The following is a 115,343-nucleotide window of genomic DNA, read 5'->3' on the forward strand; positions in this document are numbered from 1 at the left end:
AACTTCAATATACCACAAAGTTTGACTGAATTCAAGTTTTTTGCGCATCTTTTTTTGTTTTGTTTGATTTTTAGCTCGTTTATACTCTAATACTAAATTAGAAACAACTAATAACCTCATCAAACGAGATGTCTTTGGATTTCGAACTTTGAAAACTTTAAGAAACAAATTTTCATTGCTCTAAATATTAAAATGGAGAAAACAGCGATTGTCCTCTCCAGATATCAAGTTTCTTCTCATCCCACTACAGTTGACAAAGAGGTGGATATTTTTAAAGTGTTTCTAAGAGTTCTTGCATCTGAACATCATCTGGAACGATTTTTAAATAAGCTTCAGCTTGCACTTTGGCTTCTTCAAAATATCCCAATTCACGTAAGAGATAGCTATACTGCTCCAGAAACTCGGGATTGTCCTTGAGGTCAGACGATAGTTCCTGATAGAGCTCATATGCCTTATCTAAATCCTCAATTTCCTGATAAGAACGGGCAATCATCCACTTGGTCAAGAGATTTTCAGGTTCTTGAATTTGGAGAGCGATAATGTCCTCAAACCGCTCTTGTTCCATATAAATGGTTGCAAGGCGAAGGAATATTTCTTCTGTATCCTCTGCATCCTCTTTTGCAGTAAGAAGAAACTGCTCAGCACCACTAGGATCATGTAATTCATACGAAAACTGAGAAGCAGCTAGTAAGAGCCGAGTTTCAAATGGATTTTTCTCCAAACCTTGTTTAGCGATACGGAGAGCTTCTTCTATCTGATGTTCCTTGTGCAAGGCTTGACTATAACCATACTCATATCCTTCAAAATCTGGTGAAATGGTATCAATCTGCTTAAAGTAAAGAACAGATTTTTGATACTCTTCTTGGTCAAAGTAAAGACTAGCCAGTTCAAAAGCAGTTTGGTCGTCGTATTCTAATTCTAAGGCTTTTTCTAAGAATTCAGTTGCAGCTTCAAACTGGCCTAACTGAGCATAAGCGTAGCCAATTCGCTGATAGGTTGAGACACCTGTTTGCTCATAGATGGAGCGATTGTCTAATTGGGCATAGCCCTGAATCGCTTCCTGATAATTCCCTAACTCGCTATCCAACTCAGCCAAACCAAAAACTAATAAGGGATCATCTGAGTAGTTTAAGGCTTCCAGTAACTTTTCACGCGCTACATCTGTCAATCCCTCCAACTGATAGAGGTCTGCCTTCAAGGCCAAGGCCGATACATACCAGTCACTTTCAGGTGTGATTTCCTCAAGGTAAGCAAAGGCTTCCTCAACATTGCCATCCTCGCTAGCAATGCTGGCTAAGTTCAGATTCACTTCTGGAAATTCTGTAACGATATGTTGGTAAATTTCTTTAGCTTGAGGATAAAAGCCAATTCCCTCTAGATAGCTTGCTAGTTCGTAAAGAACTTCACTTGAATCTGTTTCGAGAGCTTTGTGAAAATACTGATCCGCTTTGGTTAAATCCTGTTCATCCAAAGCCTGAAGCATGCGTTGACTATTGTTCACTCTTGATTTCCTCCCCTTCTTCTTCATACAGACCGCTGACTTTTTTATACCAGTTAAAGATAGCTGAGATAACGACCTTGGCAGAGGCATAGACCGGAATTCCCAGCAAGACTCCCCAAATACCAAACATAGATCCTGAAGTTAGGAGAACAAAGAGAACATTGATTGGATGGATGTTTAGCTGACTACCTAAAATAAGTGGGGAAACAAAGCGACCTTCAATCGTTTGTTCAACAATAAAGACAATAATCACTTTCAAAAGCATGACAGGGCCCGCTATTAAGCCCAAAACCAAAGCAGGCAACATCGCTAGAAAACTACCCAGGTAAGGTACTAGATTGAGGATACCAGCCGTAATGCCAAGAGTTACAGCATATCTGAGACCAATAATCTTAAAGAAGATAATAAACATAATTGCCACGATAATAGCAACTGTAACCTGCCCTCTAACGTAGTTTGACAACTGTTTATTAACATCTGACAGGACTTCCCCAACAGGTTCTTTTAACTTCGTTGGAATAAACTTGGTCAAATAATCTCGTAAACCTTTTCCATCACGTAACAGATAAAAGAGCATAAAAGGTACGATAATGACCGCTACAATAATCTGAGAAACACTACTGATAAAAGCGCTGACCCAGTTAACTGCTTGAGAAGAGATTTTGCTGGCCCACATGGTCGCCTCAGTAGAGATATTGGCAAGGACCTGCTCCAACTGCGGTCTAAAGTCATCTGGCAAGCGTTTGGTTACAAGGTCATTGATCACCTTATCAGCATCCTTAAGATAAGTTGGTACATTCTTTGCAAAATTTAAGACTTGGCGTTGGAGATTTGGAATAGCGACTGCCAGCCCCCAAATAATAAAGAGTCCAATTATAACAAAGAGAATACTGATGGCAAGTATACGATTGATCTTGTGTTTCTCCATCCAGTCAACGATCGGATTAAGGAGGTAATAAAGTAAACCAGATAAAATAACTGGTAACATGACAACCCCTAAAAAATCCAAAACGGGTAAAAAGATAAAACTAATCTTACTTAGAATAAAAATATTTAGCCCCAGTAACAAGGTTACTAAAAATACAGTGATGGCTTTATTATCTAAAAACCACTTAAAAAACCAAGATAGGCTAAAATGTTTCTCTTTATGTTCCATAAATACATCCTTTCTGTCGTTCTCTCATTATACCATTTTTAGACTAAAATAACTCTTTTTTAAAGTGCTTACATAAAGAAGCCTGATGCATCTTGTCTATTATTTTGTGGTATAATAAATTTATCATTATTAAGAGGTATGGACATGAAAGAAACTGTTTATTTTGGAACTTACACTCGTCGCTTATCTAAAGGGATTTACAAGGCAGATTTTGATACAGAAACAGGTCAGCTTGCAAATCTTGAACTCTTTGCTACTGAACCAAGTCCGACCTACCTTGCTTTTGACCAACAGCAACACTTATACACTGTAGGGAGCCAGGATGGCTTAGGTGGTATCGCTGCTTACAAGACAGATGGCGCTTTGCTAAATCATGTGGTTGAAGAAGGCGCTCCCCATTGTTATGTGGCAGTGGATGAAAAGCGTAGTCTCGTTTACGGGTCCAACTATCATAAAGGTCAAGTTCTGGTTTATAAACGTCAAACGGATGGTAGCCTCATCCAAACAGATCTAGATCAGCATAGTGGACACGGTCCTCATGAAAACCAAACTTCCCCTCATGTACACTTTACAGACCTAACACCTGATCAGTATCTCGTCACATGTGACCTCGGTACGGACGAGGTGACGACCTATGATGTCAGCCCAGAAGGAAAACTAAGTAAACTCTCCACCTATCACAGCCAAGCTGGAGCAGGTGCTCGCCACATCGTTTTCCACCACCACTATAAGATTGCCTATCTCATCTGCGAACTTAATAGCACGATAGAGGTCTTGATTTATGATGGTGTTGGTGAATTTGAACGCATGCAAGTCATTTCAACCTTACCAGATGGATACGAGGATTTCAATGCTACTGCTGCCATTCGTCTCTCAAAAGATGGCAAATACCTCTATGCATCCAACCGAGGTCATGATTCTATTGCAGTGTATACAATCCTCGCTGATGGCAGTCTGGAATTATTAGAAATTGTACCAAGTCACGGAAAAAATCCACGTGATTTCGACCTGACTCCTGATCAAGAGTTTCTCATTGCTGTTCATCAAGATTCTGATAACGCAACCGTCTTTAAGCGTAATCCTGAAAGTGGCCGTCTTGCAGAGCTTTCTAACGACTTCTACGTTCCTGAAGCAGTTTGCATCAACCTCCCACATTAAAAAAATGAACTTGAGTTTCAAGTTCATTTTTTGATTATAGTTTATTTCCGACATTGATACGGTTAATGGCACGTTGAAGAGCAATCTTAGCGCGTCGTTCCTGGTCAATCAAATGCTTGTCTTGAGCTTCTTCGATTTCACGTTCAGCGCGAAGTTTCGCACGTTCTGCACGACTGATATCGATATCACGAGCGCGTTCTGCTGAGTCTGCTACGATGGTAATGATGTCATTGGCAATCTCGATAATCCCTCCGTTCACTGCAATCCAGTTCACATGAGTATCATCATCGATTCGTTTTACCTTTACTTCATCAACCGCTAAAACCGCAATCATATTTTCATGTCGTGGCAAGATCCCCATCTCACCATCCAGAGTTCGTACCGATACAAAGCTGGCATGGTGATCATAGACGAGGCCATCTGGTGTCACGATCTGGACAGTTAAATGAGCCATAGATCACCTCTTAAAATCCCATTTTCTCTGCCTTAGCAATGACGTCTTCGATTGAACCGACACCACGGAAGGCGTCCTCTGGCAAGTGGTCATGTTTTCCTTCAAGGATTTCCTTGAAACCACGAACTGTTTCTGCTACTGGTACATAAGAACCAGGTTGGCCAGTAAATTGCTCCGCAACGTTGAAGTTTTGTGACAAGAAGAACTGGATACGACGGGCACGTGCAACCAAGGTCTTTTCTTCATCAGAAAGTTCATCCATACCAAGGATAGCAATGATATCTTGCAATTCATGGTAACGTTGAAGGACACGTTTAACTTCAGCAGCAACTGCATAGTGATCTTCTCCGACAATCTCAGGCGCCAAGGCACGAGAGCTTGAAGCCAATGGGTCAACGGCTGGGTAGATACCCAACTGTACCAACTTACGTTCCAAGTTTGTTGTTGAATCCAAGTGAGCGAAGGCTGTTGCTGGCGCAGGGTCAGTATAGTCATCCGCTGGCACATAGATAGCCTGGATAGAGGTTACAGAACCCTTCTTGGTTGATGTGATACGTTCTTGCAATTGACCCATTTCTGTAGCAAGTGTTGGTTGGTAACCAACGGCTGAAGGCATACGACCCAAAAGGGCAGATACTTCTGAACCAGCTTGAGTGAAACGGAAGATATTGTCAATGAAAAGAAGCACATCTTGGCCTTCTACATCACGGAAGTATTCGGCAATTGTCAAACCAGTAAGGGCAACACGCATACGGGCTCCTGGTGGCTCATTCATCTGACCAAATACCATGGCTGTTTTCTCGATAACACCTGATTCTTTCATTTCCCAGTAAAGGTCATTCCCCTCACGAGTACGTTCCCCAACACCAGTAAATACTGAAATACCACCATGTTCTTGGGCAATATTGTGAATCAATTCTTGGATCAAGACGGTTTTACCAACCCCGGCACCACCGAAAAGTCCAACTTTACCACCTTTTAGGTAAGGGGCAAGAAGGTCGATAACCTTGATTCCTGTTTCCAGGATTTCAGATGAGGTAGACAACTCATCAAAAGTTGGAGCTTTCTTATGAATTGGCTGACGCTCAGCGTCTTCAGCGAAAGGAGCATCCAAGTCAATGGTATCTCCCAAAACGTTGAAGACACGTCCCAAAGTTTCTTTACCTACTGGTACAGAGATTGGACGGCCTGTGTCCAATACTTCCATTCCACGAGTCAAACCATCTGTTGATTCCATGGCAATAGTACGGACCATACCATCACCCAACTCCAAGGCTACTTCAAGGACGATTTTTGTTTTTCTTTCGTCATTTTTGTAGACGACAAGTGCATTGTTAATCTCAGGAAGTGGTTCCCCTGCTGCAAACAAGACGTCTACAACGGGACCGATAACCTGAGCAATTTTACCTGAACTCATCTCCTTCTCCTATTCTATATAAGATACTGTCGGTTCCTAGTTCACCTAGGGCCTAAGTTCATTTTGATACGTACAGGGTAGAGCCTTATTCTAAGGCACTAGCCCCCGCTACGATTTCTGTAATTTCTTGTGTAATCGCCGCCTGTCTGGCACGGTTATACTGGATTGTCAAATCATTGATGACCTTCTTGGCATTATCAGTCGCCGTTTGCATGGCTGTCATACCTGCAGCATTTTCAGCTGTCTTGGCATCGATGATAGCTCCGTATATCATACTTTCTGCAAACTGAGGTAACAACTGCTCTAGAATCTCATCACGACTCGTTTCCAACTCAAAGGTCAAGCTATACTCTTCATCCGCTTCATTTGGATCTAAGTCAACGATTGGCAGCATTTGTTCCACACGCATTTGACTTGTGAGAGTATTGACATGATGGTTGTAGCAGACATAGAGTTCATCAAAAAGTTCGTTTTGGTACATCTCAATCGTTTTTGAAATAATTTTACGAACTTCATCAAAACTAGGTTGATCTGCCAAACCACGTAGTTCATAGATTGGCTGAATACCACGAGCCTTAAAGAAATCAGCTCCCATACCACCGATACAGATTATCTCAAAATCTTTACCATCTGGATGGTATTCTTCTTTCAACTCCATCACAGCTTTAAGGATGGAAGCATTATAACCTCCAACCAAGCCACGGTCTGAAGTAATAACGATATAGCCTGTTTTCTTAACTGGACGACTGATGAGCATCGGATTGGTAGAACCACTAGATCCGTTACCATGCAGAATATCCGTCAAAAGCTTACGAACTTTCTGAGCGTAAACTTGGAAGTTGCGCGCTGCTTCTTCAGAGCGACCTAACTTGGCAGCCGATACCATTTGCATGGCATTGGTGATTTGACTAGTATTTTTTGTTGAGGCGATTTTTGTTTTAATATCATTTAGAGATACTGCCATCTGACACCTCTATTCTTATTGGAAGCTGGATTGATTGAGAAACTCTGTAATCGCAGCATCCAAGACTGCTTCTTCTGGCAAGTCTTTTGTTTCACGAATGGTTTCCAAAATCTCTGGATGTTGCGCATCAAAGAAAGTATGGAACTCTTCCTCAAAACGAACAATATCATCTACTGGAATCGTATCCAAGAATCCATGTGTCAAAGCATAGAGAATGGTTACTTGTTTCTCAACAGGTAATGGTTTATGAACTGGTTGTTTCAATACTTCCACAGTACGACGTCCACGGTTCAACTTAGCCTGTGTTGCTGCATCCAAATCGGAACCAAACTTAGTGAAGGCTTCCAACTCACGATATGAAGCAAGGTCGATACGAAGTGTACCAGCAACCTTCTTCATAGCTTTGATTTGTGCAGAACCACCTACACGAGATACTGATGAACCCGCATCGATGGCTGGACGAATACCTGCATTGAAGAGACCATCGCCAAGGAAGATTTGACCGTCTGTGATTGAAATCACGTTGGTTGCGATATAAGCAGAAATATCTCCTGCTTGTGTCTCGATAAATGGTAGGGCTGTAATTGATCCACCACCAAGTTCATCAGAAACTTTAGCTGAACGTTCAAGCAAACGGCTGTGAAGGTAGAAAACATCCCCTGGGAAGGCTTCACGACCTGGTGGACGACGAAGCAAGAGGGAAAGCTCACGATAAGCGACCGCTTGTTTTGAAAGATCATCGTAAACGATCAAAACATGCTTGCCTTGGTACATAAATTCTTCCGCCATAGCAACTCCGGCATAAGGAGCTAGGAAGAGCAATGGAGATGGTTGTGAAGCAGATGCTGTCACAACGATTGTGTAGTCCAAGGCACCGTACTGACGAAGTGTTTCTACTTGTGTACGGACTGTTGATTCTTTTTGTCCAATCGCTACGTAGATACAGATCATATCTTGCCCTTTTTGGTTCAAGATTGTATCAATCGCAATAGTTGTTTTCCCTGTCTGACGGTCACCAATGATCAACTCACGTTGACCACGACCAATCGGTACAAGGGCGTCAATAGCTTTCAAACCAGTTTGCAATGGTTCTGATACAGACTTACGTTGCATAACGCCTGGAGCTGGCGCTTCTACTGGACGAGTTTTATCAGTGTGGATTTCTCCAAGACCGTCAACTGGACGACCAAGTGGGTCGACAACACGTCCGATCAGGCTGTCACCCACAGGGACTTCCATGATTTTACCTGTACGGCGAATGGTATCACCTTCACGAATATCTGTAAAGTCTCCAAGGATGATAATCCCAACGTCTGTAGACTCCAAGTTTTGCGCCATCCCATAAGAGCCGTTTTCAAAAATCAACAGCTCTCCACTCATGGCATTTTCAAGACCGTGAGCACGCGCAATTCCGTCCCCGATATAGGTTACAACACCTGTTTCAGACACATCAAAATTGGGTTTGAAATTTTCAATTTGTTGCTTAATTAAAGCGCTGATTTCTTGTGCGTTAATTGCCAAAAGAACACCACTTTCTATTTCAAATTTTCTTTAACAACTCGAAGTTGTTGTTTTATACTCACATCAATTGTCTTGTGATTAGCAAAAATGACAAAACCACCAATGAGCCCTTCATCAATTTGTTCTTTGATACTCCGTACTTTCAGAGACATTTTTTTCTCTATCAAGGGAAGCAAACGTTCCTTCTGTTCAATCGTTAAAGGATAAGCTGAAGAAATCGTGACGACAAAATGATTGGTTTCTCTTTCAAGACGATTCAAACAATCAACAATGATATCATAAAAAAGATTTGCTCTGTGATTGTAAATCAGAACATGAATAAAGTTTTTCATTAAAGGTGAGACAGAGTCTTGAAAGAAACCAACTGTTTTTTCCTTATCAGACTCATCAACTGCCACCTGAGCTAAAAAAGAAGGTAAGCCCGTTTCTTCTGCGACTTGCTTGATTTGATCCAAGTCTGAAAAAATCCGGTCCTCTTCTCCTTTTTCAATCACTAATTGGACAAAAGGCATGCTGTACTTTTCAATGACCTTTGCTGTTTTCTTGTCCATTAGGCTTCTCCTAGCTGATCGATATACTGATCAATGAGTTCCTTATGAGCATGACTGTCAAGGTTTTTTGAGATGATTTTACCAGCGAGGCTAATTGTCAAATCTGCCACCTCGCCCTTAACACTTTGCAAAGCTTCAGCTTTATTCTGAGCAATTTCTTGATTCGCCTTCTCTTTTAAGCGACCTGCTTCTACTTTAGCATCTGCCAGAATATCTGCTTTACTCTTCTCTGCAGTCTCTTTAGCATTTTCAATGATTGTTTTGGCTTCGTTGCGACTACCAGCCAATTCATCTTCACGTTTTTGGGCAAGAGTTTCTGCTTTTTGACGAGCTTGTTCAGCTCCATCAATATCAGCAGCAATTTTATTTGCCCTTTCTTCGAAGACACTTGTCAAGTTTGACCACGCATATTTCTTAACTAAGACAATCAAAAGGATAAAAGAGCCAGCGATTAAAATAAAGTTACCAATTAATTCACCTACTGTTACGTGCATCTGTTACTCCTTTCTACTCTTCTCCATCATTTATCTTATTTCCTAAGTACATAGAAGACAACATGGTAAACACATAGGCTTGGATGCAGGAAATAAAGACAGAAAAGGCTGTCCAAGCCAAGTTAGCACCAAAAGCAACTGGATACCAATATAGAGCTTGATGAGATAGAGTGATTAGCAAACTAGCCATCACTTCTCCAGCAAAGATATTTCCGAACACCCGCAAGGCAAGTGATAAAAAGTTGGTAAACTCTTCTAAGATATTCATGGGAGTCATAAAGCCAGGTGTGATATAAGCTTTTAGATATTTTTTAATACCACGTCGACGAATTCCTTCTATATGGGTCATCAGGATAATTCCAAATGACAAGGCCAAGTCAAACTGGAGATTTGCAGTTGGCGATGTCCAAAGGTTTGTCCCATCTGTAGTTTGAAGTTTCGCCATCAAACCGAGGTTATTTGCTAGTACCATAAATAGAAATAGACAAAGGAAAAAGAGCGAGTAGTCTTTCATGTAGCTTTTACCAATGTTAGGTTCTGTAAATCCAATAACGAAGTCATAGAAATACTCAAGTACATTTTGCTTTCCTTTGGGTTTCAAAGTCATATTGCGACTTGCCCAATAGATAAAGCCAAAAACAACTCCCACAATCAACAAGGTCATGGCTAACATGGTTAAATCAAAGGTAACAGGACCAATATTGATGGTTGGATTGATACTTTCTTCCATCTAAAATCCTCCCTTTTCCATTTTATACTTCTCTTTATTTGATGATAAATGAAAAGACGAGGGTAACCAAGAACGTTCCTTCGATAAAGGCAATCCCCATAATCATTAAGCTACGTAATTGTGGGATGATGTCTGGTTGGCGAGCTGCTGATTTGAACAAACCGTTCATCAACATACCTTCTGCAAGAGATACACCCATACAGGCAAGACAAAGACCGAAAAATGTTAAATTCATGATGAATTCTCCTTTTATTTAAAATTTACTTACTTAGTTTAGTCCTAAAATTTTGATTTGTCAACTTTTTACTCACGTTGAAAGCGTTTCAGATAATTTATTTCTATTTTTGCCATTTTTATCCTATTATATAGAAAAATTTCTCATTTTAGAGCGAGTGTTTTTCCACTTTCACTCTGTTTTCTGAAACAAATTGAAAAAATCCAAGTTTGAAACTTGGATGAATTCATTTTATTTAAAATAATAGGAATAGTGTTTTTTGCAACCTGGATTAAATGGAGCACTACAGTAAGGACAAGCTATCTGTTTTTGATATTCTTGAAACGTCATTGTCCTCTTACAAGCCCCACATAAAATCGGTTGATCATCTGTAAGCACCAAGGGATAGAGCGAAAATACATGCGTTTCTATAGTATTATGACACTGATAGCAAGCATAGTATTTCTTACACTCATAACACTGAAGGGAAATAATATCCTTTTCACCATGATAGTGAACACATCTGCTTTCATCATCAACTAACAAACCTTGTGCTTGATTCATTCACTTTTCCTTATCTAGGCACGAACTGTGACGCTTGTCCCGTCTTCCTTATAGAGATTGATAAGACCTTCCTTGAGAGCGCGGACCATATCCCCAGCTTGAACAGGTTGTGGAACCTTGATGGTCAAGAGTTCCATTGGATTTGGAGCACGGTCGATTTTATTTCCTTTAGAATCATGAAGATCTTCGATATAAGTCTCAAAATGACGGAAACCTGGTCCGTAGAACTCAACTTGATCGCCTTCGTTGATAACGTTTCGTTGACGAATAGTTGCCGTTTGGGTCGCATCATCATAAGAAACGACTTCAGCGACAAACTTGTATTCAGGAATTTTACGACGTGCACCAAACAACTGTTCATTTTCTGTAGGTGTACCATAGTAGAAACCTGTTGCCAATTCACGCTGGGCAACCTTCCACATCTCGTCCACCAAGTCTTGCTTGATAGCTTCAAACTTCTCAGGACTTTCAAGATATGCATCCACAGCCGCCTTGTAACAGTTAGTCACCGTTGAAACGTAGTGAATAGATTTCATACGTCCTTCAATCTTGAGACTGTCTACACCGTTTTCGATCATATCTGGAATATGATCAATCATAGACATGTCAACGGCTGACATTGAAAATTCTTCTGGAATTTCACCCTTAAGACTCTTGCGTTCTTGACCAAAGGGCATATCGTAAAGATCGTATTTCCAACGGCAAGACTGAGAGCAACCACCACGGTTGGCATCACGCATACTCATGTGGTTTGATAGCGTACAGCGACCTGAATAAGAAATACACATAGCTCCATGGACAAAGGCCTCAATCTCAACATCAGTACGTTTGCGAATCTCTGCCAATTCTTCCATTGATACTTCACGGGCCAAAACCACACGAGTTAGACCAAGTTCTTTCCAGAACTCAAGAGTTTCATAGTTAGTCGCACTGGCTTGGGTTGAAAGGTGGATTTCAAGACCTGGTGCTTCTGTTGCTGCAATCATGATCAAGGCTGGGTCTGATACGATGACTGCGGCAATCCCAATGTCACGCAACTTACGGAACCATTCTCCAGCACCAGCTTCGTTTCCTTCGTGCATCACCATGTTAGCAGCCACATAGACCTTGGCACCGTACTTAGCAGCGAACTGCACGCCTTCTTCCATCTGTTCAAAGGTAAAGTTCCCAGCACGGCTACGAAGACCATAGGCCTGTCCACCGATGAAGACTGCGTCCGCACCATATTGAACAGCTACTTTCAGCTTCTCTAAAGTTCCTGCAGGTGATAAAACCTCAGGACGTTTTAATGTTTTTGTCATGTTTTCTCCTATTTGCAATATAAAAGTTTGACGTTTTTCCTTCCCATTTTATAGTAAATACTAGATAAAATCAAGTCTAGACAGATTGTTTTGACAATTCTAATCTTTTCTAAAACAAAAAACTAGCCTTTCTAGACTAGTTATTTTCAAGATAAAATTCAAAGCGTTCGCCCACGTATTGACTTTTTACATATTCAAAAGCCGTCCCATCTTCAAGATAAGAGACCTGAGTCAAGGCTAAAATGGCATGCCCCTTTTCGACTTCTAGATAGTGAGCAATCTTTTCCTTAGCCAATCTTGCATAAATGGTCTGTTGGGATTTGCCAATACGATAACCATGCTGCTGCAAGGTTTGGAAGAAATGACTGGTGATTTCTTCTTTTTTGAAGTCCTTAATAAATTTCTCAGGAATGGATGCGACTTCATAGACTAGCGGTACTTGGTCAGCGTAACGCACCCGTTCCATGCGAATAATATTCTCTGTCGGAGTAATCCCTAGCTTTGCGACCTCTTGCTCATTTGGAATGGTTCTTCTGTAAGAAATGAGTTGGCTAGAAGGTACTTTCCCCTGAGATTTGACAATCTCCGTAAAACTGGTCGTCCCCCGCATTTTTTCTTGGACACGAGTGCTAGAGACAAAGGTTCCGCTTCCTACTCTGCGCTCCAAAACTCCTTCCTCAACCAAAAGAGAGATGGCCTGGCGCAAGGTCATCCGACTAACCTGAAACAGCTCTGCCAAATCTCGTTCACTCGGAAGTCTTTCTCCAATCTTCCAACGATGCTCATCTATATCCTTTTTAATCTGATCGTGGATTTTCATATAAGCTGGTAACATGCTTTTTCACTTCTTTTCTTTATTTTCTCTATTGTACCGTATTTGCTAATAAAAAGTCAAACTTTGCCTTGTTTAGTTGGTAATTCGCCCCTATTTGTGATAAAATATTGAAAAAGATATTTCTTTTGAGAAAGGAAAAAGATGAGCAACATTTCAACTGATTTGCAAGATGTCGAAAAAATCATCGTACTGGACTATGGTAGCCAATACAACCAGCTGATTTCACGCCGTATTCGTGAAATTGGTGTTTTTTCAGAGCTAAAAAGTCACAAAATCTCAGCCGCAGAGGTTCGTGCGATTAACCCTGTAGGGATCATCCTCTCTGGTGGACCAAACTCTGTATACGAAGATGGTTCATTTGATATTGACCCAGAAATTTTTGAACTTGGCATTCCAATTTTGGGAATCTGCTACGGTATGCAACTTTTAACCCATAAACTTGGAGGAAAAGTTGTCCCTGCAGGTGATGCTGGTAACCGTGAGTATGGCCAATCACCACTTACTCATACCACTTCTGCCCTCTTTGAAGGGACTCCTGAAGAACAGATTGTTTTGATGAGCCATGGCGATGCTGTTACAGAGATTCCAGCTGATTTTGTTCGTACTGGAACTTCTGCTGACTGTCCTTACGCAGCCATTGAAAACCCTAACAAGCATATCTATGGTATTCAATTCCACCCAGAAGTTCGCCATTCTGTATACGGAAATGATATTCTTCGCAACTTTGCCCTTAACATCTGTAAAGCTAAGGGTGACTGGTCAATGGACAACTTTATCGATATGCAGATCAAGAAAATACGTGAAACTGTAAGTGACAAGCGTGTTCTTCTCGGTCTATCAGGTGGTGTTGACTCTTCTGTTGTTGGAGTTCTTCTCCAAAAAGCGATCGGCGATCAATTAATCTGTATCTTTGTAGACCACGGTCTTCTTCGTAAGGGAGAAGCTAACCAAGTTATGGATATGCTTGGTGGTAAGTTCGGTTTGAATATTGTCAAAGCTGATGCTTCAAAACGTTTCCTTGATAAACTTGCAGGTGTTTCTGATCCTGAGCAAAAACGTAAAATCATCGGTAACGAGTTTGTTTATGTCTTTGATGACGAAGCAAGCAAGCTCAAAGATGTAAAATTCCTTGCTCAGGGAACGCTTTACACTGACGTGATTGAGTCTGGTACGGACACAGCCCAAACCATCAAATCACACCACAACGTGGGTGGTCTTCCAGAAGACATGCAGTTTGAACTGATTGAACCATTGAACACTCTTTATAAGGACGAAGTTCGTGCTCTCGGTACAGAACTTGGTATGCCAGACCACATCGTATGGCGCCAACCATTCCCAGGACCAGGACTTGCTATCCGTGTCATGGGTGAAATCACTGAAGAGAAACTAGAAACTGTTCGTGAGTCTGATGCTATCCTTCGTGAAGAAATCGCTAAAGCTGGTCTTGACCGCGATATCTGGCAATACTTCACAGTTAATACAGGTGTTCGTTCAGTCGGTGTTATGGGTGACGGTCGTACTTACGACTACACCATCGCCATTCGTGCCATTACTTCTATCGATGGTATGACAGCTGACTTTGCCAAGATTCCTTGGGAAGTTCTTCAAAAGATTTCTGTACGTATCGTAAATGAAGTAGACCACGTTAACCGTATCGTCTACGATATTACAAGTAAACCACCAGCAACCGTTGAGTGGGAATAGAGTTAATAAGTTAAAAAAGTCCTAGAAATCTATATTTCTAAGGCTTTTTCTTTCACGTTTTCAAAATAAGAAATTTTTGTAACATAGACAGTCTTTGAGCTTCTACTCCCCTTTTTAAATCCCTAAAACCATGCTATAATATAATAAGTATAGCTAAAATAATCTGACTATAAATGTCAGCGAAAAAGATTTCTTACATCATCCGTAAGTGTTATTCTACTCTGATTCATACTATAATAAAAGTAACAAAAGATGGAGGTGTTTCACATGGAAACAATTTTACGAGTAGAATCATTAACAAAGCATTATGGAAAAGAGCCGAATATCACCAAGGCCTTGAACGGCATATCTTTTCAAGTTGTCAAAGGTGAGTTCTTAGGGATTATGGGGAGTAGTGGATCTGGGAAAACAACCCTTCTTAACTGTCTCGCCACTATCATCAAGCCAACTGACGGCTCCATTAAAATGCAAGAAAAGGATTTAGGTCAGTTAAAGGGTAGTCAGTTAGCTGATTATCGTGGTAAGGAAATCGGCTACCTCTTTCAGAATTTTGAGCTTTTGGACAATCTGACAGCCAAAGAAAATATTTTACTCCCACTGTCTTTGCACAAGGTCGATGCCAACGAAAGCAAGGTTCGGTTAGAATTGCTTTCCCAATATCTGGATATTTCTGAACTTCTAGATAAGTTCCCATCTCAATTATCAGGTGGTCAACGACAAAGGGTAGCTGCTGCGCGTGCCTTGATTTTAGACCCTAAAATTGTATTTGCGGATGAGCCCACAGGGGCTTTGGATTCAAAAAATGCAACTATTTTGATGCAAAAATTAGCTGAAATGAATCAATTGGAAGAGACCACCATTCTCATGGTGACCCACGATTCTGTCGCTGCCAGCTTTTGCAACCGCATCTTGTTCATCCAAGACGGAAAACTATTCCATGAAATCCGACGCGATTATCCAAGAGAAAGTCAGGAAGATTTTTACCACAGAATACTAAAGGTCATGGCAGCCCTAGCTGGAGGTGATGGCAATGTTTTCTAAATTAGTCTCAAGAAATAGCAAGAGAGATCGAAAAAATAATGGCTTGTACTTCAGTTCCATGGTTCTTTCTATTATCTCCTTTTACATCATCCTTTCTTTATCTCATCAAGATGTGATGATCTTTCTAAAACAAATAGAGAGTCATGCTGTAAATAAACTCTTTAGCATGATTCCTATTCTTTACGTAGCAACGCTCTTTATTCTCTTTTTTCTAGTCTACTTCGCAAGCAGTATGCAGATGGAAAGAAGAAAACATGAATTTGGTGTCTATCTCACATTAGGCATGCGAAGAAGCAAACTGTTCTTGCTGCTCCTGCTCGAGGATTTGAGAAACAGTATCCTTGCTCTTGGAATAGGTCTTCCTATTTCCATCTTGATTTCAGAACTGATTAGCCTAATAACCGCTAAAATTGTGGGACTAGGGATTATTGAGCATCAATTTTCTCTATCTACTACAGCTCTATTCTATACAGTCATCGGCTTTCTGGCCGTAAAATTAGCTGTTTTTGTTCTTTTAAGTGCAAAAACAGCCAATAAGGAAATCGGAAACCTGCTTGCCTATTCACCTTCTGGGATGAAAAAACTACTTCCCAAAGGTATCTACCTTCTTGCTTCCGCCCTCGGAATTTTGCTTCTAGGAACAGCTTATTACTTGGGTATGAGCGGACGAGCTTGGGGGAGTGTCATAACCATGGGCATCACTGTTCTCTTGGGGACTCTGGGAACCATCCTACTCTTCTTTGGCATGCGTTTATTTATAGACATCTTGGTCAATCTTGGAGGCAATCGAAAACTTCATGCCTATAATTTTAGACAGATTCAGGAATTAGTTATCCAGCGCTCAACTATACTAGCTATCTGCTCCCTCTTAATCTTCTCTGCCTTATGCCTCTTTGGAGCAGGTGTTGCTATTGCAAGTGGCAATTCAGGCAATCAAACCCACGTATTGGATTATACATTTAGAGATAGCAAGCAGGAAACAGATGAAAATCTTGATGTAAATACAGTAAAAAAAGAGCTTGAAGCTGCTGGACTAGCATCACAGTTTTCAAAGATTCTGCAAATTAAAGTAGGCAAAACTAAAGAACACGAGTACGTGTCCTTTGAAGAGGTCATCAAGGAGTTGAAAAAGCAAAAAGGCAGCAAGAACAAGGAAATTTTGCTCCATAAATTTAAACAGTCTACTACTTCCCACCTCATACCAGTTTCCGAATACAATGAACTTAGAAAGGCTGCCAATCTCCCTCCTCTAGAATTAACTAGCAAGGAAGCCTACTTGTATATGGGGAAAGATTTTCTCCCAGATGAAAGTCTCGTCAACTCTGTTCTGAAGACGAAGCCTCAAATCAAAGTCATGGGAAATGATGTAAAATTGATTGGAGAGGTGGAGTCTTTACCGATTGTAACGGATCGTGAAATCACCCTCTCTGTTGCCCTCATAGTCCCAGATGAGACCTTTATGAGCTATACAGACGGTCACTATTCGAACTATGTCAGCGGTATCTTGGCTCCTGAGCTAGTTAAGGAAAAAGGCCTGATGAGAGCTATCTCAGATACGAATGAAAAGCTAAATCAAACCTCTCTTGGCTATGAAAGCTATATACAAAATATGGGAAGACAATTATTTTACATTATCTCTGCCAGCTATATCACTATCTATCTGGCTATCATCTTCCTTGTTGTGGCAAATACAATCATTGGCGTTCAATTTTTGATGGGACAAAGACAATCCTACAGACGATACCAAACCTTGATCCATCTCGGAGCCAACTACGAAACTCTTTGTAAATCGTCAGAAAAGCAAATCAACTGGTATTTCGGTCTGCCAATAGCCCTTGCACTTATCAGTAGTAGCTTCGGAGTGAGCTCCCTCCTCACAGGAATAGTACCAGCCAGTGCAAGAATGGCTATGGGGCAGAAATTTATCACAGCCATGCTGATAGTACTGCTCTTAGCTGGATTTGAAGTCATCTATATCAGAATTGTAAAGAAGAATAGCAACAAGTACTTATTGTCCTTAATGGAACCCAAAAGAGATGAATAAGGTAGAATAAAATTAGGAAAAGGAGGAACCAATATGAAGCATATTCTGGTTATTGAAGATGAAGCCTTGATTCGAGATGAAATTGTCATCTTGTTAGAGAAAGCGGGTTATCAAGTTGATAAGTTGACAGACTTCAAAGATACAAGCCAGCAAGTGCTGCAATACGATACGGATCTAATCATACTGGATTTGAATTTACCGGGAGAAACAGGTTTTCAAATTTGTAAAAATCTCAAGTCAAAACGCTCTGTGCCCATATTGGTTCTCACCTCCCGTGAACAACTAAAAGATGAGATCTATGCCCTAAAATTAGGGGCAGACGAGTACTTAACAAAACCTTTCAAAAAAGAAAGATTCTTGGCTCGTATAGAAAACATCTTGAAACGCTATGAAGGTAGACAAAATTTGCTTGAAAAAGATAATTTCCTGCTGGATAGAAATACCTATACCCTTTATATCAACGGACATTCGATTTTACTCCCCCAAAATCAAGGGAAATTGCTAGAAACCTTATTAGTGGCAACTGATTCTGTCGTCACAAAAGAAGAATTGAGCATGAAACTGTGGAATACAACTGAGTTCATCGATGAAAATGCCCTACAAGTAAACATTGCAAGGCTGAAAAAGGTGATGAAACAGGCTGGCATTGCCCTTCAAGTCAAATCCGTCAGAGGTATTGGTTACAAGCTAGAAGAGGTAAGTCCAGATGAAATATAATCTAAAATATCTAGCTACTTATCTGCCTTGGTTACTTGTTCTCTTAGCATTTGATCTATTTACAGCTGTCCTGCTTTGGCTTTCAGATGTGAGAATGTTTCAGGCCCTCATCCTTCTCTATATTTTAGCCACCGTCCTGCTTTTTTTCATCCTATCATTCCTACTGATAAGAAAAGAAAGAAAAAAATCCGCTGCCTATAAAGCCTTCATAGCCAATCCCAAGATGGATACTGAGCTTGAATTATTGCATTTATCAAGTGCCTCAGAGAAAGAAAGCATTGAAAAAATGGCAGATACACTTTATCAAAAGCAGGCTGAAATAGGAAAACTCAACTCATTACTAGCCGAGTATGAGGACTATGTTGAAAAATGGGCACATGAGATTAAACTCCCTCTATCGCTTCTTTCCCTCCTTTTGGACAATCAAAGTGACCAGCTGCCTGAGGATACAGCTTTTAAGTTGGACTATGTGAGAAACCAAATACAAGAAAATGTATCGCAGATCCTATTCTACTACAGGGTAAAAAGTGAGAAAAATGATTTTCTATTTGAAGACCTTGACCTAGAAGAATGTATCCAAGATCTCTTGGAAAACTTTGATCCCTTACTCAAAGAAAAGAATTTTACGATTCAGCTAGAAAATATACAAGGAACCTGCTACACCGATCAACGCAGTTTTGAATTTATCCTCTCTCAAATCCTCGCCAACGCCCTTAAATATAGCTCTGACAAGCCCAAACTCAATATTTCTATGTCAATAGACAAGGGACGTACAAGTCTGATTATTAGGGATAATGGCTGCGGAGTTAAAGCTTGCGACCTCCCTCATATCTTTGAAAAAGGATTTACAGGTGATTCAGGAGACACAAGGAAAAAATCGACAGGCATGGGCCTCTATCTGGTCAAACAATTAGCAGATGCTTTAAAAATCGAAATTACAGTAAAATCCGAATGGATGCAAGGATTTGAAATCACTCTTTCTATTTAGTAATTTTTCGATTAAGGAAGTTGCCTAATCATAGAAAGCACATATTTTATATCAAAAAGGAAAGCACTTCAGCTTTCCTTTTTTATTTGCGTTTCTTCTTAGCTTTTTTCATTTTATTAGCCATGCGTTTCATAGACTGTTTCATGGCAAATTCACCGATTTTACCTTTGAGACCTCCACCAAACATCTGGCTCATATCTGGCATTCCTGCTCCTCCGAGAGCTGACATATCAGGCATACCACCTTGTCCCAGCATGCCTTCAAGGGCAGACATATCCATTCCTCCCATATTTGGCATATTTTTTGGAAGGTTGTTTGGATTGATTCCCATTTGCTTCATCATCTTGTTCATATCGCCAGACATAACACCCTGCATGAGCTGTTTGGCCTGGTTAAAGTCTTTTATGAATTTATTCACTTCGATAAAAGTATTTCCAGATCCAGCAGCGATACGACGACGACGGCTTGGATTTAACAAATCAGGATTTTCACGTTCTTCAGGTGTCATTGACGACACAATAGCACGTTTTCGCGCAATCTGGCGCTCATCCACCTTCATGTTTTGAAGGGCTGGATTGTTGGCCATACCTGGAATCATCTTGAGTAAATCTTCCATTGGCCCCATATTTTGAACCTGATCCAATTGATCAATGAAATCATTGAAATCAAAGGTGTTTTCGCGCATCTTCTCAGCCATTTCAAGGGCTTTTTGCTCATCGTATTCTTGAGAAGCTTTCTCAATAAGAGTAAGCATATCCCCCATGCCAAGGATACGGCTAGACATACGGTCTGGGTGGAAGGTTTCAATATCTGTAATCTTTTCACCCGTACCAGTGAACTTGATAGGTTTACCAGTGATGTGACGAACAGACAAAGCCGCACCACCACGTGTGTCCCCATCAATCTTGGTAAGGATAACCCCAGTCACTTCTAACTGAGCATTAAACTCACGGGCAACATTAGCCGCTTCCTGACCAATCATGGCATCAATGACAAGAAGGATTTCATTTGGTTGAGCCAGTGCTTTAACATCACGAAGCTCATTCATGAGAGGTTCATCGATTTGTAAACGCCCTGCCGTATCGATCAAGACATAGTCGTTGTGATTGGCTTGCGCTTGCTCCAAACCTTGACGAACAATCTCAACAGCTGGTACTTCTGTTCCAAGTGCAAAAACAGGAACATCAATTTGTTGTCCAAGTGTTTTCAACTGATCGATGGCTGCTGGACGATAAATATCCGCCGCAATCATCAAAGGACGAGCATTTTCTTCCTTCTTGAGTTTATTAGCCAGCTTACCAGCAAATGTTGTTTTACCAGCCCCCTGCAAACCGACCATCATAATGATTGTCGGAATCTTAGGTGACTTAATAATTTCTGCCGTATCAGAACCTAAAACAGCTGTCAGTTCCTCATCAACAATTTTGATAATCTGTTGGGCAGGATTGAGGGTATCAATGACCTCGTGTCCTACTGCACGTTCACGAACTTTCTTGATAAAGTCCTTTACAACAGGCAAGGCAACGTCGGCCTCCAGTAAGGCCAAGCGAATCTCTTTGGTCGCTTCTTGGACATCAGCCTCAGAAATTTTTCCTTTTTTACGTAGATTTTTAAAAACGTTCTGCAAACGTTCTGTTAAACTTTCAAATGCCATATTTTTCTCCTATTTTTCAATTCAGTGGAAATCGGCCGAAATGTTGCAAACACTCTAGTTCTTCGGGTGTGACTTCTTTCATGATTTCATTTGGATATCCCCAACAGCTAAAACCTATTTGCATAGCTTTGGAGATATCATTGGGTGAAATAATCTGTAGTCGAGTAGGAAATGGCTCCTCTGCGGCTAATAGTTCGCAAGGTATTCCTTGATAAATGACGAGACTGCCCATGATTACTCCCGATTGTCAATACTTGTTAAAATCTCAACTTGCTCTTGTAGAAAAGTATCTTCTGGATAACGCTCTAAGATCTGGTCAAAAATCTGACTGCGGACAATGTAGTCCGAGTACATGTGTAATTTCATCTCATAATCTTCTAGAATCTTTTCTGTCCGCTTGATATTATCATAAACAGCTTGACGACTGACACCGAACTCTTCAGCAATCTCAGCAAGACTATAATCATCAGCATAATAGAGTTCAATATAGTTCATCTGCTTGTCTGTCAAAAGCGCCGCATAAAATTCAAAAAGAGCGTTCATACGATTGGTTTTTTCGATTTCCATAACTTTTATTATACCAAAAAAACGATTATACTGCTAGAGTGGAGACACTTCAAATAGAGCAAGAAGAAAAAAAGAACCTTGCAAAGCAAGATTCTTTTAGTGTCTGACTTAAATAATTGTTCTTCTGGGAACTTAATCGAATTAAGCTTCGATTTCTGTAACCATACCTGAACCAACAGTACGTCCACCCTCACGGATAGAGAATGTAGTACCTTGTTCTACGGCGATTGGGTGGATCAACTCAACGTCGATAGTCACGTTATCACCAGGCATTACCATTTCAGTACCTGCAGGAAGTTCGATTGAACCTGTAACGTCAGTAGTACGGAAGTAGAATTGTGGACGGTAGTTGTTGAAGAATGGAGTGTGACGTCCACCTTCTTCTTTAGTAAGGATGTAGACTTCACCTTTAAATTTAGTGTGTGGGTTGATTGAACCTGGTTTAGCGATAACTTGTCCACGTTCGATTTCGTCACGTTGAACACCACGAAGAAGGACACCTACGTTATCTCCGGCAAGACCTTCGTCAAGTTGTTTACGGAACATTTCAACACCAGTAACAACTGCTTTTTGAGTTTCTTCTTTGATACCAACGATTTCGATTTCGTCGTTAACACGAACAGTACCACGGTCGATACGTCCTGAAGCAACTGTACCGCGTCCAGTGATTGAGAATACGTCTTCGACTGGAAGAAGCAATGGTTTGTCTGTGTCACGTTCTGGTTCTGGGATGTACTCATCAACAGTGTTCATCAATTCCATGATGATGTCTTCGTACTTAGAGTCACCTTCAAGAGCTTTAAGAGCTGAACCTTGGATAACTGGAAGATCGTCACCTGGGAAGTCGTATTCTGACAAGAGGTCACGGATTTCCATTTCAACCAATTCAAGCAATTCTTCATCGTCTACCAAGTCAATTTTGTTCATGAAGACGATAAGGTGTTTAACACCAACCTGACGTGAAAGAAGGATGTGCTCACGAGTTTGTGGCATTGGTCCGTCAGTTGAAGCTACTACAAGGATAGCTCCGTCCATTTGAGCGGCACCAGTGATCATGTTTTTAACGTAGTCCGCGTGTCCTGGAGCGTCGATGTGAGCGTAGTGACGTTTTTCAGTTTCGTACTCAACGTGCGCAGTATTGATAGTGATACCGCGTTCGCGTTCTTCTGGAGCAGCATCGATAGACGCATAGTCTTTTGGTTGGTTAACTGATGAAGGCAAGCGACGTGCCAATACAGTTGTGATAGCTGCAGTTAGGGTAGTTTTACCGTGGTCAACGTGTCCGATAGTACCAATGTTAACGTGTGGTTTACTACGATCGTATTTTTCTTTTGCCATTTGAGTAAAAGCCTCCAATAAAATATATTTTATAGATAGACAGTAGGCAATACAGTCTAACTTTCCTTACTATTTTATCAAATTTCAGCTAAATTGCAAGTGTTTTACACACATTTTATGAATTAATCTGAATCTTATGAAATACCGCTCTTCTATTTCTTTACAGTAACATCATTTCAAGTTTGTTTCCATTTTGACGTGCTGTTTTCATCAAAAAATCAGGTTTCCTCGATTTTTAGATTGATTCTGATTTTTCCTGCTCTTTAGCTTCTTTATGGTTTTCATATAATTTAGCTAAGAACTTGGTAATTTCTTTTAGGATAGAATAGGTTGGCACTGCCACAATCATTCCGATAACACCATAAATATTGCTAGAAAGTAAGAGAAGGACCAAAATGGTGATTGGATGAACCTTCATGACTCCTCCAACGATACGAGGATAAAGGATATTCCCATCAATTTGTTGAATAATCAGCATATAAATTACAGCTATAAGTACTCTGTGCGGATCAGTAAAGACGTTGGCAATGATCATGGGGATTAGACCAATACTTGGTCCAACATAGGGAATAAGATTTGCCAAACCAGAGAAAATAGCAAATACTAGAGCATATCTCAACCCGATTGTATTGTAACCAATATAGGCTAAACATCCAATAATAACCGCATCAATCGCGATTCCACTAATATAACGTGCTATGGTCGTATTCAAATTGGTCAAGAGACTAGAAAAATTTAACTTATCATGTTTTAAAATCGTTCGCTCTAGCATAGGAAGAAACTTATGACCATCTAACAAGAAATAAATCAAAAAGACCGGTGTCATAATGAGAATTAGAACTGTGCTAAACAAGGCTGAGAGAACGCTACCTAAACTATTACTCACACCATTTAGAATATTTTGCAATATATCAACATAAGATAAATTCAACTGTTGAATGGTTTTTTGAATATCAATATTTTGAAAGATTGGATTCATTGATAAATCATATATCAAATCTTGCAAGCGGCTATAGATATTTTGGCTAGAAATAATCAAGCTTGTCAACTGATTGATCAAAATCGGTAGCAAGTAGACTACTCCTACTACTATTGTGCCAATCAAGGCACAAAGAGTGATGAGCACACCTATCAAACGATTGATTTTACATTTCTTTTCTAAAAATGTTACGATGGGATTTGTCAGGTAATAGAAAAATCCTCCGAGCAAAAAAGGAATCATAATGGTATTGGCTACCATCACAAAAGGTGTGACAATCGCTCCCATCTCTCTCCAAAGATATAAAATGAGAGTTAGTAGTAAAATTTCAGTTGTCCAAAAAAATAACTTGTTTCTACGGAACATAGCTACCTCCTTCTTTCTATTTTATCATATTTCTTAAAAATATTGAGTCGCTTTGTTATAAAAACAAGAATATTTTTTTGCTTTGTGATAGAATAAAACTACTATGAAGAAAATAATTTTATCCTTACTAACTCTTATCATTTTTGGCACAGTCGTTCCTACTGTATCTGCGCAGGATTTTGATGTCGCTGCCAAGCATGCCATTGCTGTTGAAGCAAACACTGGGAAAATTCTCTACGAGAAAGATGCTACTCAAGCTGTTGAAATTGCTTCAATCACCAAGATTCTCACTGTCTACCTAGTCTATGAAGCCTTGGATCAAGGTACAATTAGCCTATCTACCCCAGTTGATATCTCTGACTATCCATACCAACTCACAACCAATTCTGAGGCTAGTAATGTTCCTATGGAGGCACGTAAGTACACAGTGGAACAATTATTGGAAGCGACTCTAGTATCAAGTGCCAATAGTGCAGCAATTGCTCTTGCTGAAAAAATTGCTGGTTCAGAGAAAGACTTCGTTGACAAAATGAGAGCGAAACTTCTTGAATGGGGTATCCAAGATGCTACTATTGTCAATACTACTGGACTCAATAACGAAACACTTGGAAATAATATCTATCCTGGTTCTAAAAAGGATGAGGAAAACAAACTAAGCGCTTACGATGTGGCCATCATCGCTCGAAACCTTATCCGAGATTATCCTCAAGTTTTGGAAATCACCAAAAAACCAACTTCTACCTTTGCAGGACTTGAAATCCACTCAACTAACTATATGTTGGAGGGAATGCCTGCCTATCGTGGGGGGATTGATGGCCTAAAGACAGGTACTACTGATAAAGCTGGTGCATCATTCGTTGGAACAACTGTTGAGAAAGGGATGCGTATTATTACAGTTGTTTTAAATGCAGATCAACAAGATACCAACCCATATGCACGTTTTACTGCTACTTCTGCACTTTTAGATTACATTTCTGCTAACTTTGCCTTAAAAACCGTCGTTCAGAAAGGTGAAGCATACAACGATAGTAAAGTAACAGTTCTTGATGGTAAAGAAGATAATGTGCCAGCTGTCGCTAAGTCAGATATTTCAGTTATCCAACGCATTGGAAGCAGTTCTACACCAGCTCTGCAATTCACACCGAAAGCAACATCAGAAACTGCCCCTTTGGAAGAGGGAAAAGTAGTCGGTACCCTAACCTATGATGACCAGGATTTGATTGGTCAAGGCTACCTCACTTCCGACAAACCATCTTTTGAAATGGTTTCTGAAAAGAAAGTAGAAAAAGCCTTCTTTTTGAAGGTTTGGTGGAATCAATTTATCCGCTTTATCAATGAAAAACTATAAAAAAATCGCGAACAATCGCGATTTTTTCTTTATTTCATTTCTTTAAAAGCCGCTTCTGCATCAGCATTGCTAATAGCACCAAATTGGATTTTTCCGATTTTACCTTGACTGTCAATCAAGTATTCCGTTGGAATACTACGAATTTGGTAAGCTTGGAAGGTAGTTGCTTGCGTATCATATAGAACTGGTATATCCTTGTAGCCTTGTTCTTGGTACCATTTTGGAAAGTCTTGAACTGTTTTTTCACCTTGTAGACCTGGTGCAATGACACTCAAGATTTCAAAGTCTCGGTCTTGTTTTGCAGCTAGTTCCATCAACTCAGGCATGCTTTTTTTACATGGTCCACACCAAGAAGCCCAGAATTTCAAATAGACCTTTTTCCCTTTATAGTCTGATAACTTCACTTCTTTGCCATCCATAGACTGCAAGGTAAAGTCTGGTGCATCCTTACCGACTGCGATTTGTTGTACAGCAGGTTGTTTTGGACTGCTTGTCTGTTTGGTTTCTTTTTCACCACAGGCAATCAACAAGAATAGAGACATGAGGCTCAATCCAGCAAAAATAACTTTTTTCATCTTTTTCTCCTTTTATCCAAGAATTCCTGACAAGGCATTTAACTGCCCTAGCATTAATAATAATCCCATCAAAATAATCAAGGCCCCCCCGATTTTCTTTAGTAGAATCATATGGGGTTTTAATTTACTAAAGTAGGGCATGATCCAGCCCGAAGCCAAGGCCAAAACAATGAAAGGTAGGGACATTCCCAATGTATACACTAAGGTTAGTATGGCTCCTTGCCAAGCACCATTTCCTCCTGAAGCTGCAAGAGCCAAGACCGAACTTAAAACTGGTCCAATACAAGGGGTCCAACCAAAACTAAAGGTTATCCCAAGCAAAAAGGCTGAAAGATAGTGATTTGACTTTGATTGTTTGAAGGTGACTGTCTTTTGAACTTCCAGTTTATTGAAATGCAAGATTTCCATCTGGTGAAGGCCCAAGAGGATAATGACTGCTCCCATTGCATAACGAAACCAGTCAGCATAGAGCATGTGCCCTAAGAATCCAGCTCCAAATCCCAAAATAAAGAAAATGAGGGAGATTCCAGCAATAAAGCACAATGTCCGAATTAAGCCTGACCATGCAACGTTTCTTCCAAAAAAGCGAAAACTTTTCGAATTTCCCTGATCATCCAGTAAAATACCAGCATAGACAGGTAGTAAAGGAAAGATACAGGGTGAAAAGAAGGACAGAATACCTGCTAAAAAAACGGATATTAGAAATATAATCGACTCCAACAAATTACCTACTTTCTCAACATTCTAATCTTATTTTACTACAAAAGAATAAATTTGTAAGAAGTTTGCTACGCTTGTTTATTTTATCTAAACTTGACAATTCAAGATAAAAATAAAAAAAATTAAAAAATTAGAATCGTAGAACTTTTTTCAGATAGTTTAAAAAGTTTGTATTCTCCTATTCTTTTCTCTATAATGGAGAGAAAGGAGATGACTATGACGGAAATAAAACATGAAATTGATGCTAGCTTTGCAGGACGGCTCAATATCCTGCGTGCAGGTGTTCTGGGTGCAAATGATGGGATTATTTCCATCGCTGGAGTCGTTATCGGTGTTGCCAGTGCGACGAGCAATATCTGGATTATCTTTTTATCAGGATTGGCCGCTATCCTCGCTGGTGCTTTTTCTATGGCAGGTGGCGAATATGTCTCTGTATCCACTCAGAAAGACACGGAAGAAGCCGCTGTCGCTAGAGAGCAACTACTCTTGGATAAGGACATCGAATCTGCAAAACAATCCCTCTATGCTGCTTACCTTCAAAACGGTGAGTGTGAAACCTCAGCTCAGCTCTTGACCAACAAGGCCTTTTTAAAAAATCCACTCAAAGCCTTGGTCGAGGAAAAGTATGGAATCGAGTACGAAGAGTTTACAAACCCTTGGCATGCTGCCATCTCTAGCTTTATTGCTTTTGTCTTAGGAAGTCTACCACCTATGCTTTCTATTACTATCTTCCCAAGTACTTATCGTATCCCTGCAACTGTGATTATTGTCGCCCTCTCTTTACTCCTAACAGGCTATACTTCTGCCAAACTTGGAAAAGCACCGACAAAAACTGCTATGATCCGTAACCTCTGTATCGGACTTCTCACCATGGGTGTAACCTTCCTCTTGGGACAACTCTTTAGTATCTAAGATAAAAGAAATACCTCGATAAACATCGAGGTATCTTTTTTACATTTGCACAATTTTGCGATAGCTTCTTGAAGTAATCATAAAGATCAAAACGTAGACGATGAGGAAGATGGCGCAGATGGACAATGTAACGGTCAACATCATGGTCGCATCTAGCACCCCAATGACTTTTAGGATGAGGCTAAGCATATGATAGGCAAAGGCAAGGTGTAGGAAGGCAAATAGCAAAGGAAGGAAGAAAACAGTTAGCACCTGTTTATTGATGGTTTGCTTGATTTGCTTTTGATTGAGACCGACCTTTTGCAAAATGATGAAGCGTTCACGGTCTTCATAGCCCTCAGAGATTTGTTTGTAGTAGATGACAAGAACCGTTCCCACCATAAAGATGATAGAGAGGAAGATACCGATGAAGAAAACTCCACCAAAGAGAGCACTCATCTGCGCACTGCTATCAGCCAGATTGCTTCCGTAAACATAGCTTCCTTCTTTGTTTAATTCTCTATTAAAGTTGTTAACGAATTTTGAATAGTCATCTGCAATTTTAAGTTGCTCGTCCTCGCTAGCCGTCACATTCATACCACCATAATATTGATTAAAGATGGAAGAATTAGGATGTTGGTCAAGAAAGGCTTGTAAATCTGGAACAACCAGATAGTTATAGTCCGAAGTTAGAATATTGTACTGATTTGGGACATGTTCAAGAATAAAATCTTTTTTGATTTCTTCTTTGATCGTGTAGGTCTGATCATTAAGAGTCAGTTCTTTTTGACCTTGAAGTTCTTTGTTTTTAGTAAACAAGCCAACTTCCCTACCTGAAAGTGCAAGTTTTTGCCCCGTCATATTCTCGTAGTCTTTTTGATCAAAGACCATAAAAATAGTTTTCGGTTGAACACGATTTTGACCTTTCTCAAAAATTGTCAATTTCGTACCTTCTTGATTTGCCACGCCAAAGTTACTGTATGTAAGGACTTCTTTCTTTGTGACAGTTAATCCCTTATCGCTAGCATACTGGCTCAAGAGTTTTTCGATGTCTTCTTTTTCAACATTCTGCCCTGTAATCCCAAAATCATGCGGATTCATGACTTTCTTGAAAGTTTCTGAAGCCTTGAAGACGCTCGTTGTAGCAGACATAGTCACCAAGACCATGGTTGAGAGAATAGCAATCGTCGCCAGACCAACCGCATTTTTCTTCATGCGGAAAATGAGATTGGATACGGAAATCATGTTATTAGGTTGGTAATAGTAACGCTTGTTTTTCTTCAAGATTTGTAGGAAGACTGTAATCCCTGCATTGAACAAGAGATAGGTTCCAAAAATTACTAACAAAACTGCCACAAAGAAAATCATGAGTGCAGTTAAAGGATTTTCAACTGTCACTGCTAGGTAGTAACCAGCTGCTAGACTGATTAGACCTAGAATGGTTTGGAAACCTAAGAATCGTCCTTTTTTCTCACCACTAGCTTTTTCACGAGAGAGCTGAAGGGCATTCATGCGTGCGATGCGAAAGGCATTGATAAAAATCAAACCTAGGAAAATAGCTCCAAAAATAAGGATAACTAGGATAAAGACAATTGGTTGGAAAGTCGAAACGAGCTCCACCTTCATTTTCATTAACTTCAGAAGAAGGGCAAAGATGAGCTTATCAAAGAGAGCTCCTAGGCCAAGACCAGCTGTCAGCGTTAAGGAACCGAAAATAAGAAGCTCCTTAAAAACCATACTAATCAGATGGCGCTTTTCGAGACCCAGCATACCATATACACCCAGCTCCTTGGAACGGTTCTTCATGACAAAACTATTGGCATAAAGGACAATAATTCCTGAGGCGATGGTAACAATTACCATACCGAGAGCGAGGGTCATAGAGATACTTTCTGCCCCTCGGATTTTGCCAATGTTAGGATTAAGTGATAATGAGTAAAAGAGATAGGTGATAGTCACAGCTAAGAGAACTGCAAGGGCAAAGGGATAGTAGAGTTTGCGGTTTTTGATTAAGTTAGAAACCGCTAACTTATTGGTTAATCGGAACATACTAATTCACCTCGCTTGCCATAACAGTCAAGGTATCAGAGATTTCTTGGAACATCTGACGCTCTGTCTTGTCTCCACGGTAGATTTGGTTATAGAGAATCCCATCCTTGATGAAAAGGACACGCTTGGCCCTGCTGGCTGCCGCAGTTGAGTGGGTCACCATGAGAATGGTTTGCCCGTGCTCATTGATTTCATCAAAAACATCCAGAAGAGCTGCGGATGACTTGGAGTCAAGGGCTCCGGTTGGCTCATCAGCAAGGAGAATTTCAGGTTCTGTAATGATGGCGCGTGCTACTGCTACCCGCTGTTTTTGACCACCAGAGATCTCATAAGGGTACTTCTCTTGCAATTGGTTGATACCCAAATTTTCAGCGGTCACTACCAATTTCTTCATCATCTCCGTGATAGGTTTGCGTGATAAAACTAGCGGAAGCAAGATATTGTCCTTAACAGACAGGGTATCTAGCAAGTTAAAATCTTGGAAGACAAAGCCCAACTTCTCACGACGGAAACTCGAAGCCTGTGAATTTTTAATAGTGGCTGTGTCTGTTCCGTTTAGGTAAACCTGCCCGCGAGTTGGTTTATCCAGCATAGCTAGGATATTGAGCAAAGTTGATTTCCCAGAACCAGACTCCCCCATGATGGCAACGTAGTCACCCTTTTCCACTGTAAAGTGAATGTCCTTGAGGGCCTCTACTTGGTTGCCTTGGAAACGTGTTTTATAGATTTTTTGAACGTGTTTTACATCTAAAAGTGTCATGATCTTCTCCTTCTTAATATCCCATCAATTGAAACTGTGCTTGCATCATAGCGCATCCCAGTTGAACACGCTCGATATCTTTTTGACTTGGTTTTCTTCTTTTCTTTTGTAAGATTCTTTTCATGGTTTTGCTCCTTTGTTCTTTATGAGTCTAGTTTATCGCAAAAAAAGACGGCCTGCCATAACCTAACCTTACAAAAGAGACTTTAATCTTACATTTTTGTAAGATAGAAAAAAATTTAGAAATTTCACTAGAAGTATTGTACCATAAATGCAAAACAAAAAGAAAACCCTTGAAAATACAAGGGTTAAAAGTTAATCATCTTTTTGATTTCGTCTAGAAATGATAAATTTATCAATGAAGAGAAAATGAAAAAGAAACAAAGGAATTGCTAAAATACAACCTTCTTCTGAAAAATCCTGTTTCGTTAAGTGGTATAAGAAATTATTGGTTGATAGAAAACTAGTAATGAAAATAAATAGAATCCAGAACACGTCCGTCCATTTATAGTTTTTAAAGTATTTCCTAAGCATGCTACTGCCTTCTTTTCTCTTGTAGTAATATTGCAAAACTTTTGTTACCGTAGATTTACTCACCAAAACCAGCCATCATTGTCTTCAATGGCTTGGACTTCCTTGCGTTTGCGTGGTCCTGTCCCGTACATTTCGGCTTCTATGTCTTCCTTGGTTGGTAGGATAGAGGCAAGGATGATATAAATAATCACACCAATTCCAAAATTTGCCACGGTAAAAATGGCGAAGAGAAAGCGGACTAGAGTTACATCAAAATTCCACTTGTCTGATAGACCAGCTAAAACTCCTGACACCATGCGATTTCGTCTCATTTTATAAAATTTTGTATTCATGATTGTATCCTCTTTCGATATTCTTACAAGTAGTATAGCATGAAACGGAATCAAGAACATCAGTCCTTAGGCTGATTTAAGATGACCAGTTTGCCATGGCAGACGCCACAGCGATAGCGTTTTGTGTCAATCTTCCTCTTGCGTTGATAGCATTGCTGGCAGGATTGGCACTGATAGATTAGGTAGGGGATTTGAGTTTGTGTTTTCAAAGGTGGTACAAAGCGCAGCCCATCCACTTCTTTCAAAAGTTCCTTAAAATCTCGGTCCTTATGGCGATACCCCTTTTTCTGAAAATAAAGATGATAGTGACAGAGTTCATGGCGCACGATTTTGCGAAAGACTTCCAAACCTAGTTCATTATAAATCTTGGGATTAAAATCCAAATGTCCATCCTTGGGGAAAAATCGCCCACCTGTCGTTCGCAGACGAGAATTCCACTTGGCTGGGTGTGTAAAAGGTCTACCAAAATCTTCTAGGGAAACAGACTGAACGTACTCAGTTAGATTCATCTGGAGCTAGGAGCGACAGATTAACTTTTTCACGTTCAGTATCGATTTTCTTAACCCAAACCGTTACCAAATCTCCGACTGACACCACTTGGCTGGGATGTTTGATAAATTTACGACTCATATGGGAAATATGGATCAAGCCGTCCTCATGAATCCCGATATCAACGAAGGCACCGAAGTCAACGACATTCCGCACTACACCTTCCAGCTTCTGACCGACAACAAGATCCTTGATATCCAGAACATCTTGACGGAGAACTGGAGCATCAAAAGAGTCACGGAAATCACGACCTGGTTTGAGAAGATCTGCAATAATATCTTTAAGAGTTTCTGGTCCAAGTTCTAGTTCTTGCGCCATTTCCTTGACAGAAAGGGACTTAAGCTTATTTTGTGCTTCTTCGTTTAGGTCTTTAATATCTAAACGTTTGAAGAGCTCCTTAACCGCAGTATAGTTCTCTGGGTGAACTCCAGTATTATCAAGGATATTGCTACTTTCAGGGATACGGAGGAAACCAGCAGCCTGCTCAAAGGCTTTGGCACCTAGACGAGGAACCTTCTTGATTTGAGCGCGTGAAGTGATTTTTCCTTCTTCCTCACGGTATTTGACGATATTTTCAGAGATGGTTTTATTGAGTCCAGCTACGTGGGAAAGAAGAGCTGGGCTGGCTGTGTTAACATTGACACCGACTTGGTTGACCACCGTATCGACGACAAAGTCCAAACTCTCAGACAGTTTCTTTTGACTGACATCGTGTTGGTATTGACCGACACCGATTGACTTAGGATCAATTTTAACCAATTCAGCGAGGGGATCTTGCAAACGACGGGCGATAGAGATAGCAGAGCGTTTTTCAACGGTTAATTCTGGAAATTCCTGACGCGCAAGTTCGCTGGCAGAGTAGACAGAAGCACCGCTCTCATTAACGATAACATAGCTGACTTCTGGAAAATTTTTAAGAACTTCCGCCACAAAGGCTTCACTTTCGCGACTGGCCGTCCCATTTCCAATGGCAATAATTTCCACACCGTATTGACCGATCAAGTCTGCCAGATCTTTCTTGGCTTCTTCAATCTGACGAGCTGATGCTGGTTTAACAGGATAGATGACTTGGGTCGTCAGCATTTTCCCCGTCGCATCAACGACAGCTAGCTTGGCACCTGTACGAAAGGCAGGGTCAAATCCTAAAACTACGCGACCTTTTAGCGGAGCAACCAAGAGGAGATTTCGCAAGTTGTCCGAAAAGAGTTGGATAGCTCCTTCTTCTGCCTTCTCAGTTAATTCTGTCCGAATACGGCGCTCGATAGCAGGCAAGACTTTTTTCTTAACAGATTGCTGAACCACTTCATCTATATAGGAATTTTTTACCTTGAAACGGGCTGCAAAGAAAGCTAGGATACGATCCGTCGTATGTTCAAAGCCGACTTTCAAGATGCCTAATTTTTCCCCACGATTGAGGGCCAAGGTACGATAGCCCTGCATGTTACCAACTGTCTCTGAAAAATCGTAATAAATCTGAAAAACTTGTTTTTCATCAAGACTTTCATCCTTGACCTGCGAAGTGATTTTAGAGTGTCTCAGCACTTCCTGATAGGTCATAGCACGTAGATTGACGTCTTCAGATAAAGCTTCTACCAAGATATCAACTGCACCAGCTAAAGTTTCTTGACCAGTCGCAAATCCTTCACAGACAAACTTCTCAGCTTCTTTCTCTAAACCATCTACATTCTGCAAGATCAAACGGGCGAGAGGAAAGAGTCCAGCTTCACGAGCAATGGTTGCCTTGGTCCGACGTTTCTCCTTATAAGGAAGGTAGAGTTCTTCTACGTCTGCTAATTTTTCAGCTGCCAAAATAGCTACTTCCAATTCCTTGGTTAGTTTGCCTTGTTCTTGAATCTTAGCCAAGACAGCTTCTTTACGGTCGTTGAGATTTGTCAGACTTTTATCCAAGTCGATAATAGCCTTAATCGCCACCTCATCCAGACTACCAGTCATGTCCTTTCGATAACGCGCGATAAAGGGAATTGTCGCCCCCTCAGCCGTCAAACTTAGAACAGTATCGATTTGCTTTAAGGTTACACCCAAATCTTGGGAGATTTTTTCATATTTTTTATCCATAAACCTATTATACCATAAGGAACTGCTCTTGTTTTGCCTTACCTGTTTTTGCATCTTTGATTATCAAAATAATCCCCTTTCCACAAAATAATAGTATAATAGAGATAGAATATAGAAAAGAGGTAGGCCCATGGCTGTTAAATTTACAAAAACGGATGACTTGGACAAGATGTTTGAAGAATTCGCCAAACTTCCTGACTTAACACAAGTCACTTTCCCAGATGACAAAGATAAAAAAGAAAAAGTTGAGAAGAAAAAATAGATGACGATTTTCCAATCTCTTCCTCCTAGCATCTTACAAGCCGGGGCTATTTTTCTCTCCATCATGATTGAAGCCCTTCCTTTTGTCCTGATTGGGAGTCTGATTTCGGGGTTGATTGAGGTCTATATCACACCTGATAAAGTTTATGAGTTTCTTCCTCGCAATCGTTGGGGGAGGATCTTTTTTGGTACCTTCATTGGCTTTCTCTTTCCATCATGCGAGTGTGGAATCGTTCCAATTATCAATCGTTTTCTGGAAAAGAAAGTGCCTAGCTACACGGCCGTTCCCTTTCTGGTGACTGCTCCCATTATCAATCCTATCGTTCTTTTCGCAACATATTCTGCCTTTGGCAATTCAATAAAACTTGCCTTTTTGCGAGCGCTTGGAGCCATTGTGATTGCTTTGGTGCTTGGAATTTTCCTCGGATTTTTCTGGAAGGAACCCATTCAAAAAGGGAATCCTATCGCTTGTCATGAACATGACTTTTCACACTTGAGTCCCGCTAGAAAAGTGTTTCAGGTCTTTATACAAGCTATTGACGAGTTTTTCGATATGGGGCGTTACTTGGTCTTTGGCTGTCTCTTTGCGGCTATCGTGCAGGTCTATGTCCCGACTCGGATCTTGACCTCTATCAGCGCAAGTCCAGTCCTTGCGATTCTCTTGCTCATGTTTTTAGCCTTTCTCCTCTCTCTTTGTAGCGAGGCGGACGCCTTTATCGGTGCTTCTCTCCTCTCGAGCTTCGGCCTAGCACCAGTCCTTGCTTTTCTGGTCATTGGCCCCATGCTTGATATCAAAAATCTCCTCATGATGAAACACTATCTCAAAGCACGCTTCATCTGGCAATTCATGGGCATCGTGACAGTGCTTGTCTTGCTTTATTCTTACATGTTGGGGGTGATGCTATGATCCGATTTTTCATTTTACTGGGTTATTTTGCCCTAACTCTATATCTGCAGCTATCTGGCAAGCTCAGTCACTACATCAACCTCCACTATTCCTATCTAGTCTATATCTCTATGGTCCTTTCTCTTCTGTTGACTCTGGTCCAATTCTATATCTGGATTAAGAAAATCAACTCTCACAGCCATTTGGAAAGTCGTCGAGCTAGACGAATCAGTATCCTTTTACTGTCACTACCTCTGTTGATTGGGGTTGCCTTTCCGACAGTAAGTTTGGACTCGAGAACCGTGTCTGCCAAAGGATATCATTTCCCACTTGCTGAGGGAATCAACACAGCCATTCAGGCAAGCGAAGGAGCATCCAGTCAATACCTCAAACCCGATACCAGTACCTATTTTTCCAAATCTGCTTATGAAAAGGAAATGAGGACTACAGCTGATAAATACCTATCCCAACCAACCATTCAAATCACTGATGAAAACTATATGGAGGTCATGGAAGTTCTCTATGACTATCCTCAAGAGTTTGAAGGAAAGAAAATCGAATTTACAGGCTTTGTCTATAACGATCCTAGCCATCCAGACAACCAGTTCCTCTTTCGCTTTGGAATCATCCACTGTATCGCAGACTCTGGTGTATATGGACTCCTGACCAAGGGAAACTCACGCCAGTATCCTGACAATACCTGGATCACCGCTAGAGGAACCCTGACCCTCCACTACCATAAAGAACTCAAGCAAAAACTCCCAACACTGGAAGTTGAGAGTTTCACAAAAGTAGACAAACCAGAAAATCCTTATGTCTATCGCGTGTTTCAATAAACATATATATCTTATCAAAAATTCAAAAGGTTATCAACGAATAATTATGAGGACTTAGTTCAGAATTGCTCAGAGCTAAGTCCTTTAAGTTTGCTATAAATCGATTTGACTGAAGAAAAAGCGTTGAGAAAGAAAAATTATTCCCTAGTAAAAAATCTTATCCCAATAAAACTTAACCGCGATATATTAGCTTTACAACTTAAGTAATCGGAGTATTGATTCAGGACTTAAATGAATCGAACTATGGAAAAATAACGAAACTATTCCTAGGAGATTAATTGCAATACAATCTTTAATAATCTATTCAAAGCAAATTTAACTTATTAGCTGGTGATTATGCCTCCTCTAAGTCAATTCATCATAGTCAGGATTCTTCCGCACATAGAGAGCCGCATAAACTGCGTCTACCATAACCGCTGGAAAAGTCACTGTTATCAGAATCCCAAATGAAATACCAAAGATATTCTCAATGTAACCAGTAAGAATTGCTGGGATTAAACTAACAGCTACAAAAGCAACTCCAAGGTTGAACAGTCGCTCTTGCTTTTTACTTACCACCATATGTCTCCCACTGGTTGAACGCCCAGATTTTTTCCTGATTTTTAGGAAGGTAATACCAAGAGTAGAGAGTGCATGAAAAGAGAAAGATACCAAAGATTACAAGATTATAAACAAGTGCCAAATCTGAATAGATCCCATCATTGTCAACTAGCATTAACAAACATATAAAATCGATATCAATAAGTAAAACGAAAATAATCAACGAAATAAGAAGGTAAATTAGACTTCTAAATTTTAAAATTAATTTATCAAAAAGGAGATTAGAATTGCCACACTACAATTTGATATACAGAATACGAATAAAATCTTGTAGATGCCTAATTATCAATAAAAGTCATCCCTAAAAAACAATAACGAAGATATAAAAAGAGCTATCCAAGGAAATACTTTAATATATCCTATGCTTACCTCGTTAGTAATAAGGAGTAATAAGGGGCCCGTGATACCGTTCTTTATACATACTTACCTCCAAATAATTTTTTTAATCGGCTTTGACTTATTAGCTGATGATTATTCAACTTCAAATATCTTTCACCAAACCCCTTTGAACTTACACAGAAAAATCAAGACGGAAATAATAAACGAAAAGCCTATCGCACAAGCTAGAAAGCTTGATACAATAGGCTTTTTAAAAATTCATTATTTAACAGCGTCTTTAAGAGCTTTACCAGCTTTGAATGCTGGAACTTTAGAAGCTGCGATTTTGATTTCTTTACCAGTTTGTGGGTTACGACCTTTACGTGCAGCACGCTCACGAACTTCAAAGTTACCGAAACCGATCAATTGAACTTTTTCACCAGCTGAAAGGTATTCAGTTACTGCTGCGAATACAGCGTCAACTGCTGCTGCTGAATCTTTCTTAGTCAATTCTGTAGCTTCTGCTACTTTAGCGATCAAATCTTGTTTGTTTGCCATGTTAACAAATCCTCCAAATAATTTCTAATTAACAACTATAATCATATCCTAAAATCGCCTATAGGTCAAGTCAAAAACGCTATTTCTAACGATTTTTCTCTATTTTTTTAGGAATGATATCGAACCAAGATAGCCCATGCATTTTCACCTGTGTGGGTTTGAATGATGGAGCCTGTTTCCAGTACTGAGATTGGTTTTTCAACATAAGTTTGTAAAACATTCTTCATCTCATTTGCCCATTCATTGGTACCAGCGTAGGAAATTCCAATCTCTGCAACCGATTTATGAGAAAGGGTCTCGGCCAACTCGTCAAGCCATTTTTTAAATGTCTTAGCACCGCGCCCCTTTACAATAGGTTGCAGTTCATGCTCCTTCATTTGCATGACGACACGAATATTTAACAGAGAACTGATCAAGCCTGTCACACGCCCAATACGACCACCCTTAACTAGGTTTTCTAATGTTGAAACACCGATATAGAGTTCAGTATGATTTTTCACATCTTCCACACGTGCTAAGATAGTTTCTAAATCTTTTCCTTCTTGAGCAAGTTTAGCCGCTTCAACAACTTGAAACTTCATCGCCTGGTCTGTAAAAGAACTATCAATAACGGTCACATCAGCGCTAGAGAGGCTTGCTCCTTGGCGAGCAGCTTCAACAGTACCAGATAGTGCATGGGACATGTGAATAGCGAGAATCTGGCTACCATCTTTACCTAGCTCTTCAAAAACTTCAGCAAATACTCCCACTGGAGGCTGACTGGTTTTGGGTAGGTTTTTACTTTGTTGCATGAGATGAAGGAATTCCCCCTCTTTCAAATCTGCATCAGAATAAAGGATACCATCAATCATCACAGATAAAGGAACAACGGTGATATTTAATTCTTTAACCACTTCTGGTTCAATAGTAACAGAGGAATCCGTTACAATTTTTACTTGTGTCATATCTTCAATCTTTCTATTCTTCTCAATAAGATAGGGATTTATCACTTTTATTATATCAAAAAATTGTTAAAAAATCATAATGAATCCAATGAAAAAGCTTGGAATTTTGGTATAATCTATCTATAGAAAAGCGAGGGAAAGTTATGATCCGAAAAGTTCAGCCTATTATCACTATCATACTTGGGGCCGCTATTTATGCCTTCGGTCTTACCTACTTTGTTGTTCCTTATCATTTATTTGAGGGAGGGGCGACAGGTATTACCTTGATTACCTACTATCTTTTCAAGATTCCTGTCTCATTGATGAACCTCTTGATTAACATCCCTCTCTTTATCCTGGCTTGGAAGATATTTGGTCCCAAGACTCTCTACTCCAGCCTTCTAGGATCCATTTCACTTTCCGTTTGGCTAGCAATCTTTGAGCGCATTCCTTTGCACATCGACTTGCAAGGGGATCTCATCATTGTCGCTTTAGTCTCAGGAGTTTTACTGGGGGTTGGTTTAGGAATCATCTTTAATGCTGGTGGTACAACGGGTGGATCAGATATTGTTGCTCGCATCCTCAACAAATACACCAATATTTCAATTGGAAAATTGCTTTTTGGGATTGACTTTTTTATCCTGATGTTGATTTTGATTATCTTCCAGGACCTTCGTCTGGTTACCTATACCCTCTTGTTTGACTTTATCATCGCTCGTGTTATCGACCTGATCGGTGAAGGAGGTTATGCTGGTAAAGGATTTATGATTATAACTCAATTTCCAGATCAGTTAGCCGAAAAAATAAACGATGAACTCGGACGTGGTGTTACCTTTATATCTGGTCAAGGCTACTACAGCAAAAAGGATTTAAAAATTATCTACTGTATTGTCGGTCGAAATGAAATCGTTAAAATGAAGGATATGATTCACAAAATTGATCCTCAAGCCTTTATCACCATCACTGAGGCTCATGAAATTCTGGGTGAAGGATTTACTTATGTAAAAGATTAAAAAAGCTGGGAATTCCCAGCTTTTATTCTTCTTCTGCGAGGGTTGAATGGCGGAACCCGTAAGTAAAGTAAATGATTAGACCAACTAGAAGAGCAATTCCAAAGGCAATCCAGGTATCTAGACTATATTGAAGCATAAAGGAAACACAGATAAGAATGGAAAGGATTGGCAAAAGCGGCACTAAAGGAGTTTTGAATTCTCCTTCTTTTGGCATGCCCTTATCCTTTCTGAGCTTGATAATACCGTAGGCAAGCAAAATGAGATAAGCTAGCGTACAGATATTTAAAAAGGCAGCGATACTGGCTAGCGGAAAGACTCCTGCTGCAATGGCTGAAGCAACTCCTGTTAAGATGGTCGCATTCTTTGGAACTCGGCTAGTTTTACTTAGCTGTTTAAAACTTCGAGGTAAAAGTCCATCACGTGCTAAGCTATATATCATTCGAGACAAAGCATAAGTCATGGAGATACATACGGTTATCAGGGTTAGAATGGCTACAAGCGAAACATAATTTGCCGCCCAGCCGATACCAATACTCCGTAATGAAAATGCTACTGCATCGTCCACATTGAGCTTACTGTAGTGAACAATCCCTGTCAATACTATTGTTACCAAGGCATAGAGAATAGTGACAATTGTCAGAGAAAGCACAATTCCGCGAGGAATATTTTTTTGCGGACTTTGAATTTCATCAACTGCCATGGAAATCGACTCAAAACCGAGAAAACCGAAGAACATCAAAGATGCACCTGCCATAATCCCAGTGCTTCCTCCATAAATCTGGCCAAAGCCAAAAGGAGCAAAACTCATCCAATTTTCTGGCTTGATGTACCAAATACCAACTAGGATAAATAAGGCGAGAGCTGAGAATTTCAAGACCACTAAAAGCGAATTAAAGCGTAAGGCTGCCTTGGAATTTAATAAAACCAATCCCGTTACCAATGTCAGTACTAAAATAGGTAGAAGATCAATATAGGTGCCTTGTTCAGGGTTAAAGGTTCCATTCAAGGCTTGCGGCATGGAGATACCATAATTACTGAGCAATCCCTTAAAGTAAGCTGCCCAGCCAGACGCCACACCTGAAACAGCTGTCATAAATTCCATGATGGTCAACCAGCCAGCAATCCATGCTGGTAATTCTCCTAAAATCGCATAGAGATAACTATACGCACCCCCAGTTGCAGGCACACGCGAGGCAAATTCTGCAAAAAAGAGCGCTGATAGAGAAACACACAGGGCAGAAATCACAATGGAAATCACTAGTGATGGACCAGCTAAGGTAGCCGCTGCTGTTCCTGTAATGGTGAAAATCCCCGTCCCCACCATAGCGCCAATCCCTAGAAGAATCAAATCCCACAATTTCAAATGGCGATGCATCTCTGTCTGTCTCAGACTAACATCCTTGGTTCTAAAAATATTCATACTTCATCTCCACTAAATGTAATTGTTTTATTTTACCATATAAAAGCACTTTTGTGAATATTTATTAGGTTTTTTTTGAAAAAAATCTGAACAGGAAGGATTTCTGTTCAGAATTTGCATTTTTACCCACTAATTCTTTCAATTAGTTACTCATCAAGCGAGTAAGCTCAACAGTATACTCCATTGAAAGTTTTTGGGGATTTGGGATTTTTTAAACTTCAAAGTAAGGGAACGGACGGTCACTATCTAAAGGACGATTTGGAACTTCTTGTTCCAGAATAGCGCGCCAACCAGATACCAATTCTTCAAAAATCAGTTGTGCTTCTGGAGAAGCTGTTGTCAGCTTCCGTCCAAACCAAGCCATGGTTGCAGTTTCAAACTGAAGCATAGCGTACTGGATTACTGGTACATTTGCCTCTTCATAATTTTCATTTACTGCACGCGCTACTTCTGGCGCTTGCGGAAGGAGTTGATTGCTGATTTTATCGACAACAGTCGCATCCATCTCTCTCCATGAAAGAAGTTGACCATTTACCTGATAAAAGAGCTCAAAGGTTTCTTGATTTTCCTTGAAATTAGTAAGAACAAAAGCACGTTCTACTGCCTCAGGACCACCAGCAGCTTTTACAGCGTTTATCAAGAGAAGCTCTTCAGTTTGTCTCCAATAATCATCTGCTTCTGCTTCAAGATCAAAAACAAATGCCTGATCCAACTCTTCAATCGGGGCTTCTCCCTTATTCACTTTTTCAATCGTTCCAAATAAACGCTTTAAAAATCCCATTTGCTTCTCCTTTTTCTTTTACCCAACAGACCCTTCCATTTCATAGCTAATCAAGCGGTTCAGCTCAACTGCGTATTCCATTGGAAGTTCTTTTGTGAAGGGTTCCACAAATCCCATGACAATCATCTCGGTTGCCTCAGATTCTGACAAACCACGGCTCATGAGGTAGTAGAGTTGTTCCTCTGAAATCTTAGATACCTTAGCTTCGTGTTCCAAAGCGACTTGCGAGTTGTGGATTTCATTAAACGGAATGGTATCTGATGCTGACAAGTCATCCATGATAATGGTATCACACTCGATGTGAGAAACAGATTTCTTAGAGTTCTTGCTAAAGGTTACTTGTCCACGGTAGTCTACCTTTCCTCCGCCTTTAGCGATGGATTTAGAAACGATAGACGAGCTTGTATGTGGAGCGTTGTGGATCATCTTGGCACCCGTATCTTGGTGTTGACCAGCATTAGCAAAGGCGATCGAAAGCATGGTACCACGTGCCCCTTCTCCATCCAGGTAAACAGATGGGTATTTCATGGTTGTTTTAGCACCCAAGTTACCATCAATCCACTCAACAGTCGCATCTTTCAAAGCTTTGGCACGTTTTGTTACCAAGTTATAAACGTTGTCAGACCAGTTTTGGATGGTTGTATAACGCATATAAGCTCCGTCCAAAGCGAAAATTTCTACAATGGCAGCGTGCAAGCTGTTGCTAGAATAAGTTGGTGCTGTACATCCTTCTACGTAGTGGACACTTGCTCCTTCATCAACGATAATTAAGGTACGTTCAAACTGACCAGTATTTTCATTGTTGATACGGAAATAAGTTTGAAGTGGAATATCCACTTTGACCCCTTTTGGTACGTAGATAAAAGTTCCACCCGACCATACTGCAGAGTTGAGGGCTGCCAACTTGTTATCTGTTGGTGGCACCAACTTCGCAAAGTATTGTTTAAACAAGTCTGGGTATTCCTTGAGGGCAGAATCTGTATCTGTAAAGATAATTCCTAACTTCTCAAACTCTTCCTTCATATTGTGGTAAACAACTTCTGACTCGTACTGGGCAGAGGCACCTGCTAGATAAGCACGTTCAGCTTCTGGAATCCCGATACGTTCAAAGGTTTCTTTGATTTTTTCAGGAACTTCATCCCAAGAACGGGCAGGTTTATCAGAAGGTTTTTGGTAGTAGATCAAGTCATCAAAATCAATCTCTGACAAGTCTGCTCCCCAGGTTTGCATAGGCATTTTTTTGAAGGTTTCATAAGACTTCAAACGGAATTCTAACATCCACTCAGGTTCTCCCTTAGCAGCTGATAATTCGCGAATGACTTCTTCGTTCAATCCTTTTCCTGTCGATAGGACAGGCTCTACATCGTCATGGAAACCAAATTTATATTCACCAAGGTCAATTGGTTTCGGTTCTACTCTTTCTTCAGCCATAATATCCTTTCTTTCATTATATATTTCTATGTTTCTTATTTATTTTCTTGATTTTCAATTGTTTTCTTAAGTGCATTCCAAGCTAGAGTTGCACACTTGATTCGTTGAGGGAATTTGGCAACACCTGACAAGAAGGCGCCATCCCCGAGTTGGTCTTGGCGGTCATCCTTTTGCCCTTGAACCATTTCAGAAAAGATGGTTGCAAGTTCTAGAATTTCTTGCTTGGTCTTCCCTAAAACGGCATCTGTCATCATACTAGCAGAAGCAGTTGAAATCGTGCATCCTGAATTTAGAAAAGCAATATCTTCCAAACGGTCCTCTGTGTCAAACTTGACAGAGAGGTTGATGACATCCCCACAGGTTGGATTATTGAGGCTGATTTGCTCAGCATCTTCCAGCTTCCCTTGGTGATGTGGATTTTTCGAATGGTCTGCCACCACTGCCATATAAAGGCTATCTAGTTTAGAAAGTGCCATTGAAAAACTCCTTTGTCTTTTGTAAGGCATCGACTAGTTTGTCACAATCCGCCTTAGTATTGTAGATATAAAAACTTGCACGAGCTGTTGCTGGGACTTCCAAATATTGGAGCAAAGGTTGGGCGCAATGATGACCAGCGCGAACAGCCACTCCTTCATAATCCAGTGCTGTAGCTAGGTCATGGGGATGAAGATCACCTAGGTTAAAGGCAATAACACCTGAACGTTGAGCCAAATCCTGCGAACCATAAATAGTCAAACCTTCAATGGCCTGCAATTTTGGAAAGACGTATGCAATCAGTTCTTGTTCATGAGCTTCAATGGCATCCATACCAATCTTTTCTAGATAATCCACTGCTGCTGCAAGTCCAATAGCTCCTGCCATATTTGGCGTTCCAGCCTCAAATTTCCAAGGCAATTCCTTCCAACTAGCAGATTGCTCATAGACGAAATCAATCATCTCGCCGCCAAATTCAACTGGTGACATTTGTTCCAAATACTTTTCTTTGCCATAAAGAACACCGATACCAGTAGGACCAGCCATCTTGTGACCTGAAAAGGCAAAGAAGTCCACATCCAAGGCCTGGACATCAATCTTCATATGAGGTGTAGACTGGGCACCATCCACCACTATGATGGCTCCAACTTGGTGGGCTAATTGAGTAATTTCCTTGATCGGATTGACCACACCAAGAACATTTGAAGCATGAGCTAGGGAGACAAACTTGACTTTATCAGTCAATTTAGATCGCAAGTCATCCATATCCAGAGCTCCATCTTTGAGATAGACATAAACAAGCTCTGCCCCAGCCTTGCGACAGGCCTCCTGCCAAGGAATGATATTGGAATGGTGTTCCATGACAGAAATCAAAACTTGATCTCCTTCAGTCAGAATTTCCTCAGCAAAGCGTGCTACCCAGTTAAGACTGGTTGTCGTTCCTCTGGTAAAGAGAACTTCCTTTGTAGAGCCTGCATTGATAAACTTACGAATGGTTTCACGAGCAGCTTCATAGGATGCTGTCGCACGCTCTGCCAAGGTATGAACACCACGGTGAACATTGGCATTGTCCTGCTCATAGTAGCGGTTGATTGTTTCCAGAATTGCTAGTGGTTTCTGTGTCGTCGCAGCATTGTCCAGATAGACCAGAGGTTCATCGTTGACAATCTGGTCTAAAATTGGAAAATCCTTGCGAATCGCTTCTACATCTAACATAGCCTTCCCCTTAGCGTTTTGACAATTTTTCTTCGATAGTTGCAATCATTTCGTCACGAACTTCTTTGACTGGAATCTCAACAATTACGGAGCCAAGGAAACCGCGAACAACCAAACGCTCAGCAGTCGCCTTATCCAAGCCACGGCTCATGAGGTAGTACATATCTTCTGGATCCACCTGACCGATAGAAGCTGCGTGACCTGCAGTAACGTCATTTTCATCAATCAAAAGAATTGGGTTGGCATCTGAACGTGCTTGGTCTGAAAGCATAAGAACACGACTCTCTTGCTGCGCATCTGCTCCCTTGGCACCCTTGATAATGTGGCCAATACCATTGAAGGTCAAGGTAGCTTTTTCAAGAATAACCCCATGTTGGAGGATATTTCCGATTGAGTTACATCCGTAGTTAGTCACTCGAGTATCAATTCCTTGAACCTGACGTCCACTTGAAAGAGCTACGACTTTAAGGTCAGCATGGCTACCATTTCCAATCAAGTCGCTATCAAAGTCCGCAACGACATTTCCTTCGTTCATGACACCGATTGCCCAGTCAATGCTTGCATCGTTGCCTAGCTTACCACGACGGCTAATGTAGGCAGTGACATTTTCACCTAAACGGTCAATGGCCGCAAATTTCACTTGAGCGCCAGAGCGGGCGATGACTTCTACAGTAATATTGGCAGTTGCCTTGGCACTACCTTCACCACGTGACTCTAAACGCTCCAGATAACTAATCTTAGAATTTTTTCCAGCGATAATCAGGATATGCTTGTTAAATGGCACATCGCTATCACTGTCTTGGTAGAAAATTCCTTCGATTGGCTCTGTAATCTCAACATTATCTGGAATATAAAGAACAGCACCACTATTGAAATAAGCTGTGTGGTAGGCTGCTAATTTATCATCATCGTATTTAACAGATGACATGAAGAATTCCTCTACAAGTTCTGGAATTTCTTCTAAAGCTGAGTGAAAGTCTGTGAAAACAACACCCTGTTCAGCCAATTCAACTGGAGTTTGTTCAAAAACAGTCTGCGTTCCTACTTGAACCAATTTCAAGTGATTGTCTAGAGCTGTGAAGTCAGGAACATTTGCTGATGGTTCGCTTTCTGTAATGGTACCATCTCCCAGATTCCAACGGTGAAATTTCACACGCTCAATAACTGGTAATTCCAAACTCTCAATCTTATCAAAAGCTTTTTGACGGAGGTCAGCCAACCAGCTTGGTTCAGCGTGCATTTCTGAAAAAAGTTTAATAGTTTCTTTAGTCATTTACTTCTCCTAAAAGATACGAGGAAATTACAATTCTTCCTTGTAGTCGTAGCCAAGTTCTTCAGCTAGTTTTGCGTATCCTTCACGCTCCAAACGCGCAGCCAATTCTGGACCTCCAGAAAGGACAACACGACCTTCCATCATCACGTGTACCACGTCTGGTGTGATGTAGTTCAAAAGACGTTGGTAGTGTGTGATGATCATAGCACCAAAGCCTTCACCACGCATAGCATTGACACCTTTCGATACAACTTTAAGTGCATCAATATCAAGACCTGAGTCAATCTCATCCAAAAGGGCAAAAGTTGGTTCCAACATCAAGAGTTGAAGAATTTCATTGCGTTTTTTCTCACCACCAGAGAAACCTTCGTTGAGGTAGCGCTCAGCCATTTCTTCTTTCATGTTGAGCAATTCCATTTTCTCGTCCAATTTAGTGATGAACTCGCGAACTGAAATCTTTTCGCCATCTTCTTTACCAGCATTCATGGCTGCACGAAGAAACTCTGCATTGGTGATTCCAGGAATTTCAGATGGGTATTGCATAGCAAGGAAAAGTCCCATACGCGCACGCTCGTCCACTTCCAATTCAAGAATATTTACACCATCAAACAATACTTCACCTTTGGTAACTTCATAGTGAGGGTTCCCCATAATAGCTGCAGAAAGAGTCGATTTACCAGTACCATTTGGTCCCATGATAGCTGCAATTTCTCCTGTTTTTAGAGTCAGATTGACTCCTTTCAAAATTTCTTTTCCTTCAATCTCAACGTGAAGATCTTTGATCTCTAATACTGACATGATAGTTCCTTTCTTTTTCAAACATTTTGCTCAATACTTTAGGAAATTGCTTACAATCCCTAAAAAATAGGACAAAAGGTCAATAAATATACTCTACTAGTATAACAAAAAAAAGCCTAAAAGGCTTTGATTTTGTCTAGAAGCTGGGGGCTAATCCTTGCGGTTTAAGTGTTGATCAATAGCGTCTACAATTTTTCCCATCAGGTAACTTAACCTAAAGTTTCGAAAGAGTAGAATGGCCCAAAAGGCTGCCATAACATAGCGACCAGTCATCCAAGCTTCATTGAAAAAATAAGTCTCAGCAGCCGTGAATAATGCTATTATGATAAATTGTTGTCTATTCATAAGATTATTGTATCATGAAATCCATTTTTAGTCTTCTTCAACCATGACTTTATCAGCCAGAAATTCAAATCCTTCTGGAATCAGACTCTCTTCTTCTATCTCTTGATCTGCTTGAGAAGACTTGTTTCTAGCTGAAAATGCTGCTCGAACCTCTTTCCATTCCTCTAGGGAAATAGCCAGAATCTCAGGTGAAAATCCAGCTGCCTGGCTGAGAATATTGCCGAACATGGTATTGAGGTTATCACGTTTCATGGTTTGCCCTGCATTGAAATTAGACTCAAAGGCTAAAATAGCATGGTGTTCATTGGCCGCAACTGGTTGAGAACCTACGAGAAGAGCTTTATCCGGACCAGCTAAGCTTTCGATCACTTCTCCCCACGCATTCTGGAGGCGAACCAAGTTTTGCCGTGCCAAATCAGGATTTTCGACGGCTTCTTGCAGGATAGATTGAACTTTATTGCGGTCCACTCGATAGACTGTCTTGGAAGCGGCTGGACGACTAGGAACTGGCGCAACTTGTTTAGGAGCTGTGCCCACATTGGCAAGTTCTTGCTTGAGACGGGCGACTTCCTGTCTCAGTGCAGAAATTTCTCCTTCGACAGCTTCTGAAAGCACTGGTTCAGACTTAATCTCAGCTAAACGAATGGTCATCATCTCAGCATAAATCTTCGGTTGCAGGCTAGCTTTCATATCCGCCAAGCTCACAGTCGCTATTCGAATCATTTCAAAGAGACTTTCCTGAGAAAGAGCTAGATTGTCCATAAAAACTGGACTATGATGAGTATTTTCGCCACCCGTCTGAACAACTAGTAGATCACGCAAATACTGCAAGAGATCCGTCACAAAACGAGTCATGCTCTTGCCATTTTCAAACAAAAGATTCAAAGAATCAAGCGCTTTCGGAACATCCTGCTGAGACAAGGCGGCTACGTAGTCATCAAGTGCTGATAGACTAATGGTGCCTGTAATCTCCTCGGAAATAACTGTCGTTAAAGCATTCCCTTGCGTCAAACTCAAAGCTTGATCCAGAATAGACAAGGCATCCCGCATTCCACCTTCAGCCCGTCTAGCAATGATCTCCACAGCCTCTGGTTCAAAACTGATATTCTCTTTTGACAAAATAGTTTGGATATGGTTCTTAATATCTTGCGTTCTAATCGATTTAAACTCAAAACGTTGAACACGCGATAAAATGGTTGCTGGAATCTTATGTAATTCAGTTGTCGCCAAGATAAATACAACATTCTGAGTTGGCTCTTCTAGGGTCTTCAAAAGCGCATTAAAGGCTCCCGTAGACAACATATGAACCTCGTCGATAATGTAGACCTTATAACGAGCCAAGCTAGGAGCATAGGTGGATTTATCGCGAATTTCTCGGATTTCATCAACTCCGTTATTCGAAGCCGCATCCATTTCGATAACATCTTCTAGGCTACCTTCAGTCACTGCCTGACAGATATAACAGTTATTACATGGTTCTCCGTCTACCTGGTTTGGACAGTTCATAGCCTTGGCAAAAATCTTAGCAACGCTGGTTTTCCCAGTTCCACGAGGACCTGAGAAAAGATAAGCGTGACTAATCTTTTCCTGCTCAACCGCTTGCCTTAGGGTTTTTGCCACAACCTCTTGTCCTACTAGTTGTGAGAAAGTCTGGCTTCTATATTTTCGATAAAGTGCTTGATACATTAGGCTTTCTCCTCAAACATCGTAAAGTCCCATTCTGTCTTCTCAAGCAAAATAGCGACAAATTGTTCCAAATAATCACGATCAATAGCATTGTAATCATCAATAAGTGAAGAATCCAGGTCTAAGACACCCAGCAATCGACCATTCTTAAGCATGGGAACTACGATTTCACTCTTAGCTTTACTATCGCAAGAAATGTAGTTTGGATAGATGCTCACATCGCCAACTAAAACAGTCTCTTGAAACTCAGCAGCTTCTCCACATACTCCTTTTCCAAGCGGAATGCGAATACAAGAAACACCACCCTGAAAAGGACCTAAAATCAACTCACTTCCATCAAACAGATAAAAACCTGAAAATACAGTATTTGGGAAGCGAGATTTTAGGAGGGCACTAGCATTTGAAAGATTGGCGAGAACATTGGTCTCACCTTCTAGTAAATAAGAGAGTTCCTCATTTAACAATTGATATTGTGATTGTTTTTCTGAATCTAACATAGAACTATTATATCAAAAATGAGAAAGAGACAAAAGAAAAATCCCTTGTTTTAAACAAAGGATTTTGCGATTATCAATTTGATTAAAGTTCGATATCACCGAACAAGTCAGCCATTGAGAATCCTGTTTGTGTTTCTGGAAGTTCGAAATCACGTTTTTCTTGACGTTTTGGACGACGTGGACGAGCAGCACGTTTCTCTTCTTTTTGTCCTTCTTCTTGAGCTGGACGTTCTTCAAGAGCTTTGATAGAAAGTGAAACACGTTCTGCGTCAGCGTTAACATCAAGGACTTTAACAGTAACTTCTTGACCAACAGTAAGAGCTTCTTTTGGATTTTCGATACGTTTGTGTGAAATTTGTGATACGTGAACAAGTCCATCGATACCTGGCAATACTTCAACAAATGCACCGAAGTCAGTCAAACGTTTAACTGTTCCTTCGACTACATCACCTTTAGCCAATTTTTGCTCAACGCCATCCCATGGTCCAGGTGTTGTTGCTTTAAGTGAAAGTGATACGCGTCCTTCTTCTTCGTTAAGATCAAGGATCTTCACTTCGATTTCTTCACCAACAGTTACAACTGATTTAGGTGAAACGTTACGTTCATGTGACAATTCAGTCAAGTGAACTAATCCGTCAACACCACCAAGGTCGATGAAAGCACCAAAGCTTGTGATACGAGCAACTTTACCAGTTACTACATCACCAACAGCCAATTTACCGAATACTTCAGCACGAGCTGCTGCAGTGGCTGCTTCAACAACTTCACGACGTGAAAGGATGAAGCGGTTTTCTTTAGGGTCAACTTCTTTGATTTTAGCATCAAATTCTTGACCTACGAAACGCTCAGTGTTACGTACGAAACGAGTATCCAACATTGAAGCAGGGATAAATCCGCGAACACCTTCAAATTCTACTGAAAGTCCACCTTTAACGGCACGAGTTCCTTTAACAGTTACAACTTCTTCTTCGCGTCCTACAAGTTTGTCCCATGCTTTGCGAGCTTCAAGGCGTTTTTTAGATACAAGGTATGTAACTGTATCAGTATCTTTACCAACTACTTGACGAAGTACAAGAACATCCAATACTTCTCCTACTTTCACAAAGTCATTGATATCTGCATCGCGATCGTTAGTCAATTCGCGAAGAGTCAAGACACCTTCAACACCAGTCCCAGAGATTGCAACGTTAGCTTGAGTCGCATCAACTGTCAATACTTCAGCACTCACAACATCACCAGGCTCAACTTGGCTAACGCTATTTAGCAAATCTTCAAATTCGTTCATCTAAAAAATCCTCCAACAATCAAGCTTTTTTCTAAACTTGACATACTTATAATTTTTTTCCTAAGCACCCGCAAGGACATGTTCATATCGTTCACGTCTTTCAATTATAAAAATAAAATACCCTAAGATATTTTCTTTTTATCTTGAATTTATTACCTAAGAACTGGGGTAGCTGGATTCGAACCAACGCATGAGGGAGTCAAAGTCCCTTGCCTTACCGCTTGGCTATACCCCATTGACAAATGGAGAGAGAGGGATTCGAACCCCCGAACCCGAAGGAGCGGATTTACAGTCCGCCGCGTTTAGCCTCTTCGCTATCTCTCCAATATTTAACGAGAACTATTATATCATGAAATTTTCAATAAAACAAGTATTATTTTGTCAAATTATAGTTTTCAATCAAAATTTCCACAGCTTTTTCAAGTTTTTTATAAAAACTATCGACATTTCCATTCTTTATGATGGCAAATTGGCTATCTAATTCGGCAATTTCACCAATGACCTTTTTCCCGATCGTCAAAACGTAACCTTCATAACTGTCTTTTCCAACAGTCACTTTTGCATCTGTTAATTGAATTTCAATTTTCTTATCTTTTTTACTCATACTTTACCTCTTTTCACTTTTTCTATTGTACAAGAAAATGCTCAAACTAGCAAGAAAAAACTCCATTTCAGCCATTATAACTGCTATGGAGTTTCTCTTTACTTGATGTCGTTTAGTCCACTTTGACAATCCATCCTTCAGGTGCTTCCACATCACCAAATTGGATACCAGTCAATTCATCATAGAGTTTACGTGTCACAGGACCTACTTCTGTTTCACTATAGAAAACATGGAAATCGTCACCGTGTTGGATTCCCCCTATTGGTGAGATAACTGCTGCTGTTCCACAAGCACCTGCCTCTACAAAACGATCCAAATTGTCAATCGGAACATCACCTTCGATCGGTGTCAAGCCCAAGCGATGTTCTGCCAAGTAGAGCAAAGAGTACTTGGTAATGGATGGCAAGATTGATGGGCTTAATGGCGTAACGAATTCGTTGGCTGCTGTAATTCCAAAGAAGTTGGCTGATCCGACTTCCTCAATCTTGGTGTGGGTAGCTGGATCTAGGTAGATAACATCTGAAAAATTACGTGATTTTGCCATTTTACCTGGTAGAAGACTGGCAGCATAGTTACCGCCTACCTTGGCGGCTCCTGTACCATTTGGCGCTGCACGGTCGTATTCATCCTGAATCAAGAAATTAGTTGGAACCAATCCACCTTTAAAGTAGTTACCAACTGGCATAGCAAAGATGGTGAAAATATATTCTTCTGCTGGTTTTACCCCGATAATATCTCCAACACCAATTAGAAGCGGACGGAGATAGAGGGTTCCACCCGTTCCGTATGGTGGTACATAATCTTCATTGGCACGAACAACCGCTTTACAAGCTTCCACAAACATTTCTGTCGAAACTTGAGGCATCAAGAGACGGTCGCAAGTACGTTGCAGACGCTTGGCATTTTCATCTGGACGAAAGAGTTGGATACTGTCATCCTTAGTACGATAGGCTTTCAAGCCCTCAAACGCTTGCTGTCCATAGTGGAGACTTGGAGAAGACTCTGAAATATGCAAGGTCGCATCCTCTGTCAACTCTCCTTGATTCCATTGACCATTTTTATAATGAGCGATATAGCGATAAGGTAATTTCATATAAGAAAATCCAAGATTTTCCCAATCAATTGCAACTGTCATGTGTTTCTCCTTTATACTATTCAAACTATGTGTTCTATTCTACACTTTTCTAGTAAAATTTCAAGTATTATTTGTAATTTTCTGAAAATTTTTTCAACATAAAGAAATCAACCCAGAGGGCTGATTCTTTTTACGAATTTGTTTTATCCTCTTTAAAGACTTCTTTGAGGTAAGCATCAAAAACTTCTTCATCTGAAATCGTATCTGAGATAAAGCTTCCGTTGCTAGTACGTTCTGACAAGTTGAGGTCTTGCAATCGACTCTCATAGATTGTTCCCTTGTTAGATTGAACAAGTAACGTTTGGTCGTTTTCTTCTACTTCTGTACTAAAGAGATCACCAACGAAACCTTGCTCTGCAACTGCTCCTGCCAAGAAGACACGATGCGGTTTGTTTTTCAACTCACGCAAGACTTGTAGGCCTCGTTTAGCACGGCTGGTCGCTGGAATTTCCTCAATGGAAACGCGTTTCAAGCTTCCACGTTGGGTCAAGAGGTAGAAGGATGAAGTGTTACAGATAAAGGCAGCCTGAAGTGCATCATCTGCTTTCAGGTTCATAGCCTTGACACCCACAGCCTTGGCACCAACAACCGGAACCTCTTCGATATTAAAACGAAGGGCATAACCATTTTGACTAATCAAGAGAACATCATCCAGTTTGATTGGTGCTACTGCTACAATCTGGTCTGTCTCGTCTTTGAGCTTAGCATACTTAACAGACTTCGACTTGTAGGTCCGCCATGGAGAGAATTCTTTGCGTTCTACGCGTTTGATTTGACCAAGGCGAGTTGCTGCAAAGTAGGTTGTCGCATCATCAAACTGATCCACTACTTCTGCATAAAGGATTTCTTCGTTAGTTTCAAAGTTGGTAATGGTTTGGCTCAAGTGCTCACCGATATCCTTCCAACGAATATCTGCCAATTCGTGGATTGGTCGATAGATGACATTCCCAAGAGTCGTGAACATCAAGAGATGCTGGGTTGTCTTGGCAGATTGAACAAAGATCAAACGATCATCATCACGCTTGCCAATTTCTTCCAGCGTAGAAGCTGCAAAGGAACGTGGGCTAGTACGCTTGATATAGCCTGCCTTAGTCACGCTGACATAGGTATCTTCCTCGGCAATCAAACTAGCTGTGTCAATCTCGATTGCTTTCGCAGTATCTTCCAAAGTACTCAAACGTGGAGTCGCAAATTTCTTCTTGACCTCACGGAGTTCTTTCTTCATGAGATTGTACATAGTCCGTTCGTCACCGATGATCGCCGCGAGCATTGCAATCTTCTCACTAAGTTCTGCTTCTTCTTCCTGCAAGACAACCACGTCTGTATTGGTCAAACGGTAAAGTTGTAAGGTCACGATAGCTTCAGCCTGCTCTTCAGTAAACTCATAGCTGACCTTGAGGTTTTCCTTAGCGTCAGCCTTGTTCTCAGAAGCTCGGATAAGGGCAATGACTTCATCCAAAATCGAAATCACGCGAATCAAACCTTCGACGATATGGAGACGCTTCTCAGCCTTTTCCTTGTCAAAGCGGGAACGAGCCAAAATCACTTCACGACGGTGGGCGATATAGCTAGACAGGATTGGGACAATTCCAACTTGACGAGGAGTGAAATTATCAATCGCTACCATGTTAAAGTTGTAATTGATTTGTAAGTCGGTGTATTTGAAGAGATAGTTAAGAACCAGCTCGGTATTCGCATCTTTCTTAAGTTCAATAGCGATACGAAGACCGTCACGGTCAGACTCATCACGAACCTCAGCAATACCAGCCACCTTGTTATTGACACGAACATCATCTATTTTCTTAACTAGATTAGCCTTATTGATTTCATAAGGAATCTCAGTGATAACGATTTGCTCCTTACCGCCTTTTAGCTTTTCAATCTCCGTCTTAGAACGAACAACCACGCGCCCTTTCCCAGTTTCATAAGCCTTCTTTATTTCGTCACGCCCTTGGATAATAGCTCCTGTAGGGAAGTCTGGCCCAGGCAAGAATTCCATGAGTTTGTCCACCTTGGCTGTTGGGTGGTCAATCATGTAAACCGTCGCATCAATAACCTCAGCTAAATTATGGGGAGGAATGTCTGTAGCATAACCAGCCGAAATCCCAGTCGAACCATTGACCAAGAGGTTTGGAAATGCTGCTGGCAAAACCGTCGGTTCTTTCTCGGTATCGTCAAAGTTCCAAGCAAAGGGAACTGTCTTCTTTTCGATATCTTGAAGAAGATAGCCAGCAATCTCAGACAAACGAGCCTCTGTATAACGCATAGCCGCAGGTGGATCCCCGTCCATGGAACCGTTATTACCGTGCATTTCAACTAGAATTTCACGATTTTTCCAGTCCTGAGACATACGAACCATGGCATCATATATGGAAGAATCACCGTGTGGGTGGAAATTTCCCATGATGTTCCCGACAGACTTGGCCGACTTACGGTAGCTCTTGTCAAAGGTATTTCCATCCTTATTCATAGAATAAAGAATACGGCGCTGAACCGGCTTCAATCCATCCCGAATGTCTGGCAAAGCCCGGTCTTGAATGATGTACTTGGAGTAACGACCAAAGCGCTCTCCCATGATGTCCTCCAGGGACATGTTTTGAATATTACTCATATAGGATACAGAGCCCGTAAAATACAAAGGAAATTTATCTTTTTCACACAGTATTTAGGGCGTGTTCAACTCCTTTCAAAGAATGTAGAGTAGGTTTTTATAGAATAAGGGATAATTTACAGAAATTAGTCCCGTGTTCAGTTACTATATATAACTAAACTATCTTTTCTGTAGTTTAATCTTTTAAATTATATACTTTATTTAGTTAGTGATTTGAAAGTCTCTCCTCAGCATACTGAATCATCTTCTCAGCTACTTCTTTATCGTAGTTAAATCCCATTTTTTGAGCAAGGGACTGAGCCTCTTGGTGGAAAAGGTCCATCGTAGCAAACAAAGATTGAGTGATTTTGTCACTACTTGAAAAATCAAGTAGATTTGAGAATTCCTTCTCTTTCTCAGCAGGCAAGTAGCTAAAGAGATACTTGTAGTTCTTGCCAACATCAACCGTGCCCCTATCACTTGCTACCTGCCAAGCCAATACCTTCAAGAGTTCTTGGTGACAAATGCCGTAGAGATGGTCAGTGGCATAGAGAAGTTGCTTGCGACGAATACCCTTAACCACATAGGCGGAAACCCACCAAAATTCGTTACAAGCTTTTTCAAAATCTGTCTGACTAGCTGGACTTGTCCAGTAACGCTGAGAATTTGGAGAATAAGGCGTAAACAAATCCTTAGTGTCCTCCAGCACCGTGAAATCAGCTTCGCTATCCACCCACTCTTGGATGTGACTTTTGGGGCAGAGGGTCAAATCAATCCGATTTCCATCTTCAAATAGCATCAGATAAAGTCGACGGTTGCCTAGGACATTATGCTGCTCAATGATACGAGTGCCAAACTGGTCTAACCAAGAAAGGTCACTCGTCAAATTATCTAAGTCGTCCACGACATAAACAACATCATAGTCTTGAAACTCGTCTTTTGGCGCTTTTGTATCAGTCCGTGAACCAGACATGGCGACAGCCTCAACTTGTAAAGTTTTAGCAGTCTGTGAAATCAACCTCAGCATTTGCACATGACTTCTATATTTTCTGCACCTATCTTTTATAGAATTATTTTTCATTGCCGTCTTGCTCCTCTTGTTTTTGGATGCCTCGTATTCTTTTCATCTCAAGTTCGCCTACTATCAATTGGATAGTTGAACAAATCCCTAAAAAAATAAAAATATAACAAATAGATATTATGTTACTTCTTTGGTGTTTTACTATCATTTCCCATAGAACAAATATATTTACCAATGAAAGGAGAAAAATGAAGGTGGCATTCAATCGAAGTACTATAGCAAATTTGCTCTTAAAATGCCTACAATGGATTACGCTCTTATATAGAGTATAAAATGAATAAACAATCATCAAGGGGGCGAAATAGTCATGATAAAACAAAATAAATTTTAACCCAATAAATCTTAACCCATAGTAATAGTTACCTTCCACTGGTATATTTGATAGACAGACACCAATAGTTAAAATGGACAGTAAAAACAGGGATATTGAACGAGCATACTCTTTTCTCCCCAAGTTGGAGATTAAATTACTTATAATTCCAAAAATTACTATGACAACAACGAAAATAGAAATTATAGATTCACTACTCATTACTGAACCTCCATTAGTTCTATATATTATTTACACAACAAATGTGATAATCATTTTTACTTGAACTTTATAACTCCCCTGTCTGGTAAAGGTTATACCCTTCGTAATAATATGAAGCATCCATACCCTTAAAGAAACGGGTCTGAGTAAGGTCATCCGTCAGATTATTGAGGAGGAGATACTTGAGTTCTTTCCAGCGTCAACTTTTAAAGTTTTAACTGTTCCTAAAATCAGTCCAAGCATTTAGGGTTCTGTTCTCATATTTCTCTCCTTCATCACTTAGAGCTGTTTGAAATTCTTTTTCATTATAAATCGTAAACCATTTGCCATCTCTTACATAATCTAAGCAATTAATCACTATTCCCTACCAAAAAGTATTCTGTGTCTTACTGATTTCGTTTGGTGTAATGGAGATAGAGAGGAGGAAGATAGGAAACTAGAATCATCAAAATCATTACCAAGAATGTCAACAGATGGATCTGAACTAAATTTACCACATACGATCCCAGAACACCTACAGATAGGGGACCTAAAATATAGGATAGGAAAATCAAAAAAGCCTTCCACCGTTTCTCCGGATAGACGTAACACAATCGAATAAGTGTGTAGATTAAGGCTCCTGCTATCAAAGGAAAACCAAATAAAATCATGACAAAGGATGCCACTAAAGAACCGGATTCTGACGAATCCATATTGAATAAAAGCATCAAGATCATAAATAAAGTAAATACAATCGGTGCATATAATCCTTGGAAACTTTTTTTTCGACTGTTAATGTAGAATGCAAGAATAGCCGAGGGTAAAGAAACTAAGAAAATCAAACCCAAGTAACTACCAAAAATCGAATGTCCTGAATCAACCATTATTCATGCCCCTTAAAACACTGTCGCTTCTTCCAGCGTAAACTTGACATTATCCTCAATCCACTTACGGCGTGGTTCGACCTTGTCTCCCATGAGGACATTGACACGACGTTCAGCGCGTGCTAGGTCTTCGATGGTGACACGGATGAGGGTACGGGTTTCAGGATTCATAGTCGTCTCCCAGAGTTGGTCCGCATTCATCTCACCAAGACCTTTGTAGCGTTGGATAGTGGCTCCTTTGCCAAATTGCTTGCGGAGTTCTTCTAGCTCTCCGTCCGTCCAAGCATAAGCTACTTCTTCTTTCTTGCCTTTGCCTTTGGACATCTTGTAAAGAGGCGGAAGGGCGATATAGACATGTCCTGCCTCGACTAGCGGACGCATGTAGCGGTAGAAGAATGTTAAAAGAAGAGTTTGGATATGGGCACCATCCGTATCCGCATCGGTCATGATAATGATCTTGTCATAGTTGGCATCTTCAATAGAGAAGTCTGCTCCCACACCCGCACCAATTGTGTAAATCATGGTGTTGATTTCTTCATTTTTGAGGATATCCGCCATCTTGGCTTTAGCTGTATTGATGACCTTCCCACGAAGGGGCAAGATAGCCTGGAACTTACGGTCACGGCCTTGCTTGGCAGAACCACCGGCAGAATCTCCTTCGACTAGGTAGAGCTCGTTCTTTGCTGGATTTTTAGACTGGGCTGGGGTCAATTTCCCAGACAACAAGCCCTTGTCTTTCTTGTTTTTCTTACCATTTCGGCTCTCATCACGCGCCCTGCGAGCCGCTTCACGGGCATCACGCGCCTTGATAGCCTTGCGAATAAGATTGGAAGCCAGTTCACCATTTTCCATGAGGAAGAAAGTCAACTTATCAGCCACAATTCCATCCACAACTGGACGAGCTAGTGGACTTCCAAGTTTGTCCTTGGTCTGACCTTCAAACTGGAGGTGTTCTTCCGGAACTAGAATAGAAAGAACAGCTGCTAGTCCCTCACGGTAGTCTGACCCTTCAAGATTTTTATCTTTTTCCTTGAGAAGTCCCGTCTTACGCGCGTAGTCATTCATGACCTTAGTAATGGCTGACTTGAGTCCTGTCTCATGAGTTCCACCGTCCTTAGTACGAACGTTATTGACAAAGGATAGAATGTTATCTGAGAATCCATCATTGTACTGGAGGGCAACTTCCACTTGGAAACCATTGTCTTCGCCTTCAAAATATAGGACTGGCGTCAAGATTTCCTTGTCTTCATTGAGGTAAGAAACAAAGTCTTGTACCCCGTTCTCATAATGGAATTCGATTGCTTCATCTGTTCGCTTATCTGTCAAAGACAAGGTAACATTTTTTAAGAGAAAGGCTGACTCATTGAGTCGTTCTGAAATGGTATTGTACTTGAAGTCAGTCGTAGAAAAAATCGTTGCGTCAGGCATGAAAGTGACTTTGGTACCGGTCTTAGACTTGGGAGCTGTACCAATTTTCTTCAAGGTTGTAACAGGTTTTCCACCATTTTCAAAACGTTGCTTGTAGACTGTACCGTCACGGGTGATTTCAACTTCCAGCCAACTTGATAGGGCATTAACAACGGAAGAACCGACTCCGTGGAGACCACCAGATGTTTTGTAGCCACCTTGACCGAATTTTCCTCCAGCGTGGAGAATGGTAAAGATAACCTCAACGGTTGGAATTCCCATGGCGTGCATCCCAGTCGGCATCCCTCGACCATGGTCCTCTACTGTCAAACTTCCGTCTTTATTGATGGTCACATCAATGCGGTCACCAAATCCAGACAAGGCTTCATCGACAGCATTGTCCACAATTTCCCAGACTAGGTGATGGAGACCAGCACCGTCAGTCGATCCAATATACATCCCCGGACGTTTACGAACCGCATCCAACCCTTCTAGCACCTGAATGGCGTCATCATTATAGTTATTAATATTGATTTCCTTTTTTGACACAAGGAACCTCCTATTTGTTCATCTTTTCTATTTTACAGGTTTTCTGGGTATTTTGCAAAGTTTTTCCCATTCAGCTGTCACAATTTCACAAGAGATTCTCAACCTTTCTACAGCATTTCATGGTATAATAGGTCTATGATGACATTTGTATTATTAATTTTAGCTTATCTACTAGGTTCGATTCCGTCTGGTCTTTGGATTGGACAAATCTTCTTTCAAACAAATCTGCGTGAACATGGTTCTGGAAACACCGGAACAACCAATACTTTCCGAATTTTAGGCAAGAAAGCGGGTATGGCAACCTTTGTGATTGACTTCTTTAAAGGAACCTTGGCCACTCTCCTTCCAATCTTCTTCCATTTGCAAGGAATCTCACCTCTCGTCTTTGGTCTTTTGGCTGTCATTGGACATACCTTTCCTATCTTTGCAGGCTTTAAAGGTGGTAAGGCTGTCGCAACCAGTGCTGGAGTGATTTTCGGATTTGCGCCTATTTTCTGTCTCTATCTAGCAATCGTATTCTTTGGAAGCCTCTATCTAGGTAGTATGATTTCACTGTCTAGCGTTGCCGCTTCTATAGCAGCCGTTATCGGAGTTTTACTATTTCCACTATTTAGTTTTATCCTGAGCAGCTACGACCCTCTCTTCATCGCTATTATCCTAGCACTTGCTAGCTTGATTATCATTCGTCACAAGGATAATATCACACGTATCAAAAATAAAACTGAAAATCTAGTCCCTTGGGGATTGAACCTAACACAACAAAATCCTAAAAAATAAGGCTCTATAATTTCTGTAGTGGGTAAATACCCTATAGATATTATAGAGTCTGTTTTATAGAAAATCGTCAACGTCCCTCAATTACCTTATTCCAACGCCAAATTAGAAGCGACCAATAATCTCATTAAACTCATCAAACGCAATGCTTTTGGTTTTCGAAACTTTGAAAACTTCAAAAAAAGGATTTTCATCGCTCTCAACATCAAAAAAGAAAGGAAGAAATCCGTCCTTTCTCGATCTTAGCTGACTTCAACCCACTACAGTTGACAATGAGCCAGTTTTTAAAATGTTTGGCGTTTGGCTTTGCGTTCTGCACGTCCTCGCGCACGATTCTCAGCACGCTTGGTTTTACGGCGTTTTTCATCCACCGCCCATTGAATCTTCTTCTTATAGCCTGGTTTGACTTTTTTCTTTTTCTTTTTAACCAAACCAATCATCTCCGTATCAAGTTTATCCTGCTTCTTTTCACGATTGGCACGACGATCACGGTCATAGGTATCTTGAAACTCTCCGTCTTTGACCATCTTAGGAGTAAACTTGATCCCTAATTTCTCCAACTCACGGATATCCGAGTCATCACTTGGCTGGTAAAGGGTAATAGCTGTACCAGGTAGACCATTGCGTCCAGTTCGTCCAACACGGTGAACAAAGAAGGACAAATCTTGCGGAATGGCATCATTGATAACATGGCTGACACCTTCAATATCAATTCCACGAGCCGCCAAGTCCGTTGCGACAATGTACTCAAAATCCAGATTTTTCACCTGGTTCATGATCCGCTTGCGTTCACGAGGAGCAATATCTCCATGAATCTTTGCTACCTTCAATCCTTGAGCAGTCAAGTAGGCATGTAACTCATCAGCACGCGTCTTTGTGTTAACAAAAATCATTGCCAAATAAGGCTGCATCAACTGAGTCAGCTGGTAAATCTGAGCATTCTTGTCACGGCCCTTGGTCGAAATCAACCAATTATCAATCGTATCTGAGATGACTGTCTTGGTTTTGATTTTCTCCATGACAGGATTTGACAAGTATTTTTTCAAGAACGGTTGTAACTTTTGTGGAATGGTCGCCGAAAAGACCATGAATTGCAAATCTTTTGGAAGGCTTCCTGCAATCTTATCAACGGTTTCCAAGAATCCCATATCTAAGGTCATATCGGCTTCATCAACAACAAAAGTCTTAGCCTTGTGAATAGCCAAATCACCAGATTTGACCAAGTCATAGATACGCCCTGGAGTCCCAATAACAATATGGGGTTGGCTGCTGGCAAGTTTTTCAATCTGACGGGCCTTATCCGTACCACCCACATAATTAATCACACGAACTTCGACATCTGAGTGAGCTGCAATCTGACGAGCTGCTTGGTAGATCTGAGTAGCCAACTCCCGACTTGGAGTCGTAATCACTGCTTGCACACTATCGCTAGTTTCATCCAATTGCTGGAAAATAGGAAGTAGGAAAGTGTGTGTCTTTCCTGAACCTGTTTTCGATTCGCCCACCAAGTCACGACCTGCCAGTACAATAGGGATTAATTTTTCTTGTACCTCTGTAGGAGTTACGAATTTCAACTCCTCCAAGGCCTCTACTATATAATTTTTAAATTGAAATTTCTTAAATGACATACTATCCTCGATTCTATTCTACTATTATATATACCATAATTTGAGCTTTTTCAGTAGCCTAGCTTCTCTTAAAAACCTCTCGCATACTAGCGGATTTCTATCTAAAACGTAAAAAGAGAAGACCGAATTGGTCTTCTCTAAGCATTAACCCTTTTGACTCAGATACACTTAACAAAAAGTCAACTACTTGCTTACAATCTTATAAAAGTCGAAAGCTACTAGATAACATCAATGCTTAATCATCTTTACGTTTACGATTGATGAGCAATACTCCAAAACCGGCAAAAGTAGAACTTGCTATCAATTCCGTCAGTGAGAAAGGAGAAATACTACCTGTATTTGGTAAGGTCGCTTGTTTAGTCTTATCTCCTGCAGGAGTTGGAACAGCTGGCTTAGCATTTGAAACAAGTTTGCTTTCAGGCTTCTTCTCTAACTGATCCGTTTGTACTTTAGCTGCTGAATCAGCCTCTTGAGTTGGCTTCGCTTCTGGAGTCACTGGTGGAACCGGACTTGGCTGTGGTTGCAGTTGCGGCGCTGGTTCCGATTGCGCACTAGGAGCTTGCTTGGCTTCAAAGGTCCACTTACCTACGAAGGTCAAACTTGTTCCCTCTTCCACTTTTTCGTAACCAGCGAATTTCCAAGTACCATTTGCAACAGCAACTTCTACAGGCATCGGTGCTTCTGGAACAAAAGCAATCGCTGCAGAAGAACTTGTAGTATATGTTCCACTTTGTGGAAGTAAGTTCAATACTTCTGCTGGCAAGTTGTTATCTGCTGTCACACTTTCAAAGCTGTAAGTCACTTTATAGGTTTCAGTTACCGGTGCAGGCAAAACATTAACTGGTACGGAAACTTCAGTAGAAGAACCATCTGGATAATCAACACGAACTGTACCGCTATAAGTACCTGGTTTTGTAGTATCTATTTGACCCACAGGCGTGATATCAACCACCTTAGTGCCAGCTGGAAGGCTTGACAAGTTCGTCACATTATCGGTCAAGTTTGGTTTGTCTCCAATCTTGATGATTTCTTCCGTTACCTGAGGCATATAAGTTTCAGCATTTGTCGGATTCGCCTTGAATTCCCACTTCCCTACGAAGGCTATATTAGCTTTGTTGATAACAGCGCTAGCTATGTCGTAGCCCTTGAAGGTCCAGGTACCATTATTCACTTCGTCTGTATAGTTCGTTTTCACTGGTTGTTTAGCTAAAACACTTGTACCATCCATATAAGTAGCAATATCACTTGGTGTCCAAACTGCAATGTCTGCGGGGAGAACTTTACCTGCTGTTGCACTCTCGAAACGGTATGTCGCTTGGTACTTATTAGGCGCAAATTCCCACTGACCAATAAAAGCAACATCTGCCTTATTAACCACAGCACCAGCTGGAATATACCTCTTGAAGGTCCAGATACCATCGTTCACATCATCTATGTAAGTGGTTTGGATTGGTTGCTTAGCCAAAACTGCAACACCATTCAGATAGGTCGCACTATCGCTTGGAGTCAAGGATGTGATAGCTGCTGGAAGATTTTTCCCAGCAGTCGCACTTTCAAATCGGTAACCTGCTTGATACTGGTTTACCTTAAATTCCCATTTGCCTACAAAATTCACATTTGCCTTATTCACGACCGCACTATCTGCAGCATAGCCCTTGAAGGTCCATACACCGTCATTCACTGTATCTGTATAAGTCGTTTGAACGGGTTGTTTGGCTGAAACTGCTGCGCCATTCACATAAGTTGTACTATCATTTGGAGATAAGGCCGTGATAGCTGCTGGGAGATCTTTCCCAGCAGTCGCACTTTCGAATCGGTAAGCTACTTGATACTGATTCGCCTTAAACTCCCACTTACCAATGAAAGCTAGATCAACCTTTTTCACAGTCTTACTCTTAGCATCGTAACCAACAAAAGTCCAGATACCGTCGTTCACATCATCTGTGTACGTCGTTGTAGTTAGCTCTTCTGGTAGAACTTTTTGTGTATTGTAGTAAGTTGAGGTGTCTTTTGGTGTTTTCTTCTGGATAAAGTCAGGTAAAGAAAGGCCAGTCGTCCCACTTTCAAAACGATAGCTTACATGGTGCGGTCTAGGCGTTACTTCCCATATACCAGTATATATCACGCGCTTGCCATCAAAAGTCGCATTCTTGTGATCATATCCCTTGAAGGTCCATATATAATCTTTTTCAACTTCTTCTACTGATTCTTTAGCCGGTTGTTTGGCTACAATTGTGTCACCAACCTTGTAAGAGGCCTCATCTTTCGGAAGCATGTCCAAGATACTTTGTGGCAATGGGACACCTGATTTAGATGATTTGAATACATATTCTGGATTAGGAGTGGGGGCCCATCTTCCAACAAAAGTCCGTCTTCCTACTCCAATAATGACTTTTTCTTTATCGTATCCTTCGAATTTCCAAGTCACCTTATTTGCTGCATCAACATAAGTCGTTTCACTTGGTTGCTCAGCATCTACTTCTGTAAGAAACAGGCCGCCCATCTTATAATCAGTTGGATTTTTCGGAGTCAGCTTAGCGATATAATCTGGTAATGCAATATCAGGATTGGTTGACTGGAACTCATAGTCGACACCATTTGGCTCAAAGCTCCACGTTCCAGTGATGGTTTTGACTTTCGTTCCTGCAATAGCTTTTCCATATTTAGCTGTATCAAAACCATGGAAAGTCCAAGTACCAGTTGGAACACTTACTGTAGTTGTCCCAAGTTGAATCACATCTTTGTAATCATCCGCTTGAGCTACAAATTCACTAGCAGCTGGAAGCATTGAGCGAATCTTATTGGGCAGAGGATAGATTGGAGTTGAGTTCTTAAATTTGTATTCTACTCTGTAGGTAGTATCAGTCTGTTTTGCAGAATCCTCAGATAATTTTCCTTTAGAGGAAGTGTCTACAGACTCTGCTTCTTTTGAAGGAATCTTATCCTTTCCCAAGATGACTTTTGAATTTTTATTACGAAGTCCAGAATTAACGAAGGTCACCAGATTTCGGTAAACTTTATCAATTTCTTCTTGCTTTGTTGCAGTTTGAAGTAGGCTATCAGCCGCTGTCATCAAATCATTAAGGATTTCTACACTCTCATCTGTTTTCCTTGAAAAATCCTTATTGCGCAACTCTTTGAGATAGTTCTCTAAAGCACTCTTCTTCAGACTAACGTTTGCAGAGGGCAGCTGGGCAGCTCCTTCTGTGGATGGCTGAGCCATTTCAGCAGCTGGTTGAGAATTTCTAAGAGCAGTTGAATCTGTAACTTGACTTGTCTCTGTCACAGTAGGGGTGGCAAACTTTAAGGGAGCTCGATTGTCCTCTTTAGTCTCTGCTGGCACTGATGCAGAAGCCTTCGTTGAAGTCGTCTCTTGATTTTCTACTTTTGTTGCTTCAGACGCTCCTTCTGAGGCTTGATTATCTGACTTATTTCCCACTTGTGCTGTAGATTCGAGCTCATCTGCGTGAACTGTTTGGTCCACTCCAATCGCAGTGGGTGCAAACAAAAATCCAATCGCAAGGGACACAGTAGCTACTGATAATTTTCGGATTGAATATTTTATCTTTCTATCCTGAAAAGACATTTCAGTTCTCCTTCTATTTTATACCTTTTATTCTACCACAAACAACTGATATTAGCGACTTTTTACTATAGTTCTCCAAGATCTTAGCAGCTAATATTTTTCCATAATATACAAATATTTGAAGAATTTATTCTCTAAAACAACTGAATTAGGAATTTCGAGTTCTATTAGAAAGATAAAGGCGAGCATGAATTCGATCAAGATTATCACTACCTAATCAGTCAGAATGAAAAATCGTGATATCATCATTATAGACATCCTGAGAAACAAGTTGACAGGAGCTTCGTCCCCCTTTTGTATGATGCATGTGAAGAAATAGAATCCTAAAAAGCTTTTAAATCTTTCTATTTCTAATCGCCAAGCTAGAAAGCACTACTGCTATCTGCAAATGAATCACATAGCATATTGAACACTTCACAACTCTGAAAATTTTCAGAAATATATTTTCATTTTTATGCATCAAAAAGAGAGAACAAATTCTATTCTCCCCTGATGCTAGTTTCTCATTACACCCTATGAATTTTAAAAAACTTATACCAAAATCGATAAATCATTTTTCTTCTCTATCGGCCTTCTCATTATCTTTTTTTTCTCGTGCCAATCTAAGAGCACGTTTGGGATTGAGACGATTGAACAGTTCTTCTAGTTTCTTTTCATTCCAAACATCTGCTGCAGAAACAAAATTTCCATCTGCATCTCGGAATGATATCGGTTTATCTCCCATATCAATCTCCTAGTCTACAAATTCAAATTCAAATTTACCAATGCGGACCAAATCGCCATCCTTAGCTCCACGCGCACGAAGGGCTTCGTCAACCCCCATACCACGAAGCTGACGAGCAAACTTCATGACAGACTCATCACGGTCAAAGTTGGTCATGTTAAAGAGTTTCATGAGTTTTTCACCAGAAAGTACCCATGTCGCATCGTCATCACGACTAATTTCAAAGGCTTTTTCTTCCTCATCAAATCCGTAGTAAGCTTCTTCTTCCATATCGGATTCATCATAGATTGGGAATTCTGGAGTCTTATCTAACAATTCAGCTGTAGCGTCCAAAAGTGTCGCCAACCCTTGTTTGGTCAATCCAGAAATAGGGAAGATAGCTGGAAGTTCCTCAAACTCGTCGTAGTTTGCTGCCAACTTTTCCTTAAAAGTTTTCAGATTTTCCTGACTTTCAGGCATATCCATCTTGTTGGCTACGATAATCTGCGGACGTTCCATGAGACGAAGGTTGTAGGATTCTAATTCCTTATTGATAGCAAGGTAATCCTCGTAAGGATCACGTCCTTCGCTAGCAGACATATCGATGACATGGAGGATAACTCGTGTACGTTCGATATGACGGAGAAACTGGGTTCCAAGACCAACACCTTGACTGGCCCCTTCAATCAAACCTGGAAGGTCTGCTACTGCAAAAGATTCGCCTGACTGCGTACGAACCATACCTAGATTTGGCACAATCGTTGTAAAATGATAAGCACCGATTTTTGGTTTCGCTGAAGTGATGACACTAAGCAGAGTTGACTTTCCAACCGATGGGAAACCGACCAAGCCAACATCCGCCAAGATTTTCAGTTCTAGTTGCAACTCACGTTCTTGACCTGGTTCTCCATTCTCAGAGATTTCAGGTGCAGGATTTTTGGGAGTCGCAAAACGGATGTTTCCTCGGCCACCTCGACCGCCATGAGCCACGATAAATTCTTGACCATGTTCAATCAAGTCTGTAATGACTTTACCTGTCTCTGCATCACGTACAGTAGTTCCCTGTGGTACGCGAACACGAAGGTCCTCTGCACCACGTCCGTGCATTCCTTTGGTCATCCCTTTTTCACCGGAATCAGCCTTGAAATGACGATTATAACGGAAATCCATCAAGGTACGTAAGCCTTCGTCCACAACGAAAACAACGTTACCTCCACGTCCACCATCACCACCCCAAGGACCACCATTAGGGACATATTTTTCACGGCGAAAGGCGACCATGCCATCGCCACCATTACCAGCCTTGACCTTAATCTTGGCTGTATCTAAAAACATACTCATATTTTCTTCTCGCTTTAAAAAGGCTGGGAAATCCCAGTCACTAAATAATCCTGATTTATCATCAAGCTTTATAGATTACTCAACGCACCTATTGCTGTTGCAAAAATACCAAGTAAACTTGCAAGTAACATAACAATAACAATTAATAATGTTAATTTTTCAAACAATGTTTTTTTACGTTTTCTATCGTCTCCGAAAGCCATAGCCTCTCCTTTAAACCTTATATTTCTAATTTAATATTCTGTCGAAACTGGAGCAATTGCCCATAAAATAATATATGCTACGACCCCTGCCCCATAACAAAAGGCAAGAACACCCCAAATCACACGAACAATTGTAGGATCAATATCGAAATAGTGAGCTACTCCTGCGCAAACACCACCAATTTTTTGATCTCTTCCACTTCTCATAAATTTTTTCGCCATCTTTTATTCTCCTATATTTTTACTAATCTCTCCAGTAATCCCGGATGCTAGACAACTGCTTTTTAGAAGCCTTTAGTATTCGTTTAGACTCCTTAACTGGAGCCGACACAGCCTGCTGGGGTAGATAAAGAACTGTCTTCAGAAATCGCTGTGTCATAGGTTCGTCGCCACGTAGTTCCTGCTCAAATTTATTTGAAATCATCGCATCGAGATAAAACTCATGAACTCGCTTCCCAAAGTTCTCAGCCGAAATCTCATACAACTTATCCGCCAATTTTTGTTCAGACATATCAGGAGTAGCTATCAAGGCTTCGAGGATAGCGCCTGCAAGCTCTCGTTCTCCATAATAAAGTGTTCCAAACATTTTTTCATTGATCAGATTTTCAAGATAGGGGTTGCCATGAGCGATGACAGGCGTTCCACTGGCTAGACTTTCTAGATAGGTTAAACCCTGGGTTTCACTCGTAGAGGCAGAAATAAAGAAATCAGCCGCTTTATAGTATAAGGCTGTCTCGCTTGGAGCAATCATACCTGTAAAAATCACATGTTTTTGCAGGTTTAATTTTACTGCTTGCTCCTTCAGACTGTCCAGATAAGGACCATCTCCAGCAACAACCAACTTCACCTTGTCTTCTTCTTTCAATACCCCAGCAAAGGCGTTTAGGACCGCTTGGATATTCTTCTCAAAGGAGATACGAGAAAGGCTCAGCAGCATTTTCTCGTCTTCCTGAATGCCTAACTTCGAACGAAGCTCTTGTAAGTTTTCCTCTTTGATCTCAGGTCGTTCAAACTTAGCTAGCTCAATTCCAGTTGGGATGACACGCTTTTCAACCTTGACTTTGTATTTAGATAAAAGGTCACGAACAATCTCACTAGGGCAAATCACGCCATCTACATCATGAAGGAAGCCACGCACCAAATATTTTACCATACTCGGACGAATTAGCATGCCTTTAGCAATGTAATGCACATAGTCTTCGTACTGGGTATGGTAGGTATGAATAACTGGAATTTTTAATTCTCTCGCAATCCAAATCCCTAACAAACCAAGTGAAAATTCTGTCTGGGTATGAATGATGTCAAGTTGATACTGCTTGGCAATTTCAAGCGCCTTTGTAAAACCTCGGTAGGCAAATCGTCGATCCTTAAATGCAAAGAAAGGAACACTCGGAATTCGGATAATTTGCCAATCCTCGTATCGGTTCACATCTTTATCGGTCGTTGTAAAGATAAAAACTGCATGCCCTTGCTTCTCAAGCTCAGTTTTCAATGTTCGAATACTAGTCGCGACCCCGGAAACCTGAGGGAAATAGGTATCTGTAAATAAACCAATTCGCATAAATTACCTCACTTTTTGCCCAAAGCAGCCTGTTCTCGATAGAATTTTAGCCAGATTTCCAACAAATGCTCCTCAGAGTACTCTTTGGAAATCTCACGAGCTTTTTCTTTCAAGTCTTTTAAAGCTTCAGGGGCATTCTTGTATTCTAGGATTGCTTCTCTCATCTCGGAAACATCACTTGTTGCACGATAATTCCCTTCAAGGATGACCTTGTATAGATCTAAATCCCTCAACATAATCGGTGCTTCACAGCTAGCTGCCTCTAAGATAGTCATAGGGAATAATTCATTGTAACTTGGTAGCAAGAACAAATCTGCTAAAGCATAGAACTCACGCATCCGCTCTGGCGGAACAATACCTGGGAAAATAAGATTTTTGGGTGGATTGTCCATAATCTTCTTATAGCGTTCATAACCATCTGTCATCCCACCAAATGAAAAACCACCAGCCCAGATAAAGGTAATTTCTGGCAATTCCTCAGCAAGACGGATAAAATCATCAATTCCTTTTCGTTTCTGAACCTGACCCGCACCGATTACGACAAACTGACCTTCCGCTAAATCCATTTCCTTCCGGAGTTGTGCAACTTGTTCAGCTGGTAATGGATGCCATTTTTCTTTATTTACAAAGTTTGGAATATAAGTTACTTTTTCACGCGGAATACCAGCAGCTACCAAATCCTCGATAAACATGGGATTGACCACGACCAAGTGTTCCATTCGGTTATAAAAAGAAAACACATAGCGTTTGATAATTCCCTTTAAGAAAAATGGAATTTTCAAGCTTCCCTCAAGCGTATCAGGCAAGAAATGCACATAGCCAATTTTTCTCCCAGAGCGTTTCTTTTGGAAAGTAGATAAATAATAAGGGAAATCAATGGTATGAAAGTGGGTTACATCCGCTTCTACAGGAAGATTCTCTGTAACAATCAACTGGTCTTTGGCATCTCGATGTAGAAGGCGTACCAACTCACGGTAGGCTCCTGATACTCCCTGACCAGCCACTTTTTCACTTGAACTTAGCATATTGACACGCAATTTTTCGTTTTCCATACCATTCATTATACCATTTTATTTCCAGAAAATCAGCAAAAGAAAGAAGAGACCAGAGGAAAAAGAGGAATTTACCCTATTTTCCAATCGTCTCTCTCATTTTTCTTAGTCTTTATTTAATTCCTAGCGCGATACGTGCATAGCGACTCATTTTTTCAACAGTCCAAGCTGGATACCAGACCAATTTGACCTCGGTATTAGTTACCTCAGGCACATCTGTCATCGCATCGTGTATCTGGTCTGTCAAAAGGTCAGCCAGTGGGCAGCCCATAGTTGTCAAGGTCATATCAATTTCAGTGTGACCTGTTTCACCATCAAAACGAATTTCATAAATCAAACCTAGGTTGACAATATCAATCCCCAACTCAGGGTCGATGACTTCTTCCAAAGCATTTAAAATGCGTGTTTTGATCGTTTCAATTTGCTCTTCTGTATAAGCCATGTTATTCCTCACTCCTAGTCTTCAATAAAATCACGAAGCGGTTTGCTGCGACTTGGTTGACGCAATTTTCTCAAAGCCTTGGCCTCGATCTGACGGATACGCTCACGAGTCACGTTAAAGACTTTCCCAACATCTTCAAGAGTACGCATTTTCCCATCATCTAGTCCGAAACGCAAGCGCAAGACGTTTTCTTCACGGTCTGTAAGAGTATCCAAGACTTCATCCAACTGCTCACGCAAAACGATACGAGTTGTATAGTCTACTGGATTTTCAATCACTTCGTCTTCGATAAAGTCCCCAAGATGGCTATCGTCCTCTTCACCAATCGGTGTTTCAAGCGAGACTGGCTCTTGGGCAATCTTCAAGATTTCGCGTACCTTATCAGGTGTCATATCCATTCGCTCAGCGATTTGTTCAGGTGTCGGATCTTGTCCCAATTCTTGAAGGAGATTACGCTGTTCTCGGACAAGCTTGTTAATCGTTTCTACCATGTGGACAGGGATACGAATGGTACGGGCCTGGTCAGCGATGGCACGGGTAATCGCCTGACGAATCCACCAAGTTGCGTAAGTAGAAAACTTAAATCCTTTTGAATAGTCAAACTTGTCCACTGCCTTCATCAAGCCCATGTTTCCTTCTTGGATCAAGTCAAGAAATTGCATGCCACGCCCTACGTAGCGCTTAGCGATTGAAACCACCAAACGAAGGTTGGCTTCGGCAAGACGTTGTTTGGCTTCGATATCACCTGCCTCAACAGCTAGGGCCAATTCTTTTTCCTCTTCGTTGGTCAAAAGAGGAACAACCCCGATTTCCTTCAAATACATACGGACAGGGTCATTAACCTTGGCAGAAGTTGAGCCAATCAAGTCCTCATCACTGAGTTCTGGTTCTTCTTCTGCACTAAGAACACGCGCACTTGGATTTCCTTCGTTATCTGTGATAGAAATTCCAGCATCCTGAATCCGTTGCAAAAGGTCTTCAATGCCATCTGCATCCAGGGTAAAAGGAATAACTAGACTTGAATTGATTTCGTCGTCTGTTGCTGTTCCTGTTTTTTTGTGGTTACGGATAAAGTCTGCCACTTGCACATCAAATGTAGTTACTTCTTTTTGTTTTGTTGTCATTATTACTCCATTCTTCTCTTTTGGGAAATCAATCGTTGTAATTCTTCCAAGGCTGTGTCTGTATCTCCTACATGACTAGCTTCCTGCACTTTCTTTTTAATTCTTAAGTTGTCCTTGCTAAGGAGGGCACGGTTTCGAGTCGCTTCGACTTCTACTAGCTCTTGAGGCGACATCTCAGCTGGCAAATCCAGACTAAGCACGTGGTACCAAGCATTTTCAACTTCAGGTGTCTGATGAGAAAGCTCCTCTGAGCCGATTTCTCCCTGCTCACTTAATAATTCGTAAAGAATCTGAAATTCTGGGGTATCAAAGAAAAAATCGTCTCTTAATCGGTAGTCATTTAACACAACTGGGTTCTCGGCCATCCTATAGAGGAGATGAGCCTCTGCTCTCATGACTGCTGTCAGTTGCCGCGTCACAGGCAAACTAATCACTGCTGGAGCATGCTCCTCTTTGACTCTTTCCTGCCTTTGAACAATTCGACTTTCATTTACAATCTGCTCAACCTGCTGGTAATCAAAAGAAGGTAGATTATCAGCCAGAATGTGGATATAAGAATTCTGGGCAGTGATAGACTTTTCTTTGGCGATTAGGGGAGCAATCTTTTCAATGAACTCAATTTGCGCCTGCAAGTTATCACTATTTTCTGGCTTGAGCTGGTAAATATAGAACTCAATAGGACTAATCCGAGTCTTGGTTAAAAGGTAAGCCAGGTCTTCAGCAGAATTCTTTTGCAAATACTCATCTGGGTCCATGGCATCAGGTACTCGAACAACCTCAACTGAGAAATCTTTTAACTCCTCTAGAGCCTTGGCTGTTGCTGCCTGCCCTGCCTTGTCGCCATCATAGCTGAGAACTATCTTTTTCGTAAAGCGTTTGAGGTGGTCAGCATGTTCCTTGCTTAAGGCTGTTCCCATGGAAGCTACAGCATTTTCTATACCAGCACGGTAGGCTGCAATCACATCCATGAAGCCTTCCATCAGATAAAGCTCAGTAATCTTACCTGTTCCCTTTTTTGCCTTGTCCAAATGATACAATTCGTAACTCTTGTTAAAAATTGCAGTCGAGCGACTATTTTTATATTTGGCAGTCTGACTATCCGTTTCTTGCCAGATACGACCTGAAAATGCAATAACCTGCCCCTTGTCATTGGTCAAAGGAAAAATGATCCGTCCAAAAAAAGTATCATAAAATTGATTACCATCTGACAGATAAAACAAGCCAGAATCCAATAAATCCTTTTCCTCAAACTTGTCAGATAAACGTTGGTAGAGATAGGTTCTCTCTGCTGGAGCCAGCCCAATCTGGAAGTGCTTCAGAACATCGTCTGTCAATCCGCGTTTGTAGAGATAAGCCCTTGCTTCTTCTCCCATCTTGGTCGTCATGAGGATTGCATGGTAAAAACGGGCAGCTTCTTCATGCATATCATATAGAGCTTGATGAGGCGAAGCCTGTTGAGGACGAGACTGGACAGGCATGGCTAGTTGAATACCGACGCGCTCTCCTAAGAGCTGAACGGCTTCCATGAAGGACACACCTTGGTATTCTTCGATGAATTTAAAAACATCTCCTGAGCGCCCACATCCAAAACAGTGATAAAACTGCTTGTCCTCAACTACGTTGAAAGAGGGGGTCTTTTCACCATGAAAAGGACAGAGCCCTAAATAGTTCCGTCCAGCCTTCTGTAAAGAAATCACATCACCTATGACTTCCACAATGTTGGCATTGTTTTTGATTTCTTCAATGACTTGCTTGTCAACCATACACAATACCTCCATCTTATCATAGTTTCACGTAAACTAGTATAGCTTATTTCTGAAAAAAAGTAAACCATTTCATACACTTTCCGTAATTCTCTTTGCCTTATTTTTCTAGATAGAAAGAGGATATAAAAAACTCAGAAACACTTTAATGCTTCTAAGTTTCTCTTCTCTATTTTTTGATGATTATTTAACTCATCTATTCAAATAATTGATAGTAGTCTGAAATTTTCATCTTAGCTTTTTCTTCTTTATTGAGGTCTTGGATGATACGACCTTCCTTCATTACAATCAGACGATTGCCATACTTCAGCGCATCTTCCATATGGTGGGTAATCATCAATGCTGTCAGATGATCCTTGCTGACAAAGTCATCTGTTAACTCCATCAAAGCAACACTGGTCTTTGGGTCGAGAGCTGCTGTGTGTTCATCCAACAAGAGCAACTCTGGTCGCTTCAAGGTTGCCATCAAGAGACTCAAGGCCTGACGTTGTCCACCTGAAAGAAACTCAATCGGAGTGTCGAGATGTTTCTCAAGACCATTTCCCACTTTTTCAATAGTAGCCTGAAACTCTTCCCTATGGCTTGAAAGTCTCCTAGGAAGGAGTCCTCTCTTCTCACCACGAAACTTGGCAATTAAGAGATTTTCCGCCACCGTCATACGGGGAGCCGTCCCCATCTTAGGATCCTGAAAGACACGAGACAAATACTTAGCCCGCTTTTCAGGTGAAAAATGCGTCACGTCCTCGCCCATGATACGGATACTCCCACTTGTTAAAGGTAAGGTACCTGCAATAGTGTTAAAAAGCGTTGACTTCCCAGCTCCATTTCCACCTAGAATGGTAATGAAATCATGTTCGAAAATTTCAAGAGAAACATCATTCAGAATGATTTTTTCCTCGTCAAAGCCATTCGTGATGACTTTGGTAGCATTTTTTAATTCTACAATTGCTGTCATTTGCTGAACTTGACTCCTTTCAGGTATTTGCTTTTAAAGGTTGGAATCATAAGGCAAACCGCCAAAATCAAGGCGCTATAGAGTCGTAAATAGCTGGTGTTAAAACCAAGAGCAATCACTCCCCAAACGAGGAACTGATAAGCAATAGAGCCAACGACGATGGTCATGAGTCGCTCAGCTAAGGTCAAACTCTTAAACAATACCTCACCAATAATCAAGCTAGCTAGACCAACTACGATAACCCCGATACCACGAGAAACATCCGCGTATCCTTCTTGTTGAGCAATTAAGGCTCCTGCAAGCGCGATAATCCCATTTGAGAGAACCAAGCCCATGAGTTCCATACGTCCAGTATTGATACCAAAACTACGAGCCATATCAGGATTATCACCTGTAGCGATGTAGGCCTGACCTAGTTTGGTATCTAGGAAAAAGAGCATGAGACCAATTACAAGAGCTACAAAGATTAGTCCAGTCAGGAGTTGGTTAAGGTCCGAATCAAAAGGTAAGACATCCTGAATTTGCTTGGTTCCAAGAAGCCCCAGATTGGCACGCCCCATAATCATGAGCATGATGGAATGGCAGGAAGTCATGACCAGAATCCCTGATAAGAGAGTTGGAATTTTTCCTTTGGTATATAAGAGACCTGTCGCCATTCCAGCTAGACAGCCTGCCCCTACTGCAGCTAAGGTTGCTAAAAACGGATTTACTCCCTGTGTTATCAAGGTTACAGCTACTGCTCCCCCAAGAGGAAAAGAGCCCTCAGTAGTCATATCAGGGAAATTCAAAATTCGAAAAGTCATAAAGATTCCCAAACCTAAAATCGCCCAGACCATCCCCTGAGAAATAATGGATACTATCATAATCTTTCACTCATTTCTTTCTTTAGTAAAAATGGGAGGAGATGTCCCCAACTCCTCCTTTATCTTTATTCAACCACTTGTCCTGCTTCTTTTAGAACAGACTCAGGAATGGTGATACCAAGTTCCTGCGCTAGTTTTTTGTTAATCACTGACTTACCAGTTGAGAAGACATTAACTGGCGTATCAGCTGGTTTTTCACCTTTCAAAACTTTAGCAATCATTTTACCAGTTGCCACACCAACGTCATGTTGGTCAACTACAACGGATGCCAAACCACCTGCTTCTACCATGGCAGTTGCACTTGGGTAGATTGGTTTTTTAGCTGATTGGTTGCTTGATACAACAGTTGAGAAGGCTGAAGCAATAGAGTTATCGATTGGAATCCAGATAGCGTCAACCTTGCTGGTCATAACATTAACTGTTGAAGCAATTTCGTTAGTGGAAGGAACGGCAAAGGTTTCGACTTTCAAACCCGCTTTTTCAGCATATGCCTTGAATTCTTCTACCTGTGTTTTTGTATTGTCTTCACTACTTGAGTAAAGAGCTCCGATGGTTTTAACATCAGGAGTTAAAGCCTTAATGAGTTCCACCTGTTGTTCAGCAGGGTTGTGGTCTGACACCCCTGTGATGTTGCCACCTGGTTTTTTCAAATCTTTGACCAAGTTCGCACCGATTGGGTCTGTAATAGCAGCCATGATAACTGGTAGATCTTTCGTAGCACTAGCGAGTCCTTGAGCCGCTGGTGTCGCAATCCCAACAACAACGTCATTTCCATTTGCTACTAACTGTTTACTCATGGTTGCAACCTTGCTCTGATCCCCTTCAGAGTTCATAAAGTCGATTTTCACTTGGTCACCTTTATAGCCTTCTTCAGCTAATCCATCTTGAATCCCTTGGTAAATCAAGTCCAAGGATGGGTGACTAACAAATTGAAGGACACCAACCTTAGCAACCTTTTGCTCTTCCTTGGCTACTGGCTTGTTCATAGATGAATAAATCAAGCTAGCCACTACCAATACTGCTAATCCAGCGACAATTCCAATCAAACGTTTATTTTTCATTTTTCTTTCTCCTTAATTCTTTTACCTTAACTTTTTAAATCACATCATCAAGTGATGCCATCGTTTAAATTCCAATATCTTTCCTCCCCATAGAAAAAGTCCTCACACAAAAAACTTGTGTGAGGACGTCGATGCGCGGTGCCACCTCAATTATAGGGAATATCCCTATCGCTCTTTCTCGCAATAACGAGTTGCACTGTAAGGTGTGCTCACCGAATTTTTATGATTTCAAATTCTTAAATACATTCAGCCCAATTTCGTCACTTTCATCTATCTGTTTCCACCAACCACAGACTCTCTAAAAAACTTCAATGATTACTTTCTGAATGTTTAAATTATATCATTTTTCAACTACTTGTCAAGCTTATTTTTAGAATTTTTTAAACAATTCAAAAACTTCCCCTTGAAAAAAGAGGAAGTTTGTAGAATATCAGCCTGAATTACGCAAACCTGTTGCAATTCCGTTGATAGTTGTATGAATCAGTTTTTCTTCGTCAGCTGACAATTCGCCGCGGCGTTGACGTTTTATCAACTCCAACTGGATGTAGTTAAGGATATTAAAGTAAGGCATACGATAGTTTAGACTGTCTTTTAGGTAAGAGTTTTCTGCCAAGAGTTCGTCATAACCTTCGATAGCTAAAATAACGTCCTTAGTCAACTGCCATTCATCTAAAATAGTGTAGTAGATAGCCTGCACTTCTTCATCTTCACAGAGCTTGGCATATTCAAAAGCAATGTTCATATTAGACTTAGATAAGACCATGTCCACATTAGAGAGCAGGGATTGGAAGAAAGGCCAGTTTTGGTACATGTCACGGAGGATCTCAATATTATCAGGATCTTGATCAATAAATTCTTTGAAGCTTGAACCCACGCCATACCATCCAGGAAACATGACACGACTTTGTGACCATGAGAAGACCCAAGGAATGGCACGCAAACCGCCAATTTCAGTGATGGTCTTACGAGCTGCTGGACGCGAACCGATATTGAAGCTTGAAATAGCCTTGATTGGACTTGATTCAAAGAAATAGTCATAGAAATGTTCATTTCCAAAGACCAAATCACGATAGATATCATAGCTACGGTCCACTACTTGATCCATGATAGCTTCGTAACGATTTGACGTATTGGTATCACTCTTCTTCTTGGTAATCATACGGTTAATAGCTGCGGAAACCAACATCTCAAGGTTATAATAGGCAGCGTCTTTGTTTCCGTATTTGTTTCCAATGACTTCTCCCTGCTCAGTCAGACGGATGCGGTCCTTGATAGACTTGAGCGGTTGAGATGTAATGGCTTCATAAGTTGGGCCACCACCACGACCCACAGTACCACCACGACCATGGAAGAAGGTTACTTTAACGCCAAATTCATCACCGATAGCAGTTAGTTGTTGTTGCGCCTTGTAGAGGGTCCAACATGATGACAGGTAACCACCGTCCTTGTTACTATCAGAGTAACCGAGCATGATTTCCTGATAGTTATCTTTTGAAGCAATCCATTTTTTAGCTAAAGGAAGAGAGAAGTATTTTCTCATGGTTTCTTCCGAATGATCTAAGTCCTCGATAGTCTCAAACAGGGGAACAATTTGGACACGGGCTTTTTGGGCATCCACCAAGCCGACTTCTTTGAGCATGATTGCTAGCTCTAGCATATCGGATACACTTGTTGCGTGAGAAATGATGGTTTGACGAATGACATTTTCACCCAGTTTATCCTTCAACTTGCGGGCAGCTTTAAAGATAGACAACTCTTTCTCAAGAAGTTCTGACTTTTCAGCATGAGTTGCTGAGAGGATACGAGGATCTTCTTCCAGCTCTTTTAAGAGGAGGGCGCATTTTTCGTCTTCAGACAGATCGCTATAATGGTCGTTGATACCTGCGGATGCTAACAATTCTGCGACACAAGCTTCATGAACACTAGAATCTTGGCGCATATCGATAGAAGCAAGGTAGAATCCAAAGATTTCAACTGCCTGCATCAACTCTACAAATTCTCCTGAAATCAGGTACTCACCCTTGTTCTCTAATAGAGAATCTCGGATAGCCAACAAGTCTTGATAGAATTCATCTGCGGTAGCATATCTTGGATGAACATCCTTATCCTCGATAAGATGGGTCTTGGTTGCCTGCATCTTAGCTTGGATGTCAAAGAGTGCTCTACGATAGAGTTCTTTTTCACGATAAATCGAGTTGTCCTGAGACTTCAGCGCCATCTCACGGACCTTGTCGCTGACATTTACGATGCTGGTTGAAAGTGAAAATTCACGATAAAGATTGTAAATCTTTTCATCGTAGTAGTTCATGATGACTTCGCACTGAGTCAAGGCTGATTTGTTTAGGGTTTCCGCTGTTACGAAAGGATTTCCATCACGGTCTCCTCCGATCCACATCCCCATTGTAATTGGTTTTGGATGCTCAAGCTCGATACCTTGTTCTTTAGCAAGTTTCTTATATTCAGCCGTCAAACGTGGTACAGCATTCAGGAAAGAACTTTGGTAGTACTCCATCACATTTGTGATTTCGTTGGTTACTTTCAATTTCTTCTCACGAATCATGTCGGTTTGCATGATAATTTCAATGTAACGACGGAGATCCGTGTGCCATTTTTCTTTATTAATCAAGCCGAGTTTGACATCACGGTACTTGCGTAGGAGAGTGTGGATATGATTGGTCAAGTCCAGCATACTCTTACGTTGTACTTGCGTTGGATGGGCAGTTAAGACAGGAACCACATTTAACTTTTCTAAAATTTCAGCTGCATTTTCTTTCTCAGCTACCATTTTAATTGTTGTAGATAGTTTTCCTAGATAGTCTTGATTCAGATTATTTTGGTGATTGATTTCATAGGCTAAGTCCACATCCTCAGAGATATTAATCAAAAGTGGAAGAATGGAGAAATAGCGAGAAATGTAAATCATTTCTTCATTTGAAAGGCTAGTCACTAGGTCATTGAGCCCTTGATAATTCTCACTTGTTGATAATTCTTTCAACTGGATAATCTTTTCAAAGGTTTCTGGTGCCAGCATATTTTTTGTGATATCTTCTAACAGCTCAGTCAAAATCAAGACTTCTTCTTGGACGACGGCTTTATTTCTATAGTTTTCTAATTTTTGAAGAGACATATACTTTCCTTTCCATACAACCCTTACAGCATCTCAGAGGTTTGACTTTCATATTCTCTGATAAGTTTGGCACGTTTTTCACTAGCATCTATATTTAATACAAAGGCAATGGCTACAGATAAGACTAGGAGACTATTTCCCCCTTGTGAAAGGAAGGGGAAGGTTACCCCTGTAGAAGGGATCAATCCAGAAATCCCACCAATATTGACAAAGACCTGAACAAGGATCATCCCCCCGACACCGATAGCAACCATGGAGTTAAAGGGATCCTTTGCTCGAATACCAACCAAGATGATTCGCAAAATCAAGAAGAAAAGGAGTGCCAAAATCATACTAGCTCCTACAAATCCAAACTCCTCGATGACGATCGAAAAGACGAAATCCGTATGGGCTTCTGGCAAATAACCACGCTTTTCGATGGAATTTCCTAACCCAAGTCCAAACCAGCCACCATTCACCATGGCATAGTAGGAATTTGCAAGCTGGTGTCCAGCACCTGCCAAGTCATTAAAAGGATTAAAGAAGGCGCTGAAACGTTTAGCAACGTAACCAAATACTGGAATTCGAGAAAACTTTTCAACCCCGACAAAGCGAATGACAGACAAGGCTAGAATCGAACTACCTGCCAAAAGAGCTAGGAAAGTTGAAAACCAACGGTAGGCAATCCCACTGACTGTATACATAATCAGTGATACCATCACCAAGATAGTCGCATTTCCCAAATCTGGGAAAATTCCCAAACTACCTATCAAAATCAACAAAACAAAACGCCAGTCATTAAAAGCACGAGGTAGCCATTGATTTTGGGTCAAGACTTGGAAATCATAGACCGCTATCTCATCTTGTTGTTTTGAAAATCGATGGGCTAGGTACCAAATAATGATAATTTTTAGATACTCTGCGGGTTGAATCGTCACTGGTCCTACAGAAATCCAACCATAGGCACCATTGATTGGGGTACCAATTAACCGTGCCAAAGCCAAGAGAATCATCTCCACAAACATAACGATAAAAATCAAGCGTTCATTTCTTAAAAAACCAAGTTTCAGTTTATAAATTAAGGCAATCAAAATCAAACTGATTATCCAAAACATTCCTTGGTTCCGAGCTAACTGAAGAGCACTTTTTCCTTCTTGGATCAAGGTTGCACTCGTCGTTGAGTAAACGACGATTAGACCCAAAATCGATAAAAGGAGGTAAGGAATCAAAATGGAATAGTTCAATAGGTGCCTTTTACTAATTTTCATATGTCACCATTCTAATAGGAACAGAGGCAACTGTTCCCAATTCCGTTTTATTTTCTAGTTTTGATTGCTATTATACCATTTTTTCAGAAAGAAAAAAACTCTTATCCTCCAATCCTTCGAATTTTGCTATTTGAACGAAACTGATTGCTAAAAAATACAAACTTCAAGACAAAGTTTGTATTTTTCTTTTTTATTCTGCTGATGAGCTACTGCTTGAACTTGAGCTTGAGTCTCCACTTCCAATATATTGAGCAAAAATACTCTGGAAAGCAGGGTCTTTTATTTTAATATTTGCTGCTTGGAATTCTTTTCCGATGACACCCTGAACGAAGGAAGCATCGTTTTGTTTCTGTGTCAAAATGACAGTTTTTAATTTTTCTTTGTAATCATCTAGATTTGATGATTTTTCTGTTTTCTTGATTACTTTGATGATGTAGAATTGGCTACTATAAGCTTGGGTACCAGTTGCTCTAATCACATCAGACACCCCATTCACATCCAAAGCAAAGGCAGCCTTCTTGACTTGTTCTGGAAGTTCAGTAGATGCCGAGTCAAAAGTGATTTCTCCACCATTTTCTTTTGTCTTGTCATCGTTAGAGTTGTCTTTTGCCAACTGAGCAAAGTCAGCTCCTTCGGCTTTTGCTTTTTCGAGAACTTCTTTTGCCTTGTCTTCATTATCCATACGGATGATTTGTGCTGTTACATCTGGTGTATATGCTTCAAAAGCCTTTTGGTAAGCTTCGTCAGTCAGTTCATTTTCTGCTGCTTTCTTAACTGCCAATTCAACTAATTTGCTGGTGCGAATTTGAGCTTTACGAGTCTCAGGAGTCATTCCTGCACGTGAAAGAACATTTTGATAACTGTCCCCGTATTTCTTCTGCTCCTCGGCAACCGCGTCATCTACTTCTTGTTCAGTCACTTCAGACCCATATTGCTTTTCAAATACTTTTTCTATCGTCATATTGAGCAAGACTTGTTGTGCAGTTGGGTTGTTTTTAGCTTGTTCGTAAAATTGGTGTTCGGTGATAACATCACCCTTCATGCTGATGAGGTCAGCCCCTTCAGAACTTTTTGAACAAGCAGCCAAAGTTGCTACAGATAATAAGGTAATGGCTCCTGCCAATAGTTTTTTCTTCATGTTTACTCCTTTTTCTAAAAACGGTCAAAAATTTCTCTAGACCAACTCAATCATTATACCATATTTTATAGCAGATAACTTAAATAAGACTAAAAATAGTAGCTTTTAAATTTTTAACGATTCAATTTTTTCATTCCAAAAAGAACCTGAACAACGGTTCAAGTTCTTTGTTTATCTTGTATTATTTTTTAGTGACGTCCTTTGTAAGTCAAGCCTGCTAGACCAAGACTTGCAAGGAGAAAGCCTGCAAATCCAAGAATTGAATTTTGTTCTCCAGTGTTTGGTAGGGCTGTAGTTTCTGTTTTCGAGACAGGTTTGTCAGCTTTAGTGTTTGAATCTTGCCCAACAGGTTTTACAGGAGCTTGTGGAGCAGTATTCGAATTAGTTTGTGGTTTGGTTTCCGGCTTAACTCCTGGTTTTGGTGTATCAAAAGGTTTAGTTTCCGGTTTTACTTCTGGTTTTGAAGTCTCTGAAGGTTTAGTTTCCGGCTTAACTTCTAGCTTCGGAGTTTCTGAAGGCTTAACTTCTGGTTTCGGAGTTTCTAAAGGTTTAGTTTCCGGTTTTACTTCTGGTTTTGAAGTCTCTGAAGGTTTAGTTTCCGGTTTTACTTCTGGTTTCGGAGTTTCAGATGGTTTAGTCTCTGGTTTAACTTCTGGCTTCGGTGTATCTGAAGGTTTAGTTTCCGGTTTTACTTCTGGTTTTGGTGTATCAGAAGGTTTAGTTTCTGGCTTAACTTCTGGTTTTGGTGTCTCTGAAGGCTTAGGCTCAGGTGTCACTTCTGGTTTCGGAGTTTCTGAAGGGTTGGTTTCCGGCTTAACTTCTGGTTTTGGAGTTTCAGATGGTTTAGTCTCTGGTTTTACTTCTGGTTTTGGTGTCTCTGAAGGGTTGGTTTCCGGTTTTACTTCTGGTTTTGGTGTCTCTGAAGGCTTAGGCTCAGGTGTCACTTCTGGTTTCGGAGTTTCTGAAGGGTTGGTTTCCGGCTTAACTTCTGGTTTTGGAGTTTCAGATGGTTTAGTCTCTGGTTTTACTTCTGGTTTCGGAGTTTCTGAAGGTTTAGTCTCTGGTGTCACCTCTGGTTTCGGAGTTGGCGTTGGTGCTGGTTCCGGAGTTGGCTTCTCTACTTTCTTGTATTCTAGGCGCAGATCATTGTATCCGTCTGCCGAGCCATAGAAGTATTCATTAACTATGTCATACGTCATGTCATAGTTTGGCATCCAGCTATCCTTTGAGATTATCTCATGTCCATTAAATTTTTTATAGATATTGATAGTCTGCCCGGGATTTATCACGCCCGTCATTTGACCAAGTGTCTCTCTTGTTTCAATATCATAATAAGTGATGCGGAATTTTAACGGCTCTTGCTGTTCTTCAGCTTTTACGACAGCAACTCCAAAAATAGGTGTATCAATCAAAGCTGGCGCAACAACACCAAGAGCAGCAACGGAAAGCAAAGAAATACCAAGTTTGGTTACTTTATTCGTTTTCATCATTTCCTCCTTAGGAATGTAGAATTATTTTTAAGGTATGCAAATACTACAAAAGGCCTAATTTTTGATTTAGTATTTCGTAAAGTTCTCCTCAACCACTTGAGCGACAAGGGTTTTGGTGTATCGCGTAAGGACCGTTAAACGATACACTTAAAAAACAAAAAAAATACAAATCCAACACAGGCTCAAAACCTTGTTAAATTCGTATTTTCTGAAATATTCATATTGTTATTTTGAATGTTTCGCCAAACGGTCGTTAATCGAAACATATTTACGCCTTCATTGTAACATTTTGTCTGGTTTTTAGCAAGAATTTTGCGAAACTTTTTTGCGATTATTGGCAACCTTGTTTCGTTCCAAGACTTTATAGATGGTTGAGGTCGAAATTCGTTCTGTTTTTGCTATTGTTCTGATGCTTGTTCCCCCTGCCAAATACTGCTGAATAATTCTCTCCTCCTTCTCTTTAGAAATTCGCTTGGCGCCTAGTTTGACACCTTTTTCCTTGGCTTTACGAAGTCCTTCACGGGTACGAAATCGCAAATTTTCCAGTTCACTTTCTGCCACAAAACCTAAAATGACACAAAGTAACCTACCAATGAGCGAGTCAGTTTCCAATTTTTCATGCAAACTGACTAGCTGAATATCAGAAGCATTAAATTGTTCAATTAGTTCTAGCAATTTGAACATGGAGCGAGTCAGGCGATCTAACTTATAGATAGTAAAAGTGACCTGTTTGCCTTCCTTTGAAAGGTCACAAGCCAATTTTAAGGCCTTTTCGAGTTCTGGACGTACATTGTTGGAACCAGATTCACACTCGATAAAAAGATGGTCACAATGCTTGAGAGCATCGATTTGCACCTCTAAGCCCAAATCTTGCTTATGGGTTGAAACGCGTGCATAGCCAATATTGATGATGTTTTGAGACATAAAAATCCTCCTATTACTTGATACAGGAGGATTGTACTATTTTTTAATTTATTCCATTTCTGGTAAAGTTACATTTTCCACATTCTTTCGTAGCATAAGAATGCCGTCTCCAAGTGGAACTAGAGTTGCTGTTAGACCTGGATTGTCCAAAGTTGCGTCGAAAAGTCTTTGCAAACCACGGTAAATGGTTCTCTGACCACGGCGGACTTCCATGATGTCCTTGGCAACATCTCCTCCTTGGAAAATATCATCCAAGACCACTACTCCACCGACTTCCAAGTGCTTGAGGATTTCAGGCAGAAAGACGATGTACTTTGACTTGGCCGAATCCATAAAGACAAAGTCATAAGTCTCCGTCAGAGTAGATAAAACATCAACAGCATCACCTTCAAGTAAGGTGATTTGCTTGCGACTGTCAAACTGGGCAAAGTTTTCCTTGGCAAAACCAATCATTTCTGGATTACGGTCAATGGTTGTAATCTTGGCATCTGGCGCGTGTTCCGCCATCAAGAGGGCTGAAAAACCGATAGCTGTTCCAATTTCCAAAATGTTCTTAGGTTGCATAGTTTCCATGAGAAAACGGAAGTAGGCAACTGTTTCATGAGGAATAATGGGAATATTTTCCTTACGAGCGAAGGTCTCCAATTCTTTCAGGGAGCCTGTCACCTGCTTTTGACGCTGGCGCATGAGTTCTACGATGTCTTCCTTGACGACGGGACGACGCATGTTATGGTTGGCATTTTTACTGTAAGACTCTACCATCTTAAGCTAGTCCTAATTTTTCAACAAGGGCTTCAAACTCGTTCAAGCGGCGTTCAAAGACTGCAAAGGCATCGTTAAGATAGTCTTCTTTTTCCATATCAACACCCGCTTTTCTCATAACATTGAGTGGATAGTCTGATTTACCTGCTTTGAGGTAGTCGATATAGCGGTCACGATCTTCTTGACTACCATGGACAATCTTTTCAGCCAAGGCTGAAGCAGCTGCAAAACCAGTCGAATACTGATAAACATAGTAGTTATAGTAGAAGTGTGGAATGCGTGCCCACTCGTATTGGATCTGAGGATTGTCTTCCTTGCTGAGTCCATAGTACTCTTGGTTCAAGTCTGCGTATAGTTTATTGAGGAAATCACTTGTCAAGACTTCTCCATTTTGGTCTGCTTGGTGGATAGCATGTTCAAACTCAGCGAATTGAGTTTGACGGAAGACTGTTCCACGGAAACCGTCCAAAAAGTTATTAAGGATAGCAAAGCGAGTCGCATCGTCTTCTACTTCCTCCAATAATTTCTCTGTCAAGATATTTTCGTTGGTTGTTGAGGCAATCTCAGCCAAGAAGATAGAGTAATCTCCGTAAACATATGGTTGGGTTTCACGAGTATAGCTCGAGTGCATACTGTGACCCGTTTCGTGGACAAGGGTAAAGAGATTGTCTAGATTGTCCTGCCAGTTGAGAAGCATAAAGGCATTGGTATCATAGGAACCACCAGAGTAGGCACCAGAACGCTTGCCTTGGTTTTCATAGACATCAATCCAACGCTCACTGAAGGCGCGTTTGACACGGCTCAAGTAGTCATCACCCAAGATCGCCAAGGCTTCTTCTGCCTTTTTCAAGGCTTCCTCATAAGTAAAGCTGTATTCTACTGAAGACAGTGGAGTGTAGACATCGTACATCTTGAGATCAGAAATACCTAAGATTTTTGAACGAAGATCAAGGTAACGATGCAAGAGTGGCAAGTGCTTGCGAACTGCTGCTACTAGATTGTCATAGACACTTTCTGGAACAAAGTTGGCTGCGAGGGCTGCATGGCGAGCACTCTTATAGTTGCGAACTTTTGCGCGGTAGTTTTGCACCTTAACATTTGTCTGCAAAGTCTTAGCGTAGGTGTGTTGGAATTGCTCGTAAGTCGCATAAAGGGCTTCATAAGCACCACGGCGCACTTCACGGTTTTTAGACTCCATCAAACGGATGTAAGTACCATGTGAGAGTTGCACTTCCTTGCCTTCATCATCAAGAACGTATGGGAAGCTAATATCCGCATTGTCCAAAATAGCGAAGGTTTCACTAGCAGCGCCGAAGATTTCTCCTGCTCCAGCAAGTAATTCTTCCTCACGTTGCGAAAGAACATGGTCTTTCTTTTGCAAGAGCTTGTCAAAAAAGTGCTTGTAAACTTGGAGTTTTGGTTGAGCTTCTAGGAAAGCCGCATACTGCTCCTCACTAATCTCCATAAACTCAGGTTCATAGAATGAAAAGGCTTGTTCTAACTGACTGTATAGGGTCATTGCCTTAGCATAGTACTCTTGATACTTGGATTCACGCGTGTCCTGGTCATTTTTCATATGCGCATAGACATAAAGCTTTTCAACTTGGCGTTCCAAGTCAAGTGAGAATTCTGTGATCTCAAGCAAACTGTCTGCGCTGTCCAAGAGATGTCCCTCATACTGAGATGCTGTTTGTACTTTTTCAGTTAAATCTTTCAGGGCTTCTTCCCAAGCCTGGTCTGTTGGGTAGATTGTCGAAAGATCCCATGTATCTTTTTCATTTATTTCATGTCGTTGTAATACCATAAGATTCCTCCATCCTTTCTATTTTACCACATTTTTTGAGAAATATAAGTGATAAAAGGCTGGTGGATAGAGCTTTTGGCGATTATTTTTCGGATTTTTTTGATAGTAAGCCTGAAAATTTCTATAATAGCTAGTCAAATCCGTTTCAATCTGCAAAAAATCACCTGATTCTATCGGCCTGACCTGTGGATACCAGTCGTCCAGTTGACGGTTTAATAGATTGTCTCCTTGATGATAGGCCTCCTCCTGTTTCTTCATCCAGTAAGGCGTTTGGTAGTACAACTGCTGGCGAATATAGTGACAGATAGTGGAATCTTGCACAACCGCAAAACTAGGCAGTTTTTGTTTTTGATAAGGAAATCGTAGAATTTCCAAAATATTTCCTTGGCCATAGGGAAATTCCTTGACCTGAAAATGAAGCTTGCCACGTAGGTCCTGATGCAAAAGATATTTGAGCCTCAAAACTTGTTTTTTGAGATCCAGTTCCCAAACATAGAAACCCATATTTTGACTAAAATAGAGAAATCCCCTTTGCAGTTGTGTTAATCGCTCTTTTAACCAGAGTTTTTCTCCCAGTAGCCAGATAACCTGATAGCCCTGACTACGGTATCCTTGACTTCTATCGCCTAAAATCTTTTGAGACAAGGGACTGCACTGAATCTCCAGAGCTAGTTTCTCATTGACGAGAACATCCGCAACCTGCTGGATCTCGGGCAAACTATATTCTAAGGCTACCTGACTGTCTTTCTTGGCCCAGTGATAAAGAGCCTCTTTGTTGCCCAAGTGTTCTGGACTTTCATTCTCGAAAATAGCAATACAATCTCTTAACCTTTCATGGGCAAAGTGCGTTCGAATACTCTGTCCTTGGCGTAATCGTAGTCCGCCCCCACAGCTTGGACAAGTATAAGCTTGCTTAGTCACATTTTTTTCGAGGGCATTCACCAAATTTCCCTTGGCATCTCTGGCTACAAACATGGTCTACCTCCTTTTCTCATTTATTCGAAAAAGAAGCAAAAAAGACTGGAATTCCAGCCTTTCATGATATTATCTCTTATCTTTTTTGTCTCTTAGAAAATTTTTTTAGCATGGGAATGAGATTGGGAATCTGCTCGCTTCTAATGACCAGCACGCCGTATTCTTGACAGCGATTGGCATAAACTGGATTGATTTTTCCCGTACAGACAATTAACTTGAGGCAACTCTCTCCAGCAAAATGATTGGCATAGACTTCTAGTTCATTGATGGCTTCAACTGATAAATCTGTCATCTTGCAAGAGATAAAGGTAATCGATCGTCCCTTTCTCAGAATGACATCAATCTCATTTTGAACATTGTCCGCCTCTGGAAAGATGCCATTCCAATCAATCTCACCGCCTATCATGCACTCATCAAATAGCTGAGATTCGAGCGCCAAGAGATAGAGATACACCTCTAAAATATGCCCCTTGTTGCGGCAAAAAACTTGAGCTTCTTGACTTGGAAAGCTGTATGCTACTCGTTTCTTGTCTTCGCTTTCAATACAAAGCATCCCTGCTTCCTCCAGTAAGGGGATGAGAGATTCTGGGTAGTGATAATACTTGCCATTGTTTTCCAGTATCTTCTTTGTCTCAGAATGCAGGTCATTGGTCTTAGCTAGAGAGAAAAATTGGGTCACTTGATACCAGTGGGCAGGATTGGAAATAGCAGAGCTGGCTAGCTTTTTAATGGCTGCAATTTGCTGAGCTGAGTGGATAGGGCGTTTTGATTTGAGCATTTTTCCACCACGTAAGGCTATCAGCTGTTGGATGCTTAGGGTTGGAATGTCTAAGTCTTCTTTTTCTAACTGACCAGCTACCCACTTGTATTGTTTTCCTCGCTCGACATCCATGGCAACTATGGGAAGGTCCCGATCCAAGCCGTATTGATAGAGAGATAAGACTAGTAGCGAATCCCCACCAAAAACATCAAGGAGGACCTGGTCATACTCAGCCAAGCAATAATCTAACTGATTAGACATCTGTTCTAAGGATAACTGACGAAAGGTCACTCGTTGAATATGGGGAACCTCATCCAAGATAAAATGGCGCAGTGAAAGTTTATCGTTACTGCTTATTTTCGTCAAAGATAAAAAGAGAATCTCGTCACAATCACTGACAAAAGCTTGGTAGACATTCTTTTCCAATACATGCCGATCATACAACTCCACCAAAAGACTAGTCATTTAATCACCTCCACAATTTACAATTCCTTGCGTAGAGAGATGAAGTAACACACTTCTACTGCTCAAATTTCCTACTTCTAGTATAGCATAAAATTCTGTTCGCCCCAATCAACCAACGCAAACAAAAAACGAATAGAAACTTTTAGAAGTAATTTCTATTTAAGCTACTAAAAATATCAAATGTCACGACTTTGAATATAGAAACTTTTCAAACTTTGAAAGTCGTATTTCTCTCACACTGGATACCCAAAAAGAGAAGACACTTAATGCCTTCTCCCCATGTTACCTTTTTATCAACCCATTACAGTTGACAAAGAGACAAAGGAGAAGACCATCTGATCTTCTCCTAACCTTCATCATTCAGCAAATACAAGATTTTTATATGATTCTTACTTCTCCTTCTTTTTGAACAGGAACAATCCTGTCAAGGCGGTTAAAAGACCAAGTAAGAAAGCGGAATCTGTTGCTGTTCCAGTATTTGGCAAGACTGCAGTCTCTTTTCTTTCTGGAGTCTGTAGCGGTGCATCCGGTTTAGCTTCTTGATTCTGAGGAGAATCAGGCTTGTTAGTTTGATCTTGTGAAGGAATTTCTGGTTTTTCTTCCTGCACTTGGCTCGCACTAGTCTTGTACACAACTGCATAAACACTCAGTTGACCTGTCATGAATTCGACATAGCGACCTTTTTGTTGGAAAACAAGACTATCCACTTGCTGAGCACTTTTAACAGTATAGACAGCTTCAACTTCTTTGTTCGCAGCTAGAGGCAGACTGACAAATACCTTGCCTTTAGGCTGGATTGGCTGACCATCTTGATCTTCCAGAGTAATATCGTAGGCATCATAAATCTTGCCTTCCAAGTTTTGTGCTTTCACTTTCTTGACTTTCAGACTAACAACTTTATCCAGTGTAGCCTTGGTACCAATGACTTGAACCTTGGTAGCTTTATCAGTCAGAATACGCAAATCACTTTCCGGTTTAGATGGTACTGGTGGAGTGCTTGGTTTTTCTTCCTTACTTCCAATCTCCACGATCTGATCCACTGGAACTTTGGAAACGAAGCTATCTCGAGTCACTCGACCGCTTTCCTTGTCATTCTCAATCGTCACTTCAACAAGCGTGGTCTTCTCACCAACCTTGCCTTCTTGGACAACTTTTCGGGTGCCCTTAGGCAATTGCGGATTTTCGCGTTCAGTAGTCTTGAAGCCAACTTCTTCAGTTACGACATCCAAGCGTGGCTGTTCAACTACAGGGGCTTGAACGCCTTCAGCTGGTGTTACTTGCTCGACTGGTTTACCGATTTCCACGATTTGATCCACTGGTGCTTTGGAAACGAAGCTATCTCGAGTCACTCGACCGATTTCCTTGCCATTCTCAATTGTCACTTCAACAAGCGTGGTTTTCTCACCAACCTTGCCTTCTTGGACAACTTTTCGAGTGCCCTTAGGCAACTGTGGATTTTCGCGTTCGACGGTCTTGAAGCCAACTTCTTCAGTTACCACATCCAAGCGTGGCTGTTCAACTACAGGAGCTGGAACGCCTTCAGCTGGTGTCACTTGCGTGACTGGTTTACCGATTTCCACGATCTGATCCACTGGAACTTTGGAAACGAAGCTATCTCGAGTCACTCGACCGCTTTCCTTACCATTCTCAATCGTCACTTCAACAAGCGTGGTTTTCTCACCAACCTTGCCTTCTTGGACAACTTTTCGGGTACCCTTAGGCAATTGCGGATTTTCACGTTCGACGGTCTTGAAGCCAACTTCTTCAGTTACCACATCCAAGCGCGACTGTTCGACTACAGGAGCTGGAACGCCTTCAGCTGGTGTCGTCTTGTGAACTGGTGGTGTTGGTGTATCTGGATTAGGTGTCTCAGCTATCTCAGCATGATAGGTAGAAACCTCATAAAACTCAGGGCGACCACCTTCCCACTTCAATTTAACATCTAATAAGTGGGCGCTGTTAGCGAGCTGGAAGGTTTGGAAACTTGTGGTAACCGCACCCAAGTCTTGCCAAGCTGTTTGCCCATCTTTGGAAATGGTTCTTGCCCAAACGTGCGCTGAGCTTCCTGCTGGAATATCTGAAATCAGGCGAACATGATTTGATTCTGTCTTTTCAGATAGATGGTAAATCAACTCACCGCTGTCTTGGGTCGCCTTGTAACTGCTGAGAATATTTCCATCTGCTATATTATTCTTTTCAGATGACTTGCTCTCTGTACCCGCACCTTCCACAGTTGGATTATTGACTGACTTAGTGTATTCTCCATTATTGATAACTAACTCTGTAAATCCAACAAAGCGATGACGATAAGGAGCTGTGTAGAGCACTCGGAGATATTTCGCTGCAGTTGCTTCTGGCAATTCTCCCTCAATATAGCGATTTCCAGGTCGCTGTGAATCATGTGTCCAGCCATCAGTTAAGGAGTCATCACGTGCTGGATTTTCCTGACCATCTCCTACTGAAACTACATCTTTCCAGGTCTTGCCATCTGCGCTAACTTGAATCTTTCCATCACGAAGATAGTTCTGTGTGCCATCTTTAATGTAGGCACGAATCTTCTTAATTTGACGGGTTGCTCCAAGATTGAGAGTCATATGACCATCGGTTTGTGGATAATCAGAAAATTCAACATAATTGTTTAAATCACCATCAAAGAGTTGGTCTAGGTTTTTCGCTTTACGAACATCTCCACTACCATAGTTAGGATCGATACCCATGCTGGTTGACTCAATTGATGTTGGTTGAATTTCCTTAGTAGTCAAGAGCAAGGAAGTCGTTCCAATTGCCTGTTTCTGACCTGTCTTGTTTTCAAGACGTACATAGCGGACGAGCTGGTGATCCTGTAACTCAGAGGCACTATACCACTCCACCCCATTTGGAGAATAGCGAAGCTGGAGTGCTTGATTAGCATTCTCACCCAGTTTCAAATCCTCAATTTCATGGAGGCGATCTAGTTTCATTCCAAGATATTGGCCCGCATCTAAAGTTGTTCCAGCTGGAATATCCATCTCGTAGCGGCCCAATTTTTCATGGACTTGAGTAGTCTTGAGTTGTTCAACATCAGTGTCTGTGTATTGGTCTGTTCCAGTCTCTGACTCGACAGATAGGTTGCCAATTCGCCACCAGAAATTAGTCTTTTGCGTATTTCTAACGCGTACATAACGGATATTCTGATTGGTTTCAACTTCTTTGCTTTGCTCACCTGTTAAGTTGGCTACCGTTGTCCAGTTTTGTCCGTCAGTAGAGACTTCGATGACACCAGCTGCTAGCTTATCTGTCACTCCTTGTACCAAACGAATCTTCTTGACTGTTTGTTGAGAACCAAGATCCAACTGTACCCAAGCATCTACCGGGGTTGTATCTCTTTCTCCATTTGCTGTTGAAGAACTTGCCAACATTGCTTCTGTGCTATCACTATTGTCAGTCATCTTGGCAGCCGTTGTATTGAGTTTATAGACCAGATTTGGACTGATGGTAATACTTCCAGCTTTCTTCTTGGCATTTTCAAGAGGACGGTTAACTGCGATTTCACGGACTGCAAACCAAGTATTGTCTCGTTCTTCTGTCGCAACCATTCGAATACCTTTGGCCTTGATGTCAAGATTATCTAAGGTAATCTCAGACTCATTGCCGACATAGTTACCTTGAGGAAGGGCAGTCCACTCACCCGCTTCATTTAGGTATTCAATCTTGGCCTTGTTAAAGGTGTCTTTCAGATTGCTGACAGCTCCCATAGCAAAGCTCAATTTCTTGATAGAAACAGGCTTATTGAACTGGAGTCCAACATAATCACCAGCGCTAATTCTGGTTGGATTTTTAAAGATAATCTGAGTAGACAAGTCTCCGTCCAAGACCTGAGTCAAATCTCCTTCACCACCTGTACGATTAGTAATGAAGGTCGTTACAACTTTATCTGGGTTCAGTTCTTTTTCGATCTCCTTGGCCAGATATTCTTTAAGGTTAAGGATAAATGGACGGATATGCTGTACACCTAGCTCAGCATTTTCGTAATGGTCAACATACCAGAAAGAATGTTTCTTAGATTGCTCATAATCTTTCAAGCCCTTGTAGTAATTATTCCAAAGGCCGTCAGCATTTTTACTACCAATAAATTCAGTAGCTGTCAAGAGAGCATCTAAGGCATTCATCTGGTCAATGGTATTGTCAAGCCAGTACTTAATCTGCTCACGCATCTGTTCATTTCCTGATGCTTTATAGGTCTCAGCTGCAGCTTTTAGCTTAGCAAATTCTGCCTTCAACTCTTTGCGCTCAGCTGAGACATCTTGACCTGCTTTCAGCTTGCTCATGAAGTTTGTCAGTTTCGGAGCTAGCTCTACAGACTCTTCTAGCTTCACAACACGATTATCCATATGTTGGTTAATCATGTGCTTACCTAGCTCACGGAAGGCTGCAGATTCTTTGGTCTCTGTGAAACGACCTGTTTCTGCAAAGTTGAAAGCTATATCATTAACAGCTTTGGCTTCTGCCTCATTCTTCCAGATATTCCAGCTGTACTCTGCAGCTGAGAAGAGAGCAATTTTAGATGGTTCTGATTGTTGCATTGGATTGAGCATGACCCCACCGATTAGGCTTGGATCCACACCAGGGTGTAGGAATTTCTCACCACCACCCAAGATAAGGTGTTGTTTAGAATTATCTGTACACGGCCAGTTGATCCAAAGTTGAACAGGACGATATGGTTGACCAGATGCCTCTATATTTTGCTTAAGTTGAGTCAAGAAGTTTTCAGAAACTTCACCCCAAATCTTTCCTCCTGTCAGAGTCATAATGCTACTTTTCGGAAGATTACGGTTTAGGGAACGCAATTCGTCTTCCCGACCATTGCCCCAATACTGACTTGGAACAAAGATCATCTCTTTCTTCAAGCCCGGATAAGTCGCTTGTTTTTCAGTCAACCAATCGGTCATATCTTTCATCAAGCGGTTATAACTTTCATAACCACCATAAGGCTGAGCTGCATCATCTGCAAGGATACCAAACTCACGAACGCCGACGTCCAGTAACTGGGTAAATTTAGCCTTGATTGCATTCAAGTCTTCTTGGTAAACCGTCTCGTTTTGGAAGCGAATTCGACTATTCATAAATGGATGAATGGTCCAAACATAACGAGTCTTGTTTTCGTTCCCCACCTTAGCGAGCTGACGGATTTCTTCTAGTTTTTCTTTTGGATAAAGCTCTCTCCACTTGCTGTTATGATATGGGTCATCTTTTGGTGCGAAGAAATACTGGGTCAGTTTCAAATCACCACCGTAACGCATCAAGGCCGCACGATCTTCGTTGGACCATGGGTTACCATAATAGCCTTCGATAAAGCCACGATTCTTCACATCTGCATAGTCTTCAACATTGACCTCACGCAGAACTGGAGCAGAGCTATCATTTAGCATATGCTTGAGTGTTGTTAGTCCATAGAAGACAGCATCTGTATCTTTTCCGACAATGGAAATTTGCTGACCTTTAACCACTAATGAATAAGCATCAATCTTATCAAATAGTCCTTGGTTGACAGACTCTGTTTTCTGAGCTTCTTCCGCTTTTGAGCCAGTCTGGTGAACTCCCAGATAGATATTAGTTGCTCCAGCTTCGGCTGTCTTACCAGTAGTATAGGAGATATTGCTATTTTGCAAAATAGACTTGAGTCGATTACGAGTATAAATATCAACTTGCTCACCAATTACCAAATGAACTTTCTTATCTAGACGTACCAAGCCATCGCCATAAGTAACCTTATGAGGAGTTGGGAAAATCTTATACTGTTTCTTAAGGTATTCTTGGCTTCTCAAAGCTGCTTCTACTACACTTGGATCTGCTGGTTTTTTAGCGATAAAGGTATCTTCCAATTCAACAGTTCCGTCATCTTTCGGAGCTGGAGTTTCGGGTTTTGGATCTGGTTTTGGTGCTGGTGGTGTAGCAGGCTCATCTGATGTAGCTATTGGTTTCAAAAGATTGATTTCAGCTGCACTAGCATATCCTTCTACTCCCTGTAGAATCTTCAACTGGATTGTATCCGTTTCGACAGCTTCAAAGTTTGCAATCTTTTCAGCTGCATTATTATCCCAAGTACCTTCAGCTACCTTAACCAATTGATCAGCCTTTTTAGCATAGATTTCATATTTAGTCACAAGACCATTTCCGCCACCTGGACGAGGAAGATAAGTCAAAGCATTTACAGCTGTCGCTTGCTTCAAGGTCATAGTAACCGTATAAGACGGATCCTTCTTCGTCCAATGTGAATGCCAGAAGGTTGCAGGATTGCCATCAAAGGCTTTAGAAACAGCTCCTTCTGTCGCATTTCCTGGTAGTTGCTCACTGCTTGCCTCCACACGGGCAATCTGATTCTGTGCAATCAAACGTGGATTGACAAATGGCTTATCAGACAAGCTGAGATTGTGCAAAGTACCTTCAAAACCTCCGATTTTTTCAAGAGGTAGGACAAGACTTGTGTGAGCCAATCTCGGGTGAGCTGGGTTAGCAATACGATTAATCTTTTCACCATTGACATAGAGCTCAGTTGACTGAGGTTTGGTGACAAAGACTAGCTCATAGCGTTTACCTTTTTCCAATGTCTTATCAAACTGAATATGGTGTTGCTCAAACTTATAGGCTACTTTACCTGACTCATCAGACAAATAGAGCTTGTTCCCCTCACTAGAAGCTAACTCCTGCACACCGTCACCTGTAACCGTCACATCAACTTTTAAGACGTGACTTGGACCGACGTTCCCAATGGCATTTTCAATCTTGCTTTCTTTATTGAAGACCAGGCCTTTAGTGCTTTGTGTGATGTTTTCTGCATCGTAACGCTTGATTGTCTTTGGATTAATTTCATAGGTCTCAGTATCATCAATCTTGTACTCTGGATTGCTACCTGGTGCATAAACATAGTCTGCGTGTGGTAAGGTTCTTCCTGCAAAGTTGTTAGCAGCCCGGTTTGATCCCCATGTCTTTTCAGCAGTAACTCTTGTTGCTTCAAAGAAGCGCTTGAAAATATCATAAGAAGTCATGCCTGTTTCGTGGAGATCAATATTATCATTCCAAACAGCATGTCCACCACCCAAGATATGAGGGTTTGAAGCCGCTAATTTTGGACCATTTCCTGCTGTCGTAAAATCATTTGGTGTCCAACGATTATATTGATACTCATAAGAAGAGTAATCACCATATGCTCCTTGCTGGTTATTACCATTTGGCACACTGTAAGTCGGAACATCAGTAATATTGATAATTTTAGCACCAGCCTTCAAAGCCGCTTGGGGATGTTGCCATCCTAGACTCCAGATATCCACTTCGACATCCTTCAAATCAACTGGGGTTTGACCACTCTTACGGCTAAGTGAACCCCAAATTCGTGGTGTATAACCCTTACCTTTAATGTAGGTAATCAAATCATTGACATAACGACGATAGTTTTCATTGTTGCCATAGTACTCATCTGTTCCGATGTGAATCGTCTTAACTCCACGAAGCGGTGCATCCTTACCATCCAGCAATTTATCATAAACAGACTTGACAAAGCGCAATGTTTCATCATAATTCTTGTCCAAATCAAGCATCGCAACACGCTCTACATTGTGCTTATTCGGACTTAGCTGTCCTTTATACATCAAGTCTGGACGAACCTTCACAAATGATAAAGCATGCCCCGGTGTATCAATTTCTGGCACCAAGTTGATTCCTAGCTCATCAGCCAAAGCGATGAGTCTTTGCATTTCATCTTTGGTATAGTGTTGCTTAGAAGTCAAAGGCACACCATTGTCACCGACAATATCTGTCTGTAAACGGAAACCTGTATCTGCATGATTGAGCACATACTCAATTTCCTGCTCCTTGGTCAGATGTTTACCTGCTAAGTGCTCCTTGAGGAAGATATAGTTATCATTCAAATGCAACTGCAAGTCATTCATCTTGTAGTAAGCCATGTTTAGCATAATGTCCACAAGAGTATCATAAGGAATAAACTTACGACCAGTATCTAGCATAAATCCACGGTGGCTGAAACTTGGAAAGTCTCGAATTTCACCATTTTGGATATTTTCTTGCCCCATTTGAAGTAAGGTTCGAGTAGCATAAAAGGCACCTTTATTGGTCTGCGCTTCAATGGTAAAGACATTATCACGAATCGTAATACCATAGCCTTCTTCACCATAGCCCTTGTCCGTTACCTTTTTAAACTCAATACGATGCGCGGAAGTACTGTCTCCCTTGGCAAGCTCTAAACCTCGAGAAATCAAATCATTGGCATAGAAATTAGCTGCCTTGTCAAATCCTGAATCTCCAACAGATAGAACGGTATCTTCCAAAATAGAAGAACGTCCTTCCTCACCATGCCATTGCTGAACAGTTGGAGCCACTGTTGGTTTGTCTCCAACTCCCTCATCTGCATAGCGACCAGGAACTCTAACTTCAAATTCCTTGGTAATGGTTTGGCCTTCATGCACTTGTTGCAAAGAAACTTTAACTGTCTGCTCTGTTAAAGGCTGGTGGATTTTATTATTCAGATCAATCACACCTGTTTTATTGCTACCAACTAAGCTAACTTTACCTGGTAATTCAGGTAAAACAAGTGAATGTCCATCTTGAGCCAAAGTCAGTGACTCTACTTGGTTAAGATTTGTTACCTTATCTGGTTCTGGAATGTTAGAATAAGCTCGTATTTCCTGAATACCGACATTGCGCCAGCGCATACTACCTTCAGTGTATTTTGTGATTTCCAATTTGAGATATTTGGCTTCAATCGGAGCATCCAAGTTGACTCTTTCGTCTAAAACCGGTTGACCATCTTTTTCATAAGCCAACTTCCACTTACGTGTCGCTTCCTCTTCATTGATAGCTTCAGCTGTAGCATAGTATAATTTCCATCCTTGAATGTTTGGATCGTTCGGCTGTCCTGTTCTCTGTCTACGATCCCAATCGATCTCAATTCGTTTGACTGATGTCACTTTATCTAGTGTCATAGTCAACTGAGGATTGACTACATCCTTATCTGTCGCCCAACGACTAGTACTATCTCCATCAACTGCCTTATCAGCAGTAAAAGAAGTGTTTTGTTCGTGATTGGATGCGCTTACACGAACATTTAATAAATGATTGATATCAGGGGTCTTTTCCACTTCTGTTGTTGGTGCAGTTGTTGCTGATTCTGGATGAGTTGGTTCATTGCTAACCTTAGGTTGAGCTGGTTTAGGTGAAGTCGCTTCCGCAGATGCTTCGGAAGTTGGTTCATGACCTTCTGTACTTGGAGTATCATTTCCCCCCGCCTCTGCTTTAGCTAGTTTATCAGCTAAATCTGCTGGCAATTCATCTAAGGGTTGAATCTTCTCTACCGCCCCCGAAGCAGTCTCATCAGTCTCAGTCGCCGAACTAGCACTCGAAACAGGACTTGTAGGAGTAACTTCTGCAGCTGCAGCTAGTTGGGAACTGAATAACATAGTTCCTATCACAACAGAGCACACTCCTACAGCATATTTCCGAATGCTATAGGTAGATTTTTTTTCAAAAAATCTCTTATCCATTTTCCTTTTCTCCTCCTAAAAATGAGTAAGCGCTTTCAATAACGCATTTTATATATTATTATCTCTAATATGCAACCCTTCCCTAAAAATGTCAAGTCTTTTTATAAAAAAATTTAAAGTTTCTAATTAACTCAAGTATCAAACATTCTAGAGAGTAGCTAACGTTTTTTGATTTCTTATATGCCTCTCAAAGAAATCTTGATATTACTGAGCACTATCTCTAATAAACTTATCAAATATCACACTAGCATAGAGATTAGTTTACTTGTCTGAGACCTTACAGCGTGAGACGGATTAATACACATATAACAAAAAGACTCTCCGAAAACTCGGAAAGCCTTATTTAATGCTACTTCTAGCTTCCTCGCCTTTACATTTCAAGGCTCGGGATAAAAAGGTTCACTGGACCTTTTTATTTTGCGATTGGGTAAACAGAAACTTGTTTTTTATCGCGACCTTTACGTTCAAAGCGTACTACGCCTTCAACTTTAGCGAACAAAGTATCGTCTCCACCACGTCCAACGTTTACACCTGGGTAGATGTGTGTACCACGTTGACGGTAAAGGATTGATCCACCTGTTACAGTTTGTCCGTCAGCTGCTTTAGCCCCAAGACGTTTCGCTTGTGAATCACGTCCGTTTGATGTAGAACCTCCACCTTTTTTGTGGGCGAAAAGTTGCAAGTTGTTAAGAGTCATTTTTAACATAATGTTTTCCTCCGTGTTAGTTTTCTGTGATAACTCTGGTTTGGACGAACTCAGAAGAGTTCTCCGATAAGTTTGCCATACCTAAGAAAAATGATTCGAAGAATAACTGGGTCATTTCTCTCTGGTGCGAAGGAAGATCCGCTGGTATTTCAACCTTTAGATAGCCACCTTCATCTTCGTTTAATTCTAAGATTGGTTCATAGCCTGCAAATTTCTCAATGGAATTGACAAAGTTAATGGCAAGCGTAGAAACCGATGCACACACGACATCTAAGCCGTATTCGCCACTTTCGGCGTGTCCAGTAATTTCCGCACTCCTCAGCTCGCCATCTTCGGCTCTCTCAAAGACTGCTTGTATCATGTGTTCTCCTTAAAATTAAGCGTTGATCGCGTTGATGACAACTTTTGTATATGGTTGACGGTGACCTTGTTTACGGTGGCTACCTTTTTTAGGTTTGTACTTGTAAGTAACAACTTTCTTTTGTTTTCCTTGCTTTTCAACAGTTCCAACTACAGTAGCTCCAGCAACAAGTGGAGTTCCGACAACAGTGTTTTCACCACCAACAAGAACAACTTCGTTAAAAGTAACTTCTTGACCAGCTTCAACGTTCAATTTTTCAACGTAGATTGCTTGACCAACTTCAACTTTAACTTGTTTTCCGCCAGTTTTGATAATTGCGTATGTGCTCATTATGCACCTCCTATGATTTTTAGGGTTTCCCCGTGTTTTTGTGAAGACTCGCCTAGCATCGTGGGACGAACCACTTCTGTCTCACAGAGTGAGCAACGATGTTCGTGCGGTTGCACAGGATTGTGCATAGTCAACTATTCAAGTATAGCATATCTTCTTTTTTCTTACAAGCGAAATCAATCAAATTTAAGCTTTTTCTTTCCCTTTTTTTCTCCAAGAAGCAAAAAGCATACTGATGTAAAAGATGCTCATCATCAGGGGAACACCTAAAATTGTCTTCTCCTGATAGTAAATCGTCAAATAAGCTGAAAAAACAACTCCGAAGACAAAACTGCTAAGCAAGCTAACAAAAATCAAGGCTTCACGCAGGAAGGGCGTATGTTTAGTCCGAAAATAATCTCCAAAAGCCAACATGGTACGTTTGATATTCCCTGTCATAAAAGCATTATTATAGGCAATACCTGACACTTCTCCAAAAGCAGTTGTCACCAGTCCCATACAGAAGGCCAATGGCGGCACGAGATAGATATTGTCAACCGTTTGCGGCACAAATCCTATAATTAGGGACAGGGCTGCAAGTGGAATCAAGGACAAAATCGGCTTTTTAACAATTCGAAGTTTTTCCTTATACAATGTCAGAAAAAAGACACCCATCATAAAGAAAAGCAAGGTCATTACTTTAGCACTTGCATCCGATACATTTTGTTGAATGAGTCCTACAGAAAGAAAGACGACATTCCCAGTTTGTCCAGCCACAAGGGTGTTTCCTCGCACGATAAAAGTATAGGCATCGACATATCCTGCACAAAAAGTCAAAAAAAGCGCTAGTCTCTTAGACTGACGTGATATTTTTCTTATTGGTAATAATCTCATTTTCTCCCCCTTCTCATTTCATCTACTTATCTAAATATTGTACCACTTTCTCCAAGAAATACGTAGTCCATTTGAAAATTTTTACCATCTGTTGGATAGTCCTTCTTTTCTATGTTATAATGAAGGAAGGAATTGAAGTCGGAAAAGGAGTATTTATGTTTAGATTAGGTGTCATCGGAACAGGTGCTATCAGCCACCATTTCATAGAAGCAGCCCATGCTAGTGGAGAATACCAACTGGTTGCAGTCTATTCTAGAAAACTAGAAACTGCCGCAACCTTTGCTTCTCGCTATCAGAATATCCAACTCTTTGATCAATTAGAAGACTTCTTTAAGTCTTCCTTTGATGTAGTCTATATCGCCAGTCCAAACTCCTTGCATTTTGTTCAAGCCAAGGCTGCCTTGTCTTTTGGTAAGCACGTCATTCTTGAAAAGCCAGCTGTCACTCAGCCAAAAGAATGGCTGGATTTGAGACAGACAGCTGAGAAAAATTACTGTTTTATCTTTGAAGCTGCTCGTAATTACCACGAGGAAGCTTTTACTACTATCAAAAACTTTTTAGCAGACAAGCAAGTGTTGGGAGCTGATTTCAACTATGCCAAGTATTCTTCCAAGATGCCGGACTTGTTGGCTGGGCAGACGCCAAATGTTTTTTCAGACCGTTTTGCTGGTGGTGCCCTTATGGATTTGGGGATTTATCCTCTCTACGCTGCTGTTCGCCTCTTTGGAAAGGCTCAAGACGCGACTTATCAGGCTCAACAGCTTGACAATAGCATTGACCTAAATGGAGACGGTATCCTCTTCTACCCTAACTTTCAAGTTCACATCAAGACTGGGAAAAACATCACTTCCAATCTTCCTTGTGAGATTTACACAGCAGATGGAACCTTGACCCTCAACACGATTGAACATGTCCTCTCAGCTATTTTTACCGATCACCAAGGAAATCAAGTCCAGCTCCCTATCCAACAGGTTCCCCATACAATGACTGAGGAAGTTGCTGCATTTGCACACATGATCCATCAACCTGATCTGAATCTCTACCAAACTTGGCTGGATGATGCAAGTTCTATTCATGAGCTACTCTATACCATGCGCCAGACTGCTGGCATTAGATTTGAGGCAGAAAAATGAAAACCAAACTACCCACTGAATGGCAAGAATTGAGCGACCAACTCGGTTTCCAAGAATTTACCCCCATTCAAACTCAACTATTTGAGCCCATTCTTGCAGGAGAAAACCTCCTGGGAGTAAGCCCAACAGGAACTGGTAAGACCCTCGCTTACTTACTCCCAAGTCTACTTAGACTGAAAAAGAAAAAAGCCCAACAGCTCTTGATCCTAGCACCAAATACAGAACTGGCTGGGCAGATTTTTGACGTATGTAAAACGTGGGCTGAAGCTATCGGCTTGACTGCTCAGCTCTTCTTATCAGGTTCAAGTCAGAAACGCCAGATTGAACGCCTTAAAAAAGGACCAGAAATTCTGATTGGAACTCCTGGCCGTATCTTTGAGTTGATTAAATTGAAAAAGATCAAGATGATGAATGTGGAAACCATCATTCTGGATGAATTTGACCAATTGCTCGATGATTCTCAGATTCACTTTGTCGAAAAAATCACTCACTATGCACCTCGTGACCACCAACTCATCTACATGAGTGCGACGACCAAGTTTGACCAAGAAAAGATTGCGCCAAACACGCGCACCATTGATCTCTCTGATCAAAAACTGGACAACATTCAACATTTCTACATGCAAGTAGACCAACGTCACCGAGTAGATACGCTACGAAAACTGGCTCATGTAGAGGATTTCCGCGGACTAGTTTTCTTTAATAGCCTATCAGATCTTGGAAGTGCAGAGGAAAAACTACAGTATCGGGATGTCTTGGCTGTCTCCCTCGCTAGCGATGTCAATGTTAAATTTCGAAAAGTCATCTTAGAAAAGTTTAAGGACAAGCAGCTAACCCTGCTCCTTGCAACTGACCTTCTGGCTCGTGGAATTGATATCGATAGTCTAGAATGTGTCTTAAACTTTGATGTTCCTAGAGATATGGAAACCTACACTCACCGCGCTGGCCGTACAGGTCGCATGGGTAAAGAGGGCTATGTTATCACTCTCGTAACCCATCCTGAAGAACTTAAAAAACTCAAGAAGTTTACAAGTGTACGTGAAATTGTCCTAAAAAATCAAGAACTCTATATCAAATAAGGTTGGCATTTGCCAACCTTTTCTTATCCCCAAGTAATTTCTAATTGATAGCTGGCAAAGGGTTGTCCCTCTTGGTTTTGCAGTTGATAGGCGAGCTCGATCTTTTGCCCATCCACTTGATAACGACTCGTTTGGATGATAAACTCCTGCATGCCCATTGGAGTCGGAATGTAGGCTAAACTATCACTATCCTTGAGAAAACGCATGATGGTTTTGGGACTCGAGAAACGGGTCATCACCAGTTCTTGACCATGAAACTTGAGAACCACTTTTTCCTTTTCCTCATTGTAGAAAAGCAGATAGCTATAATCGCCCTTTTCACGCACTTCAACATCATAGAGTTGGTCTATGACTTCCAACTGCTCATCAAACTGAATCCTATTTCGCATCCGAATCTTCACATCAAGTCCTCTTTCTTCTCTCTTGTCCTACTATTTTACCAAAAACTCTTGCTTTTTGCTATAATGGTCATATGAACGAAAAAGTATTCCGTGACCCAGTTCACAACTATATCCATGTAAACAATCAGGTCATCTATGACTTGATCAATACAAAAGAATTTCAACGTCTGCGTCGTATCAAACAGCTAGGGACTTCCAGCTATACCTTCCATGGTGGCGAGCACAGTCGCTTTTCCCACTGTTTGGGGGTCTATGAGATTGCACGACGCATCACAGAGATTTTTGAAGAAAAATATCCTCAGGAATGGGACCCTGCTGAATCACTCCTCACCATGACCGCTGCGCTCCTTCATGACCTCGGGCATGGTGCCTACTCCCATACTTTTGAACATCTCTTTGATACAGATCATGAGGTCATTACTCAGGAAATCATCCAAAGTCCTGAGACAGAGATTCACCAAGTCCTGCTACAAGTAGCGCCAGATTTCCCCAAAAAGGTAGCCAGTGTTATCGACCATACCTATCCTAACAAGCAGGTCGTGCAGCTCATTTCTAGTCAGATTGACGCAGACCGCATGGACTATCTCTTGCGCGACTCCTATTTTACAGGAGCATCTTATGGGGAATTTGACCTGACACGGATCCTCCGAGTCATTCGTCCTATCGAAAATGGGATCGCCTTTCAGCGCAATGGCATGCATGCCATCGAAGACTATGTTCTCAGTCGCTACCAGATGTATATGCAGGTTTATTTCCACCCAGCAACACGGGCCATGGAGGTTCTCCTACAGAATCTTCTCAAACGCGCCAAGGAACTCTATCCTGAGGATAAGGATTTCTTTGCACGAACTTCTCCACATCTTCTTCCTTTCTTTGAAAAAAATGTGACCTTGTCTGACTATCTAGCTCTGGATGATGGCGTGATGAATACCTACTTCCAGCTCTGGATGACCAGTCCTGACAAGATTCTCGCAGATTTGTCGCAACGTTTTGTCAACCGCAAGGTCTTTAAATCCATTACTTTTTCTCAAGAAGATCAAGATCAACTCGCAACCATGAGACAACTGGTTGAGGACATCGGCTTTGATCCCGACTACTACACTGCCATTCATAAGAACTTTGACCTCCCTTATGATATCTATCGTCCCGAATCTGAAAATCCACGGACACAGATTGAGATTCTACAGAAAAATGGTGAACTAGCTGAACTCTCTAGCCTGTCTCCTATCGTCCAATCCCTTGCTGGCAGCCGCCATGGGGACAATCGTTTTTATTTCCCGAAAGAAATGTTGGACCAAAACAGTATCTTCGCAAGCATTACCCAGCAATTTTTACACTTGATTGAGAACGATCATTTTACCCCAAATAAGAACGAATAGAGGAAATATATGAGTATTAAACTAATCGCCGTCGATATCGATGGTACCCTAGTTAACAGTAAAAAGGAAATCACTCCGGAAGTCTTTTCTGCCATCCAAGATGCCAAACAAGCTGGCGTTAAGGTCGTCATTGCAACGGGTCGTCCTATCGCAGGCGTTGCCAAACTTCTGGACGACTTGCAGTTAAGAGACCAAGGTGACTATGTGGTAACCTTCAACGGTGCCCTTGTCCAAGAGACTGCTACTGGTCATGAGATTATCAGCGAATCCTTGACCTATGAGGATTATCTGGATATGGAATTTCTCAGTCGCAAGCTCGGTGTCCACATGCACGCTATTACCAAGGACGGTATCTATACTGCCAATCGCAATATCGGAAAATACACGGTGCATGAATCAACCCTCGTCAACATGCCCATTTTCTACCGTACTCCTGAAGAAATGGCTGGCAAGGAAATTGTCAAATGTATGTTTATCGATGAACCAGAAATTCTCGATGCTGCGATTGAAAAAATCCCAGCAGAATTTTACGAACGCTACTCTATCAATAAATCTGCTCCTTTCTACCTTGAACTCCTTAAAAAGAATGTAGACAAGGGTTCAGCCATCACTCACTTAGCTGAAAAACTCGGATTGACCAAAGATGAAACCATGGCTATCGGGGACGAAGAAAATGACCGTGCCATGCTGGAAGTCGTTGGTAACCCCGTTGTTATGGAAAATGGAAATCCAGAACTCAAAAAAATCGCCAAATACATCACCAAGTCTAATGACGAATCCGGCGTTGCCCATGCTATCCGTACGTGGGTACTGTAAAAAGGTAAGAATAGACGAAAACCGCTCAGCAGAGCGGTTTTTAGTATGAACATATCACAATGAGGGTAAATCAATAAATTAAATTGCAGTTTTACAGTTACTTAAATCTTGAGAGTGCAAAAATAGGTATTGCTTCCTTAATTGTGGTACTGAATTATAATAAATCACCCTCTTTATTTCCATATTTTATCTCTTTATAATCTCTTTTAATTTTACGATAATTTCATATACAAAGTATAAATAGGAAAGTCTTTATATCTTTCTTTTGTCTCGTTATCCAGTTTATTCCAAAACAAATCAGCTTGCGGTTTCGATTTTAATAACACTGATGAACCGAAACAAAGTTCATAGTTATCATTACTATTTACTAAAATATTGCTTAGAATCTCCATTTCTTTGCTGTTTAATTTACGAACTCTAGATTTTATTTGAAGGTCATTTATTATAGCTATCTCACTATTTTGGGAGTATTTTAAGTTCCAATTAGAAAGACATTGTGCCCAATTAAGCAATAACTCTCTTCTAGAAACATCTTCTGCCATGTCAGCAGCAATAACTATTTTTATAATAGTGTTATTAGCATCTTCAAATTTCAAGTCATTATCAACTAATCTTTGATATGAGGCAATAACCGAATCAAAATTACAATTATCTATTTTTAGCCAATCGTTAGGTTCAAAAACTTCAAAAATTGAAATATCTGAAGAATCTTTACCCTCACCTCTCCTACACCAGGGAATTTCAGTAAAGATATCAATCATAGTTCCGTTCTTATCTATTGTAAAATTATATAAGGCAATAATATGGATATTAGCAATTCTTAGATGAAGTAATTTAGATTCATTATAATCTAAGGCAACCTTCTTCTTTAGAACAAGACCTGAATTAAGGATATTTAGATTTTTTTGAGATTGTTTATCAAAGTAGTTTAGATCAAGATCCTTTTGTACACCCATATTTTCCAAGAAGTTAGAAATCTGTCTCAAATCCTTTATATCGCTATCTAAATTCCGTGAAGTAATATCCGATATTGACTGATTATCTAGTTCTATTTTATTTCCATTGAGATTGAAATATCCTACTCTTCCTATCTCTTGAAGTACCTCCGTACACTCCATGGCTTTTGAGAGCATATTAGACCTTGTATAATTAAATTTAAATATTTTTTTATTTACATCAAAGGACATTTTAAAGCATTCACCAAAATGTAGTTGTACACTCCCATCAGGGAATCGATGTCTTTTTACATCTTGAAAAGTAAAATCTCCAATTGTAATAATTAAATCAGTTTCCTCGTAAGTTTCGACAACCTTTATTGTATTTTCAAGTGGTATTTCAATACCAGTTAAAGGATCTTTATAATAAATGAAGAGATCGTGTTCTTTCTGATAGTTAAATATCTCTCCTTTTCCTTGTCCATAAAAATAGAATTTAAGATTATTATCGTCAGAGATATCTTCAACTGAGATACCATCAGTATTTATGAAGCTATACTGTCTCTGACTATTATTTATAAAAACCACTAACATTGGATACATCTTTTTTTCATCTAGTTTAAATATCTGTATGGACAGTTTCTTACTATTTGTAGATTTATTTTTTAATTTACTTTTTTTGAGCAAATCTTTTATAGAAAAAGGAGGCAATGATTTATAATAGATTTCTCGTAAGTCATTATTCTCACTCAACCAAACTACAAATAAAACTACGCCGCCATTTGATTTATATAATTCTAAATCTCTAGCATCTAATGGAAAGGATTTTAACACATCTTTTTTCTGTCTAGTGGTTTTAATCTGAACAGGTACTTTACCTAATATTTCGTCTTTCTTCTCACTCGATGATTTAAGAACATGAATTTCTCCATCCCACACTGGAGTTTTATCATTTCTATCAAAATAAGATTGAAGTAACTCATGCTTATCTATAAATGTCGACAGATATGAAACACCTAATGTCTCAATTTTTTTATTATTTGCCAAATCCGCACCTCGAAAAATAGCTCTATATACTTTATATTATAACATTAACAAAGAAAAACTTATATACTATAATTACAACTATTTAACTTAAACTGAATATTATAAACTTAAAAAATACTGTTCATTAATAATTACAAAATAAATAGACCAGTTTCCTGATCTACTTTATTCTATATTCATTGACTTTTGGTCACACTTTGGTCAAAAATTCCAAAAATACTAACTTATTTAAAAAAACTAACTTGTGATGATTGCCTATAAACAAACACTTTGAATTTTCTTTTTTTTCTTTACATTTCTAAAAATGCCCCCTATGGATATTATGGAGCCTATTTTGTTGTAGAAAAAAGTCCCATATCATCTATAATGAAAAGCGACTAAACAACTCATTAGAAACTAAATGGAGGCTAAACAGAACTTATTTTAGAACACTCCATCTTTTCCACTAGGATTTTCAAGAATTAAACAATACTAGAAACTCTGTCTCCTAACAAATTTAGGAGAAACTTCAACAGATGTGACACTTTCCCCTTTAATAATTGCTAAAACACCTTCTATCATTTTTTGGGCTAACATAGCATAATTAGGAGAAATAGTAGACAGAGCTGGAGTATAATATTGCGAAATAGGAATATTATCGAATCCAATTATTGAAATATCATCAGGAATGGTAATCCCCTTCTCATAGCACGCACGAATCAGCCCTTGAACCTTCTCATCCCCTGAAACAAATATCATATCCGGATGATTTTGATTAGATAAATTATTTATAGCATATGAATAAACTGAATCAATTGTAGTTAAACCATAAATAACTTGCAAATCCATTAAATAATTTTTATCAGTCAGAAAAGTACGAATACCTTTTTCACGATCCTTATTAACAAGAGATTCCCCTCCCATAAGTAACAACATACTTTTAATATTCTCTTTTGTTACTAATTCCATCATATCATAAGTTGCTTGAAAATTGTTATTAGATACATAAACAACATCAGGTGTTCGAGATTCTCCAAAAACTATAAAAGGCATATTATTCTTCTGTAAATAATTAATCCGAATATCGTCTTTACTTTCATAAAATACTATTACTCCATCTATTAAGCTTCCTGTACTTGAAATTATTGAATTCCTAATCGTATCTTCTTCACCAAAGTATTCAACAATAGCGTTTACACCAAACTCTTTACAAGTTTGTAGAACTCTATCTAGTAAAGTTTGAAACCAAATCAAGGGAAAAGAATCAATCTTTTTAACGGAAATCAAAATGTTTGTAGTTTCTTTCTTAGTCAAATTTTTTGCATATGCATTTGGAACATACGACAACTCATCAATGACTTTTTGAATAGCTCGATAAGTTTCTTCTTTTACCTTTTCACCACCGTTAATAACACGTGAAACAGTTTTTGGAGAAAAACCTGATAAATGCGCAATATCATAAATAGTTACCTTTTTATCGTTTAAATTTTTCACTTTAGTCCTCCATTTATGATTTATCTAATTTTATTATACAATATTTACTTTTTTTAACAAGAGAATTTAGTAAAATATTTTAATGTATCTTAACAAAAACTTTAATTTCAAAATTTTCTATTTTATACTCTATTCTTCCGATTCAAAAAAATAACATTGACAATTAAAATCTTTATTCTTTACAATTTTTTCTACTTCACAACTGATAAACTTGTATGAAAATAACTTACCACGAAAATATAAAAAATCATTTTCGGTAAAATCCATTGAAACTATAAAAGTATCTAATAACATTTGGACATAGCAGTCTAAGATCGGAATAATCTTTTCCTTAACAATAACTTTTGCTAATATATCATCAGCTGGTAAAGAAGACGAAAATACAATTTCACAAATATCATAAAAAGAATGAAATCTATATACTTGCACTAAAGAATTATATTCAAAATACGTTATTCTTCCACAGTCAAAATTAATATTATATACCTTCATTTATGTTTATCCTTATACTTTGCAAATAATTTCGAGTCAATTATCACCTAAAAAACAAAGGGACAAGAATAACTGCCCCTTTGTTTATTCTATATCAACTAACTTCTTCGACATAAATAACACCAACAATATTTGCTATTTCTTCCATTAGTTTAAGATGTTCAAACTTACCTGAAAGTTCTAGAGTCATAAATGATGCTATTCTTTTGTCTGGAACATCAAAATATTCAATTCTTTCAGAATTAACATCTCCAAAAGCAGTTCTTGAATCATTCAATCGAATTCCATTTTCTGCACAATAAACTAATACTCGATTATATGCCTCAGTAGATTTAACTACAATATATAATTCAATAACTTTTGAACGACTTTGAAGATATTTTTTTAAAGGCTGAAACATAGAAATCACACTCCACACAGAAATAGCTACTAACAGAGCACCTTCATAAAAACCTACTCCAATAGCTAAACCTATTCCTGCAGAAGCCCAGATTCCTGCTGCAGTTGTCAGACCAGTAACCTTCTTTTTATCTGTGATAAGAATTGTTCCAGCTCCAAGAAAACCAACACCAGAAATAACTTGAGCACCTAAACGTGTCGGATCTCCTGTTCCAAACTTATAAGATACAAATTCATTAGTCATCATAATCAAACAAGCAGCCATACAAACGATACTATGTGTACGAATACCTGCTGGTTGAGATTTACTTCCTCTTTCTAAGCCAATAATACTTCCAATGACCAAAGATAACACGACTCTAATAATAATTTCAATGTATGATAGTCCAATGCTGGATGATTGCATTACTATTTCCTTTTCTTACCACGCGGTCTCTGTGTGAAGTACAATACAGTTCCTGAAATAATCATTAGAACAATTGTATAAACAAATACAAGAGCTTGTGCATTAGATGTTGCTGTTTCATCACCTGCAGAACGAATCGTAATACCTAATGGTTGAGCCAATGGATGATAAAGGAATACAGATAAATCGAAATCGGTCAATAAAGAGTTAAAGTTGAGTGCGATAACAGAAAGAACTACCGGCAAGATGAAAGGAATAATAACCTTCATCATTGTGTAAAATGGTGAAGCCCCCATACTTCTAGCAGCATCCTCCATCTCATCATCAACACTAAATAAGATTGCACGTACCATTCTATAAGAGAATGGAATTTTTACAACAATATAAGCGATTAGCAAAATTACTAAACTACCAACTAGAATCTGGTTAAAGACTAAAAGTTGAGGTTGGTTGAAAGTGAACAATAAACTAACTGCTAGAAGTGTACTTGGTAATAGCCAAGGAAGAAGAGCTCCGTATTCGAACAAGAAATCAAATCGAGTTTTATGTTTACGAACTACTCGCGCAAACACAACAGCAAGAACTGTTGCAGTAGTTGCTGCAATGATAGAATATATAAAGCTGACTAGGAATGGAGAAAACGCAACACTATTACTAAAGAACAATCTGTAATTATCAAGAGTAAAGTTTGATAATGATAAGTTTCCTGACTGTATTGCAACTGGGTCAGTAAATGAATACAATACAATGAAAATCAATGGTAACATGAAAACAGTGAACAAAGCATAAGCAACAATATGTGCAATGATATTCCATGGTTTAGATGTGATTTTTTGTTTTTTCAAAGGTGCTTTCGTTTTAGAAATAGAAATATAATTTCCGCCTTTTTCGATCTTGTTCATAATAGTAAGCAAAATCGTAGTGGCAATACCCAAAATAATTGCTAGAAAGGCGGCTAAGTCACGAGAATTTCCCATTCCAGCAAATGTTATGATCATTGGGTTAATAGTTTGGAATTCTTTCCCACCAACAATCATAGGTGCTGCTACTGCTGATAACCCACTTAGAAAAACCATAATTGTAAGAGCGAATAAAGTAGGAATTAGAGTTGGCAATACTACTTTTCTAAACACTGTAAATGGTTTGGCACCCATATTACGTGCAGCTTCAATAGTATGATAGTCTACACTTCGAATTGTATTAGTTAGGAATAAGGTGTGATTAGCAGTACCAGAAAATGTCATAATAAATAGAACTGCACCATAACCAATAAACCAGTTAGGATCTAAAGATGGAATAATACTTTGTAAAAATTTGGTAATCATTCCATATGGTCCATAAACGAATTTATAACCAGTAGCCAAAACTACTCCACCGTAGATTAGTGACGTCATGTATCCTAGTTTTAATATTTTAGCTCCTTTAATATCAAAATATTCTGTAAACAATACACAAAGTACACCAACAACATTAACAGTTATAATTAGTGAGAATGCTAACTTGAAACTGTTAAAAATACTCTGAATCGCACGTTGAGATTTAAAAGCTCGTTGTACGACATCAAGTGAAAACTCCCCACCTTTCACAAATACATTAACTACTAAATCAAAGTTTGGATAAATGATGAAAGTTACCAAGAACCAGATTAAGCCTAAACGAATGAGCCAATCTTTCCAATTTAATTTATGACGCATACTGCCCCTCCTTAAAATTGCAGAACGTCTGATGGTGTGATAAATAATTCCACACTTTCTCCGACAGATCTAATAGCTGACTGACTATCGATACTTGTTACATTAAGAATTTGGTTTTCAGATACCTGAACAGTATAGTGAATTGTAACTCCTGAAAATTCAACATCAATAATTGAACCTTTTAAGACAAAATCCTGATCCGTTTCACGTTTGAAGCGAACTTTTTCTAAACGAATGTAACCTTTTTTATCTTCCAAAAAAACATGAGCATTATTTAGAAGAATTCCGTGAACAGTTTCATCTGTAAGTACGTTAATGTCTCCAATGAAATCACATACAAATTCTGTTTGAGAATTATGATAAATTTCTACTGGTGTCCCCACTTGTTCAATAAAACCATTATTAAAAACAGCAATCCTATCAGATAGCGTTAACGCTTCCTCTTGGTCATGTGTAACATATAGAGTTGTAATTCCCAATTCTTTTTGAAGACGTTTCAACTCTTTTCTCAAATCCACACGTAATTTTGCATCTAGGTTTGACAAGGGTTCATCCAAACATAGGATTTTAGGTTCCAAAACAAGAGCACGAGCTAAAGCTACACGCTGCTGTTGTCCTCCAGATAATTCTGAAACGTTACGTTGCAATTGTTGATCTGAAATCTTAATTTTAGCAGCCACTGCAGAAACCTTGGCTTTAATAACATCTGGAGCAACTTTTTTAACTTTTAAACCAAATGCAATATTATCAAAAACTGTCATTGTTGGAAATAGTGCGTAAGATTGGAATACGATCCCGATTCCACGTTTTTCAGGCTCCAAGTGCGTAACATCTGTGCCATTAACCTCAATACTTCCAGATGAAGGGTCTAGAAAACCTACCAAAGCTCTCAAAGTTGTTGATTTACCACATCCAGAAGGTCCTAGAAAGGTAAAGAATTCTCCTTCCTGAATATCTAAATTAAGATTATCAATCGCGATAAAATCACCATATTTAATTTGAATATTATCAAATTTAATCATATTATTAACTTCCTTTACTAATATATAAAAAGTCCCTCTTAATTTCTTTTGTATGTGCAGAAACATTAGAGAGACTTGGAATTTTAAAAATTACACTTATGTCCTATTTTACATATTCAAGTTCAGCTTTTTCGACCCATTCGTCCAAATGTTTTCCAACAGCTTCCCAATCAATACTTTGTGGTTTCACTTGATCAACAAATTTCTTAGTTGCTTCTGGTAACTCTTTCACTGCCTCAGTATTTGCAGGAATAGAACCAAAGTTTTTGCTATACTCTACTTGAATTTCTGTTTGACCAAACCAATCAATAAATTCTTTAGCTAAAGCTTGTTTCTTACTAGTATTCAAAATCATTGTTTGTTCAGTTACAAACGGGACACCAATTTCAGGAGACATTACTTTAAATACAACATTTTGTTCTTTCTGTCCAACTAATGCACCAGAACCCCACATCATTCCATACTGGATTGGGTCATCCTTATCCAACATTTTAACAATTGAACTTTCACCCTTTTGAAGAGTGTACGCATTTTCCAAATATTCTTTAGCTGCTTGCCAACCTTTTTCAGAAACACCCAATTCTCCTTTATCATCTAGATAACGAACAAGGATACTTGCCAAGATAGCACGCCCTGTTCCACCTGAGAGCCCAGAAATTGAATATTTACCTTTATACTTGCTACCTAACTCAGTCCAATCTTTAGGCATTTCTTTTACATCAGGCGCCCCAATTAAAACTAATGGTTGAACAATCACAGGATTATAATAATTATCTTTATCTGATAAAGATTGATCAATTTTATCTAACCATTTAGGCTTGTACTGTACTAGTAATTTTTGATCTCTAATTTTATTTGAATCAACAGCACCAATTCCAAATACCATATCTGCAACTGCATTATTCTTCTCAGCAATAACACGGTCTGCTAATTGAGCGCCAGGGATATCAACCATTTTAATATTGAAACCAGCTTCTTTTGCTTTAGCAGTTAGCCAATCTCCACGTCCGTTTGAAACAGAGTTAGAATAAATTACTAATTCTTGGCTCTTATCAGCTTTTTCTTCTGATTGAGGTGTATCGCTCGAAGAATTTGATGAATTATTTGAACCACCTGAACATGCTGCCAATGTTGTAACCGCAACCCCTGCAGCTAAAAGCGATAACAATTTAGATTTTTTCATATGAAAACTCCTTTATATTTTTAATAATAATTTTTTTTAAAATTTTTCACAATATGGAACAAATCGTCTCATATCTTCAAATACTGTATAATCAATACGATTTACAGTAATTACAGGAATCTTTTCAAGTAGAACTTTTGTTAATTCCTTTTTCACCTTTGTAAACTCTTCATTTTCATCTTCCGTTAATGGAACTCGAAGATATCCAATTGAGATATGGAATTGATAGCGATCATGATTAGGGAATCGAACACCTGCTTTTTCTGAAACATACGTTCTAATTTCTTCTAATCGTTTAGCTGATTTTTCATCTGCTGGTTCAACTAAAATGTTTTGATTGCCCATTTCAGTAACTCGCATATGAATATCTTCGTTGAGTAATGGGAAGATTTCTAGTTGCTTAGCAAAGTAATCATGAATTTCTTGTAATGGTGTATCTAGTGGTAGATGACTACTCCAAAATTCAGACTCACGATTTTCGTGACAAAGTAACTCTATTACTGTCATATGAATAGAATCTCTTGGAGTTAATGTAAATTTATCTATAAATGGCAACTCTCTATAACGTGATTGAATGATATCAACAACTTCCATCAAATCTGAATTAGTATAAAGATTTGCAACAACTGTATTCCCTGGGAAATGATTAAATTCCCCGTTCTCTTTGAACTTAATTTTTGTTAAGTTTTTCATAAAAAGACCTTCTTTTTTATTTTTGACATCGGTGTCATTCATGTTTACATTATACAATGTAAACGATTACTTTGTCAAGCGCTTTCATAATTTTTTTTTGATTTTTTTTATATATACATATCACAAGACTATTGTGCTTTATTATTTATTGTATCCATTAGGATTTTTGGATTGCCAATTCCATGTA

99 protein-coding genes, 2 tRNA genes, 4 pseudogenes and 2 other annotated features (1 of these 107 running past the window's edge) are annotated in these 115,343 nt (G+C 40.2%); of the genes and pseudogenes, 19 read left to right on the forward strand and 86 right to left on the reverse strand.

Going from position 1 to position 115,343, the window contains the following annotated elements; all coding sequences use genetic code 11:
- Positions 1-82: 82 nt before the first annotated feature.
- A pseudogene (locus K1I97_RS03985) lies at positions 83-222 on the forward strand (ISL3 family transposase); the annotation flags it as partial.
- Positions 223-271: 49 nt separating this feature from the next.
- On the opposite strand, the gene K1I97_RS03990 reads toward K1I97_RS03985, so the two are convergent.
- The gene (locus K1I97_RS03990; RefSeq protein ID WP_223331538.1) at positions 272-1,501 is read right to left on the reverse strand and encodes a tetratricopeptide repeat protein; all 1,230 of its coding nucleotides are present in this window, start codon (positions 1,499-1,501) and stop codon (positions 272-274) included.
- Positions 1,491-2,657: an AI-2E family transporter gene (locus K1I97_RS03995; protein WP_223331539.1), complete on the reverse strand. Its 1,167-nt coding sequence runs from the start codon at positions 2,655-2,657 to the stop codon at positions 1,491-1,493. The genes K1I97_RS03990 and K1I97_RS03995 overlap by 11 nt, the downstream gene beginning before the upstream one ends.
- A gap of 144 nt (positions 2,658-2,801) precedes the next feature.
- On the opposite strand from K1I97_RS03995, the gene K1I97_RS04000 reads away from it, so the two are divergent.
- A complete protein-coding gene (locus K1I97_RS04000; protein WP_223331540.1) occupies positions 2,802-3,815 on the forward strand; it encodes a lactonase family protein in 1,014 nt (337 codons plus the stop codon).
- 34 nt (positions 3,816-3,849) lie between these two features.
- Here K1I97_RS04000 and K1I97_RS04005 read toward each other — a convergent pair whose 3' ends face one another.
- From K1I97_RS04005 to K1I97_RS04055, 11 genes are all read right to left on the reverse strand, one after another.
- On the reverse strand, positions 3,850-4,269 hold the full coding sequence (locus K1I97_RS04005; RefSeq protein ID WP_223331541.1) for a F0F1 ATP synthase subunit epsilon: 420 nt from the start codon (positions 4,267-4,269) through the stop codon (positions 3,850-3,852).
- A gap of 10 nt (positions 4,270-4,279) precedes the next feature.
- On the reverse strand, positions 4,280-5,686 hold the full coding sequence (gene atpD, locus K1I97_RS04010; protein ID WP_223331542.1) for a F0F1 ATP synthase subunit beta: 1,407 nt from the start codon (positions 5,684-5,686) through the stop codon (positions 4,280-4,282).
- Positions 5,687-5,771: 85 nt separating this feature from the next.
- The gene (locus K1I97_RS04015) at positions 5,772-6,650 is read right to left on the reverse strand and encodes a F0F1 ATP synthase subunit gamma (protein ID WP_223331543.1); all 879 of its coding nucleotides are present in this window, start codon (positions 6,648-6,650) and stop codon (positions 5,772-5,774) included.
- Between the two features lie 15 nt (positions 6,651-6,665).
- Positions 6,666-8,171: a F0F1 ATP synthase subunit alpha gene (gene atpA / locus K1I97_RS04020; RefSeq protein ID WP_223331544.1), complete on the reverse strand. Its 1,506-nt coding sequence runs from the start codon at positions 8,169-8,171 to the stop codon at positions 6,666-6,668.
- Between the two features lie 14 nt (positions 8,172-8,185).
- Entirely contained in the window at positions 8,186-8,722 is a 537-nt protein-coding gene (locus K1I97_RS04025; protein ID WP_223331545.1) for a F0F1 ATP synthase subunit delta, read from the reverse strand.
- Positions 8,722-9,216: a F0F1 ATP synthase subunit B gene (gene atpF / locus K1I97_RS04030; protein WP_000558543.1), complete on the reverse strand. Its 495-nt coding sequence runs from the start codon at positions 9,214-9,216 to the stop codon at positions 8,722-8,724. Before atpF ends, K1I97_RS04025 begins: the two co-directional genes overlap by 1 nt.
- Before the next feature lie 13 nt (positions 9,217-9,229).
- Positions 9,230-9,946, reverse strand: coding sequence for a F0F1 ATP synthase subunit A (atpB, locus tag K1I97_RS04035; RefSeq protein WP_000392869.1), 717 nt, complete (start codon positions 9,944-9,946; stop codon positions 9,230-9,232).
- A gap of 34 nt (positions 9,947-9,980) precedes the next feature.
- Positions 9,981-10,181, reverse strand: coding sequence for a F0F1 ATP synthase subunit C (locus K1I97_RS04040; protein WP_061866010.1), 201 nt, complete (start codon positions 10,179-10,181; stop codon positions 9,981-9,983).
- A 231-nt stretch (positions 10,182-10,412) separates the two neighbouring features.
- Positions 10,413-10,724: a CHY zinc finger protein gene (locus tag K1I97_RS04045; RefSeq protein WP_223331546.1), complete on the reverse strand. Its 312-nt coding sequence runs from the start codon at positions 10,722-10,724 to the stop codon at positions 10,413-10,415.
- A 14-nt stretch (positions 10,725-10,738) separates the two neighbouring features.
- A complete protein-coding gene (locus K1I97_RS04050; RefSeq protein WP_223326765.1) occupies positions 10,739-12,025 on the reverse strand; it encodes a peptidase U32 family protein in 1,287 nt (428 codons plus the stop codon).
- 136 nt (positions 12,026-12,161) lie between these two features.
- Positions 12,162-12,860 (reverse strand): GntR family transcriptional regulator, encoded by a 699-nt coding sequence (locus K1I97_RS04055; RefSeq protein ID WP_223331547.1) that lies wholly within the window; start codon positions 12,858-12,860, stop codon positions 12,162-12,164.
- A gap of 141 nt (positions 12,861-13,001) precedes the next feature.
- On the opposite strand from K1I97_RS04055, the gene guaA reads away from it, so the two are divergent.
- From guaA to K1I97_RS04080, 5 genes are all read left to right on the forward strand, one after another.
- A complete protein-coding gene (guaA, locus tag K1I97_RS04060; protein ID WP_223331548.1) occupies positions 13,002-14,564 on the forward strand; it encodes a glutamine-hydrolyzing GMP synthase in 1,563 nt (520 codons plus the stop codon).
- A gap of 267 nt (positions 14,565-14,831) precedes the next feature.
- Positions 14,832-15,605, forward strand: coding sequence for an ABC transporter ATP-binding protein (locus K1I97_RS04065; RefSeq protein ID WP_169446009.1), 774 nt, complete (start codon positions 14,832-14,834; stop codon positions 15,603-15,605).
- On the forward strand, positions 15,595-17,649 hold the full coding sequence (locus K1I97_RS04070; RefSeq protein WP_223331549.1) for an FtsX-like permease family protein: 2,055 nt from the start codon (positions 15,595-15,597) through the stop codon (positions 17,647-17,649). The genes K1I97_RS04065 and K1I97_RS04070 overlap by 11 nt, the downstream gene beginning before the upstream one ends.
- 33 nt (positions 17,650-17,682) lie before the next feature.
- Entirely contained in the window at positions 17,683-18,366 is a 684-nt protein-coding gene (locus K1I97_RS04075; protein ID WP_223327609.1) for a response regulator transcription factor, read from the forward strand.
- Complete coding sequence (locus K1I97_RS04080) at positions 18,356-19,354, forward strand: sensor histidine kinase (RefSeq protein ID WP_223331550.1); 999 nt, start codon at positions 18,356-18,358, stop codon at positions 19,352-19,354. The genes K1I97_RS04075 and K1I97_RS04080 overlap by 11 nt, the downstream gene beginning before the upstream one ends.
- Before the next feature lie 82 nt (positions 19,355-19,436).
- Here the strand turns inward: K1I97_RS04080 and ffh are convergent, their stop codons facing one another.
- From ffh to K1I97_RS04105, 5 genes are all read right to left on the reverse strand, one after another.
- On the reverse strand, positions 19,437-21,008 hold the full coding sequence (ffh, locus tag K1I97_RS04085) for a signal recognition particle protein (protein ID WP_223331551.1): 1,572 nt from the start codon (positions 21,006-21,008) through the stop codon (positions 19,437-19,439).
- Between the two features lie 16 nt (positions 21,009-21,024).
- The gene (locus tag K1I97_RS04090; RefSeq protein WP_223331552.1) at positions 21,025-21,240 is read right to left on the reverse strand and encodes a 2-oxoglutarate:acceptor oxidoreductase; all 216 of its coding nucleotides are present in this window, start codon (positions 21,238-21,240) and stop codon (positions 21,025-21,027) included.
- A gap of 2 nt (positions 21,241-21,242) precedes the next feature.
- Positions 21,243-21,575, reverse strand: coding sequence for a putative DNA-binding protein (locus K1I97_RS04095; protein ID WP_006145392.1), 333 nt, complete (start codon positions 21,573-21,575; stop codon positions 21,243-21,245).
- 141 nt (positions 21,576-21,716) lie between these two features.
- Positions 21,717-22,913, reverse strand: coding sequence for an elongation factor Tu (gene tuf / locus K1I97_RS04100; protein ID WP_049505740.1), 1,197 nt, complete (start codon positions 22,911-22,913; stop codon positions 21,717-21,719).
- 235 nt (positions 22,914-23,148) lie between these two features.
- A complete protein-coding gene (locus K1I97_RS04105) occupies positions 23,149-24,258 on the reverse strand; it encodes an AI-2E family transporter (RefSeq protein ID WP_223331553.1) in 1,110 nt (369 codons plus the stop codon).
- A 103-nt stretch (positions 24,259-24,361) separates the two neighbouring features.
- On the opposite strand from K1I97_RS04105, the gene pbp3 reads away from it, so the two are divergent.
- Positions 24,362-25,606: a D-alanyl-D-alanine carboxypeptidase PBP3 gene (pbp3, locus tag K1I97_RS04110; protein WP_223331554.1), complete on the forward strand. Its 1,245-nt coding sequence runs from the start codon at positions 24,362-24,364 to the stop codon at positions 25,604-25,606.
- A 29-nt stretch (positions 25,607-25,635) separates the two neighbouring features.
- Here the strand turns inward: pbp3 and sdbB are convergent, their stop codons facing one another.
- Both sdbB and ccdA2 read right to left on the reverse strand, forming a co-directional pair.
- Complete coding sequence (sdbB, locus tag K1I97_RS04115; RefSeq protein ID WP_000755591.1) at positions 25,636-26,181, reverse strand: thiol-disulfide oxidoreductase-associated lipoprotein SdbB; 546 nt, start codon at positions 26,179-26,181, stop codon at positions 25,636-25,638.
- Positions 26,182-26,193: 12 nt separating this feature from the next.
- Positions 26,194-26,901 carry a thiol-disulfide oxidoreductase-associated membrane protein CcdA2 gene (ccdA2, locus tag K1I97_RS04120; RefSeq protein WP_223331555.1) on the reverse strand — a complete coding sequence of 236 codons (708 nt, stop codon included), beginning with the start codon at positions 26,899-26,901 and terminating at the stop codon, positions 26,194-26,196.
- A 216-nt stretch (positions 26,902-27,117) separates the two neighbouring features.
- Between ccdA2 and K1I97_RS04125 the strand changes: the two genes are divergently transcribed.
- Positions 27,118-27,813 carry a VIT1/CCC1 transporter family protein gene (locus tag K1I97_RS04125; RefSeq protein WP_223331556.1) on the forward strand — a complete coding sequence of 232 codons (696 nt, stop codon included), beginning with the start codon at positions 27,118-27,120 and terminating at the stop codon, positions 27,811-27,813.
- Between the two features lie 39 nt (positions 27,814-27,852).
- Here K1I97_RS04125 and K1I97_RS04130 read toward each other — a convergent pair whose 3' ends face one another.
- The 5 genes from K1I97_RS04130 to K1I97_RS04150 all read right to left on the reverse strand — a co-directional run bounded on the left by K1I97_RS04130 (position 27,853) and on the right by K1I97_RS04150 (position 34,092).
- Complete coding sequence (locus K1I97_RS04130; protein WP_223331557.1) at positions 27,853-29,841, reverse strand: ABC transporter permease; 1,989 nt, start codon at positions 29,839-29,841, stop codon at positions 27,853-27,855.
- A 1-nt stretch (position 29,842) separates the two neighbouring features.
- The gene (locus K1I97_RS04135; protein WP_223331558.1) at positions 29,843-30,601 is read right to left on the reverse strand and encodes an ABC transporter ATP-binding protein; all 759 of its coding nucleotides are present in this window, start codon (positions 30,599-30,601) and stop codon (positions 29,843-29,845) included.
- A gap of 593 nt (positions 30,602-31,194) precedes the next feature.
- Positions 31,195-31,467, reverse strand: coding sequence for a PspC domain-containing protein (locus K1I97_RS04140; protein WP_223331559.1), 273 nt, complete (start codon positions 31,465-31,467; stop codon positions 31,195-31,197).
- A gap of 59 nt (positions 31,468-31,526) precedes the next feature.
- On the reverse strand, positions 31,527-31,976 hold the full coding sequence (locus tag K1I97_RS04145; RefSeq protein WP_223331560.1) for a SprT family protein: 450 nt from the start codon (positions 31,974-31,976) through the stop codon (positions 31,527-31,529).
- Complete coding sequence (locus K1I97_RS04150) at positions 31,963-34,092, reverse strand: Tex family protein (RefSeq protein ID WP_223331561.1); 2,130 nt, start codon at positions 34,090-34,092, stop codon at positions 31,963-31,965. The genes K1I97_RS04145 and K1I97_RS04150 overlap by 14 nt, the downstream gene beginning before the upstream one ends.
- A 130-nt stretch (positions 34,093-34,222) precedes the next feature.
- On the opposite strand from K1I97_RS04150, the gene K1I97_RS10185 reads away from it, so the two are divergent.
- Genes K1I97_RS10185 through K1I97_RS04160 form a run of 3 tightly spaced genes read left to right on the forward strand, consistent with a single transcriptional unit; the run spans position 34,223 to position 36,075 of the window.
- Positions 34,223-34,354 (forward strand): SPJ_0845 family protein, encoded by a 132-nt coding sequence (locus tag K1I97_RS10185; RefSeq protein ID WP_000268696.1) that lies wholly within the window; start codon positions 34,223-34,225, stop codon positions 34,352-34,354.
- A complete protein-coding gene (locus tag K1I97_RS04155; protein ID WP_223331562.1) occupies positions 34,355-35,260 on the forward strand; it encodes a permease in 906 nt (301 codons plus the stop codon).
- Positions 35,257-36,075, forward strand: coding sequence for a TIGR03943 family putative permease subunit (locus K1I97_RS04160; RefSeq protein ID WP_223331563.1), 819 nt, complete (start codon positions 35,257-35,259; stop codon positions 36,073-36,075). The genes K1I97_RS04155 and K1I97_RS04160 overlap by 4 nt, the downstream gene beginning before the upstream one ends.
- Before the next feature lie 345 nt (positions 36,076-36,420).
- Here K1I97_RS04160 and K1I97_RS10285 read toward each other — a convergent pair.
- The 3 genes and pseudogenes from K1I97_RS10285 to K1I97_RS04175 form a co-directional block, all read right to left on the reverse strand.
- Positions 36,421-37,096: pseudogene (locus K1I97_RS10285) on the reverse strand (hypothetical protein).
- 179 nt (positions 37,097-37,275) lie between these two features.
- A complete protein-coding gene (locus K1I97_RS04170; RefSeq protein WP_129326535.1) occupies positions 37,276-37,551 on the reverse strand; it encodes an HU family DNA-binding protein in 276 nt (91 codons plus the stop codon).
- 107 nt (positions 37,552-37,658) lie between these two features.
- Positions 37,659-38,495 (reverse strand): DegV family protein, encoded by an 837-nt coding sequence (locus tag K1I97_RS04175; RefSeq protein ID WP_061416985.1) that lies wholly within the window; start codon positions 38,493-38,495, stop codon positions 37,659-37,661.
- Positions 38,496-38,638: 143 nt separating this feature from the next.
- On the opposite strand from K1I97_RS04175, the gene K1I97_RS04180 reads away from it, so the two are divergent.
- Positions 38,639-39,487 (forward strand): YitT family protein, encoded by an 849-nt coding sequence (locus K1I97_RS04180; RefSeq protein WP_223331564.1) that lies wholly within the window; start codon positions 38,639-38,641, stop codon positions 39,485-39,487.
- Between the two features lie 22 nt (positions 39,488-39,509).
- Here K1I97_RS04180 and K1I97_RS04185 read toward each other — a convergent pair whose 3' ends face one another.
- The 20 genes and pseudogenes from K1I97_RS04185 to parE form a co-directional block, all read right to left on the reverse strand.
- A complete protein-coding gene (locus tag K1I97_RS04185) occupies positions 39,510-40,907 on the reverse strand; it encodes an APC family permease (protein ID WP_223331565.1) in 1,398 nt (465 codons plus the stop codon).
- Positions 40,908-41,118: 211 nt separating this feature from the next.
- Positions 41,119-41,688, reverse strand: coding sequence for a hypothetical protein (locus K1I97_RS04190; RefSeq protein ID WP_223331566.1), 570 nt, complete (start codon positions 41,686-41,688; stop codon positions 41,119-41,121).
- 18 nt (positions 41,689-41,706) lie between these two features.
- The gene (sufB, locus tag K1I97_RS04195) at positions 41,707-43,119 is read right to left on the reverse strand and encodes a Fe-S cluster assembly protein SufB (RefSeq protein WP_223331567.1); all 1,413 of its coding nucleotides are present in this window, start codon (positions 43,117-43,119) and stop codon (positions 41,707-41,709) included.
- 35 nt (positions 43,120-43,154) lie between these two features.
- Positions 43,155-43,595, reverse strand: a complete 441-nt coding sequence (gene sufU, locus K1I97_RS04200; protein WP_131200229.1) for a Fe-S cluster assembly sulfur transfer protein SufU — start codon at positions 43,593-43,595, stop codon at positions 43,155-43,157.
- On the reverse strand, positions 43,582-44,808 hold the full coding sequence (locus K1I97_RS04205; protein ID WP_223331568.1) for a cysteine desulfurase: 1,227 nt from the start codon (positions 44,806-44,808) through the stop codon (positions 43,582-43,584). Before K1I97_RS04205 ends, sufU begins: the two co-directional genes overlap by 14 nt.
- A 10-nt stretch (positions 44,809-44,818) precedes the next feature.
- Positions 44,819-46,081 carry a Fe-S cluster assembly protein SufD gene (gene sufD / locus K1I97_RS04210; RefSeq protein WP_223331569.1) on the reverse strand — a complete coding sequence of 421 codons (1,263 nt, stop codon included), beginning with the start codon at positions 46,079-46,081 and terminating at the stop codon, positions 44,819-44,821.
- Positions 46,082-46,108: 27 nt separating this feature from the next.
- Positions 46,109-46,879, reverse strand: a complete 771-nt coding sequence (gene sufC, locus K1I97_RS04215) for a Fe-S cluster assembly ATPase SufC (RefSeq protein WP_223331570.1) — start codon at positions 46,877-46,879, stop codon at positions 46,109-46,111.
- Positions 46,880-47,029: 150 nt separating this feature from the next.
- Positions 47,030-47,224, reverse strand: coding sequence for a DUF3272 domain-containing protein (locus K1I97_RS04220; protein ID WP_223331571.1), 195 nt, complete (start codon positions 47,222-47,224; stop codon positions 47,030-47,032).
- Between the two features lie 27 nt (positions 47,225-47,251).
- Positions 47,252-48,910, reverse strand: coding sequence for a DNA polymerase III subunit gamma/tau (dnaX, locus tag K1I97_RS04225; RefSeq protein ID WP_223331572.1), 1,659 nt, complete (start codon positions 48,908-48,910; stop codon positions 47,252-47,254).
- Entirely contained in the window at positions 48,910-49,407 is a 498-nt protein-coding gene (locus tag K1I97_RS04230; protein ID WP_223331573.1) for a GAF domain-containing protein, read from the reverse strand. Before K1I97_RS04230 ends, dnaX begins: the two co-directional genes overlap by 1 nt.
- An 82-nt stretch (positions 49,408-49,489) precedes the next feature.
- The gene (rpsA, locus tag K1I97_RS04235; protein WP_001001617.1) at positions 49,490-50,692 is read right to left on the reverse strand and encodes a 30S ribosomal protein S1; all 1,203 of its coding nucleotides are present in this window, start codon (positions 50,690-50,692) and stop codon (positions 49,490-49,492) included.
- Between the two features lie 163 nt (positions 50,693-50,855).
- Positions 50,856-50,927, reverse strand: a tRNA-Gln gene (locus K1I97_RS04240).
- An 8-nt stretch (positions 50,928-50,935) separates the two neighbouring features.
- A tRNA-Tyr gene (locus tag K1I97_RS04245) sits at positions 50,936-51,016 on the reverse strand.
- Positions 51,017-51,065: 49 nt separating this feature from the next.
- On the reverse strand, positions 51,066-51,296 hold the full coding sequence (locus K1I97_RS04250) for a DUF2969 domain-containing protein (protein ID WP_000037107.1): 231 nt from the start codon (positions 51,294-51,296) through the stop codon (positions 51,066-51,068).
- Between the two features lie 112 nt (positions 51,297-51,408).
- On the reverse strand, positions 51,409-52,446 hold the full coding sequence (locus K1I97_RS04255; RefSeq protein WP_317628034.1) for a branched-chain amino acid aminotransferase: 1,038 nt from the start codon (positions 52,444-52,446) through the stop codon (positions 51,409-51,411).
- Positions 52,447-52,561: 115 nt separating this feature from the next.
- Positions 52,562-55,042 carry a DNA topoisomerase IV subunit A gene (parC, locus tag K1I97_RS04260; protein ID WP_223331574.1) on the reverse strand — a complete coding sequence of 827 codons (2,481 nt, stop codon included), beginning with the start codon at positions 55,040-55,042 and terminating at the stop codon, positions 52,562-52,564.
- Positions 55,043-55,247: 205 nt separating this feature from the next.
- Positions 55,248-56,102 carry an aminoglycoside 6-adenylyltransferase gene (locus tag K1I97_RS04265; protein ID WP_223331575.1) on the reverse strand — a complete coding sequence of 285 codons (855 nt, stop codon included), beginning with the start codon at positions 56,100-56,102 and terminating at the stop codon, positions 55,248-55,250.
- Complete coding sequence (locus K1I97_RS04270; protein ID WP_223331576.1) at positions 56,092-56,634, reverse strand: hypothetical protein; 543 nt, start codon at positions 56,632-56,634, stop codon at positions 56,092-56,094. The genes K1I97_RS04265 and K1I97_RS04270 overlap by 11 nt, the downstream gene beginning before the upstream one ends.
- A gap of 67 nt (positions 56,635-56,701) precedes the next feature.
- Positions 56,702-56,824, reverse strand: a pseudogene (locus tag K1I97_RS10190) (protein adenylyltransferase Fic); the annotation flags it as partial.
- Positions 56,825-57,509: 685 nt separating this feature from the next.
- Positions 57,510-59,453 carry a DNA topoisomerase IV subunit B gene (gene parE, locus K1I97_RS04275; protein WP_223331577.1) on the reverse strand — a complete coding sequence of 648 codons (1,944 nt, stop codon included), beginning with the start codon at positions 59,451-59,453 and terminating at the stop codon, positions 57,510-57,512.
- Between the two features lie 135 nt (positions 59,454-59,588).
- Here parE and plsY point away from each other — a divergent pair, with 135 nt between their 5' ends.
- Positions 59,589-60,230 (forward strand): glycerol-3-phosphate 1-O-acyltransferase PlsY, encoded by a 642-nt coding sequence (plsY, locus tag K1I97_RS04280; RefSeq protein WP_223331578.1) that lies wholly within the window; start codon positions 59,589-59,591, stop codon positions 60,228-60,230.
- 60 nt (positions 60,231-60,290) lie between these two features.
- Positions 60,291-60,473: pseudogene (locus K1I97_RS04285) on the forward strand (transposase); the annotation flags it as partial.
- A 38-nt stretch (positions 60,474-60,511) separates the two neighbouring features.
- Here the strand turns inward: K1I97_RS04285 and K1I97_RS04290 are convergent.
- From K1I97_RS04290 to K1I97_RS04425, 28 genes are all read right to left on the reverse strand, one after another.
- A complete protein-coding gene (locus K1I97_RS04290) occupies positions 60,512-61,855 on the reverse strand; it encodes a DEAD/DEAH box helicase (RefSeq protein ID WP_223331579.1) in 1,344 nt (447 codons plus the stop codon).
- A 235-nt stretch (positions 61,856-62,090) separates the two neighbouring features.
- The gene (locus tag K1I97_RS04295; RefSeq protein WP_223331580.1) at positions 62,091-65,441 is read right to left on the reverse strand and encodes an SHIRT domain-containing protein; all 3,351 of its coding nucleotides are present in this window, start codon (positions 65,439-65,441) and stop codon (positions 62,091-62,093) included.
- A gap of 550 nt (positions 65,442-65,991) precedes the next feature.
- Positions 65,992-66,165, reverse strand: a complete 174-nt coding sequence (locus K1I97_RS04300; RefSeq protein ID WP_223331581.1) for a hypothetical protein — start codon at positions 66,163-66,165, stop codon at positions 65,992-65,994.
- A 9-nt stretch (positions 66,166-66,174) separates the two neighbouring features.
- Positions 66,175-67,485, reverse strand: a complete 1,311-nt coding sequence (gene obgE / locus K1I97_RS04305) for a GTPase ObgE (protein WP_000061637.1) — start codon at positions 67,483-67,485, stop codon at positions 66,175-66,177.
- A gap of 68 nt (positions 67,486-67,553) precedes the next feature.
- Entirely contained in the window at positions 67,554-67,688 is a 135-nt protein-coding gene (locus K1I97_RS04310) for a DUF4044 domain-containing protein (protein WP_223331582.1), read from the reverse strand.
- A gap of 30 nt (positions 67,689-67,718) precedes the next feature.
- On the reverse strand, positions 67,719-67,910 hold the full coding sequence (locus tag K1I97_RS04315) for a PspC domain-containing protein (protein ID WP_223331583.1): 192 nt from the start codon (positions 67,908-67,910) through the stop codon (positions 67,719-67,721).
- A 22-nt stretch (positions 67,911-67,932) separates the two neighbouring features.
- Complete coding sequence (locus K1I97_RS04320; protein WP_223331584.1) at positions 67,933-69,249, reverse strand: glycosyltransferase family 4 protein; 1,317 nt, start codon at positions 69,247-69,249, stop codon at positions 67,933-67,935.
- A gap of 8 nt (positions 69,250-69,257) precedes the next feature.
- Positions 69,258-70,301, reverse strand: a complete 1,044-nt coding sequence (locus tag K1I97_RS04325; RefSeq protein WP_223331585.1) for a glycosyltransferase family 4 protein — start codon at positions 70,299-70,301, stop codon at positions 69,258-69,260.
- 112 nt (positions 70,302-70,413) lie between these two features.
- The gene (locus tag K1I97_RS04330) at positions 70,414-70,743 is read right to left on the reverse strand and encodes a metal-sulfur cluster assembly factor (protein ID WP_000331930.1); all 330 of its coding nucleotides are present in this window, start codon (positions 70,741-70,743) and stop codon (positions 70,414-70,416) included.
- 14 nt (positions 70,744-70,757) lie between these two features.
- Positions 70,758-71,867, reverse strand: a complete 1,110-nt coding sequence (gene rpoD / locus K1I97_RS04335) for an RNA polymerase sigma factor RpoD (protein WP_223331586.1) — start codon at positions 71,865-71,867, stop codon at positions 70,758-70,760.
- A 2-nt stretch (positions 71,868-71,869) separates the two neighbouring features.
- Positions 71,870-73,630, reverse strand: a complete 1,761-nt coding sequence (gene dnaG / locus K1I97_RS04340; RefSeq protein ID WP_223331587.1) for a DNA primase — start codon at positions 73,628-73,630, stop codon at positions 71,870-71,872.
- A gap of 196 nt (positions 73,631-73,826) precedes the next feature.
- Positions 73,827-74,585 (reverse strand): ABC transporter ATP-binding protein, encoded by a 759-nt coding sequence (locus K1I97_RS04345; protein ID WP_000125419.1) that lies wholly within the window; start codon positions 74,583-74,585, stop codon positions 73,827-73,829.
- Positions 74,582-75,448 (reverse strand): ABC transporter permease, encoded by an 867-nt coding sequence (locus K1I97_RS04350; protein WP_000637255.1) that lies wholly within the window; start codon positions 75,446-75,448, stop codon positions 74,582-74,584. The genes K1I97_RS04345 and K1I97_RS04350 overlap by 4 nt, the downstream gene beginning before the upstream one ends.
- A gap of 65 nt (positions 75,449-75,513) precedes the next feature.
- Positions 75,514-76,509, reverse strand: coding sequence for a tryptophan ABC transporter substrate-binding protein (gene trpX, locus K1I97_RS04355; RefSeq protein ID WP_223331588.1), 996 nt, complete (start codon positions 76,507-76,509; stop codon positions 75,514-75,516).
- Between the two features lie 118 nt (positions 76,510-76,627).
- Positions 76,628-76,843: a binding site (T-box leader), on the reverse strand.
- A gap of 96 nt (positions 76,844-76,939) precedes the next feature.
- Positions 76,940-79,636, reverse strand: a complete 2,697-nt coding sequence (ppc, locus tag K1I97_RS04360) for a phosphoenolpyruvate carboxylase (RefSeq protein ID WP_223331589.1) — start codon at positions 79,634-79,636, stop codon at positions 76,940-76,942.
- Between the two features lie 23 nt (positions 79,637-79,659).
- Positions 79,660-80,883, reverse strand: a complete 1,224-nt coding sequence (gene ftsW, locus K1I97_RS04365) for a cell division peptidoglycan polymerase FtsW (RefSeq protein WP_223331590.1) — start codon at positions 80,881-80,883, stop codon at positions 79,660-79,662.
- Between the two features lie 190 nt (positions 80,884-81,073).
- A complete protein-coding gene (gene prsA, locus K1I97_RS04370) occupies positions 81,074-82,021 on the reverse strand; it encodes a peptidylprolyl isomerase PrsA (RefSeq protein ID WP_223331591.1) in 948 nt (315 codons plus the stop codon).
- Positions 82,022-82,209: 188 nt separating this feature from the next.
- Positions 82,210-83,508 carry an LPXTG cell wall anchor domain-containing protein gene (locus tag K1I97_RS04375; protein ID WP_223331592.1) on the reverse strand — a complete coding sequence of 433 codons (1,299 nt, stop codon included), beginning with the start codon at positions 83,506-83,508 and terminating at the stop codon, positions 82,210-82,212.
- Positions 83,509-83,811: 303 nt separating this feature from the next.
- Complete coding sequence (locus tag K1I97_RS04380; RefSeq protein ID WP_223331593.1) at positions 83,812-84,435, reverse strand: recombinase family protein; 624 nt, start codon at positions 84,433-84,435, stop codon at positions 83,812-83,814.
- Between the two features lie 48 nt (positions 84,436-84,483).
- Positions 84,484-85,197 (reverse strand): O-methyltransferase, encoded by a 714-nt coding sequence (locus tag K1I97_RS04385; protein WP_223331594.1) that lies wholly within the window; start codon positions 85,195-85,197, stop codon positions 84,484-84,486.
- 1 nt (position 85,198) lies between these two features.
- Positions 85,199-87,001 (reverse strand): oligoendopeptidase F, encoded by a 1,803-nt coding sequence (gene pepF, locus K1I97_RS04390; protein ID WP_223331595.1) that lies wholly within the window; start codon positions 86,999-87,001, stop codon positions 85,199-85,201.
- A gap of 18 nt (positions 87,002-87,019) precedes the next feature.
- Positions 87,020-87,976, reverse strand: coding sequence for a competence protein CoiA (locus tag K1I97_RS04395; RefSeq protein ID WP_223331596.1), 957 nt, complete (start codon positions 87,974-87,976; stop codon positions 87,020-87,022).
- A 76-nt stretch (positions 87,977-88,052) separates the two neighbouring features.
- Complete coding sequence (locus K1I97_RS04400) at positions 88,053-89,201, reverse strand: hypothetical protein (protein ID WP_223331597.1); 1,149 nt, start codon at positions 89,199-89,201, stop codon at positions 88,053-88,055.
- A 389-nt stretch (positions 89,202-89,590) separates the two neighbouring features.
- On the reverse strand, positions 89,591-98,734 hold the full coding sequence (locus tag K1I97_RS04405) for a beta-N-acetylglucosaminidase domain-containing protein (protein WP_223351603.1): 9,144 nt from the start codon (positions 98,732-98,734) through the stop codon (positions 89,591-89,593).
- 412 nt (positions 98,735-99,146) lie between these two features.
- Positions 99,147-99,440 (reverse strand): 50S ribosomal protein L27, encoded by a 294-nt coding sequence (rpmA, locus tag K1I97_RS04410; protein WP_000916509.1) that lies wholly within the window; start codon positions 99,438-99,440, stop codon positions 99,147-99,149.
- 16 nt (positions 99,441-99,456) lie between these two features.
- Positions 99,457-99,801: a ribosomal-processing cysteine protease Prp gene (locus K1I97_RS04415; RefSeq protein ID WP_000613705.1), complete on the reverse strand. Its 345-nt coding sequence runs from the start codon at positions 99,799-99,801 to the stop codon at positions 99,457-99,459.
- Positions 99,802-99,816: 15 nt separating this feature from the next.
- Positions 99,817-100,131, reverse strand: coding sequence for a 50S ribosomal protein L21 (rplU, locus tag K1I97_RS04420; RefSeq protein ID WP_000109137.1), 315 nt, complete (start codon positions 100,129-100,131; stop codon positions 99,817-99,819).
- 34 nt (positions 100,132-100,165) lie between these two features.
- Positions 100,166-100,253: a sequence feature (ribosomal protein L21 leader region), on the reverse strand.
- 64 nt (positions 100,254-100,317) lie between these two features.
- Positions 100,318-101,004 carry a YoaK family protein gene (locus K1I97_RS04425; RefSeq protein ID WP_223331599.1) on the reverse strand — a complete coding sequence of 229 codons (687 nt, stop codon included), beginning with the start codon at positions 101,002-101,004 and terminating at the stop codon, positions 100,318-100,320.
- A 155-nt stretch (positions 101,005-101,159) separates the two neighbouring features.
- Here K1I97_RS04425 and K1I97_RS04430 point away from each other — a divergent pair, with 155 nt between their 5' ends.
- Both K1I97_RS04430 and K1I97_RS04435 read left to right on the forward strand, forming a co-directional pair.
- A complete protein-coding gene (locus tag K1I97_RS04430; RefSeq protein WP_223331600.1) occupies positions 101,160-102,137 on the forward strand; it encodes a Gfo/Idh/MocA family protein in 978 nt (325 codons plus the stop codon).
- A complete protein-coding gene (locus K1I97_RS04435; protein WP_223331601.1) occupies positions 102,134-103,216 on the forward strand; it encodes a DEAD/DEAH box helicase in 1,083 nt (360 codons plus the stop codon). Before K1I97_RS04430 ends, K1I97_RS04435 begins: the two co-directional genes overlap by 4 nt.
- Before the next feature lie 23 nt (positions 103,217-103,239).
- Here K1I97_RS04435 and K1I97_RS04440 read toward each other — a convergent pair whose 3' ends face one another.
- A complete protein-coding gene (locus tag K1I97_RS04440) occupies positions 103,240-103,617 on the reverse strand; it encodes a DUF1934 domain-containing protein (RefSeq protein ID WP_223331602.1) in 378 nt (125 codons plus the stop codon).
- A gap of 71 nt (positions 103,618-103,688) precedes the next feature.
- Between K1I97_RS04440 and K1I97_RS04445 the strand changes: the two genes are divergently transcribed.
- Positions 103,689-104,996, forward strand: a complete 1,308-nt coding sequence (locus tag K1I97_RS04445; RefSeq protein WP_223331603.1) for an HD domain-containing protein — start codon at positions 103,689-103,691, stop codon at positions 104,994-104,996.
- Positions 104,997-105,005: 9 nt separating this feature from the next.
- Positions 105,006-105,812, forward strand: a complete 807-nt coding sequence (yidA, locus tag K1I97_RS04450) for a sugar-phosphatase (protein ID WP_223331604.1) — start codon at positions 105,006-105,008, stop codon at positions 105,810-105,812.
- A 212-nt stretch (positions 105,813-106,024) separates the two neighbouring features.
- Here the strand turns inward: yidA and K1I97_RS04455 are convergent, their stop codons facing one another.
- From K1I97_RS04455 to galE, 9 genes are all read right to left on the reverse strand, one after another.
- Positions 106,025-107,794: a DUF4365 domain-containing protein gene (locus K1I97_RS04455; protein WP_223331605.1), complete on the reverse strand. Its 1,770-nt coding sequence runs from the start codon at positions 107,792-107,794 to the stop codon at positions 106,025-106,027.
- Positions 107,795-108,265: 471 nt separating this feature from the next.
- A complete protein-coding gene (locus K1I97_RS04460) occupies positions 108,266-109,267 on the reverse strand; it encodes a LacI family DNA-binding transcriptional regulator (protein WP_125448222.1) in 1,002 nt (333 codons plus the stop codon).
- A gap of 129 nt (positions 109,268-109,396) precedes the next feature.
- Positions 109,397-109,759: a hypothetical protein gene (locus K1I97_RS04465; protein WP_125450186.1), complete on the reverse strand. Its 363-nt coding sequence runs from the start codon at positions 109,757-109,759 to the stop codon at positions 109,397-109,399.
- A 94-nt stretch (positions 109,760-109,853) separates the two neighbouring features.
- Positions 109,854-110,564 carry an MgtC/SapB family protein gene (locus tag K1I97_RS04470; RefSeq protein WP_084973841.1) on the reverse strand — a complete coding sequence of 237 codons (711 nt, stop codon included), beginning with the start codon at positions 110,562-110,564 and terminating at the stop codon, positions 109,854-109,856.
- Between the two features lie 2 nt (positions 110,565-110,566).
- Positions 110,567-112,258 (reverse strand): ABC transporter permease, encoded by a 1,692-nt coding sequence (locus K1I97_RS04475; protein WP_084973843.1) that lies wholly within the window; start codon positions 112,256-112,258, stop codon positions 110,567-110,569.
- 11 nt (positions 112,259-112,269) lie between these two features.
- The gene (locus K1I97_RS04480; protein WP_084973845.1) at positions 112,270-113,280 is read right to left on the reverse strand and encodes an ABC transporter ATP-binding protein; all 1,011 of its coding nucleotides are present in this window, start codon (positions 113,278-113,280) and stop codon (positions 112,270-112,272) included.
- Between the two features lie 103 nt (positions 113,281-113,383).
- Positions 113,384-114,463: an extracellular solute-binding protein gene (locus K1I97_RS04485; RefSeq protein WP_125450190.1), complete on the reverse strand. Its 1,080-nt coding sequence runs from the start codon at positions 114,461-114,463 to the stop codon at positions 113,384-113,386.
- Between the two features lie 36 nt (positions 114,464-114,499).
- Positions 114,500-115,156 (reverse strand): DUF1868 domain-containing protein, encoded by a 657-nt coding sequence (locus tag K1I97_RS04490; RefSeq protein WP_084973849.1) that lies wholly within the window; start codon positions 115,154-115,156, stop codon positions 114,500-114,502.
- Between the two features lie 141 nt (positions 115,157-115,297).
- Positions 115,298-115,343: the final stretch of a UDP-glucose 4-epimerase GalE gene (gene galE, locus K1I97_RS04495; RefSeq protein WP_125450192.1), read on the reverse strand. The gene runs 968 nt beyond the window's last position; 46 of the gene's 1,014 nt are visible here — the last part of the coding sequence; the start codon falls outside the window, past its right edge; the stop codon is at positions 115,298-115,300.

The organism is Streptococcus oralis, assembly GCF_019929345.1.
In the GTDB taxonomy this organism is placed as follows: Bacteria; Bacillota; Bacilli; order Lactobacillales; family Streptococcaceae; genus Streptococcus.

Bases quoted from the DNA above. Each gene is read 5' to 3' on its own strand.
- K1I97_RS04395 (WP_223331596.1), bottom strand. From the start codon at position 87,976: ATGTTTGTAGCCAGAGATGCCAAGGGAAATTTGGTGAATGCCCTCGAA.
- rpoD (WP_223331586.1), bottom strand. From the start codon at position 71,867: ATGACAACAAAACAAAAAGAAGTAACTACATTTGATGTGCAAGTGGCA.
- K1I97_RS04070 (WP_223331549.1), top strand. From the start codon at position 15,595: ATGTTTTCTAAATTAGTCTCAAGAAATAGCAAGAGAGATCGAAAAAAT.
- K1I97_RS04290 (WP_223331579.1), bottom strand. From the start codon at position 61,855: ATGTCATTTAAGAAATTTCAATTTAAAAATTATATAGTAGAGGCCTTG.
- K1I97_RS04140 (WP_223331559.1), bottom strand. From the start codon at position 31,467: ATGAATACAAAATTTTATAAAATGAGACGAAATCGCATGGTGTCAGGA.
- K1I97_RS04065 (WP_169446009.1), top strand. From the start codon at position 14,832: ATGGAAACAATTTTACGAGTAGAATCATTAACAAAGCATTATGGAAAA.
- K1I97_RS04445 (WP_223331603.1), top strand. From the start codon at position 103,689: ATGAACGAAAAAGTATTCCGTGACCCAGTTCACAACTATATCCATGTA.
- K1I97_RS04150 (WP_223331561.1), bottom strand. From the start codon at position 34,092: ATGGATAAAAAATATGAAAAAATCTCCCAAGATTTGGGTGTAACCTTA.
- K1I97_RS04425 (WP_223331599.1), bottom strand. From the start codon at position 101,004: ATGAGATTATTACCAATAAGAAAAATATCACGTCAGTCTAAGAGACTA.
- K1I97_RS04080 (WP_223331550.1), top strand. From the start codon at position 18,356: ATGAAATATAATCTAAAATATCTAGCTACTTATCTGCCTTGGTTACTT.
- atpB (WP_000392869.1), bottom strand. From the start codon at position 9,946: ATGGAAGAAAGTATCAATCCAACCATCAATATTGGTCCTGTTACCTTT.
- K1I97_RS04415 (WP_000613705.1), bottom strand. From the start codon at position 99,801: ATGATACAAGCAGTCTTTGAGAGAGCCGAAGATGGCGAGCTGAGGAGT.
- K1I97_RS04230 (WP_223331573.1), bottom strand. From the start codon at position 49,407: ATGTTAGATTCAGAAAAACAATCACAATATCAATTGTTAAATGAGGAA.
- ppc (WP_223331589.1), bottom strand. From the start codon at position 79,636: ATGTCTCTTCAAAAATTAGAAAACTATAGAAATAAAGCCGTCGTCCAA.
- K1I97_RS04480 (WP_084973845.1), bottom strand. From the start codon at position 113,280: ATGATTAAATTTGATAATATTCAAATTAAATATGGTGATTTTATCGCG.
- K1I97_RS04175 (WP_061416985.1), bottom strand. From the start codon at position 38,495: ATGACACAAGTAAAAATTGTAACGGATTCCTCTGTTACTATTGAACCA.
- K1I97_RS04250 (WP_000037107.1), bottom strand. From the start codon at position 51,296: ATGAGTAAAAAAGATAAGAAAATTGAAATTCAATTAACAGATGCAAAA.
- K1I97_RS04145 (WP_223331560.1), bottom strand. From the start codon at position 31,976: ATGAATCTAACTGAGTACGTTCAGTCTGTTTCCCTAGAAGATTTTGGT.
- sufB (WP_223331567.1), bottom strand. From the start codon at position 43,119: ATGGCTGAAGAAAGAGTAGAACCGAAACCAATTGACCTTGGTGAATAT.
- K1I97_RS04385 (WP_223331594.1), bottom strand. From the start codon at position 85,197: ATGGTAGAGTCTTACAGTAAAAATGCCAACCATAACATGCGTCGTCCC.
- K1I97_RS04105 (WP_223331553.1), bottom strand. From the start codon at position 24,258: ATGTTCCGTAGAAACAAGTTATTTTTTTGGACAACTGAAATTTTACTA.
- K1I97_RS04050 (WP_223326765.1), bottom strand. From the start codon at position 12,025: ATGACAAAAACATTAAAACGTCCTGAGGTTTTATCACCTGCAGGAACT.
- K1I97_RS04040 (WP_061866010.1), bottom strand. From the start codon at position 10,181: ATGAATTTAACATTTTTCGGTCTTTGTCTTGCCTGTATGGGTGTATCT.
- atpD (WP_223331542.1), bottom strand. From the start codon at position 5,686: ATGAGTTCAGGTAAAATTGCTCAGGTTATCGGTCCCGTTGTAGACGTC.
- K1I97_RS04430 (WP_223331600.1), top strand. From the start codon at position 101,160: ATGTTTAGATTAGGTGTCATCGGAACAGGTGCTATCAGCCACCATTTC.
- K1I97_RS04330 (WP_000331930.1), bottom strand. From the start codon at position 70,743: ATGGCTTATACAGAAGAGCAAATTGAAACGATCAAAACACGCATTTTA.
- K1I97_RS04465 (WP_125450186.1), bottom strand. From the start codon at position 109,759: ATGAAGGTATATAATATTAATTTTGACTGTGGAAGAATAACGTATTTT.
- K1I97_RS04475 (WP_084973843.1), bottom strand. From the start codon at position 112,258: ATGCGTCATAAATTAAATTGGAAAGATTGGCTCATTCGTTTAGGCTTA.
- K1I97_RS10185 (WP_000268696.1), top strand. From the start codon at position 34,223: ATGGCTGTTAAATTTACAAAAACGGATGACTTGGACAAGATGTTTGAA.
- K1I97_RS04295 (WP_223331580.1), bottom strand. From the start codon at position 65,441: ATGTCTTTTCAGGATAGAAAGATAAAATATTCAATCCGAAAATTATCA.
- sdbB (WP_000755591.1), bottom strand. From the start codon at position 26,181: ATGAAAAAAGTTATTTTTGCTGGATTGAGCCTCATGTCTCTATTCTTG.
- pepF (WP_223331595.1), bottom strand. From the start codon at position 87,001: ATGGTATTACAACGACATGAAATAAATGAAAAAGATACATGGGATCTT.
- K1I97_RS04325 (WP_223331585.1), bottom strand. From the start codon at position 70,301: ATGGAAAACGAAAAATTGCGTGTCAATATGCTAAGTTCAAGTGAAAAA.
- K1I97_RS04155 (WP_223331562.1), top strand. From the start codon at position 34,355: ATGACGATTTTCCAATCTCTTCCTCCTAGCATCTTACAAGCCGGGGCT.
- K1I97_RS04005 (WP_223331541.1), bottom strand. From the start codon at position 4,269: ATGGCTCATTTAACTGTCCAGATCGTGACACCAGATGGCCTCGTCTAT.
- K1I97_RS04170 (WP_129326535.1), bottom strand. From the start codon at position 37,551: ATGGCAAACAAACAAGATTTGATCGCTAAAGTAGCAGAAGCTACAGAA.
- K1I97_RS04350 (WP_000637255.1), bottom strand. From the start codon at position 75,448: ATGATAGTATCCATTATTTCTCAGGGGATGGTCTGGGCGATTTTAGGT.
- K1I97_RS04095 (WP_006145392.1), bottom strand. From the start codon at position 21,575: ATGGAAATCGAAAAAACCAATCGTATGAACGCTCTTTTTGAATTTTAT.
- K1I97_RS04405 (WP_223351603.1), bottom strand. From the start codon at position 98,734: ATGGATAAGAGATTTTTTGAAAAAAAATCTACCTATAGCATTCGGAAA.
- K1I97_RS04055 (WP_223331547.1), bottom strand. From the start codon at position 12,860: ATGTTACCAGCTTATATGAAAATCCACGATCAGATTAAAAAGGATATA.
- ftsW (WP_223331590.1), bottom strand. From the start codon at position 80,883: ATGAAAATTAGTAAAAGGCACCTATTGAACTATTCCATTTTGATTCCT.
- K1I97_RS04380 (WP_223331593.1), bottom strand. From the start codon at position 84,435: ATGTCTCAAAACATCATCAATATTGGCTATGCACGCGTTTCAACCCAT.
- sufC (WP_223331570.1), bottom strand. From the start codon at position 46,879: ATGTCAGTATTAGAGATCAAAGATCTTCACGTTGAGATTGAAGGAAAA.
- K1I97_RS04135 (WP_223331558.1), bottom strand. From the start codon at position 30,601: ATGACACTTTTAGATGTAAAACACGTTCAAAAAATCTATAAAACACGT.
- K1I97_RS04000 (WP_223331540.1), top strand. From the start codon at position 2,802: ATGAAAGAAACTGTTTATTTTGGAACTTACACTCGTCGCTTATCTAAA.
- sufD (WP_223331569.1), bottom strand. From the start codon at position 46,081: ATGACTAAAGAAACTATTAAACTTTTTTCAGAAATGCACGCTGAACCA.
- plsY (WP_223331578.1), top strand. From the start codon at position 59,589: ATGATGACATTTGTATTATTAATTTTAGCTTATCTACTAGGTTCGATT.
- K1I97_RS04315 (WP_223331583.1), bottom strand. From the start codon at position 67,910: ATGGCGAAAAAATTTATGAGAAGTGGAAGAGATCAAAAAATTGGTGGT.
- K1I97_RS04435 (WP_223331601.1), top strand. From the start codon at position 102,134: ATGAAAACCAAACTACCCACTGAATGGCAAGAATTGAGCGACCAACTC.
- guaA (WP_223331548.1), top strand. From the start codon at position 13,002: ATGAGCAACATTTCAACTGATTTGCAAGATGTCGAAAAAATCATCGTA.
- yidA (WP_223331604.1), top strand. From the start codon at position 105,006: ATGAGTATTAAACTAATCGCCGTCGATATCGATGGTACCCTAGTTAAC.
- K1I97_RS04025 (WP_223331545.1), bottom strand. From the start codon at position 8,722: ATGGACAAGAAAACAGCAAAGGTCATTGAAAAGTACAGCATGCCTTTT.
- K1I97_RS04015 (WP_223331543.1), bottom strand. From the start codon at position 6,650: ATGGCAGTATCTCTAAATGATATTAAAACAAAAATCGCCTCAACAAAA.
- K1I97_RS04310 (WP_223331582.1), bottom strand. From the start codon at position 67,688: ATGGCTTTCGGAGACGATAGAAAACGTAAAAAAACATTGTTTGAAAAA.
- K1I97_RS04090 (WP_223331552.1), bottom strand. From the start codon at position 21,240: ATGGGCAGTCTCGTCATTTATCAAGGAATACCTTGCGAACTATTAGCC.
- pbp3 (WP_223331554.1), top strand. From the start codon at position 24,362: ATGAAGAAAATAATTTTATCCTTACTAACTCTTATCATTTTTGGCACA.
- K1I97_RS04490 (WP_084973849.1), bottom strand. From the start codon at position 115,156: ATGAAAAACTTAACAAAAATTAAGTTCAAAGAGAACGGGGAATTTAAT.
- atpF (WP_000558543.1), bottom strand. From the start codon at position 9,216: ATGCACGTAACAGTAGGTGAATTAATTGGTAACTTTATTTTAATCGCT.
- rplU (WP_000109137.1), bottom strand. From the start codon at position 100,131: ATGAGCACATACGCAATTATCAAAACTGGCGGAAAACAAGTTAAAGTT.
- prsA (WP_223331591.1), bottom strand. From the start codon at position 82,021: ATGAAGAAAAAACTATTGGCAGGAGCCATTACCTTATTATCTGTAGCA.
- rpsA (WP_001001617.1), bottom strand. From the start codon at position 50,692: ATGAACGAATTTGAAGATTTGCTAAATAGCGTTAGCCAAGTTGAGCCT.
- K1I97_RS04485 (WP_125450190.1), bottom strand. From the start codon at position 114,463: ATGAAAAAATCTAAATTGTTATCGCTTTTAGCTGCAGGGGTTGCGGTT.
- K1I97_RS04345 (WP_000125419.1), bottom strand. From the start codon at position 74,585: ATGACAGCAATTGTAGAATTAAAAAATGCTACCAAAGTCATCACGAAT.
- K1I97_RS03995 (WP_223331539.1), bottom strand. From the start codon at position 2,657: ATGGAACATAAAGAGAAACATTTTAGCCTATCTTGGTTTTTTAAGTGG.
- dnaG (WP_223331587.1), bottom strand. From the start codon at position 73,630: ATGGTTGACAAGCAAGTCATTGAAGAAATCAAAAACAATGCCAACATT.
- parC (WP_223331574.1), bottom strand. From the start codon at position 55,042: ATGAGTAATATTCAAAACATGTCCCTGGAGGACATCATGGGAGAGCGC.
- sufU (WP_131200229.1), bottom strand. From the start codon at position 43,595: ATGGCACTTTCTAAACTAGATAGCCTTTATATGGCAGTGGTGGCAGAC.
- K1I97_RS04045 (WP_223331546.1), bottom strand. From the start codon at position 10,724: ATGAATCAAGCACAAGGTTTGTTAGTTGATGATGAAAGCAGATGTGTT.
- K1I97_RS04400 (WP_223331597.1), bottom strand. From the start codon at position 89,201: ATGACTAGTCTTTTGGTGGAGTTGTATGATCGGCATGTATTGGAAAAG.
- trpX (WP_223331588.1), bottom strand. From the start codon at position 76,509: ATGAAAAATAAACGTTTGATTGGAATTGTCGCTGGATTAGCAGTATTG.
- K1I97_RS04470 (WP_084973841.1), bottom strand. From the start codon at position 110,564: ATGCAATCATCCAGCATTGGACTATCATACATTGAAATTATTATTAGA.
- obgE (WP_000061637.1), bottom strand. From the start codon at position 67,485: ATGAGTATGTTTTTAGATACAGCCAAGATTAAGGTCAAGGCTGGTAAT.
- K1I97_RS04375 (WP_223331592.1), bottom strand. From the start codon at position 83,508: ATGAAAACGAATAAAGTAACCAAACTTGGTATTTCTTTGCTTTCCGTT.
- K1I97_RS04205 (WP_223331568.1), bottom strand. From the start codon at position 44,808: ATGTTAGATGTAGAAGCGATTCGCAAGGATTTTCCAATTTTAGACCAG.
- rpmA (WP_000916509.1), bottom strand. From the start codon at position 99,440: ATGTTAAAAATGACTCTTAACAACTTGCAACTTTTCGCCCACAAAAAA.
- dnaX (WP_223331572.1), bottom strand. From the start codon at position 48,910: ATGTATCAAGCACTTTATCGAAAATATAGAAGCCAGACTTTCTCACAA.
- K1I97_RS04300 (WP_223331581.1), bottom strand. From the start codon at position 66,165: ATGGGAGATAAACCGATATCATTCCGAGATGCAGATGGAAATTTTGTT.
- K1I97_RS04320 (WP_223331584.1), bottom strand. From the start codon at position 69,249: ATGCGAATTGGTTTATTTACAGATACCTATTTCCCTCAGGTTTCCGGG.
- K1I97_RS04130 (WP_223331557.1), bottom strand. From the start codon at position 29,841: ATGTTCCGATTAACCAATAAGTTAGCGGTTTCTAACTTAATCAAAAAC.
- K1I97_RS04075 (WP_223327609.1), top strand. From the start codon at position 17,683: ATGAAGCATATTCTGGTTATTGAAGATGAAGCCTTGATTCGAGATGAA.
- ffh (WP_223331551.1), bottom strand. From the start codon at position 21,008: ATGGCATTTGAAAGTTTAACAGAACGTTTGCAGAACGTTTTTAAAAAT.
- K1I97_RS04180 (WP_223331564.1), top strand. From the start codon at position 38,639: ATGATCCGAAAAGTTCAGCCTATTATCACTATCATACTTGGGGCCGCT.
- K1I97_RS04160 (WP_223331563.1), top strand. From the start codon at position 35,257: ATGATCCGATTTTTCATTTTACTGGGTTATTTTGCCCTAACTCTATAT.
- K1I97_RS04185 (WP_223331565.1), bottom strand. From the start codon at position 40,907: ATGAATATTTTTAGAACCAAGGATGTTAGTCTGAGACAGACAGAGATG.
- K1I97_RS04190 (WP_223331566.1), bottom strand. From the start codon at position 41,688: ATGGGATTTTTAAAGCGTTTATTTGGAACGATTGAAAAAGTGAATAAG.
- K1I97_RS04125 (WP_223331556.1), top strand. From the start codon at position 27,118: ATGACGGAAATAAAACATGAAATTGATGCTAGCTTTGCAGGACGGCTC.
- K1I97_RS04265 (WP_223331575.1), bottom strand. From the start codon at position 56,102: ATGAAAAATAATTCTATAAAAGATAGGTGCAGAAAATATAGAAGTCAT.
- tuf (WP_049505740.1), bottom strand. From the start codon at position 22,913: ATGGCAAAAGAAAAATACGATCGTAGTAAACCACACGTTAACATTGGT.
- K1I97_RS04270 (WP_223331576.1), bottom strand. From the start codon at position 56,634: ATGAGTAGTGAATCTATAATTTCTATTTTCGTTGTTGTCATAGTAATT.
- K1I97_RS04220 (WP_223331571.1), bottom strand. From the start codon at position 47,224: ATGAATAGACAACAATTTATCATAATAGCATTATTCACGGCTGCTGAG.